General features: G+C 39.9%; 108 protein-coding genes and 1 tRNA gene (1 of these 109 running past the window's edge). 49 read left to right on the forward strand and 60 right to left on the reverse strand.

Features of this window, described 5'->3' with window-relative positions:
* Positions 1 to 87: 87 nt before the first annotated feature.
* Positions 88 to 162, reverse strand: a tRNA-Glu gene (locus AC6CHH_RS00005).
* A gap of 96 nt (positions 163 to 258) precedes the next feature.
* Positions 259 to 1,533: a phosphoribosylamine--glycine ligase gene (purD, locus tag AC6CHH_RS00010; protein WP_498278414.1), complete on the reverse strand. Its 1,275-nt coding sequence runs from the start codon at positions 1,531 to 1,533 to the stop codon at positions 259 to 261.
* 104 nt (positions 1,534 to 1,637) lie between these two features.
* Between purD and AC6CHH_RS00015 the strand changes: the two genes are divergently transcribed.
* The 7 genes from AC6CHH_RS00015 to AC6CHH_RS00045 all read left to right on the forward strand — a co-directional run bounded on the left by AC6CHH_RS00015 (position 1,638) and on the right by AC6CHH_RS00045 (position 10,476).
* On the forward strand, positions 1,638 to 4,310 hold the full coding sequence (locus AC6CHH_RS00015; RefSeq protein WP_498278416.1) for a TonB-dependent receptor plug domain-containing protein: 2,673 nt from the start codon (positions 1,638 to 1,640) through the stop codon (positions 4,308 to 4,310).
* A gap of 159 nt (positions 4,311 to 4,469) precedes the next feature.
* Positions 4,470 to 5,240 carry an enoyl-CoA hydratase/isomerase family protein gene (locus AC6CHH_RS00020; protein ID WP_498278418.1) on the forward strand — a complete coding sequence of 257 codons (771 nt, stop codon included), beginning with the start codon at positions 4,470 to 4,472 and terminating at the stop codon, positions 5,238 to 5,240.
* A gap of 1 nt (position 5,241) precedes the next feature.
* The gene (locus AC6CHH_RS00025) at positions 5,242 to 6,114 is read left to right on the forward strand and encodes an SDR family oxidoreductase (protein ID WP_498278420.1); all 873 of its coding nucleotides are present in this window, start codon (positions 5,242 to 5,244) and stop codon (positions 6,112 to 6,114) included.
* 2 nt (positions 6,115 to 6,116) lie between these two features.
* The gene (locus AC6CHH_RS00030; protein ID WP_498278422.1) at positions 6,117 to 6,773 is read left to right on the forward strand and encodes a hypothetical protein; all 657 of its coding nucleotides are present in this window, start codon (positions 6,117 to 6,119) and stop codon (positions 6,771 to 6,773) included.
* A gap of 35 nt (positions 6,774 to 6,808) precedes the next feature.
* On the forward strand, positions 6,809 to 8,548 hold the full coding sequence (locus AC6CHH_RS00035; RefSeq protein WP_498278424.1) for a phospho-sugar mutase: 1,740 nt from the start codon (positions 6,809 to 6,811) through the stop codon (positions 8,546 to 8,548).
* Positions 8,549 to 9,091, forward strand: a complete 543-nt coding sequence (locus AC6CHH_RS00040; RefSeq protein WP_498278426.1) for an NUDIX hydrolase — start codon at positions 8,549 to 8,551, stop codon at positions 9,089 to 9,091. It abuts the gene before it with no gap.
* Between the two features lie 71 nt (positions 9,092 to 9,162).
* A complete protein-coding gene (locus tag AC6CHH_RS00045) occupies positions 9,163 to 10,476 on the forward strand; it encodes a nicotinamide mononucleotide adenylyltransferase (protein ID WP_498278428.1) in 1,314 nt (437 codons plus the stop codon).
* A gap of 410 nt (positions 10,477 to 10,886) precedes the next feature.
* Here the strand turns inward: AC6CHH_RS00045 and AC6CHH_RS00050 are convergent, their stop codons facing one another.
* The 3 genes from AC6CHH_RS00050 to gcvP form a co-directional block, all read right to left on the reverse strand.
* On the reverse strand, positions 10,887 to 11,708 hold the full coding sequence (locus AC6CHH_RS00050) for an N-acetylmuramoyl-L-alanine amidase (protein WP_498278430.1): 822 nt from the start codon (positions 11,706 to 11,708) through the stop codon (positions 10,887 to 10,889).
* Between the two features lie 28 nt (positions 11,709 to 11,736).
* The gene (locus tag AC6CHH_RS00055; RefSeq protein ID WP_498278432.1) at positions 11,737 to 12,489 is read right to left on the reverse strand and encodes a 3-keto-disaccharide hydrolase; all 753 of its coding nucleotides are present in this window, start codon (positions 12,487 to 12,489) and stop codon (positions 11,737 to 11,739) included.
* Between the two features lie 99 nt (positions 12,490 to 12,588).
* A complete protein-coding gene (gene gcvP / locus AC6CHH_RS00060) occupies positions 12,589 to 15,462 on the reverse strand; it encodes an aminomethyl-transferring glycine dehydrogenase (protein ID WP_498278434.1) in 2,874 nt (957 codons plus the stop codon).
* Between the two features lie 477 nt (positions 15,463 to 15,939).
* Here gcvP and AC6CHH_RS00065 point away from each other — a divergent pair, with 477 nt between their 5' ends.
* Entirely contained in the window at positions 15,940 to 16,854 is a 915-nt protein-coding gene (locus AC6CHH_RS00065) for a dimethylarginine dimethylaminohydrolase family protein (RefSeq protein WP_498278436.1), read from the forward strand.
* Positions 16,855 to 16,856: 2 nt separating this feature from the next.
* On the forward strand, positions 16,857 to 17,783 hold the full coding sequence (ctlX, locus tag AC6CHH_RS00070) for a citrulline utilization hydrolase CtlX (RefSeq protein ID WP_498278438.1): 927 nt from the start codon (positions 16,857 to 16,859) through the stop codon (positions 17,781 to 17,783).
* Positions 17,784 to 17,820: 37 nt separating this feature from the next.
* Here the strand turns inward: ctlX and AC6CHH_RS00075 are convergent, their stop codons facing one another.
* The 7 genes from AC6CHH_RS00075 to rpmB form a co-directional block, all read right to left on the reverse strand.
* Positions 17,821 to 18,423 carry a Crp/Fnr family transcriptional regulator gene (locus AC6CHH_RS00075; protein ID WP_498278440.1) on the reverse strand — a complete coding sequence of 201 codons (603 nt, stop codon included), beginning with the start codon at positions 18,421 to 18,423 and terminating at the stop codon, positions 17,821 to 17,823.
* A gap of 1 nt (position 18,424) precedes the next feature.
* A complete protein-coding gene (bshC, locus tag AC6CHH_RS00080; protein ID WP_498278442.1) occupies positions 18,425 to 20,014 on the reverse strand; it encodes a bacillithiol biosynthesis cysteine-adding enzyme BshC in 1,590 nt (529 codons plus the stop codon).
* Positions 20,015 to 20,108: 94 nt separating this feature from the next.
* Entirely contained in the window at positions 20,109 to 21,443 is a 1,335-nt protein-coding gene (gene rimO, locus AC6CHH_RS00085; protein WP_498278444.1) for a 30S ribosomal protein S12 methylthiotransferase RimO, read from the reverse strand.
* 15 nt (positions 21,444 to 21,458) lie between these two features.
* Positions 21,459 to 22,421, reverse strand: a complete 963-nt coding sequence (gene ftsY / locus AC6CHH_RS00090; protein WP_498278446.1) for a signal recognition particle-docking protein FtsY — start codon at positions 22,419 to 22,421, stop codon at positions 21,459 to 21,461.
* Positions 22,422 to 22,566: 145 nt separating this feature from the next.
* Positions 22,567 to 22,728 (reverse strand): DUF4295 domain-containing protein, encoded by a 162-nt coding sequence (locus AC6CHH_RS00095; protein ID WP_498278448.1) that lies wholly within the window; start codon positions 22,726 to 22,728, stop codon positions 22,567 to 22,569.
* Positions 22,729 to 22,770: 42 nt separating this feature from the next.
* Positions 22,771 to 22,953, reverse strand: coding sequence for a 50S ribosomal protein L33 (gene rpmG / locus AC6CHH_RS00100; RefSeq protein ID WP_085474106.1), 183 nt, complete (start codon positions 22,951 to 22,953; stop codon positions 22,771 to 22,773).
* Positions 22,954 to 23,026: 73 nt separating this feature from the next.
* A complete protein-coding gene (gene rpmB / locus AC6CHH_RS00105; protein ID WP_498278450.1) occupies positions 23,027 to 23,260 on the reverse strand; it encodes a 50S ribosomal protein L28 in 234 nt (77 codons plus the stop codon).
* Between the two features lie 125 nt (positions 23,261 to 23,385).
* Here rpmB and AC6CHH_RS00110 point away from each other — a divergent pair, with 125 nt between their 5' ends.
* Both AC6CHH_RS00110 and recO read left to right on the forward strand, forming a co-directional pair.
* Positions 23,386 to 23,685: a signal peptidase gene (locus tag AC6CHH_RS00110; protein ID WP_498278452.1), complete on the forward strand. Its 300-nt coding sequence runs from the start codon at positions 23,386 to 23,388 to the stop codon at positions 23,683 to 23,685.
* A gap of 11 nt (positions 23,686 to 23,696) precedes the next feature.
* Positions 23,697 to 24,416: a DNA repair protein RecO gene (recO, locus tag AC6CHH_RS00115; protein WP_498278454.1), complete on the forward strand. Its 720-nt coding sequence runs from the start codon at positions 23,697 to 23,699 to the stop codon at positions 24,414 to 24,416.
* A gap of 71 nt (positions 24,417 to 24,487) precedes the next feature.
* Here the strand turns inward: recO and AC6CHH_RS00120 are convergent, their stop codons facing one another.
* Positions 24,488 to 24,679 (reverse strand): cold-shock protein, encoded by a 192-nt coding sequence (locus tag AC6CHH_RS00120; RefSeq protein ID WP_498278456.1) that lies wholly within the window; start codon positions 24,677 to 24,679, stop codon positions 24,488 to 24,490.
* A gap of 152 nt (positions 24,680 to 24,831) precedes the next feature.
* On the opposite strand from AC6CHH_RS00120, the gene AC6CHH_RS00125 reads away from it, so the two are divergent.
* From AC6CHH_RS00125 to gcvT, 5 genes are all read left to right on the forward strand, one after another.
* Positions 24,832 to 25,551, forward strand: coding sequence for an SIMPL domain-containing protein (locus AC6CHH_RS00125; RefSeq protein WP_498278458.1), 720 nt, complete (start codon positions 24,832 to 24,834; stop codon positions 25,549 to 25,551).
* 1 nt (position 25,552) lies between these two features.
* Positions 25,553 to 26,032 carry a DUF4112 domain-containing protein gene (locus tag AC6CHH_RS00130; RefSeq protein WP_498278460.1) on the forward strand — a complete coding sequence of 160 codons (480 nt, stop codon included), beginning with the start codon at positions 25,553 to 25,555 and terminating at the stop codon, positions 26,030 to 26,032.
* 34 nt (positions 26,033 to 26,066) lie between these two features.
* Positions 26,067 to 26,435, forward strand: a complete 369-nt coding sequence (locus AC6CHH_RS00135) for a DUF4359 domain-containing protein (RefSeq protein WP_498278462.1) — start codon at positions 26,067 to 26,069, stop codon at positions 26,433 to 26,435.
* Positions 26,435 to 27,121, forward strand: a complete 687-nt coding sequence (locus AC6CHH_RS00140; RefSeq protein WP_498278464.1) for a pseudouridine synthase — start codon at positions 26,435 to 26,437, stop codon at positions 27,119 to 27,121. The genes AC6CHH_RS00135 and AC6CHH_RS00140 overlap by 1 nt, the downstream gene beginning before the upstream one ends.
* Positions 27,122 to 27,231: 110 nt before the next feature.
* On the forward strand, positions 27,232 to 28,311 hold the full coding sequence (gene gcvT, locus AC6CHH_RS00145; protein ID WP_498278466.1) for a glycine cleavage system aminomethyltransferase GcvT: 1,080 nt from the start codon (positions 27,232 to 27,234) through the stop codon (positions 28,309 to 28,311).
* Positions 28,312 to 28,343: 32 nt separating this feature from the next.
* On the opposite strand, the gene AC6CHH_RS00150 is transcribed toward gcvT, so the two are convergent.
* The 4 genes from AC6CHH_RS00150 to AC6CHH_RS00165 all read right to left on the reverse strand — a co-directional run bounded on the left by AC6CHH_RS00150 (position 28,344) and on the right by AC6CHH_RS00165 (position 30,865).
* Positions 28,344 to 28,586, reverse strand: coding sequence for a DUF6358 family protein (locus tag AC6CHH_RS00150; RefSeq protein WP_498278468.1), 243 nt, complete (start codon positions 28,584 to 28,586; stop codon positions 28,344 to 28,346).
* 2 nt (positions 28,587 to 28,588) lie between these two features.
* The gene (locus tag AC6CHH_RS00155; RefSeq protein ID WP_498278470.1) at positions 28,589 to 28,894 is read right to left on the reverse strand and encodes a hypothetical protein; all 306 of its coding nucleotides are present in this window, start codon (positions 28,892 to 28,894) and stop codon (positions 28,589 to 28,591) included.
* A gap of 32 nt (positions 28,895 to 28,926) precedes the next feature.
* Positions 28,927 to 30,351, reverse strand: a complete 1,425-nt coding sequence (locus AC6CHH_RS00160; RefSeq protein ID WP_498278472.1) for a Glu/Leu/Phe/Val family dehydrogenase — start codon at positions 30,349 to 30,351, stop codon at positions 28,927 to 28,929.
* 199 nt (positions 30,352 to 30,550) lie between these two features.
* Positions 30,551 to 30,865 carry a rhodanese-like domain-containing protein gene (locus tag AC6CHH_RS00165; protein ID WP_498278474.1) on the reverse strand — a complete coding sequence of 105 codons (315 nt, stop codon included), beginning with the start codon at positions 30,863 to 30,865 and terminating at the stop codon, positions 30,551 to 30,553.
* A gap of 93 nt (positions 30,866 to 30,958) precedes the next feature.
* Between AC6CHH_RS00165 and AC6CHH_RS00170 the strand changes: the two genes are divergently transcribed.
* Positions 30,959 to 32,266, forward strand: a complete 1,308-nt coding sequence (locus tag AC6CHH_RS00170; protein ID WP_498278476.1) for a M28 family metallopeptidase — start codon at positions 30,959 to 30,961, stop codon at positions 32,264 to 32,266.
* Between the two features lie 17 nt (positions 32,267 to 32,283).
* On the opposite strand, the gene AC6CHH_RS00175 is transcribed toward AC6CHH_RS00170, so the two are convergent.
* The 9 genes from AC6CHH_RS00175 to AC6CHH_RS00215 all read right to left on the reverse strand — a co-directional run bounded on the left by AC6CHH_RS00175 (position 32,284) and on the right by AC6CHH_RS00215 (position 41,952).
* Complete coding sequence (locus tag AC6CHH_RS00175; RefSeq protein WP_498278478.1) at positions 32,284 to 32,772, reverse strand: GNAT family N-acetyltransferase; 489 nt, start codon at positions 32,770 to 32,772, stop codon at positions 32,284 to 32,286.
* Complete coding sequence (locus AC6CHH_RS00180) at positions 32,769 to 33,347, reverse strand: hypothetical protein (RefSeq protein ID WP_498278480.1); 579 nt, start codon at positions 33,345 to 33,347, stop codon at positions 32,769 to 32,771. Before AC6CHH_RS00180 ends, AC6CHH_RS00175 begins: the two co-directional genes overlap by 4 nt.
* Positions 33,348 to 33,351: 4 nt before the next feature.
* Positions 33,352 to 34,542, reverse strand: coding sequence for a M20 metallopeptidase family protein (locus tag AC6CHH_RS00185; RefSeq protein WP_498278482.1), 1,191 nt, complete (start codon positions 34,540 to 34,542; stop codon positions 33,352 to 33,354).
* Between the two features lie 12 nt (positions 34,543 to 34,554).
* Complete coding sequence (locus tag AC6CHH_RS00190; protein ID WP_498278484.1) at positions 34,555 to 35,007, reverse strand: SPOR domain-containing protein; 453 nt, start codon at positions 35,005 to 35,007, stop codon at positions 34,555 to 34,557.
* An 11-nt stretch (positions 35,008 to 35,018) separates the two neighbouring features.
* The gene (gene secA / locus AC6CHH_RS00195; protein WP_498278486.1) at positions 35,019 to 38,312 is read right to left on the reverse strand and encodes a preprotein translocase subunit SecA; all 3,294 of its coding nucleotides are present in this window, start codon (positions 38,310 to 38,312) and stop codon (positions 35,019 to 35,021) included.
* 130 nt (positions 38,313 to 38,442) lie between these two features.
* Positions 38,443 to 39,312: a 1,4-dihydroxy-6-naphtoate synthase gene (locus AC6CHH_RS00200; RefSeq protein WP_498278488.1), complete on the reverse strand. Its 870-nt coding sequence runs from the start codon at positions 39,310 to 39,312 to the stop codon at positions 38,443 to 38,445.
* A gap of 12 nt (positions 39,313 to 39,324) precedes the next feature.
* On the reverse strand, positions 39,325 to 39,585 hold the full coding sequence (locus AC6CHH_RS00205; protein WP_498278490.1) for a hypothetical protein: 261 nt from the start codon (positions 39,583 to 39,585) through the stop codon (positions 39,325 to 39,327).
* Positions 39,586 to 39,592: 7 nt separating this feature from the next.
* Positions 39,593 to 40,369 (reverse strand): 5'/3'-nucleotidase SurE, encoded by a 777-nt coding sequence (gene surE / locus AC6CHH_RS00210; RefSeq protein ID WP_498278492.1) that lies wholly within the window; start codon positions 40,367 to 40,369, stop codon positions 39,593 to 39,595.
* A 173-nt stretch (positions 40,370 to 40,542) separates the two neighbouring features.
* Positions 40,543 to 41,952 (reverse strand): DUF3943 domain-containing protein, encoded by a 1,410-nt coding sequence (locus tag AC6CHH_RS00215; protein ID WP_498278494.1) that lies wholly within the window; start codon positions 41,950 to 41,952, stop codon positions 40,543 to 40,545.
* Positions 41,953 to 42,346: 394 nt separating this feature from the next.
* Here AC6CHH_RS00215 and AC6CHH_RS00220 point away from each other — a divergent pair, with 394 nt between their 5' ends.
* Positions 42,347 to 43,219 (forward strand): pirin family protein, encoded by an 873-nt coding sequence (locus AC6CHH_RS00220; protein ID WP_498278496.1) that lies wholly within the window; start codon positions 42,347 to 42,349, stop codon positions 43,217 to 43,219.
* Between the two features lie 17 nt (positions 43,220 to 43,236).
* Positions 43,237 to 43,545 carry a GNAT family N-acetyltransferase gene (locus AC6CHH_RS00225; RefSeq protein ID WP_498278498.1) on the forward strand — a complete coding sequence of 103 codons (309 nt, stop codon included), beginning with the start codon at positions 43,237 to 43,239 and terminating at the stop codon, positions 43,543 to 43,545.
* Positions 43,546 to 43,656: 111 nt separating this feature from the next.
* Here the strand turns inward: AC6CHH_RS00225 and AC6CHH_RS00230 are convergent, their stop codons facing one another.
* The 7 genes from AC6CHH_RS00230 to dnaN all read right to left on the reverse strand — a co-directional run bounded on the left by AC6CHH_RS00230 (position 43,657) and on the right by dnaN (position 48,610).
* Positions 43,657 to 43,845, reverse strand: coding sequence for a CsbD family protein (locus tag AC6CHH_RS00230; RefSeq protein ID WP_498278500.1), 189 nt, complete (start codon positions 43,843 to 43,845; stop codon positions 43,657 to 43,659).
* A gap of 92 nt (positions 43,846 to 43,937) precedes the next feature.
* Positions 43,938 to 44,519 carry a nicotinate (nicotinamide) nucleotide adenylyltransferase gene (gene nadD, locus AC6CHH_RS00235; protein WP_498278502.1) on the reverse strand — a complete coding sequence of 194 codons (582 nt, stop codon included), beginning with the start codon at positions 44,517 to 44,519 and terminating at the stop codon, positions 43,938 to 43,940.
* A gap of 3 nt (positions 44,520 to 44,522) precedes the next feature.
* Entirely contained in the window at positions 44,523 to 45,092 is a 570-nt protein-coding gene (gmk, locus tag AC6CHH_RS00240) for a guanylate kinase (RefSeq protein ID WP_498278504.1), read from the reverse strand.
* A gap of 1 nt (position 45,093) precedes the next feature.
* A complete protein-coding gene (locus AC6CHH_RS00245; RefSeq protein WP_498278506.1) occupies positions 45,094 to 45,966 on the reverse strand; it encodes a YicC/YloC family endoribonuclease in 873 nt (290 codons plus the stop codon).
* 41 nt (positions 45,967 to 46,007) lie between these two features.
* Positions 46,008 to 46,577 (reverse strand): CAP domain-containing protein, encoded by a 570-nt coding sequence (locus AC6CHH_RS00250; protein WP_498278508.1) that lies wholly within the window; start codon positions 46,575 to 46,577, stop codon positions 46,008 to 46,010.
* 249 nt (positions 46,578 to 46,826) lie between these two features.
* Positions 46,827 to 47,477, reverse strand: coding sequence for a DedA family protein (locus AC6CHH_RS00255; protein ID WP_498278510.1), 651 nt, complete (start codon positions 47,475 to 47,477; stop codon positions 46,827 to 46,829).
* Between the two features lie 11 nt (positions 47,478 to 47,488).
* Positions 47,489 to 48,610: a DNA polymerase III subunit beta gene (dnaN, locus tag AC6CHH_RS00260; protein WP_498278512.1), complete on the reverse strand. Its 1,122-nt coding sequence runs from the start codon at positions 48,608 to 48,610 to the stop codon at positions 47,489 to 47,491.
* Positions 48,611 to 48,741: 131 nt separating this feature from the next.
* Between dnaN and AC6CHH_RS00265 the strand changes: the two genes are divergently transcribed.
* The 5 genes from AC6CHH_RS00265 (at position 48,742) to AC6CHH_RS00285 (ending at position 53,609) form a co-directional block, all read left to right on the forward strand.
* Positions 48,742 to 49,884 (forward strand): DNA polymerase III subunit, encoded by a 1,143-nt coding sequence (locus tag AC6CHH_RS00265; protein ID WP_498278514.1) that lies wholly within the window; start codon positions 48,742 to 48,744, stop codon positions 49,882 to 49,884.
* Between the two features lie 11 nt (positions 49,885 to 49,895).
* Positions 49,896 to 51,263, forward strand: a complete 1,368-nt coding sequence (gene ricT / locus AC6CHH_RS00270; protein WP_498278516.1) for a regulatory iron-sulfur-containing complex subunit RicT — start codon at positions 49,896 to 49,898, stop codon at positions 51,261 to 51,263.
* Between the two features lie 17 nt (positions 51,264 to 51,280).
* A complete protein-coding gene (locus tag AC6CHH_RS00275; RefSeq protein ID WP_498278518.1) occupies positions 51,281 to 51,739 on the forward strand; it encodes a gliding motility lipoprotein GldH in 459 nt (152 codons plus the stop codon).
* Position 51,740: 1 nt separating this feature from the next.
* Positions 51,741 to 52,775, forward strand: coding sequence for a tetraacyldisaccharide 4'-kinase (gene lpxK / locus AC6CHH_RS00280; RefSeq protein ID WP_498278520.1), 1,035 nt, complete (start codon positions 51,741 to 51,743; stop codon positions 52,773 to 52,775).
* 372 nt (positions 52,776 to 53,147) lie between these two features.
* Complete coding sequence (locus tag AC6CHH_RS00285) at positions 53,148 to 53,609, forward strand: hypothetical protein (protein WP_498278522.1); 462 nt, start codon at positions 53,148 to 53,150, stop codon at positions 53,607 to 53,609.
* Positions 53,610 to 54,032: 423 nt separating this feature from the next.
* Here the strand turns inward: AC6CHH_RS00285 and dnaA are convergent, their stop codons facing one another.
* Both dnaA and dxs read right to left on the reverse strand, forming a co-directional pair.
* Entirely contained in the window at positions 54,033 to 55,460 is a 1,428-nt protein-coding gene (gene dnaA, locus AC6CHH_RS00290; RefSeq protein ID WP_498278524.1) for a chromosomal replication initiator protein DnaA, read from the reverse strand.
* Between the two features lie 353 nt (positions 55,461 to 55,813).
* A complete protein-coding gene (gene dxs / locus AC6CHH_RS00295; RefSeq protein WP_498278526.1) occupies positions 55,814 to 57,742 on the reverse strand; it encodes a 1-deoxy-D-xylulose-5-phosphate synthase in 1,929 nt (642 codons plus the stop codon).
* A gap of 149 nt (positions 57,743 to 57,891) precedes the next feature.
* On the opposite strand from dxs, the gene AC6CHH_RS00300 reads away from it, so the two are divergent.
* Positions 57,892 to 58,644 carry a segregation and condensation protein A gene (locus AC6CHH_RS00300; RefSeq protein ID WP_498278528.1) on the forward strand — a complete coding sequence of 251 codons (753 nt, stop codon included), beginning with the start codon at positions 57,892 to 57,894 and terminating at the stop codon, positions 58,642 to 58,644.
* Here the strand turns inward: AC6CHH_RS00300 and AC6CHH_RS00305 are convergent.
* Genes AC6CHH_RS00305 through AC6CHH_RS00315 form a run of 3 tightly spaced genes read right to left on the reverse strand, consistent with a single transcriptional unit; the run spans position 58,641 to position 61,375 of the window.
* Complete coding sequence (locus tag AC6CHH_RS00305) at positions 58,641 to 59,387, reverse strand: enoyl-CoA hydratase/isomerase family protein (protein ID WP_498278530.1); 747 nt, start codon at positions 59,385 to 59,387, stop codon at positions 58,641 to 58,643. The genes AC6CHH_RS00300 and AC6CHH_RS00305 overlap by 4 nt on opposite strands.
* Positions 59,377 to 60,234, reverse strand: a complete 858-nt coding sequence (locus tag AC6CHH_RS00310; RefSeq protein ID WP_498278532.1) for a hydroxymethylglutaryl-CoA lyase-like TIM-barrel protein — start codon at positions 60,232 to 60,234, stop codon at positions 59,377 to 59,379. Before AC6CHH_RS00310 ends, AC6CHH_RS00305 begins: the two co-directional genes overlap by 11 nt.
* Positions 60,224 to 61,375: an acyl-CoA dehydrogenase family protein gene (locus tag AC6CHH_RS00315; RefSeq protein WP_498278534.1), complete on the reverse strand. Its 1,152-nt coding sequence runs from the start codon at positions 61,373 to 61,375 to the stop codon at positions 60,224 to 60,226. Before AC6CHH_RS00315 ends, AC6CHH_RS00310 begins: the two co-directional genes overlap by 11 nt.
* 135 nt (positions 61,376 to 61,510) lie before the next feature.
* Between AC6CHH_RS00315 and AC6CHH_RS00320 the strand changes: the two genes are divergently transcribed.
* Entirely contained in the window at positions 61,511 to 63,118 is a 1,608-nt protein-coding gene (locus tag AC6CHH_RS00320; protein WP_498278536.1) for an acyl-CoA carboxylase subunit beta, read from the forward strand.
* A gap of 57 nt (positions 63,119 to 63,175) precedes the next feature.
* On the opposite strand, the gene thiL is transcribed toward AC6CHH_RS00320, so the two are convergent.
* Together thiL and nadA are read right to left on the reverse strand one after the other, a co-directional pair.
* Complete coding sequence (gene thiL / locus AC6CHH_RS00325; RefSeq protein ID WP_498278538.1) at positions 63,176 to 64,213, reverse strand: thiamine-phosphate kinase; 1,038 nt, start codon at positions 64,211 to 64,213, stop codon at positions 63,176 to 63,178.
* 8 nt (positions 64,214 to 64,221) lie between these two features.
* Positions 64,222 to 65,220 (reverse strand): quinolinate synthase NadA, encoded by a 999-nt coding sequence (gene nadA / locus AC6CHH_RS00330; RefSeq protein ID WP_498278540.1) that lies wholly within the window; start codon positions 65,218 to 65,220, stop codon positions 64,222 to 64,224.
* A gap of 490 nt (positions 65,221 to 65,710) precedes the next feature.
* On the opposite strand from nadA, the gene nadB reads away from it, so the two are divergent.
* Together nadB and AC6CHH_RS00340 are read left to right on the forward strand one after the other, a co-directional pair.
* Entirely contained in the window at positions 65,711 to 67,303 is a 1,593-nt protein-coding gene (gene nadB, locus AC6CHH_RS00335) for an L-aspartate oxidase (protein WP_498278542.1), read from the forward strand.
* 17 nt (positions 67,304 to 67,320) lie between these two features.
* Positions 67,321 to 67,833, forward strand: coding sequence for a gamma carbonic anhydrase family protein (locus AC6CHH_RS00340; RefSeq protein WP_498278544.1), 513 nt, complete (start codon positions 67,321 to 67,323; stop codon positions 67,831 to 67,833).
* Positions 67,834 to 67,835: 2 nt separating this feature from the next.
* On the opposite strand, the gene AC6CHH_RS00345 is transcribed toward AC6CHH_RS00340, so the two are convergent.
* From AC6CHH_RS00345 to apaG, 4 genes are all read right to left on the reverse strand, one after another.
* A complete protein-coding gene (locus AC6CHH_RS00345) occupies positions 67,836 to 69,515 on the reverse strand; it encodes an Ig-like domain-containing domain (RefSeq protein WP_498278546.1) in 1,680 nt (559 codons plus the stop codon).
* 77 nt (positions 69,516 to 69,592) lie between these two features.
* Complete coding sequence (gene mnmG / locus AC6CHH_RS00350) at positions 69,593 to 71,452, reverse strand: tRNA uridine-5-carboxymethylaminomethyl(34) synthesis enzyme MnmG (protein ID WP_498278548.1); 1,860 nt, start codon at positions 71,450 to 71,452, stop codon at positions 69,593 to 69,595.
* 73 nt (positions 71,453 to 71,525) lie between these two features.
* The gene (locus AC6CHH_RS00355) at positions 71,526 to 73,373 is read right to left on the reverse strand and encodes an ABC-F family ATP-binding cassette domain-containing protein (RefSeq protein WP_498279107.1); all 1,848 of its coding nucleotides are present in this window, start codon (positions 73,371 to 73,373) and stop codon (positions 71,526 to 71,528) included.
* Between the two features lie 101 nt (positions 73,374 to 73,474).
* The gene (gene apaG, locus AC6CHH_RS00360) at positions 73,475 to 73,861 is read right to left on the reverse strand and encodes a Co2+/Mg2+ efflux facilitator ApaG/CorD (protein WP_498278550.1); all 387 of its coding nucleotides are present in this window, start codon (positions 73,859 to 73,861) and stop codon (positions 73,475 to 73,477) included.
* Between the two features lie 231 nt (positions 73,862 to 74,092).
* Here apaG and AC6CHH_RS00365 point away from each other — a divergent pair, with 231 nt between their 5' ends.
* From AC6CHH_RS00365 to AC6CHH_RS00380, 4 genes are all read left to right on the forward strand, one after another.
* The gene (locus AC6CHH_RS00365; RefSeq protein WP_498278552.1) at positions 74,093 to 74,806 is read left to right on the forward strand and encodes an SAM-dependent methyltransferase; all 714 of its coding nucleotides are present in this window, start codon (positions 74,093 to 74,095) and stop codon (positions 74,804 to 74,806) included.
* Between the two features lie 77 nt (positions 74,807 to 74,883).
* Positions 74,884 to 75,357 carry a hypothetical protein gene (locus AC6CHH_RS00370; RefSeq protein WP_498278554.1) on the forward strand — a complete coding sequence of 158 codons (474 nt, stop codon included), beginning with the start codon at positions 74,884 to 74,886 and terminating at the stop codon, positions 75,355 to 75,357.
* Positions 75,358 to 75,359: 2 nt separating this feature from the next.
* On the forward strand, positions 75,360 to 76,457 hold the full coding sequence (locus AC6CHH_RS00375; RefSeq protein ID WP_498278556.1) for a Nif3-like dinuclear metal center hexameric protein: 1,098 nt from the start codon (positions 75,360 to 75,362) through the stop codon (positions 76,455 to 76,457).
* A gap of 305 nt (positions 76,458 to 76,762) precedes the next feature.
* The gene (locus AC6CHH_RS00380; protein ID WP_498278558.1) at positions 76,763 to 77,506 is read left to right on the forward strand and encodes a zinc ribbon domain-containing protein; all 744 of its coding nucleotides are present in this window, start codon (positions 76,763 to 76,765) and stop codon (positions 77,504 to 77,506) included.
* A gap of 132 nt (positions 77,507 to 77,638) precedes the next feature.
* Here AC6CHH_RS00380 and AC6CHH_RS00385 read toward each other — a convergent pair whose 3' ends face one another.
* Positions 77,639 to 78,601, reverse strand: a complete 963-nt coding sequence (locus tag AC6CHH_RS00385; protein ID WP_498278559.1) for an NAD(P)-dependent alcohol dehydrogenase — start codon at positions 78,599 to 78,601, stop codon at positions 77,639 to 77,641.
* Entirely contained in the window at positions 78,598 to 79,440 is an 843-nt protein-coding gene (locus AC6CHH_RS00390; RefSeq protein ID WP_498278561.1) for a universal stress protein, read from the reverse strand. The genes AC6CHH_RS00385 and AC6CHH_RS00390 overlap by 4 nt, the downstream gene beginning before the upstream one ends.
* Before the next feature lie 502 nt (positions 79,441 to 79,942).
* Here AC6CHH_RS00390 and AC6CHH_RS00395 point away from each other — a divergent pair.
* The 11 genes from AC6CHH_RS00395 to AC6CHH_RS00445 all read left to right on the forward strand — a co-directional run bounded on the left by AC6CHH_RS00395 (position 79,943) and on the right by AC6CHH_RS00445 (position 95,783).
* On the forward strand, positions 79,943 to 80,524 hold the full coding sequence (locus tag AC6CHH_RS00395; protein WP_498278563.1) for a sigma-70 family RNA polymerase sigma factor: 582 nt from the start codon (positions 79,943 to 79,945) through the stop codon (positions 80,522 to 80,524).
* Positions 80,525 to 80,527: 3 nt separating this feature from the next.
* Entirely contained in the window at positions 80,528 to 81,544 is a 1,017-nt protein-coding gene (locus AC6CHH_RS00400; RefSeq protein ID WP_498278565.1) for a FecR family protein, read from the forward strand.
* Between the two features lie 116 nt (positions 81,545 to 81,660).
* On the forward strand, positions 81,661 to 85,170 hold the full coding sequence (locus AC6CHH_RS00405; protein WP_498278567.1) for a TonB-dependent receptor: 3,510 nt from the start codon (positions 81,661 to 81,663) through the stop codon (positions 85,168 to 85,170).
* 13 nt (positions 85,171 to 85,183) lie between these two features.
* Positions 85,184 to 87,166 (forward strand): RagB/SusD family nutrient uptake outer membrane protein, encoded by a 1,983-nt coding sequence (locus AC6CHH_RS00410; RefSeq protein WP_498278569.1) that lies wholly within the window; start codon positions 85,184 to 85,186, stop codon positions 87,164 to 87,166.
* Between the two features lie 225 nt (positions 87,167 to 87,391).
* Positions 87,392 to 88,957: a calcineurin-like phosphoesterase C-terminal domain-containing protein gene (locus AC6CHH_RS00415; RefSeq protein ID WP_498278571.1), complete on the forward strand. Its 1,566-nt coding sequence runs from the start codon at positions 87,392 to 87,394 to the stop codon at positions 88,955 to 88,957.
* 160 nt (positions 88,958 to 89,117) lie between these two features.
* Positions 89,118 to 92,387, forward strand: a complete 3,270-nt coding sequence (locus AC6CHH_RS00420) for a S41 family peptidase (protein ID WP_498278573.1) — start codon at positions 89,118 to 89,120, stop codon at positions 92,385 to 92,387.
* A gap of 78 nt (positions 92,388 to 92,465) precedes the next feature.
* Positions 92,466 to 93,179, forward strand: a complete 714-nt coding sequence (locus AC6CHH_RS00425; RefSeq protein WP_498278575.1) for a DsbA family oxidoreductase — start codon at positions 92,466 to 92,468, stop codon at positions 93,177 to 93,179.
* A gap of 12 nt (positions 93,180 to 93,191) precedes the next feature.
* Positions 93,192 to 94,121 (forward strand): CPBP family intramembrane glutamic endopeptidase, encoded by a 930-nt coding sequence (locus tag AC6CHH_RS00430; protein ID WP_498278577.1) that lies wholly within the window; start codon positions 93,192 to 93,194, stop codon positions 94,119 to 94,121.
* A complete protein-coding gene (locus AC6CHH_RS00435) occupies positions 94,102 to 94,326 on the forward strand; it encodes a putative signal transducing protein (protein WP_498278579.1) in 225 nt (74 codons plus the stop codon). Before AC6CHH_RS00430 ends, AC6CHH_RS00435 begins: the two co-directional genes overlap by 20 nt.
* Complete coding sequence (locus AC6CHH_RS00440) at positions 94,316 to 95,116, forward strand: phosphatidate cytidylyltransferase (RefSeq protein WP_498278581.1); 801 nt, start codon at positions 94,316 to 94,318, stop codon at positions 95,114 to 95,116. The genes AC6CHH_RS00435 and AC6CHH_RS00440 overlap by 11 nt, the downstream gene beginning before the upstream one ends.
* Positions 95,117 to 95,120: 4 nt before the next feature.
* On the forward strand, positions 95,121 to 95,783 hold the full coding sequence (locus tag AC6CHH_RS00445; protein WP_498278583.1) for a DUF2461 domain-containing protein: 663 nt from the start codon (positions 95,121 to 95,123) through the stop codon (positions 95,781 to 95,783).
* Here AC6CHH_RS00445 and AC6CHH_RS00450 read toward each other — a convergent pair.
* Positions 95,777 to 96,976 (reverse strand): anhydro-N-acetylmuramic acid kinase, encoded by a 1,200-nt coding sequence (locus AC6CHH_RS00450; protein WP_498278585.1) that lies wholly within the window; start codon positions 96,974 to 96,976, stop codon positions 95,777 to 95,779. The two genes, AC6CHH_RS00445 and AC6CHH_RS00450, sit on opposite strands and share 7 nt — an antisense overlap.
* 74 nt (positions 96,977 to 97,050) lie before the next feature.
* Between AC6CHH_RS00450 and gcvH the strand changes: the two genes are divergently transcribed.
* Positions 97,051 to 97,431, forward strand: a complete 381-nt coding sequence (gene gcvH / locus AC6CHH_RS00455; protein WP_498278587.1) for a glycine cleavage system protein GcvH — start codon at positions 97,051 to 97,053, stop codon at positions 97,429 to 97,431.
* Between the two features lie 246 nt (positions 97,432 to 97,677).
* On the opposite strand, the gene AC6CHH_RS00460 is transcribed toward gcvH, so the two are convergent.
* Together AC6CHH_RS00460 and AC6CHH_RS00465 are read right to left on the reverse strand one after the other, a co-directional pair.
* Entirely contained in the window at positions 97,678 to 99,126 is a 1,449-nt protein-coding gene (locus AC6CHH_RS00460) for an IS1182 family transposase (RefSeq protein WP_498278589.1), read from the reverse strand.
* 145 nt (positions 99,127 to 99,271) lie between these two features.
* Positions 99,272 to 100,018 carry a DUF6263 family protein gene (locus tag AC6CHH_RS00465; protein WP_498278591.1) on the reverse strand — a complete coding sequence of 249 codons (747 nt, stop codon included), beginning with the start codon at positions 100,016 to 100,018 and terminating at the stop codon, positions 99,272 to 99,274.
* Positions 100,019 to 100,575: 557 nt separating this feature from the next.
* On the opposite strand from AC6CHH_RS00465, the gene porL reads away from it, so the two are divergent.
* Positions 100,576 to 101,388: a type IX secretion system motor protein PorL/GldL gene (gene porL / locus AC6CHH_RS00470; RefSeq protein ID WP_498278593.1), complete on the forward strand. Its 813-nt coding sequence runs from the start codon at positions 100,576 to 100,578 to the stop codon at positions 101,386 to 101,388.
* 30 nt (positions 101,389 to 101,418) lie between these two features.
* A complete protein-coding gene (porM, locus tag AC6CHH_RS00475; protein WP_498278595.1) occupies positions 101,419 to 102,951 on the forward strand; it encodes a type IX secretion system motor protein PorM/GldM in 1,533 nt (510 codons plus the stop codon).
* A 459-nt stretch (positions 102,952 to 103,410) separates the two neighbouring features.
* On the opposite strand, the gene porN is transcribed toward porM, so the two are convergent.
* From porN to AC6CHH_RS00495, 4 genes are all read right to left on the reverse strand, one after another.
* Positions 103,411 to 104,568 carry a type IX secretion system ring subunit PorN/GldN gene (gene porN / locus AC6CHH_RS00480; protein ID WP_498278597.1) on the reverse strand — a complete coding sequence of 386 codons (1,158 nt, stop codon included), beginning with the start codon at positions 104,566 to 104,568 and terminating at the stop codon, positions 103,411 to 103,413.
* 33 nt (positions 104,569 to 104,601) lie between these two features.
* Complete coding sequence (gene porK, locus AC6CHH_RS00485) at positions 104,602 to 105,888, reverse strand: T9SS ring complex lipoprotein PorK/GldK (protein ID WP_498278599.1); 1,287 nt, start codon at positions 105,886 to 105,888, stop codon at positions 104,602 to 104,604.
* 52 nt (positions 105,889 to 105,940) lie between these two features.
* Positions 105,941 to 106,630 (reverse strand): outer membrane beta-barrel protein, encoded by a 690-nt coding sequence (locus AC6CHH_RS00490; RefSeq protein WP_498278601.1) that lies wholly within the window; start codon positions 106,628 to 106,630, stop codon positions 105,941 to 105,943.
* Between the two features lie 331 nt (positions 106,631 to 106,961).
* Positions 106,962 to 107,351 (reverse strand): SRPBCC domain-containing protein, encoded by a 390-nt coding sequence (locus AC6CHH_RS00495; protein ID WP_498278603.1) that lies wholly within the window; start codon positions 107,349 to 107,351, stop codon positions 106,962 to 106,964.
* A 53-nt stretch (positions 107,352 to 107,404) separates the two neighbouring features.
* On the opposite strand from AC6CHH_RS00495, the gene AC6CHH_RS00500 reads away from it, so the two are divergent.
* Positions 107,405 to 108,751 (forward strand): hypothetical protein, encoded by a 1,347-nt coding sequence (locus tag AC6CHH_RS00500; protein WP_498278605.1) that lies wholly within the window; start codon positions 107,405 to 107,407, stop codon positions 108,749 to 108,751.
* A gap of 200 nt (positions 108,752 to 108,951) precedes the next feature.
* Here the strand turns inward: AC6CHH_RS00500 and AC6CHH_RS00505 are convergent, their stop codons facing one another.
* From AC6CHH_RS00505 to AC6CHH_RS00530, 6 genes are all read right to left on the reverse strand, one after another.
* The gene (locus tag AC6CHH_RS00505; protein ID WP_498279109.1) at positions 108,952 to 109,428 is read right to left on the reverse strand and encodes a PD-(D/E)XK nuclease family transposase; all 477 of its coding nucleotides are present in this window, start codon (positions 109,426 to 109,428) and stop codon (positions 108,952 to 108,954) included.
* Positions 109,425 to 110,402 carry an Rpn family recombination-promoting nuclease/putative transposase gene (locus AC6CHH_RS00510; protein WP_498278607.1) on the reverse strand — a complete coding sequence of 326 codons (978 nt, stop codon included), beginning with the start codon at positions 110,400 to 110,402 and terminating at the stop codon, positions 109,425 to 109,427. The genes AC6CHH_RS00505 and AC6CHH_RS00510 overlap by 4 nt, the downstream gene beginning before the upstream one ends.
* 214 nt (positions 110,403 to 110,616) lie before the next feature.
* Positions 110,617 to 110,742: a hypothetical protein gene (locus AC6CHH_RS00515; RefSeq protein ID WP_498278609.1), complete on the reverse strand. Its 126-nt coding sequence runs from the start codon at positions 110,740 to 110,742 to the stop codon at positions 110,617 to 110,619.
* Positions 110,743 to 110,919: 177 nt separating this feature from the next.
* The gene (gene coaBC, locus AC6CHH_RS00520) at positions 110,920 to 112,125 is read right to left on the reverse strand and encodes a bifunctional phosphopantothenoylcysteine decarboxylase/phosphopantothenate--cysteine ligase CoaBC (protein WP_498278611.1); all 1,206 of its coding nucleotides are present in this window, start codon (positions 112,123 to 112,125) and stop codon (positions 110,920 to 110,922) included.
* Positions 112,126 to 112,134: 9 nt separating this feature from the next.
* The gene (locus tag AC6CHH_RS00525) at positions 112,135 to 112,461 is read right to left on the reverse strand and encodes a DNA-directed RNA polymerase subunit omega (RefSeq protein WP_498278613.1); all 327 of its coding nucleotides are present in this window, start codon (positions 112,459 to 112,461) and stop codon (positions 112,135 to 112,137) included.
* 34 nt (positions 112,462 to 112,495) lie between these two features.
* Positions 112,496 to 113,407 carry an outer membrane protein assembly factor BamD gene (locus AC6CHH_RS00530; protein ID WP_498278615.1) on the reverse strand — a complete coding sequence of 304 codons (912 nt, stop codon included), beginning with the start codon at positions 113,405 to 113,407 and terminating at the stop codon, positions 112,496 to 112,498.
* A 389-nt stretch (positions 113,408 to 113,796) separates the two neighbouring features.
* Between AC6CHH_RS00530 and AC6CHH_RS00535 the strand changes: the two genes are divergently transcribed.
* The gene (locus AC6CHH_RS00535; RefSeq protein ID WP_498278617.1) at positions 113,797 to 114,072 is read left to right on the forward strand and encodes a NifU family protein; all 276 of its coding nucleotides are present in this window, start codon (positions 113,797 to 113,799) and stop codon (positions 114,070 to 114,072) included.
* Between the two features lie 70 nt (positions 114,073 to 114,142).
* Positions 114,143 to 114,799, forward strand: a complete 657-nt coding sequence (locus tag AC6CHH_RS00540) for a hypothetical protein (RefSeq protein ID WP_498278619.1) — start codon at positions 114,143 to 114,145, stop codon at positions 114,797 to 114,799.
* A gap of 4 nt (positions 114,800 to 114,803) precedes the next feature.
* Here AC6CHH_RS00540 and AC6CHH_RS00545 read toward each other — a convergent pair whose 3' ends face one another.
* A protein-coding gene (locus AC6CHH_RS00545; protein WP_498278621.1) for an ABC transporter permease crosses the window boundary here: on the reverse strand, positions 114,804 to 115,343 show its 3' portion. 693 nt of this gene lie beyond the right edge of the window; only the last 540 of its 1,233 coding nucleotides appear in the window; its start codon lies off the right edge, out of view; the stop codon is at positions 114,804 to 114,806.

Genomic DNA, 115,343 nt, shown 5'->3' on the forward strand with positions numbered 1-115,343 from the left:
AATTTCTGAACATTTTGACCTGCCGTAAAAACAAAAAAGCCTGCAAACGTTCAATTTGCAAGCTTTTGTATGTTTTGATCTTCGATCTGGTAGCCCGTAGGGGAATCGAACCCCTGTTACAAGAATGAAAATCTTGCGTCCTAACCCCTAGACGAACGGGCCTTTTGCTTTGGTGATGCAAATATAGCAGCTTTATGTATAGCTCCAAAATATTTTTACAAGCAAATCTATAACTCGCTGGATTTGAAAATATTATTTTTAAATCAAATCAAAACCAATGTCAGTTCTGAAGTATTTCCCCTCAAAAAACAACCTTCCAGCATCAGCAGTGGCTTGTTGAAGAGCAGAAAACAAATCATCTTCTAAAGCCGTAACTGCGAGAACTCGACCACCAGCTGTGACAACTTGTGAGCCTTCTACTTTGGTCCCAGCATGAAAAACAATGGATCGCTTTACATTTTCCAAATTAGAAATCTCCTTACCAACTTCATAATTTCCAGGATATCCACCAGAAACAATCATGACCGTTGCAGCCGTTTTTTCGCTAACCGTAAAAGAACGACTCGCTAAATCCTCATCGGCCACCCCTTGTAGTAAATCAACCAAATCAGATTCAATTCTGACCAAAACAGACTCGGTTTCAGGGTCACCCATTCGAACATTATATTCGATAACCAACGGTTCACCATCCACATTCATCAGACCGATAAAAATAAACCCTTTGTAAGGAATATTATCTTTTTTAAGGCCCTCAATAGTCGGAACAATAATTCTTTGCTCAACCTTGTCTAAAAACGCCTGATCCGCAAAAGGAACAGGTGAAACAGATCCCATACCTCCGGTATTCAAGCCTGTATCTGACTGACCAATGCGCTTGTAGTCCTTAGCAGAAGGCAATATTTTATAATCCTTACCATCGGTAAGAACAAACACAGAAAGCTCTATACCTTTTAAGAATTCTTCTACCACAACCACCTCACTTGCCTGACCGAACTTCGCCTCACTAATCATAGCCTTCAACTCCGATTTTGCCTCTTCGTAGGAATCCAAAATCAAAACACCTTTCCCTTGTGCTAGGCCATCAGCTTTCAGAACAATCGGCAAATTTTGAGTATCCAAATAAGCTAGACCTTCTTGTAAATTTGATTTATCAAAAGACTTAAAAGCAGCAGTTGGAATATTGTGGCGGATCATAAATTCTTTAGAAAAATCTTTAGACCCCTCGAGTTGAGCGCCTAGACTTTGGGGACCAATAACAGCGATAGATTTTAAGTCCTCATGAGCCAGAAAATAATCATGAATACCTTTTACCAAAGGCTCTTCTGGTCCAACCAGAATTATTTCTACATTATTGTTCAACGCAAATTCGCCAATTGCCTGAAAATCCGTAACCTTAAGTGATACGTTTTCACCATATTGGCCAGTCCCTGCGTTTCCAGGAGCGATAAACAATTTGCTTAGTTTAGGGCTTTGCGAGATTTTATAGGCAAAGGCAGACTCTCTACCTCCAGATCCGATAATAAGAATATTCATACCACAAAGATATTGAAGCAGATGAGAAAATCTTACCAAAAAAATTCTTTTATGAAAAATAAGGCATTTTTTCGTATAATTATAAAGAATTAACCATTTATATTATGAAAAAATATCTTTTGATGATATTGCTGCTTTGCTTTGGGGGAAGCACAAGCTCGCTCCGAGGTCAATCCTTGGAATCTATCCAAGATAAGTTAACGGAATATATTGCCGTAAATCCACAAGAAAAGCTGCATTTACATACCGATAAAAGCATATACGCTGCAGGTGAAACCATCTGGTATAAACTCTACTCAAGCATAGGAATGGAGAATAAGTTATCTATCCTTTCCAATATTGCCTACGTAGAATTATTAAATCCACAAGGTGAAATTGTCACTCAAAAAATAAACTCTTTGTTTACAGGCGTAGGAACTGGAGATATAGCCTTAACCGACACTTTGGTTGAGGGATCTTATCGCTTGAGAGCCTATACCAATTGGATGAGAAATTATGATTCAGACTATTATTTTGAAAAGGTGTTAAACATAGGAAATGTCCGCTCAGATAATGTGGTCAGTACATCCACAAAAATAACAGAAGACGGTGTTGATTATTACCTAATCAAGCTCGCCCAAATGGACGGAAATCCATGGCCAAAGAAGGCCACTATAAATTATCAGTTTCTCGAAGCAGAATCTGTAATTGATAAAGGAAGAGAAACCATGCAGCTCGATGGGCAGCTAAAGATAAAAGTAACCGAAAAAAATAAGGGGAAAAATTTAGCCTTACGCTTTGAAAATGTTGATGAATCCATTGTAAAGAAATTAATCGTTACCGAATCCTTCTTTTCACAAAACAGCATTCAAGTCTTCCCAGAAGGAGGGAACATTCTTCCAGATGAGGTGAACAAGATCGCATTTAAAGCCTTAAACCCTCAGGGTAGAGGTGTAAAAGCCTCCATCACGATTCTATCGTCCAAACAAGACACAGCTGGTAAAATTGAAACCAACGAGCTTGGTATGGGATCGGCGCCAATTTTTATTGCCCAAGGTGAAACCTATACTGTTCAAGCAAAATTTGCAGATAACTCAGAGGCCAAAATTGGTTTACCGCCAACGGCAAATAGCGGATATTCCATCAGCACAAACCAAAGCAGTCCGAGCAAAATCTATATTCAGGTGAACCAAACCCAGGATAAGATCAGCAATGACGATATATACCTGGTAGCACATCATCTAGGACAAGTTATCTACATTGCAAAACAAAAAGCGAGCAAAAAAAACAGCCTATTCACCATTCCAAAAGCAGAATTACCGAGCGGAATCTTTACGATTAGTATACTAAATACCAATTTCATCCCGGTAACCGAAAGAGCAATCTTTAACCTGAATCCCAATAGATTAATTAACCTAGATATCAAACAAAACAAAAGCAGTTTTTCAACCCGAGATAAAGTTGAAAACTCCTTAGAAATTCTAACCGAAGGAGATACCTTAAAAATCGCCGCCTTATCGGCATCGGTAATTAATTTAAAAAACTATCCAGAGCAATCCAATGAGCAAATCAACATCCTAAGCTCAATGTTTCTAAACGCCGATTTGAGAGGATTTGTTGAAAAACCAAGTTACTATTTTAACCAGGACGGAAGCGTCAAAACCGAAGAATTGGAGAATCTGTTGCTTACCCAAGGTTGGAGAAAAATCAATTTAGACCAACTTGATTCTTTGAATTTAAAACCAGAATTCGAGGCTGAAAAAGGTTTGAGCGTAAAAGGATATACCCGCAAAATAGGTAGAAAAGCAGCCTTTGAGAACGCAACCGTACAGCTGATATCCACCAATAATTTCATGAATTATTTGGATACCACCTCCAACAGTGAAGGCCGATTTATCTTCGATAAATTGATTTTTCCAGACAGTGTAAAGTTTTTAGTCTCCGCTCAGGATGCCAAAGGCAAAAAGAACATAGACATCACAACCGATCCCTTTATAAGTCCAGAGGTAAACTTTGCCAAGAACAATCCGCTGATTCAAAATGATTTGAACCAAACCCTGATGCAGCAGCTGATGGCAAGCAAAAGATTTCATGAGCAACTGGAAAATAAGGGGTTAATGGAAAAGATCACCAAAATAGAGGAAGTCGTGGTTCGCGCGGTCCGTTCTAAAGCCTCAGAAAGCTCGTCAAATTTAAACGGTCCGGGAAATGCAGATCAAATTCTCTCAGCCGAAGATTTATCCACCTGTTCAACCCTGGAAATGTGTTTGAATGGGCGACTTATGGGCGTCTATTTTCAAGGGGGAGTCCCGTATAACACGCGGGGAAATGTCCCTATGCAGATTGTTTTAGATGGAATGTATATTGAAGGAGATATGCTCTCCTCGGTAAACGTGACAGATGTTCAGAGCGTAGAAGTCTTAAGAAATGTGAATTACACCTCCATTTACGGCAGCTATGGTGCTGGTGGACTAATTGTCATTACCTCAAAAACAGGCAGGGATGCCAGAAACTCTAGATTCCAACCCAGAGGATTACTTTCCATCCAACCAAAAGGAGTTTCCTTAAGCCGGGAATTCTACAAACCGGTTTATGAGGCCGACTCGCAAAAACAATTTGAAACCGACTTAAGAGGTACCATTCACTGGGAACCAGGAATTGTTACAGACGCCCAAGGTAAAGCCTCCTTTTTCTTCTATACTTCTGATGAAGCAGGAACCTACCGGATGCTCATAGAGGGGATTGATTACGATGGTCGTTTGATTCATAAAGTCGTGGATTTCCAGGTAACGAAATAATCACGGCTCAGTTCATAGAAAAATAGCCTGAGTTTCTAACCTCCTTAGCGACTCAGGCATAGAAAATTAAGATAATTTAACGGCACTAAAACGGATAACTTTGGTGTATTGAATATTTTTTTGCGTAATTTTCACTACAAAAACAGATCAAAACACACCATGAGTTCATATTTCAAGACACAAGTAACCGATCATATTTGTTTTATACAATTGGATAGAGGAAAATCAAATGCGATGCACCTAGAGATGATTGAGCAACTCGATCAGTTACTAACTCTTCAAGAAAAAGACCCAGCAGTGGAGGCGATCGTCTTGGAAGGAAAAGAAGGATTTTTCAGCTCAGGTTTAGATTTAATCACGCTATTTCAGTATGATCAGGATCAGATGCGCGAATTTTGGGAAAAATTTATTACCCTCCTATACAATCTCGCCAAATTCCCTAAACCAACAATTGCAGCCATCACCGGACACAGTCCAGCTGGGGGATGTGTACTCGCATTATGCTGTGATCATCGGATCATGGTAGAAGGGGATTATATCATTGGATTAAACGAAGTTCCCGTTGGCATCGTCGTCCCTCACAGTATTTTTGCCCTATATAGTTTTTGGATCGGCAGCGCCAACGCGGCAAGATTCCTCTTGGAAGGAAAATTGCTCACACCTAAAGAAGCCTTAGAATACGGATTAGTAGACGAACTTGTTCCTTATAACCGCATTCAGACCGCAGCGATACGCAAAGCCAAACAGTACATGCAATACGACAGAAATGCATGGCAAGCGAGCAAGCTGAATATCCGTCAGTCCATTTTAGAAAACATAAAACAAACGAAAGGAGATGCCATTGAACAGGTTTTAAATCAATGGTGGGCGCCTTCAACCCGATCGATATTGAAAACGATCATCGAGAACCTGAGTGTAAAAAAATCATAATATGGCAATACAAGGAGCACTACAAGCAGACGCCTTAAAAGGTAAAACCGTTCTGGTAACAGGTGGGGGAACAGGGTTGGGAAAAGCCATGGCCAGCTACTTCTCAGAACTGGGCGCTAACCTGGTAATAAGCAGCAGGAAATTAGACGTATTGGAAGCAACCGCTAAGGAAATTAAGGAAAAAACAGGGAATCCGGTCCTGGCAATCTCCTGTGATATTCGCGATACCAAAGAAATCCAATCCTTAAGGGAAAAAGCCGAAAAGGAATTCGGAAGAGTGGACGTCTTGGTGAACAATGCCGCCGGTAATTTTATCTCACCCACTGAAAGACTATCCGCCAACGCTTTTTCAACGATCATAGACATCGTTTTAAAAGGAACCGTCAACTGCACCCTGGAATTTGGAAAAACATGGATCGCAAATAAACAACAGGCAAATGTATTAAACATCATTACCACCTATGCCTTTACAGGATCAGGATATGTTGTCCCCTCAGCGGTAGCAAAAGGCGGAGTATTAACCCTGACCCGCTCACTCGCCGTAGAATGGGGTAAATATGGAATACGTCACAATGCCATTGCACCAGGCCCATTTCCAACCAAAGGGGCATGGGACAGGCTGTTGCCAGGAGAGCTTGCCAAAAAATTCGATTTCAAAACCCGCGTCCCTCTAAAACGAGTTGGTGATCATCAAGAGCTCGCCAACTTGGCAGCCTTTATCATTTCCGATTATGCCGGTTACATCAATGGAGAAGTGATTACCATTGATGGAGGCGAATGGTTGCAAGGTGCCGGCCAACTGAGCGGGCTGGAAGCGATTCCCCCTGAAATGTGGAATACTATTGAAGAGTCGATCCGAACAAACAACAAATAACTATGATCAAAAATTACCTAATCATCCTTAGTGCCTGGATTCTAGTGTTGGGGTCCTGTACAAATTCGGCCAATAAACAAGCGCAAACAAATCAAGACAGTACGATTCGTAACCCCATCGATCAACCAGAAGAGGTTCAACAAATCTCAGAAATTATCACCCGGTTCGCCCGGGCGTATCTAAGTCAAGATAATAACAAAATAAATGCGCTAATTCACCCCCAGCATGGTATTGCAGTTATCTACAGACCAGGGGCAATGGATGAATTTCAGGTGGTTGATAGCTTAGATTTCGCAAACTCAATCCCGGATTCGTATCCCTATCCCAGCTTTAAGAATGACCATGTGTTGAGTTTTCAAAAACTTCCAACATACGACTGCGGTTCACAGAAATGGGACAAACAAGGTTTCTTCTGCGATACCAGTGCGAGCAGTATCTCCAATCAATTGCAAAGGATATACGAGTTTCAACAGGAATTTAACGAAACAAAATACTCCAGCGACATAAAACAACAAATTACAGCCTTACAAGACGGAAGTTTCCGCGTGGTATTAGCTCCAGATAAAGAGACCGAATGGCTCATATTTCATGTGAAACATTTTGATAACAGCTGGTATGTCACCATTTTAGATCGTGCATATGGAGACTGCAGTGCATAGCGGCAAAGAATAAAAAGAATAAACACAAAGACCTCATGGGGAATTTAGATAAACAAACACAAGCAAGAATAGATCAGTGGACTAGTGATGAATACGATCCACAGACTGTAGCTCAGGTTAAAAACCTAATAGATACCAATCAACAAACCGAGTTGTTAGACGCCTTTTACAAAGAACTAGAGTTCGGCACTGGGGGGCTTAGAGGCATCATGGGCGTGGGGTCCAATCGAATCAACAAATACACCGTCGGCAAAGCAACCCAAGGATTAGCAAACTATTTGATTGAATGTTTCCCCAAGGAACAAATCAGTGTTGCCGTGTCTTACGATAATCGAAATCAGTCCCAAAGCCTCGGGCATTTGGTTGCCGATGTGTTTTCGGCCAACGGGTTTCAGGTATACCTGTTCGAAGAATTGCGCCCAACACCCCTACTCTCCTACGCCGTGCGTCATTTCGGTTGCCAATCGGGGGTTATGCTTACCGCCTCACACAACCCAAAAGAATACAACGGTTACAAAGCTTACTGGAATGATGGTGGGCAATTAATTGCACCCCATGATAGCAATGTAATCGAAAAAGTCAATGCAATAAATTCCTTGAAAGACATAAAATTCGAAAGAATTGACGCGAATATCCATCTGATTAAAGAGGATTTTGATGCACTTTATATTCAAAGAAATTTAACGCTCAGTTTAGATCCGCAAGCTGTAAAGGCACAAAAGGACCTCAAGATCGTTTATTCCGCCATCCATGGTACCGGCATTACCTTGGCGCCAAAAATGCTAAAGGCATGGGGATTCCAGAACATAACCTTGGTCAAAGAACAATCGGTTCCCGATGGAGATTTCCCAACTGTAATTTATCCAAATCCTGAGGAAGAAGAGGCGATGTCGATGGCCTTAGCACAGGCAAAACAAATAGATGCAGAGGTTGTCATGGCAACAGATCCCGATGCGGACCGCGTTGGAGTGGCCATAAAATTACCTTCAGGAGAATTCCAGTTGATCAACGGAAATCAGATCGGAAGCTTGCTAACACACTATGTTCTCTCAAGAAAAAAAGCCTTAGGTGAGCTCCGGGAAAACCAGTACGTTGTGAAAACCATTGTCACCTCCAATCTCTTTGAATCCATCGCCAAAGCGCACGGCGTAAAATGTTATGAAACCCTAACCGGGTTTAAATTCATTGGCGAGGTGATCACCCGCTTGCAAGACAAAGAAGTCTATTTGGTCGGTGGAGAAGAGAGCTACGGATTCTTGGTGGGCGAGCTGGTACGCGATAAAGATGCCATTAATGCCTGTGCATTTATTGCAGAAATGACCGCGCATTATAAAACCCAGGGAAAAAGTATATACGATGTCTTAATCGAAATTTATCTCGAACACGGTTTCTACAAAGAAAAACTAATCTCCTTAACAAAAAAAGGAAAATCAGGAGCAGAAGAAATCAAACAGATGATGAGTGATCTTCGTTCGAATCTTCCAAAAACCCTCGGAGGAATTCCAGTAAAAGAAGTCCGCGATTACTTAAGACAAGAATCCACCGACATGCAAACCGATCGCAAAACTCCAATTGATCTCCCTGTGTCAGATGTTTTGCAATTCATCACTACCCAAGGAGACGTCATCTCAGCCAGGCCATCGGGCACCGAACCAAAAATAAAATTTTATTGTTCGGTAAAAGAAACGTTGTATTTCAGTTCCGATTACCCGGAGGTATCCAACAGGCTGGATGATAAGGTTCGAATGATGATGGCAGACATTGTAAAAGAATAAATGGAAAACTGGAACGTATTAGATTCAAAATACCTCGTTCAAAGGCCATGGGCAACTTTGAGAGTAGATCGACTTGAGATGCCCAATGGACATATCAAAGAGGAATATTATGTATTGGAATATCCCGATTGGGTCAACATGATCGGGATTACACAAGAAAATAAGCTGGTATTCATTCGCCAATACCGACATGGAGCGCAAAAAGTTTTACTTGAGCTCCCTGCCGGGGTCATTGAACAGGGAGAAACCCCAGAACAGGCTGCCAGGCGGGAGTTTCTGGAGGAGACCGGGTATGCATTCGATACCATCGAATACATCTGTAAACTACACCCGAATCCAGCAACAAGCTCAAACATAACCCACACCTATCTGCTCCAAGGAGGGCAAAAGGTGAGCGAGCAGCACCTGGATCCATCGGAAGATATTGAGGTTGTGTTGCTGGATATCGATCAAGCTAAAGCTCTTCTGTTTGAGAATAAAATCGGGCAATCTTTACATAGTTCTGCCCTATTCTACACCTTCAAAAAGTTAGGCTTGCTGTAGACTCGCCTAACTTAATTCTTTCACTCGCCGTTTCAACGCAATAATTAATGCTATTTTCGTACCTTTGCCACATGGCAAGAGAAATTTACGAAACCAAAAGGAAGGCACTCAAGATTAATCTGAATTCAGACATTTATGGCACATTTGCTGAAATTGGTGCGGGGCAGGAAGTTGCTCGGAATTTCTTTGAAGCAGGGGCCGCCTCTGGAACAATCGCTAAAACCATGTCCGCCTATGATATGGCCTTTAGTGATGCAATCTATGGGGTCGAGGATTCGGGAAGGTATGTAAGTCGTACCCGACTGACCAAGATGATCACCCATGAATTCCAACTCCTTACCGAGAGACTTCAAGGTGAAAAATATTGTTCAAAAAAATTCTTTGCTTTTGCCGATACCGTAACCACATTAAACTTTACAAAAACAAACGAACCACACGGTTGGATAGGAATACGTTTTCAAAATGAAGTATGTGGACCTACTAACGATATTATTATCCATGTTCGCCTATTAGATAGCGACAACAGATTGCAATCAAAGGTATTGGGCATATTGGGTGTAAACCTTGTCTTTGCAGCCTATTATTATGCACAAGACCCCAAAACAATGATCGAATCCTTGGTCGATAACCTATCGATTGGCTCGGTGGAAATTGATTTGGTAAAAGTATCAGGACCTATCTTTGAACAGGCCAATGAACGCCTTTTGAATCTATATTTAATTGCCAAAGGTTTTGCAAAAGCGGCCATCTTTAGACCGGACGGAAAAGCCGCTCAAATAAAAGATTACCTGTATAAAAAGAATATTATCATTCTTCGAACCAAATACCGCCAAAAATCGAATCCTAACTTTGACCTATTCAACCTGGCTGTCGAACAGTTTAGGAAGAATACGAAAGCCACAAAGGAAAACACCGTGGTTTTGATAGAAGTTTTGATGGGCAATGTGTTAGACGAAAAATCCAGCATCACCGATGAAGATTTACAATACTTCGCCGAGCGCGCAGAATATTTATGCGCTACTGGAAACAATATATTGGTGTCCAATTTCAGAAGGAACAACCATTTGGCGGAATTCGTACAAACCTTTAAGCCAAAACATGTCGGCATAGCAACCAACACATCCAATTTAAAAAACATCTTCAATTCGGGAAATTACAACAAAGAAAATTACACCAACGAACTTCTCTCTTACATCTCAGGGATGTTCAGTAAGAATGTAAAGCTATATGCTTATCCGTACTTAGAGCGAAAAAGTGAGCGCATCATAACCACCAAAAATCTACCCGTATCTGATGAAGCCAAACCGCTATTTGACTTCCTGATCCAAAACAAATACATCGTGGATATCGAAAATTACGATGAGAAATTTGTGAAATCGATATAAGATTTCCAGAACCGAGGTAGCATTACTGAAAATGGTATTAGTTAAAAATATTCGTAAATAAGGACCACTGATACGGATAATATCAAGGAAACAATTGATAAAACTATCTCGGTTTTCAAGTACCCCTTTTTAACACGTTTATCCTCAATCAACATCGCCTGTTTTATTCCTAATATTCTTTTGTATAGAACATATAAAAACAATGGAATGAATATTAAATACATAACAGACATACATAAGTCAATTTAGATTCGGTTACAGAACAAGCCTTGGATCATACGAAACCACTGCCACCAGGGGGCGCGCCCAAAAATCCTGGCATGCTCTTGCTACAGGCAAAAAAAAATTCGCAACAGCTTTCCCAGGACTACCACTCGATTAAACCAAGTCTCCGATCTTCTATACTATTTTTATAAGAAATTCTGGAGCACAGCATACAGAACCCGCAATTCATACTCCGATAAATCGCTACTAAGGGTACCTTGTTGAATATAATGGTTTTTAAACCCTTTGATCGCAACATCTAGGTTCTGAACATTGAAGCCAATAATGCGCAGGGCAAGCTTAGGATCAAATCCTACAGGAACCTCCGGAAGATTTTCCTGATACCAAAAACCGAAACCTTTATCCGCCAGAACCTTCCAAGGAAAATTCGCCGGGTCAATTTTTCTTCCTGGAGCATAATCCATATGTCCAATAAAATTTGCCTGAGGTATTTGGTAAGACTTTTTCAGGTAGTCCAAGAGCTGAAGCAAGGCATCGATCTGAACCTGTGGCCAAGGGTCTGTGGTACCATTATTATCCAGTTCAATCCCTATCGAAGAAGAGTTTAAATCCGTATCATTTCCCCAGCGACCGGCACCGGCGTGATGAGCACGAAAATAGTCGTTCACCATTTGCACGATCTTTCCATCCCTAGAGATTACATAGTGAGAGCTCACACCAACCTTTTGGTTGTGAAAGGTTTTCACGGTTTGATCCAGAGACTTCTGTGCGGTATGGTGAATCATCACATAATTTGGTTTTCGCAAGCCAAAGTTTGTTGAGGCAATCCATTCGCGTTGATTGGCCGCTATTTTTTCCACCTGATTTTCACTAGGATTTTCCTTATAAACCTTTGAAAGCTCTTTTGCCTTTTTATGATAAATTTTTTCAGTAGCCGCATATTTACCCCCTGCGCAGGAGGTGAAAAAACTGGCTATAACTACATACGTAAGAATTTTTCTATACATTTTTTAAACAATAACGATTTACAACTAATTAAAGGGCATCCACCACAAATTCAGCTCTTTCGATGCCATCCTCCAAATTAATAATCTGAAGATTTCTGAACTCCATTAAAGCCCCCTCGGCCTCAAGACAAAGATACCCTTTGCGCTTGGAAGCTAAGCGAATACTATTCACAAATTTACCATTGACGGCCAACTTCACCGTGCCATCGATACAAACCACCGTGTATTTATTCCATTGACCAACGCCCAGACATCTGTTCTCAAGAGACTTACTTCTTTCCCCCCTAGGATTATCTGGAACAGCAGTCATACCACCGGCTCCAAACAATTCCCCATGAACATAGGCTATAGGCTGTGTCTTACCATCTACGGCATGAATATTCACCCAATCAAGTTCCAACATTTGAACCTCCATGCCCATAGGAAGGCGAGATTTCGGATCCGCAACAGCATCGCACCAGACAAAAACACCCGAATTACCACCCTTTTCAAGATGTCTCCACTCCACGTGCATAATAAAATTTTCGTACATTTTCTCCGATCGGACCACACCAATCGGATTCCCTTTGTTCACCAGAACCTTCCCTTTTTTATGCCAAGTGGTATCCGAGGTATTCACATCAATCCAGGCAATAGGTGTGCCTTTCGAATTTCCCTGGAGTATACTTTGATCAAAACTTTTTTCAACGCCGAATTGAAATAATTTGTCTTGAGCGTAAGCGGTGCACGAAAAAAGAATGCATAAGACAGCGATCAGGATATGGTGTATGTTCATTTTCATTAACTATTGGCATTAAGTATACCCGAATATAAGAAATAAAAAAGCCTTTGCTAATCAAATCTTAGCAAAGGCTTGTATTATTGGTATGACCGTTAACGATTATACCTCAGCATATTCTTCGATTGCAGGACAAGAACAAATTAATGTCCGGTCTCCTTGCGAATCATTCACCCGGCCAACAGAAGGCCAGAATTTATTTACTTTCAAGTAGGCGATAGGGTAAGCAGCTGTTTGACGTGAATATGGTCTATCCCAAGCATCAGCAGTAACCACAGAGGCGGTATGAGGAGCATGCTTTAACACATTATCAGCCTGGTTTACCAGACCCGATTCCACCGCAGCAATTTCAGATCGAATAGCAATTAAAGCATCACAGAAACGATCAAGTTCAGGTTTAGATTCTGATTCTGTAGGTTCAATCATCAAGGTGCCTGCCACAGGGAAAGAAACTGTTGGCGCATGGAATCCATAATCCATCAATCGCTTGGCAATATCCCCGACCTCAATACCGACATTTTTAAACGAACGGCAATCCAAAATCATCTCATGTGCACAACGTCCATTTGAACCGGCATATAGAACCGGGTAATGTTGTTCCAGACGCGCCTTAATATAGTTCGCGTTTAAGATCGCTTTTTTAGTTGCGTTGGTTAAGCCATCTGGTCCCATCATCGCGATATAGGCATGCGAGATTACAAGAATCGAGGCTGAACCAAAAGGAGCTGCAGAAACTGCAGAAATACCATCTTCAGTAGAAACCTCTACCACCTCATGGTTAGGAAGGAAAGGAACCAGATGTTTTGCAACACCGATCGGACCCATACCCGGACCACCTCCACCGTGAGGAATACAGAACGTTTTGTGCAAGTTCAGGTGACACACATCAGCACCAATGTAGCCTGGGCTGGTTAAACCAACCTGAGCGTTCATGTTTGCTCCATCCATGTAAACCTGACCACCATGTTGGTGAATAATATCACAGATTTCAATGATTGGCTCCTCAAAGACGCCATGTGTTGAGGGATAAGTCACCATCAAAGAATTCAAATTTGCCGCATGCTGCTCAGCTTTCTCACGCAGATCCTCCACATCGATATTTCCACGTTCATCACATTTAACAACCACCACTTTTAATCCTGCCATCGAGGCAGAAGCTGGGTTTGTTCCATGAGCAGAGGCAGGAATCAAACAGATATTTCTTTCAAACTCACCACGACTATGGTGATAAGCACGAATAACCATTAAACCCGTATATTCACCCTGTGCTCCTGAATTCGGCTGAAAGGACATTTTTGCAAAACCTGTGATCTCACACAACCAATCATTTAACTCATTAATCAATTGCATATACCCTGAGGTTTGATCAGCTGGTGCAAATGGATGCAATCCGCCAAAACGAGCCCAGGTAACAGGAACCATTTCACTGGTTGCATTCAATTTCATTGTACATGATCCTAGCGGAATCATGGAATGACAAAGCGAAAGATCCTTTGTTTCCAAAGATTTGATATACCGAAGCATCTCACTCTCTGAGTGGTAGCTATTAAAAACAGGGTGGGTTAAATAGTCAGAACTACGTTCCAACTGCTCAGGGAAAGAGGGTTCCAGAGAATCGAGGAAATCTGTTAAATTAACCTCATTCACGGATTTACCGCTAATCTTAGCAAATACCTTCACAATTTTTTCAACATCTTGGAAAGTCGTCGTCTCATCGATTGAGATTCCAACAACCCCTTGTTGATAAAAAAAGTTTAATTCATGATTCAAAGCCTCCGATTTCAAATTACCAAGCTGCTCGCCAACATCAAAGCGAAGTGTATCAAAAAACGCTTGGTTGGTTTGGGTATATCCATAAGAGGAAATTGCCTTATTGGCCAATTTTGTTAAATCATTGATGCGGCTGGCTATTTGCTTAATGCCTTTTGGCCCATGATATACAGCATAGAAAGAGGCCATAATCGCTAAAAGGGCCTGCGCTGTACAAATATTTGAAGCAGCCTTGTCGCGGCGGATATGCTGCTCGCGGGTTTGCAGCGCCATGCGCAATGCATACTCTCCCTGGGAATCAGAAGTCACACCAATGATCCGTCCAGGAATATTTCTTTTATAGGCATCCTTGGTTGCAAAGAAAGCCGCATGAGGTCCACCAAAACCCATAGGAACACCAAATCGTTGGGAGTTACCAACCACTACGTCCGCTCCCCATTCTCCCGGAGGAGTCAGCAAAGCTAAAGCCAATAAGTCAGTAGCCACACAGATCGTAATGTTCTTATCGTGCGCGTAAGCCGCAAATTCCTTGTACGAATTCACCGAGCCATCCGCTGCCGGGAACTGGATAAAACTCGCAAAGACATCATCACTTAGATTTTCGACACCAATATCAGCAACACGTATTTCAATACCGAAAGGAACAGCTCTGGTCTGCAGCACATCTAACGTTTGCGGGTACACATTGGAGGTAACCAGAAAAACATTAGCCGCTTTATTTTTACGGGCGCTATACAACATAAACATCGCCTCAGCCGCCGCCGTTGCCTCGTCCAAAAGTGAAGCATTTGCGATTTCTAAACCCGTTAGGTCACAAACCATCGTTTGAAAATTCAGTAACGCTTGAAGACGACCCTGAGCAATTTCTGCCTGATAAGGCGTGTATTGCGTGTACCATCCTGGATTCTCGAAAACGTTTCGTTGAATGACCCCTGGAAGGATTACATCGTTATAACCCTGACCAATATACGATTTGAAGACTTTATTTTTCTCAGCAACCTGCGCAATCTTCTCGAGATAGGCTACCTCAGACAAGGCAGCAGGAAGTTTTAGCGTCTCCTTTTTACGAATTTGTGCGGGAACGGTTTGTTCGATAAGTTCATCCAAAGAATTAACGCCCAAAACGTTCAACATTTCCTCTACTTGACTAGAGCTGGGACCATTGTGGCGATCCTCAAATTTTTCTTGGTAATATACGTTACTCATTTTAAGTCCTATTTGTAACTTGAAGAATTGTTTAACTAACTGTTTTCCAATTTCTTTCAACGAAAATTCCGTTGTGAAATTTCAATTCGCAAAGATACGCTTTTTAAAGGAATATTTATACCCCTCCACTGGAGCAAGTACTTTTTTAATCCCATCAATCGATTGCACATATTTTTGAAGTATCACCAAAGAAAATTCAGCTAACTTACCAAAGATTTAAAAATTCAACGCTTTGCTTCCAATGCCGCAAAATACCTGTTCCCTTAAATAATTAACCAACCCCCTTCAGAAGCAGATCTGTATTAAAAAAACGATAAATAAATCATCGAATTTTTAAACAATCAGTACAATAAACCCCTATCCAAGCACAGGAATTGTAGAATTAATCGACTAAAAATTAATTATTTACAATAATTACAGCGCTTTGATTTAAAAGAAGAAACTTTGCTAAATTAGGCCTGAACCAAAATAAATGATATGCTCAAACTCCATATACAAAATGAAACGAGCCCCTTACGCACAGTGATCCTTGGCATAGCCGATAGCAACGGTCCCGTGCCAACCCCTCAGCAGGCCTATGACCCCAAGTCCCTGGAACATATTCGAAAAGGAACATACCCCAGAGAGTCCGAGATGGTCTATGAACTACAGCACTTTCAAAATGTATTGGAGCGTTATGGTGTACAGGTACTAAGACCCGATGAAATCGACGGATTAAACCAAATTTTTACCCGGGACATCGGCTTTGTTATCGACGACTATTTTATCAAATCAAACATCCTCCCCGACCGTTCTCAAGAATGGAATGCAATCCAGCGAATCGTGGATCAAATCGCTCCCCAGAAATTCATTCAGGCACCCAAAGAGGTCCATATTGAAGGCGGAGATGTGATTCTCTGGAAAGACCATATTTTCATTGGCACCTATTCCAAAGAAGACTATGCCCAGATCAACACCGCCAGAACCAATACAGCGGGCGTAGAATTTATTACCCAATTATTTCCTGAGAAAAAAGTGCGGGGATTTGATTTGATTAAATCCATGACCGATGCAACCTTAAACGCGCTGCATCTGGACTGTTGCTTCCAGCCACTGGGCGGGGACAAAGCCATCATCTACCCATCAGGCTTCATGAATCCGCAGGACTACCATTTCCTGAAAGACTTATTTGGTGCCCAAAACCTTTTTGAGATCACCGCACAAGAAATGTATGAAATGTTTTCAAACGTTTTCTCGATAAGCCCGAAAGTTGTCGTGAGTGAAAAAAGATTCACCAGATTAAACCACTGGCTGCTAGAAAATGGCTTCATCGTGGAGGAAATCCCCTACCATGAAATAGGAAAACAAGAAGGTCTGTTGCGCTGTTCCACGCTCCCTTTAATTCGAAATTAATCATGCAAATCACCGATACAATACTAATGGTCAGACCCTTTTCGTTCAGAAGGAACGAACAAACTGCCGTAAACAATTATTTCCAGGCCGAAACTCCCCAAACCAATCGGGCAGGCGAGCTCGCCTTAGCTGAATTTGACAACTACGTCCAGGTTTTGCAAAACGCAGGCATTAAGGTACTTCTGATTCAGGATGATGGTTCTCAGGATACGCCGGACAGCATCTTCCCCAATAACATAATCTCGTTTCATCAGAATGAAGCCATCTTTTACCCCGTATTTGCCGAAAACAGAAGAAGAGAAAGATCCCTGAATTACCTGGGGAAACTCGACCAAATGGGCTATTCCTTTGAAAAGATCATTGACTATAGCATCTTTGAGGACCAAAATCAATTTTTAGAAGGAACCGGAGCGATGATTTTAGATCGGGAAAATAAACTCGCCTACCTCAGTATATCCGAGCGGGCCAATGAACCTCTGTTTCAAGAATATTGCGAGCGGCAAGGATACCGGGGAATCAGCTTTCAGGCAAGCCAAAATATTGAAGGAAAATTTTATCCCATTTATCACACCAATGTGATGATGTCTATAGGGCGTAAATTCGCACTCATTTGCCTACAAAGCATACAGGATTCGGCCCAGAGAGAATTGGTAAAAAAAGAACTTCAAGAAAGCGGAAAAGAAATCATTGAAATAAGCACGGATCAGATGGATCATTTTGCCGGCAATATCCTGCAGGTAAAAAGTAGCAAGGACGACTCAGTCTATATATGCATGAGTGAACAAGCCTTGAAGTCTCTAAGGGAGGAACAGGTGCAACAGATACAAAAACATGGGAAGATCTTATCGGCCCCTTTGTATAGTATAGAGAAGTATGGCGGAGGAAGTGCGCGTTGCATGATGGCGGAGGTGTTTCATCAGGCCCCTTAAAGGACCTTAGGAGAAAAAGGAACAGCGGGAAAAAAATTTAAAAACTTTCTTTCGCAATCTCCCTTCTTACGCGGCTTAGACTCTCCGGAGTGATACCCAGATAAGAGGCGATCATCCATTGAGGAACCCGCAATAAAAGATCTGGATACAGCGCCATGAAATCCAAATACCGTTCCCTTGCGGTCATCGCAAGCAAAGAATTAATTCGCCTTTGAATAAAAAAGATATTACGTTGGAGGGATATTTCGGTAAAGGTAGAGACATCAGGCTTCAACCTGGCCGCCTCCAGCAAAAACTGGGGGTTCAGGAAAACCACCTTACTGGGTTCAATGGCCTTGATGTAATATTCAGAGGGTTCCCCGAAATACATGCTCGAGCGGTCCACAAGCAACCAGTTTTCAGGAGCAAACTGAAGGATATGCTCCCCTCCCTTGGAATCCAGGGAAAACAACTGAAGAATACCTTGCTCGACAAACAAAAAATGTTTACAGACCTCTCCCGCACGAAGCAAAATCTGGTTATGAGCGAGTTCTCTGAATTCAAAATACGGAGCCAATTTTTCAAAATCAGCAGACTCCAAATGGGTCTTTGTCGTGTAATATTTATAAAAGTTACTCTGAATCAACTCGCTTTCCGTCATATCAATACAAGATAGTAAATTTAAAATCCAATGGCTTAAACGCGTTTATTAAATCCGGTATAAATTCATCGCCATGTTTTAAATACAGGACCGCAAAGTTTTCAGAACGCTCCTGTAAGCCTCCCGAAGGAAAAAGTTTCTCCTTAAGACGATCGATTTGAATCAAGGACTCCTGATAATTATTTTTCTCCGCTTTGAGCAATTTCTTTTCTAAATTATTGACTGCTTTTTTCAGTCTGGCCTTAACCGCATCTGCGCTTGGTGCTAAAGTAGGATCTATTTTATGGGTACGGAGTTTAATTTTAGCAAAAATAGCATTCAGCTCCATCCATTCATCATGCAAATTTAAACGGTGTTTGGTTTTTCTTTTAACATATTCGCCGCGAAGAGTTTCCGCTGATTTGAAGATACTTTTGAAAGTAAGGTCTAAACGAAATATCTTCCCTACCATCTGATCGTCTGTAATCATCGCCGAATTCCGAGGAATTAGGATGGGGAAATCAATGCCATACTGCTCAAAGTTAGCCTTCAATTGGAGCCAATAAACAATCTCTGCCCCGCCACCTATATAGGCAAGATTGGGTAAGATAATTTCTTGAAACAGGGGCCGCATGACCACATTGGGACTAAAGCGTTCAGGGTAATCTGAAATTTCCTGAATTAACTCCTGCCTGGTAAAATAAATACCCTGATGAAGAACCTCAAAACGATCCTCATCGAGTTGGACGATGCGCTCCCTAAACTCGTCCGTTAAATAAAAGAAGTTAATTTCCCGGGGTTGAACCTGGGTCGAATAGTTTAGGGAAACAAGGGTCGAGGAGGTCTCCGAGATGGCCTTGAAACTTTTCTGGTTAAGAATGTCATCCTGAATGATTGGGGTAAAGACCTCTTTAAATTCCCGATGATCGGCATCAATAATAACCAGACCATATTCTTTAAACAAAGAATTAACGAAAATACGGGTCGCATCTGCAAGGCTTCTCCCACTCAAGTAAGCCTGTTTGACAAGGCCGCTCAAATGACTCGCGTTCTGGGATAAACCAAAGGTATTGCAGTACTCCCGGACCACTTGGATCATGGAGCTGGTATCCATTCTTCCGGTCGCTGAACCCGCCTGAGTATCCCAGTTTATTTTTTTACCATACACCCGGGTATGATTAATTTCCGCAAAATCATGATCCTCCGTGGCCATCCAATAGACCGGAACGAACTCATGATCGGCAAATTCCGCCTTTAAATCCTGGGCCAATTTAATCGCCGTAACGATTTTAAAAATAAAATATAAAGGTCCCGTGAAAATGTTTAACTGGTGACCGGTGGTCACTGTAAAGGTTTTTTTGTCTTTCAGAAGATTGATGTTTTTGGACACCAGGGGCGAGTCTTTTAGGAGATCGCCATACTGCTCCATTAAAACAGTCGTTAAAAGCTCACGATGTTCGAAATTTTGCTTTTTAGCGAGCTGGTCTTTAAAGCCAGAAAGAGTAGGCTTATTACCGTAAAAGTTAGACAAAGCTTGCTCATCAGAGAGATAAGCTATGAGTGTATTAGAGAAACTGTTGGTGTCACTGTAATCAATATATGTAGCTTTCATCTACCAATTTTAAGATTATTTAAATGCATATGTACTCGGTAGACAAAATACAAAAAAAATAAAAAAGGGCGTCACCCGCCCTTAAAATTTATGTCTATTTGACAATTGAGCCATATAAGTCGAAATCCTCCGCCCGATCCACGCTCACCTGAACAAAATCACCAATTCGGGCATAATTTGTTTTCGCCTCAAGAATCACCTCATTATCCACCTCAGGAGAATCAAACTCAGTCCGGCCAATAAAATACTCTCCATCCATTCTGTCTACGAGAACCTTATAGGTACCGCCGATCTTTTGTTGATTAATTTCAAAGGAAATTCCCTGTTGAACCTCCATAATCTGATCCACACGTTCTTGTTTGGTTTCCTCTGGGACATCATCGATTAAGGTATGGGCATGTGTCTTTTCTTCATGAGAATAAGTAAAACAGCCTAGTCTGTCAAAACGAGTTTGTTCCACCCAGTCCAACATTTCGTTAAAATCTTTTTCGCTCTCCCCGGGATACCCACAAATCAAGGTTGTGCGAAGGGCAATATTGGGCACCTTATCGCGAATCTTGTTGACTAAATCAATCTGTTTCTGCTTGCTGGTTCCACGTCTCATTGAACTAAGCATCGTATCGGAGATATGCTGTAAGGGCATGTCCAAATAATTACAAATATTGTCACGCTCATTCATGGCGTCCAGAATATCCATTGGAAACCCCGAAGGATATGCATATTGCAAGCGAATCCAATCAATCCCATTCACATCCGAGAGATGGCGAAGTAGATCAGCAAGGTTTCGTTTACCATAAATATCCAGGCCGTAATAGGTCAAGTCCTGCGCAATTAAGATCAATTCCTTGGTCCCGTTGGAGGCCAGAAATTTAGCTTCCTTAACCAAATCATCAATGGATTTAGAAACATGTTTACCACGCATTAACGGAATCGCACAAAAAGAACATGGACGATTACACCCTTCTGCAATTTTAAAATAAGAATAATGGGAAGGCGTTGTCAATAAACGTTCGCCCAGAAGCTCATGCTTATAGTTTGCCCCAACCGAATTCAATAAATCAGGAAGATCATTGGTTCCGAAAAAAGCATCTACATTTGGAATTTCTGATTCCAGCTCTGGTTTGTAGCGCTCGGATAAACAGCCCGTTACAATAACCTTACCGACCTTACCTTGGTCCTTCAGGTCAGAAAACTGAAGGATGGTATCGATGGATTCTTGTTTGGCATTATCAATAAATCCACACGTGTTGATCACCACAATATCGTTCTCTCTGATATTGTTTGATTCGTGAACAACCTCCATTTGGTTTCCTTTAAGCTGTCCCATCAACACTTCACTGTCGTGGATGTTTTTTGAACAACCCAAGGTCACCACGTTAACCCGTGGCTTACTGATACTCGGAGCTGCTTTTGTTTGTTTTGTTTTCATATAAAATGCTGTGGCCTACTTAAATAATGAGTCCACGAAGTCTTTTTTGTTAAATAACTGCAAATCGCCAATCTTCTCTCCCACACCAATGTATTTAACTGGGATTTTAAACTGATCGGAAATCCCGATAACCACGCCACCCTTAGCCGTCCCATCTAATTTGGTAAGTGCCAAGGCATTCACATCCGTTGCCTGGGTAAACTGAGTGGCCTGTTCAATTGCATTCTGTCCGGTGGAGGCATCCAGGACCAATAAAATTTCATGTGGGGCACCAGGAATTACCTTTTGCATCACTTGCTTAATTTTGGAGAGCTCGTTCATCAAACCCACTTTATTATGCAAGCGTCCGGCGGTATCAATAATAGCCACATCGTCTGCGTTGGCTACTGCTGATTTAATCGTATCGTAAGCAACCGAAGCTGGATCGGAGCCCATTGGCTGGGCAACCACCCGTACATTTACCCGCTCGCCCCAAAGTTGCAGTTGTTCTACCGCTGCTGCGCGAAACGTATCACCAGCACCCAGCACAACTTTATTGCCGGCTTGTTGAAGTTGATAAGCTAGTTTACCAATCGTTGTTGTTTTACCAACCCCATTCACACCCACCACCATAATGACATATGGTTTTTGCGTTCCATATTCAAAATGTTCAAAATCATTGCTGTTATTTTCAGCCAGAAGGGCTTGAATTTCTTCTTTTAGCAGACTATTTAAGTCATCGGTGGTGATATATTTATCCTGTGCTGCACGTTTTTGAATCCGTTCAACAATCTTAAGCGTTGTGCTCACTCCTACATCGGAGCTCACCAGAACCTCTTCCAGGTTATCAAGAACATCATCATCAATGGTTGACTTTCCAACAACCGCTTTGGTAATTTTGGAAAAGAAACCCTCTTTGGTTTTCTCCAAACCTTTGTCCAGGGCCTCCTGTGCCTCAGGTGTTTCTTGTTTCTTTTTTAAAAAATCAAATAATCCCATGCAGATAAAATATAAAATTAGGGTAAGGTAGATCTCTCAAAGATACTTAAATAGAAGATACTAAAAAAGCCCTTTTGGGTAAACCAAAACGGCTAATTATAAGATTTTTTAAAGAAAAACTTTAAAAAAAGGAATATCTTACTGCTTATTTAGAAGCCGAAGCAACAACCTCTTTTACTTTGTCATTGTGGATCATACTCTCTTTGAAAGTATAAGCACCTGTTTTTTGAGATTTTGCAGCGATAATAACCTTTGTATATTCTTTACCACCACCTTTTTGTAATGATGCAACTGATTTCTTTGCCATGGTATACTTTTTTTATTCGGATAGAACCCTATCCAAGGATTTTTACTTAATTTCTTTATGAACGGTTACTTTTCTCAAAACTGGATTGAATTTCTTCATTTCCAAACGTTCAGTTGTGTTCTTTTTGTTCTTAGTGGTAATATAACGAGACATACCTGGAAGACCACTTTCTTTGTGTTCAGTACACTCTAAGATAACCTGTACTCTATTTCCTTTTTTTGCCATTGCCTTATTTATTTATGCCCTCACGGGTGAATTTCATGAATCTATGTTATGTGGATACAACAGGCGTCAATTATTAAATATGACCCTTTTTGATAAATTTATCAATCGCTGCTGTAATGCCGTTCTTATTAATTGTCTTGATAGCCGAAGTAGATACTTTCAAAGTAATCCAGCGATCTTCTTCAGGAATGAAAAAACGCTTAGTCTGTAAATTAGGGTAAAATTTACGCTTAGTTTTAGCATTTGAGTGTGAAACGCTATTTCCAGTTAATGCCTTCTTGCCTGTTAAATCACAAATTCTTGACATGATATTCTATTTTATTGTTGATCTTTAAATGTAATTCGTCCTTTTAAACGAGTGTGCAAATATCAATAATTCTTTTGGGAAATACAATAAGAATTTGGTAATTATTTTAAAAATAATCAAAAGGCGTGGAGAAATTCACCAAAATTACTGTATTTTGCAGTACAATTAACGGACAGATCACAACAATAGTTTTCAACAATTCACAATTGAATAAATATTTAAGCAGAGGCCTTGCCTTAATCATTCTGGGTGTCTCCTGTGTTTTATACAGCTTAAGGCTGATGGAAGCGGAAAACAATTGGTATAAACTACTCATGAGCGTGGGGGTGATCTCTTTTGGGGTGGGGTTTGTAACCCTGGTGTATTATTTAATTCGCGCAATAGATTTGAGCGGTTTACTAAAAAGAAGAAAAAACAGAAAGTAGGGCAGAAGGCAATGTTACACCAGACCAAAGGAATACCCTTAAAAATCACCAATTATTCGGAGAGTAGCGTTGTCGCTCAAATTTACACCGAAGCATTTGGCCTGCAATCTTATATGATAAGTGGTGCGCGTAAACCCAAAGCAAAGATTTCAAGCAGCATGCTGCAACCCTTTCATTTACTTGATCTGGTGGTTTACCAAAAAGAAAGCGCTAATTTACAGCGCATCAAAGAAGCGCAGCAACATCCCGTCTTGCGCAGTATACCACTGGACATCGTTAAGAGTTCGATCAGTCTGTTTTTAAACGAGATTCTCTACAAAGTCCTTCGCCACCAGAACCCGGATCCCGCTCTTTTTCATTTTATTGAAAATTCCATTATATGGCTCGATCAAAGCAACCTGGGTCTGGGAAACTACCCGTTGATCTTTTTAGCCAAACTCACTCAATTTTTAGGTTTTAAACCCGAATTATCTGATAAACCTTATTTTGACCTCATCGAGGGAAATTTCACAAGTTCTCCACCGAATCATGTGTACCTGATCCAAAATCCGCACAGTCAATATTTTCGAGAAATTATGCGCTGTTCCTATAGTGAATGTAACAAAATCAAGCTACAAAAAGTCGATCGGTCTTACCTACTACAAAAACTCATTGACTATTACCGGCTTCATACAGAGAACTTTGGTGAGTTGAATTCGCTGTATATCTTGGAAGAGGTTTTTGGAAATTAAGGACCCAAAAAAGCCCGTCAGATATGATCTCACAGGCTCTTCCACAATAAATATATATTGAATCTATTCTCTTAGATAAGCTTTACATTTACCGCGTTAAGACCTTTGCGGCCCTGTTCTTCTTCGTAAGATACATGATCGTTTTCACGAACTTTGTCTACTAAGCCTGAAACGTGAACGAAAATTTCGCTCTCGCCTGAATTTGGGATTATGAAACCGAAACCTTTGGCCTCATTAAAGAATTTTACTACTCCTTCTTGCATGTTATTAATTATTGTTTTTTTAAAGGTATCAAATATTTTCTAAATATATATGAAAAAAAAATTTGAGATTAAACATTTTTCAATTTAAGTTGTCTACCTTAAAGTTGATTGGTAAACTTGCATTTAACAGAATACTAAATTAAAACAAGCATATGAAAAAAATATTAACTCTGCTGGCCGTAATCACATTAATTGTTTCAGCACAAGCACAAAATTCAACCATGGAAAACACACGTCGCGTAGCAACCCGAGGCTTTGCTGAAAAAGAAGTTACCCCAGACATTATATTCTTATCCATTTCTTTGAAAGAATACTACGAGAATGGCAACACCAAGAAAAAAGTTGCCATCGATATCCTTGAGAAACAACTCTTTGAATCCGCGATGAAGCATGGCGTGAAAAAAGAAGATTTCACCATTCAAAATATGTATAGCTATAACAGCGCTGAGAAAAAAAAGAACAACGAATTGTTACAAGCTCGCCAATACCGCATCAAAGTAACCAATCTGAATAACTTAAATGCGATGATGGAAGCTTTAGACGCTCAGGGTCTTCAAAGTACTTCGATCACAGGTTACGATCACTCAGAGAAAAAAAGGATTGAGAAAGAATTAAAAACCATCGCGATGAAAGATGCACGTGTCAATGCGGAAATTCTCGCTTCCGCGGAAGATGACACCATCGGCAAGGTGTTGATGATCAACGACAACAGCAGTTTCAATTGGGAAAACATCAACCCTTCTCCAAGAATGTACGCAATGGCAAAATCATCAAATCTAGAGATGGCCGATTCCATGGAGCAAGGATTGGAATTGGACATTCGTCCAATCAAACTCAACTGCCAGATTGATGCTGTTTTCGAAATAAAATAAAATGGAAAAGTCAAAAGCATATGCTTTAGATAAAATTGAGAAAGACTTTCAATGGGTTAAACGACTATCTGAATTAATGGATAGTCGTTTCCGCATTGGAAATTTTCGTTTCGGTCTAGATCCGCTCTTAAATTTTATACCCTTTGGTGGCCAAATCACCACTTGGTTAATTTCCCTGATGCTGGTATGGGTGATGGCCCGAAACGGGGTCAGCAGTAAAGTTGTTCTAAAAATGCTTTTCAATATCACCTGGGATGCCATTCTGGGTTCTATCCCAATTCTGGGAAATGTCTTTGATTTTTTTAACAAAGCCAATCAAAAGAACATCAAGCTTCTGGATGATCATTATAAACTCAACCGCAACCAGGGGAGTGCCAAAAATATCATTCTGGTTATCCTGGCAGGATTATTTATCCTGATGATTGGGTTTCTGTATCTGATGTACCTGCTTAGCATGTGGTTCTTTGCGTTGATCTTTTAGCAAAAAACTAATCAAATTACCTTATTTTTGTCACATGAGTAAAACCAGAATATTTGCATTACTGCTAATTCTTTTGATGTTAGCTGCCGTTTTTACGAACCCCGTGAAGGAGCAGTTTGAAGAAAAACTGACACAAAAAGCAAAAGAGATTCTAAAAAAACAATTGGATTACAAGGATAAAAAAGCCGTGGATCTGGGCATGATGTTGTTCGGCGATAAAGTGGTCAAAGAATTTGTAACCAATTACACCAGGACACAAAACTATTATTTGTTTTCCTTGAGTCAGATCAATTGGAACGGCGAAAAAATAACCATTGGGGTAGGCGCGTTTAACCAGGTTTGGATCAGCCCGAAGCTCGACGAAAAAGCCGCGCAGTTAATGGATCATTTAACGAACTTTTAATGCTGGAAATCCTCTACCAAGATGACGATCTAATTGCCATCAATAAACCGCATGGCTTGTTGGTGCACCGCTCGATGATTGCGGCGGATACCAGTGAGTTTGCCTTACAACTCCTGAGGGATCAAATTGGAAAAATGGTTTTCCCGGCGCACCGCATTGACCGAAAAACTGCAGGCGTGTTGCTGTTCACCCTGAACAAAGAAATGAACAGTGAAATCCAGCAGGCTTTTGCGCAAAACCTAATCAAAAAAGAGTACATGGCGGTTTTAAGAGGGTATACGCAAGACCATGGGCGTATCGATTACCCCCTGAAAAAGGAAAATGGAACGATCCAGGAATGCCTCACAAATTATCAGACGCTCCAAAGCGCAGAAATCGATCTTCCCTTTGGCGGACATGCCACCTCTAGGTATTCCTTGGTTTTAGCGAAGCCAGAAACAGGCAGAATGCATCAATTAAGACGACACTTTGCCCATATATTACACCCCATTATTGGTGACCGGCCACATGGCTGTAATAAACAGAACAAACTCTGGAAAGAAACATTTGCACATGATACCATGCTCTTACATGCAAGTAAACTCTGTTTCGAGCATCCTAAGAGCAAAAAAACAATCACCGTTACCGCAAAACTCCAAGCTGAATTCCAAAGAGCATTAACGATTCTCCAAATCAAACACGTGTGAAAAATAAGGAAATCGATTGCGTATCGCTATTCCTTGCTTTTAGCAAAAAGCGGTTATCTTTTGTCATTCATATTGCGTAATTTTGGAACAGAAAAACACATTGAATTAAGATGAAAAATACAGCGTTAACAGACGTGCATATTGCATTAGGAGCTAAAATGGTTCCCTTTGCAGGGTTTAATATGCCAGTTCAATATTCAGGAATAAACCTCGAACATGAAGCCGTTCGTACCTCAGTGGGCATGTTTGATGTAAGTCACATGGGAGAATTCATTTTAAAAGGTGAAAAGGCCCTTGACCTGATTCAAAAGATTTCTTCCAATGACGCTTCCAAACTTTATGACGGAAAAGTTCAATACGCGTATATCCCAAATGAGGATGGCGGTATTGTTGATGATTTCTTAACCTATAAATTGGACGATACAACCTACCTTTTGGTTGTGAACGCATCAAATATTGAAAAAGACTGGAATTGGATTAGCAAATACAACACCTTTGGTGTACAGATGAAGGATATCTCAGATCAGACTTCTTTATTTGCTATTCAAGGACCAAAGGCCGCTGATGCACTTCAAAATTTAACCCAGATCGAGTTGGCTGAAATGGAATACTATTCCTTTCAAAAGGGTGTTTTCGCTGGTGTTGAAAATGTGTTGGTCTCAGCAACGGGTTATACCGGGGCGGGTGGTTTTGAGATCTATGTGGATAATGAACATGCGCATACCGTATGGCAAGCGATCATGGAGGCTGGAAAAGCCTATGACATCAAACCAATCGGTCTTGGCGCTCGCGATACCTTACGCTTGGAAATGGGATTCTGTTTATACGGAAACGACATTGACGATACCACATCGCCATTAGCAGCAGGGTTGGGTTGGGTGACCAAATTCACCAAAGACTTTGTGAATTCACAAAACCTAAAAGCCGAAAAAGAACAAGGTGTTGCAAACAAGCTTGTCGGATTCGAAATGATCGACAGGGGAATCCCTCGTCATGATTATCCAATTGCAGATGCACAGGGAAACATCATTGGCCGGGTTACCTCAGGCACGCAATCTCCAAGCTTAAAGAAATCAATTGGTTTAGGCTATGTGAACAAGGAATTCAGTAAAGAAGGTACCGAAATTTTTATCGTAATTCGTAACCAACAGGTGAAGGCCATCGTTAGCAAACCTCCCTTCATAAAATAAAGCTAAAGGCTTATTAACGATTTTGATTAGGGCTATTTATTAGCCCTTTTCTTGTGTTTTGGGGAACTGGGCGTTTGTGGTTTCTGTTGACCGGCAGATACCTGACGACTAACCTGCCTTAAAACAACAATCTTCAGATAAACCAATACCACTAAAAAAGCTATTGATAATCCCAAAATCAACATATTACCGCTATTGTATGCGGCATAACCACTTAATACCAGGAATACAATACCCATAGTAAGCACCGTATTCAATATAAAATTTTTAGTCATTTTTATGTATTATTTGTTTCTTTAAATCCAGTCACTCTCTGCCGAAGAAAATAGAAGTAGATGATGCCCCCAAGGATATTAAGGCAAATAACGAATACAACCAAAAGCCATCTTTCTGTTTGGTTGATCCGTTTAGACCGCATAATTTCCATCAGAACAGCAACCGTCCAAACCAAGGAAAGCAAGATGGAGATACTCAATAATAGGGGAGCAAACCACGCTTTAAACACCAGCAGAAGGAAGCTTAAAAGATAAAACGCCAGACTAAATAAGAAGGCTTGTTTAGTCTGGTGAAATATTTTGTTCATGGAACAAAGGTAAGGATAATATCGAGAAACGTTTATGGGAAGATCCCTAATTCTTTGTACGATTCACCCACTTTGTTGATCGCGCAAATAAAGGCCGCCGTTCTGAGATCTTCAACGCCCGGGGTCTCCTTCCATATCTGATGAATTTCTTGGTAAGAGCCGATCATGGTATCTTCCAGACCTGAATACACCAAATCCACCTCGTCCGGTCCTCTTAGGATAATCTTTCGTTCCAATTTAGAAACCTTTTGATTGGTCATGGATTCAATAATATTCAGAATTTCCGCATACATGTTTTCGCTGAAGCGCTTTTCCAGGCGTCCATAACGAACATGACTTAAATTTTTTAGCCATTCAAAATAGGAAACCGTAACTCCTCCTGCATTCAGATAAATATCTGGAATCACCAGGACACCTTTTTTGTTAAAAATCTCATCCGCTCCAGGAGTAATGGGGCCATTGGCCGCCTCTCCAATAATTTTTGCCTGAATAGAATCCGCATTATCTGTATCAATAACCGATTCCAAGGCAGCAGGGATCAGGATATCACAAGGATAAGATAAGCCTTTTGCCGAATCCACTATGTTTTCAGCTCCCGGAAAATTTAAGATAGACCCCGTTGTTTTGCGATGCGCAACAACCGCCTCCAGGTCAAGACCGTTTTGGTTGTAAATTGCACCCTCGAATTCAATCAAGCCAACCAGCACCGCTCCACCTTCCTGAAAGAACTTCGCAGCATGGTAACCTACGTTCCCCAAACCCTGAACAATAACCCTTTTGCCTTCCACGCCTGTACTTAAACCCAAAGCAGCCATATCACTTTCATTTTTACAGGCCTCCTTTACGCCAAAAAACACGCCCAGACCAGTCGCCTCAGTACGTCCCCGGACACCTCCTTGAGAAATAGGTTTTCCGGTAACACAGGCTTGAGCGTTAATTTCATTTGGATTCAAGGTGGTATAGGTGTCCACAATCCAGCTCATCTCGCGCGCACTTGTTCCATAATCAGGGGCCGGAACATCAGTGCCGGGACCAATAAAATTCTTCTTGACTAATTCGGTGGTATAGCGCCTGGTAATTTTTTCCAGATCATATTCAGAATACTTTTTGGCGTCAATTTTAATGCCGCCCTTTGCCCCGCCAAAAGGAACGTTCACAATAGCACATTTATAGGTCATCAACGAGGCTAATGCCATGACCTCTTCCTGATCCACGCCCATGGAGAACCTAATTCCGCCTTTACAGGGTAGTTTATGGTGCGAATGTTGCACCCGATAAGCCTCGATTACCTCCAGGCCATCTCCAATTTTCACGGGAAACTTAATCCTTAAAATGGAATTGCAGGCCTTGATTTGATCAAGGATTCCCGAGGAAAATGAGGTGAATTTTGCCGCCTTATCGAAGTTACGTGCAACCCCTTCAAAAAAGCTCTGTGTTGTGCTGGTTTGATTAGCCATAAATTAATGCATTTGTTTATACTGGTATACTGTTGCAAAGGTACTTGTTTTATCAATCTTCTAATAAAGAATTAAATAAAACAACTATTTTTTGCCAATTATCAATAAAGTAGGCTATATTCTAAAAATATCTTAACAAAAGTCCTAAAACACAAAAAGCTCAAGGATTAACTTGAGCTTTTATTGATTTTGTTGTTTCTTAATAAACATCCATTTCGGGATCAAATTCATCTTTCCACGCTAAAATTCCACCTTGAAGATTAGAAAGGTTAGTGAATCCATTCTGTTCCAAGAGCATAATGGCTTGAGCGCTACGCTTTCCTGAACGACAATGAACAATGACAGGTATTTCTTTTGATATTCTATTCGCCTCGATAACAACTCCAGATAAAGGAATGTTAACGCCATTTAAATTAGAAACTTCATATTCAAAAGGCTCACGAACATCAATCAACTGAAACTCCTGGCTCTGATCCATCATGTCTTTTAATTCTTGAACGCTGATTTCTTTCATACTGTGCTTTTTACCAAAGATAATTATTTTTAGAATGAAACGCTCTATCATTAATTTATAAAATTGTTTAATTTCACTTAAAATTATCGCAACATGAATAAATCCATCATCTTGATTTTCTTATTGGTTTTCTCGCAAAGCCACAGCATTGCGCAGCAGGCAAAGACCGTGCAACGGGAGAATATAACCAGAATACTTAACCAATTAGCCTCAGATGAAATGATGGGCAGATCGGCCCTCAGGCCAGAGACCGCCAAGGCAGCAGACTTTATAGCAGGTGAATTTAAAGAAATTGGATTAAAACCTTACGCAGAAGACAATTTCAGACAATCCTTTACCATTAATAAAACACAAATTCTCAAACAAGAAATCATATTGGCGGGGAAATCCATAGCAGAGAACGATTTTTTAATCACTGGAAACGGGGCCGACCTACACTGGGACCAGTCCAGTCAAATCACTCAGTTACGGATTGGAAAGGAGGATAATTTTTCAGAAAAATTCAGAGAAATCATCAAAAATAACACGGAACAAGCCATTGTATTGGTGGACAAAGAGCACGCAGCCTATGTAGCCCGCTTTAAGTTTATCTACAGCCGTAACCAGACCTCAACCAAAGAACAAGCCCAGAAAATAATACCGAACAAAGTGTTCCTGGTCTGCGACTCCCTTCCTTCCACCTATGAAATGAATGTGCAGCGCAAAACGCAAGATCTACCCATGTTTAACGTGGCGGCCACCATACCCGGAAAATCAAAACCGAATGAATACGTGATTTTCTCAGCCCATTATGATCATATCGGAATTCTAGAGCCATCCTCGGACCAGGATTCCATTGCCAATGGAGCCGATGATGACGCATCAGGAACAACGGCTTTAATCGAGCTCGCCCGGTATTATAAAGCATTAGGAACGAACGAAAGAACCCTCATATTTGTCGCCTTTACCGCCGAGGAGATTGGCATGTACGGGTCAAAATACTTTTCCAACCACATCGATCCCGAACAAGTCGTGGCCATGATCAACATTGAAATGATCGGAAAGGATTCTCGATTTGGACCCAATTCACTTTATATCACGGGTTACGATGCCTCCAATCTAGGCGTGTTAATGCAAGAAAATCTGAAAGGAACCAGTTTTACCTTTCATCCCGACCCTTACAAAACGCAGAACCTGTTTTACAGAAGCGATAATGCGGTATTAGCGGCTCTAGGTGTGCCCGCACATACCTTCTCCACCTCGCAGATAGATAATGACCTGTATTACCATACGGTAAAGGATGAGGTCTCCACGCTCAATATTGATAACATTCAATCCAGTATAGAGGCCATCGCAGCCGGGGCAATCGGAATCGTTGATGGCAGTCAAAGGCCAAACCGGGTAGAAAAGTTAAGAGATTAAGCGCAAGAGCTGGGAAGTTAGGCTTCTAATTTCTTTTGCATGACAAAATCATTCAAAACAAAGCCATGATAAGGAATATCAACGGCCTTTACCACTTCGAACCCTTGTTTTAAGTAAAAATAATAGGCTTTATTTGCCCGGTTTACATTTAACTCAAGGGTATCCATATGCTGTTGTTTTGCATAGCTTGCCGCAAAGTCGATCATTTTTTTCCCCAGTCCTTGACCTTGAAGGGAGGTAGATAGGTAGAGCTTTCCAATTCGCAGCACATCGGTTTGTTCCTCCAAAGAGATGAAGCCCGAAGGAACTTGCTCCACCAAAAGAATAAAAAACCGGGTTCCCATAACCATCGCCTCATGCAGGGCCTGTGGGGCGTATGACTTTTCCAGCATGAAATCCAATTGCTCTTTAGCAAGTATGGAAGAGTAGGTTTCAGGCCAGATCTGGTGGGCCAATTGATGAATTAGCGGAAGATCCTTGGGGCCTGCTTCAACAATTCGAATCATAATTCCTGAGCAATTAAAAAATAATCTTCCTGCGGGCCGGTACGCACAAAACCATCCTCGATCACCTCGAAGGTTCCAAAGGATACTTCTCTAAGGTTTTCAAAACGCGAATGATTTAACAAATCCCAGCTGGGAAAAAATAGAAGACTACCCTTAGGAAGCCATTTTTCAAAGTTTTTCAGAATGACAAACTTTCGATTGGCATTCAAAATATTGATCGAAAAGTCTCCGAGCCAGGGCCTCAGCTCCTTCAGGTTTGTATGAGGAGATACCACATTTAGCGCCGCATTATTTTTATCCGTTAAAAAGGCGAACAGGGCCGCCCAATACCCCTCCTTAAAGGGGATCTTAAGCATATTTTCCTCTAGGGGTAAATCTTCCTTTTGCTCCTGGGGATACAATAAAACATCCACCTTTATGCCACGAGACATCAGGGTTGGATAATGTTCTAAAACGGTCAGTAGTGTGGGGCTCCATTCCAAGAGCTGATTGATGTGCTCCTGATCCAGACAGTGCGGATCAGCTATAAATAAGGCCGGTTCTTGGTTTTCCCGAACGATGTGATGAGAAGACATACCCTTACCGACTTAAATATTGAAAAGCAATATAGGACATTAAGCCAATACTAATTTCCAAAGCAGCCTCATCGATATCAAAGGTGGAGGTGTGAACGGCCGAGGTGATTCCTTTGGCCTTATTTCCTGTGCCCAAACGATAAAAACAGGCATTGGTTTGTTGTGAATAATAAGAAAAATCCTCTGCGGCAGGCCAAAGCTCGAGCTCTACAACATTTTCAGCGCCAAGGTATTCTTGGGCGAATCCTCGAGCAGCGCTGGTGAGTAGCGGTTCGTTGATTAAAAAAGGATATCCCTTTTTTACCTCAAAATCACATTCTGCCCCCATACTCTGAGCCATACCAACGGCCATTTTGATCATTTTCTCATGGGCCTGTTTGCGCCAGAGTTCATCAAAAGTACGGAAGGTCCCTTCCAAATACACTTCATCAGGAATGATATTGGTGGCACCTTGACCAATAATTTTACCCCAAGAGAGCACCGTAGGTGTTCGTGGGTCGGCATTTCTGCTCACCACTTGTTGCAAAGCGGAAATAATCTGAGCGGTAATGGCAATAGGATCTATATTTTGATGCGGATGTGCACCATGACCACCCTTGCCACGAACAGTCATAAACAGCTCATCACAAGAAGCCATGTATTTTCCAGAGCGAAAACCGACTTTTCCCGTTTCAATAAAAGGCATCACGTGCTGGCCAATAATGCCATTGGGCACTGGATTCTCCAACACACCTTGCTCAATCATCAGGGATGCGCCTCCTGGCAATTTTTCTTCTGCTGGTTGAAAAATAAGTTTCACTGTGCCGGAGAGTTCAGCCTTTAAGGCCATTAAAATACGGGCAACAGCCAACAACGAGGACGTATGAACATCATGTCCACAGGCGTGCATCAGTCCCGGGTTTTTAGAGCCATAGGAACGTCCTTGAACTTCCGTAATAGGCAAAGCGTCCATATCTGCTCGTAAGGCCAAGACCTTTTCCGAATGGATCTCTCCCTGGATCAAGGCCACAACACCGGTGCCAGCCATGGGCTCGAAAGGAATTTGCAAATCCCGCAGGTAGTCCTTTACAAATTGGGCTGTATTGTATTCTTCAAAAGAGGGTTCAGGATGTTGATGCAAATACCGCCGGGTATCAATGGTATCTTGCTGGAAAGCCTTCGCTAAATCTTGTATTTTTTGTTTGATATTTGACATGTTGGCTAACTCCTATCTCCAAATCCAGACGTCTTCCACAAAGACAAAAACGTTTTTATAGGTGCCCCGCATTTTGCGCATGTATGCCGTGGCCGATGCTCGGCTGGTAAAATCACCAACCTTCACCCTATAATTGGGTTCAACGTAGTCCAAATAGGCTCCGATATCTGAATTTTGGTGAATGAAATTATTCTGAACGCGGGTAGCCTCACTTCGGCTTGACCCGGAATATATTTGAACCCTAAAGCCACGTACTTTTACCCGAGTTGCCTTGGATTTGTCGATGACTTTAGGTTCCAAACTTATCGTTTTTGACTCAACAGGATTAAGTTTGTAAAACGCTCGGTATTCTTGTAAAAGCCCAATCAATGAGTCCCTTTCTACCTCAACCTTTTTCTGTTGTCCTTTGAGTAAACTCGAGCAGAACAACAAGAAAAAACAAACTAAAAATCCTTTATACATCATTACGTATTACCTTATTTACCGTGACAGTTCTTGTATTTAAGACCAGATCCACAGGGGCATTCGTCATTTCTACCAATCGCCTGTTCTTTACGTATAGGCTGGGTAACTTGTGCTTGCTGGGTATTTAAATCCTCTTCGGATACACCCGTTGGCGAGCCCAGTTCCTCTTTGGTTTCTTTCACTTTAACCTTAGGGCTTTCCTGACGAGCTTCTTGGATATTTTGTGCCTCTTGCTGTTGTCCAGGAATTTCTCCTTTAAACAAGAAACTAACCACATCCTTATTCATCACCGCCAGCATGGACTTAAACAAATCATAGGCCTCCATTTTATAAATAATAATTGGGTCCTTTTGTTCATAAACAGCATTCTGAACAGATTGTTTTAAATCATCCATTTCACGTAAATGCTCTTTCCATGCCTCATCAATAAGCGCTAAAACAATTCCTTTTTCGAAAGATTTAAAAACTTCCTTCCCCTGGGATTCAACCGCTTTCTTCAAGTTAGTAGCAACTTGAATGCCACGAATTCCATCGGAGAAAGGAACGATAATATTTTCAATCATTCCACCGCGTTCCGCTTGAACGTTGGTTAATACAGGAAGTGTTTGTTCAGCGACATGGATCGCCTTTTGGTGGTACACTGCAATGATTTGTTCAAATAATTTCTCGACAATATCACCGGCTGCTGTACTCGAAAAATCCTGTTGACTTATTTCCGGGTTGATTGCAAACACGCGAATAACTTCAATTTGGAATTCATCGAAAGAATTATCCTCTTTTGCCTCAATAACAATATCTTCCACAACATCGTATATCATGTTGTTCAAATCTACGTCTAAACGTTCTCCAAATAACGCATTTTTACGCTTGGTGTAAATTACGGTACGCTGAGAGTTCATCACATCATCATACTCCAATAAACGTTTACGAATACCAAAGTTATTCTCCTCTACCTTGCGCTGTGCGCGTTCGATGGATTTGGTCAGCATACTGTGTTGCATCACCTCGCCATCTTCAACCCCCATTTTAACCATCAAATTGGAGATTCGTTCGGAAGCGAATAAACGCATTAATGGATCTTCTAAAGAAACAAAGAACTGAGAGGATCCAGGATCTCCTTGACGACCCGCACGACCTCTAAGCTGACGGTCAACCCGGCGCGATTCGTGACGTTCTGTACCAATGATTGCTAAACCGCCATCGTTAATAACACCCTCAGATAATTTAATATCCGTACCACGACCTGCCATGTTGGTTGCAATAGTAACCTGACTAGCATGCCCCGCTTCGGCAACAATATCCGCCTCTTTCTGGTGCAGCTTCGCATTCAACACGTTGTGTTTAATGCCGCGAAGTTTAAGCATACGACTCAGTAATTCTGAAATTTCAACCGAAGTGGTACCCACTAGAACCGGGCGGCCTGCTTCCGTTAATGTTTGAATTTCTTGAGCCACAGCGTTGTATTTTTCACGCGCCGTACGGTAGATGAAATCCTGACGGTCATCACGTTGAATGGGTCTGTTTGTTGGAATCTCAACAACGTCTAATTTGTATATTTCCCAAAGTTCACCAGCCTCGGTGGAGGCCGTACCGGTCATCCCGGATAACTTATGGTACATACGGAAGTAATTTTGAAGGGTAATGGTTGCGTAGGTCTGGGTTGCGTCCTCTACTTTAACATTCTCTTTCGCTTCAATGGCTTGATGTAGACCATCCGAGTAGCGTCGACCATCCATGATACGGCCGGTCTGCTCATCAACTATTTTAACCTTACCATCGTCCAAAATATACTGATCATCAAGCTCAAATAGGGTATAAGCCTTCAAGAGTTGATTGATGGAGTGAATACGTTCTGCCTTCACAGAATAATCACGTAGCAATTCCTCTTTTTTAGCTGCTTTTTCCTCCAGAGGTAAGGCTGATTTTTCAATTTCAGCAATTTCAGTACCCACATCTGGTAAAATAAAGAAACTAGGGTCTTCTCCAGTTGCAGTGATGAGTTCGATCCCTTTTTCGGTTAATTCAACCTGGTTATTTTTTTCATCAATGACAAAGAACAATTCCGCATCAGCCTTAGGCATGTGACGGTTTTGCTCCTGCATATAGAAGTTTTCGACTTTTTGAAGAATTTGACGGTGGTTCCCCTCAGAGAGGAATTTAATCAGCGCCTTGTTTTTAGGCAATCCTCGGTAAGCACGGAATAAAGCCAGTCCACCAGCCTCAGGGTCTGTATCGCCTTCCTTAATCGCTTTTTTTGCTTGGTTTAATGCCGTATTGATAAATGCTTTTTGCGCATTCACCAAACGTTCAATTCTCGGTTTGAGTTGATAAAATTCATGTTGATCACCTTTAGGAATAGGACCAGAGATAATCAAAGGAGTCCGGGCATCATCAATCAAGACCGAGTCAACCTCATCAATCATTGCAAAATGCAATTTGCGCTGAACCATAGCCTCCTTGGTGTTGGTCATGTTATCACGCAAATAATCGAAACCGAATTCATTATTGGTTCCGTAAACAATGTCGTTTAAATAAGCCTGACGACGTTGAGGGGAGTTGGGTTGGTATTTATCAATACAGTCCACACTCAGACCGTGAAATTCAAAGATAGGACCATTCCACTCAGAGTCACGACGTGCCAGATAATCATTCACGGTCACAATGTGAATTCCCTGTCCCGCCAATGCATTCAAATAAGAGGGTAAGGTTCCTACTAAAGTTTTACCTTCACCCGTTGACATCTCGGCAATTTTACCTTGATGCAATACAATACCACCAATTAACTGAACATCATAGTGAATCATATTCCAGGTCACTTCCGTACCTGCGGCCGTCCAGGTATTGCTCCAGTTCGCACTCTCCCCCTGAATGGTAACGTTTGATTTACGGGCCGCTAAATTGCGGTCAAAATCAGTGGCCGTAACCTGAATGACTTTGTTTTCGCTAAAACGGCGAGCAGTATCTTTAACAACAGCAAAAGCTTCCGGTAGGATCTCCAATAAAACCTCCTCCAGCTTTTTATCACGATCTTTTGTCAGCTTATCAATCTGATCATACATGGCTGTTTTTTCCTCCATGTCTTCTGTCCCATCAGAAACAGACTTCAATCCGGCGATTTCCTCATCAATCTCTTTGAGGTGTTCGCGGATACGATTTTTAAAATCTAGCGTTTTTGCACGTAACTCATCGTGAGATAATTCCGCAAGTTTCTCGTATTCTTCCTTGATTTTATTTACTAGAGGCTGTATGCCTTTTACATCTTTTTCAGACTTACTACCAAATATTTTGCTTATAAATTTTAACATAATTCTCTATTTCTGTGAAACGCATGTACAATAATGACTCCAACTCAATTAAGCAGACATTTTGACATTAGTCGGGCAAATTTAATTAATACGGTTGATAACTAATAAGAACCAAAACCTTTTTTTCATTTTATTTTGTTAAAAAGAGGTTTTTGGACGTCTTGGGAATAAGATCAAGTTCATAAGCCTTTTCAAAGAGCTGTTGGATTGCCTTTTTTCCCTGAGTTCCAAGGTCCAGTGAATAAGAATTCACATACAACTCAATGTGTTTATACATCACCTGAAGATCCATTTCCTGCGCATGAGATCGAATATAATCCGCCCCCGATTCCGGATGCTCAAAGCCAAAACGAACACTTTGTGCGATCAGCGAGTTGATCTTTAGCTTAATGGGTTGCGGCAGAGATCTTTTAACAACAATACCGCCTAAAGGAATAGGGGATCCCGTTGTTTTCTCCCAATAATCCCCCAAATCGACCACCTTGTGCAAGCCCTTATTCATGTAGGTAAACCGGTTCTCATGGATAATGAGCCCCAAATCGATGGAACCCTGCTGCAAGGCGGACTCTATCTCGGAAAAAAGCATTTCTTGCTTGTTGGTTAACCCTGGATAGGCAAGACCTAACAAAAAATTAGCTGTCGTATATTTTCCAGGGATACCGACCTTTAGTTCCCCAAGGTCCTGAGCCGTCATCAAACCCGCGTTTGAGCTCAGCTTTTGCGCCAAGTCTTTGTCTTTGGCAATCAGTAGGGGACCGACACCAAAACCCAACGCACTTCCAGCATCCAATAGCTCATAATCCTGAATGGCATGGGCATAGGCATGGTAACTTAGTTTGGTGATATCCAGCTGAGCATCAAAGGCTTTTTCATTTAACGTTTCCACATCATGATATTCCACGTGAAACGCCAAATCCCCAGTATCAATTTTACCATGGATCAGCGCATCGAAAATAAAAGTATCGTTTGGACAGGGTGAAAACCCCAAGGTTAATTTCATTATATCCTCAAATTAAATGGCAATGTTCTTTGTAAAAATCAAAAACAACATGGAGATAAATGTTGCCAGCACAAGACCATTGGCCGTCTTATCCCATTGCCGTTTATAACATAGCCAGCACGAAACCAAATTCACTGCGGCAGCAATTACATACAAACCGGTGGGTTTATCGGCAAACAACTGCATCTGTAAATCCGTGTATTTCATCAAGCCAAAAGCGATGATCGGAAAGATCATCCCCAATAAAAACCCTAAAATTAAACTGTTTTTCATCGTTTTCTTAATTATCAAAACGCCAAGAATTCAACTCCGGAATTGCATGATGCGCTGTCATGTCAAACTGGGTGGGCACAACAGATACAAAACCATTGTGAATCGCAAATGCGTCAGTATCCTCACCACGATCATTCAACTCAAATTTACCGGTCATCCAAAAATAATCCCGGTTGTATGGATCTAAACGCTCATCAAATTCTTCAAACCACTTTGCATTTGCTTGACGGCAGATTTTAATTCCCTTAATGGGCAACGATTTGTTCGGAAAATTCACATTCAATAAAGTTCCCTTAGGAAGACCGTTTTTCAGCACCTGTAGTGAAATGCTCTTTACGTAGCTACGCGTATGTTCGAAGTCCGCATGATGCGCAAAATCGTCCAGCGAAAAACCGATGGAAGGGATGCCTTCGATCGCCCCTTCAACAGCCGCAGACATGGTCCCCGAATACAATACATTAATGGAATAATTCAACCCATGATTAATTCCTGAAACGCATAGGTCTGGTTTTTTGCCTTTAAATATTTTGTTGACGGCTAATTTCACACAATCCACCGGAGTTCCCGAACATTTATACATTTCTACTCCCGGGTAAAGGTCTATTTTGTCCAAACGCAAGGGTCTACCAATGGTTATCGCATGGCCCATGCCGGATTGTGGACTATCTGGCGCTACAACAACGACATCTGCAATTTCTTGCATCACCTCCAGCAGCACTTTAATGCCCGGAGCGGTGATCCCATCATCATTGACAACCAAAATAACAGGTTTCTTTTTTGTCATAAGGCTAAGGTAACAATTTCCAAAAAATAACGGACTATAGTGAGTCAATTCACCGGTTAAGTTTTTAATACCATTGTGTAAAAACCAGCAGCAGAAACGAGAGCTCCGGCAAAGCTCCTTAAACAGAAAAATACAGCGCCTTGCTTAGTGCAATACCGTTAACTCCTTGGATATCAAAAAAAGATATTATACCCCAGAGATAGCTTCCCATACGGATATTCACGGTTAAAGTCAGGAAACTGCTGATCTTTAAAATGTCCTTGTAAATTAAAGTACCCCGAGCTCAGATTTATGGACCACCGCTTGTAAAGCCTCAAAGATCCCTCCACATTCAGTCCATGAAGAATGTAATAGGAATCCGTGCCCGAAATCGTAAAGAACACGCCTCCATTGTAGTCGGCGCCTAATAAAAACCGGTTTAAGATCATCAATTCACCCTTAAAGCGGTAGGAGGCACCAGAACCGTAATTGTAATTCCTGCTCTCACCGTACAACAAGTAAGGGTCCGGTACCGCAGCCAAAAGGACAGCACCCGCACCAACGCTTAGATTTAAGCGGTTTCCTTGCTTGTATTTGAATTCCGACAGCCAGCTGTAATTCAAACTTTGAGCCCCGTAAAAAAAAGCATCGTTGTTGTAAAAATCATAGTGTGCATTCAAGGTCCCATAATGATCGCCCTTTTTAGATTTGAAGAATTTAGCGCCATAAAGCAGGGCATGGACGTTCACTGCATTTATAAACGAACTATCCCCGTCACCGAGTTCCAAATTAACGGAAAAAGCATCAAAAGGTTTCTTGTAATTGTGATCACCGTTGGTATAACGAAACCGTAAACGCCCATAAAAAGCATTCTTTCCTTCGCTTATAAAATCACCATCCTTTGCATCGAATCGTCTGAGCCCCACATCAAGCTCAGCGGTTATCACCGAGGAATCCGCCACATAATAATCATCCACCTTTTTTCCCCATTTACCATCCAGAAACCTGTTTAAGCCATTAATCGGATTCACCAAAGTGGCGACAATCTCATTGCCAACAACATTATTCCCATATCGATTTCTTGCCAGAATATTCCGTGACACACGATGCATCATTTCCCCAAGTAAAATACCCCCAAAAGTTGTATTTACCAGATCATTGGTCGAGGGATGTTGTGTTTCCCCGGCGGTTTCCCAGAGGTAGCTCCCGGCAAGGGTGGCCAAACTGGACTGATAAAAATCAAAACCATTGGACCGGAAAGCATTAAAATAAATCTGACCATGAAAAGGGTGGTCAATCTGATTTGTTGTAAACTGATTGTCATCCCAGTCCCAGGCGCCAATACGTTGATGATTTAAGAAATTCTTAAAACCGATATACGAATACGGATCTTTGGTAATAAACCGGTTAAAGGAGGCCGGCAGGGCCTGTGCTAAAAACCATTCTGCTGATGCACGCCAGAATCTTTTTTCCCGCTTGGGTTTCAAACTCCAGGACAAACTATCTAGCCGAATTCCACTAGCCTTTGGGAACAGTACAGAATGCTCGTTGTGAGCTTGGCAAGAGATCCCCTGAGCCCCAAGCGTATCTGTTTGCGCCAGCAAAACAGGGACGCAAAAGCAAAATAAAAGAACAAACAGATAAAACAGTCTATAGATGAATTGCAAAATAAATGACTTAAAATTGTAACAAAATTAATTTTTCTACCCTTATTTGTCAATTAAAATCGAAAACCCTACCCGCCGATGACAAAGCTTCAAACTGTAAAATCAGGTGACCATCTTCTCAAAGATTTCTGTTTGCAGCAGGAAATTCATACATTTAAATGTACATGTCATAGCTGACTAACGAATTTTAGTACAAAACAGGAACGCCAACAGCAGCGAACAGCCTTTCAAGGTTGAACAAATTTAGAAAGACAATCTCGCACTTCTTATCCTACATCAATGACAGGCACTTTGGCTTGCGGTAACTTTGTGTATATAAAAGAAAAACCACATGGAAAAATTAATTGAAAAAATTGTGACAAACGCAGGTCGTCCTCACATGGTTGGTGATGGTTTCAGAGTGTTTAATTATATTCCGGGCGCCGGAATCCCTCAGCAAAGGATAAGTCCATTTTTAATGTTGGACTTTAATCCCGAATACGATTTTGGTCCATCCAATCATCTCAGAGGTGTTGGTGTTCATCCGCACAAAGGATTTGAAACGGTAACCATTGCTTATAAAGGCTCTGTAGCCCATCACGACAGTACCGGAAGCCATGGCATTATTAATTCCGGTGATGTTCAATGGATGACAGCAGGCAATGGCATCTTGCACAAAGAATACCACGAAGAGGCCTTCTCTAAAAAAGGTGGGCCTTTTGAGATGGTGCAGTTATGGGTAAATCTTCCTAAAAAAGATAAATCAGTTACGCCCCATTACCAGGAATTAACCGCTTCGGGCATGGGCAAACTGGAACTGGCCGACAATGCAGGAGTGGTCAATGTTATCGCCGGCAACTTCAACGGTGTGCGGGGTCCCGCCCAAACCTACAGTCCGGTTAATGTATTCGACCTCAAACTCAACGAAGGAGCCCAGGTTACCACCTCCATCCAGGCAGATCACAACACCGCGCTGTTGGTTGTCAATGGGAATGTACAGGTTAATGGTGAGAACGCAAAAGAACATAGCTTTGTCTTGTTTGCAAATCAAGGAGAAGAAATCCACATCCAGGCCACGCAAAAAAGTGTTGTGTTGATCTTAAGCGGTGAGCCAATTAATGAGCCTATCGTAAGTCATGGTCCCTTTGTGATGAACACTGAAGCAGAAATTAATCAGGCAATAATCGATTTTAATGCGGGTAAATTTGGTGTACTAGAAGATTAACTAAATAGGTAAACAACATGAATACAGAATATACAACTCTTCCCTTAGTAAAGAACACGCAAGAGAAACGTTTTGAGCTCAAAGTCGGGGATTACATGGCTTTTATCGCCTATAAGGAACGCGATAAAAAAATCTGGCTGATTCACACCGAAAGTCCCATAGAATTACAGGGAAAGGGAGCTGCAACAGCCGTCATTGAGAAAACGCTGCACTATATTGAAGAAAATGGATACCGATTAATTCCGATATGTCCCTTGGTGGTTGCCTATTTGAAACGTCATCCGGAGTGGAATAGACTTCTAGAGGCAAGTCCCAATCAGCAATAGCCATCACGGACGGTCAGCAGGGCTTGGGCAAAAAAAATGGACGATTACCGGCAGCTTCACTCTGGAAGTAGAGCTTCTGGTAATCGTCCAGCAATAAAATGTACACAATATTTATCCTAAACTTCTCAACCAGGTAACGACTTCGTCTCTGGTTTTACCAAGTTTTTGTTGCATTCTGCCCACCAACTCGTCCTCTTTACCCTCTTCATAGGCTAAATCGTCGTCTGTCCAATCGGCATATTCTTGTTTGATTTTACCTTTAACTTCGTTCCACTTTCCTTTCAAATCTAATTTATCCATTTTTTCTCCTTTTAAAAAAGTTAGTAATTATAAACTATATAGAAAACACCCAAAGGGGGGAAATGGTTTTAATTTTTATCAAAAAGTTGATTTTAGGAATAAAGACCCTTTTTCTCGATAAAATCAATGACAGGGTCCGGCGTGTAGAACTTAATTGAGTTTCCATCGGTAATCGCCTGGCGCAGAGCCGTTGAGGACAACTCCATGACCGGAGTCTGGGTAAATGTGACCGAAGGATGTTCTTTCAATGCATCCGCATGATAACCAGGTCTGGGATACACCATAATTTTGAAATCACGAAGAATGATCTCCGCATTCTTCCATTTAGGCAAGCCCTGGAGATTGTCTTCGCCCATGATTAAGTAAAACTCCTTGTTCGGGTGTTTTTCTTGCAAATGAACTAAGGTATCAATGGTATAAGAGGGTTGTCTGAGCTGGAATTCCACATCACAGGCAAGAAGTTTATCGGCATCTTTCAAGGCTAAATTAACCATCTCCAGCCGGTCATACATATTGGCAAGACTCTTTTTTTCTTTAAAAGGATTTTGGGGAGATACCACAAACCAAACACTATCCAGAAAAGTGTAATGGGCCATATAGTTGGCTATAATCAAATGACCAACATGAATCGGATTAAAGGAACCAAAAAATAAACCAATCTTCCCTTTTGACATGTACTAAGAATTAATAAAATCCAACACCAATCTCTCGGCCTCACGCCAGGCAACTTCTAAATCATCGTTTTGCAGGACAACATCAAACTTACCCGCAAAGCTTAATTCATGCTCCGCTTTGGCAAAACGTTCCTTCAGTTTTTCTGGACTATCCGTTCCTCTTCCAGTCAACCTTTCTTTAAGGACATCCAAAGACGGTGGGTTGACAAAAATAGCGAGCGCCCGATCAGCAAACTTCGACTTTAAGCGTAAACCGCCAACAACATCAATATCAAATATGACATGCTTACCCTGGGCCCAAATACGATCCAACTCCGTTCTTAGTGTGCCATAATAGGTGCCCGAATAAACCTCCTCGAACTCAATAAACTCCTGTTTGGCCACTTTATGTAAAAAATCCTCCTGAGAAATAAAATAATAATCTTTCCCATTCTGCTCATCACCCCGGGGCGCCCGTGTACTGGCCGATATGGAAAAAGCGATTTTATCACCGTGTTTTTGAAGAATGCGCTTGACAATGGTGGTTTTACCTGCTCCCGAGGGAGCTGAGAATATCAGTAGCTTACCCTTCATGTTAGACGATGTTTAATAATTGCTCTTTGACTTTTTCCAATTCATCCTTCATTTTAACCACGATTTGTTGAATTTGGGCATTATTCGCTTTCGAGCCTAAGGTATTAATCTCCCGACCCATTTCTTGGGAAATAAACCCCAATTTCTTGCCATTGGAATCTGGCGCATTTAAAGCCTGTACAAAATAATTACAATGACTACGAAGACGAACTTTTTCTTCGGTAATATCTAATTTCTCAATATAGAAAACCAACTCCTGTTCGAATCGGTTCATGTCCACGTTTTCTTTCCCGACAGCCTCATCCATATACTGGTTAATACGCTCGCGAATTAAGGGAATACGAGAACCCTCAACCCCCTCAACCTCTTCCAGATACGTCAAAATTAAGGAGACCCGGTGTTCCAAATCTTTTTTCAGGACCATCCCCTCATCTAATCTGAACTGGTTGAATTGAGAAACAGCAACATAAAAAGCATCTGTTAAAACCTTTCCCTCAAGCGGATTAATCTCATCCTCATGACCGATCACCTCCGGCATGTTCAATGCGAGTTCAAAAAGGTTCGAGCCGGAATCACCAAGCTCTTTAGAAATTGTAAGAAGTTGGTTATAATACGATTTTAATAATTCTTCATTTATATTGGACCCTTTTGCCGTTTTGTCCAAATGGTCCGCACTTACATTCAGGCTCACTTTACCGCGCTCGAGTAACTTACTACATTCTGCCCGTAGAAATAACTCTTTATCCGATACCGCTTTGGGTAAACGAAGATTTAATTCTAGAAATTTAGAATTTAAAGATTTGATTTCAACGGTGTATTTCACAGCCCCTGACTCGGAGCTGCCGATCCCGTACCCTGTCATCGATTTTATCATATGCAAAGGTATAAAACTTCAGTAAAAACAAAGATATCTAATTACCAATCATGTTTGGCAATAATAACGCAGAGGTAGGTGGTGTAGGTCGCCCCCGTAGGAACCTTGACAAAACCTATTCCGATATCATTCAAAGAAGCATTCCAGGGATCAAGTCCTAAAACATGCTTGCGGTGGTAATGTCCCGGAGATCCCTGGCCGATGATGAAGGCCTTGATGCCATCAACGGCAGTCTCCCGATTCGCAGCGATAGATTCAAAATTGTTGCCCGACCTTTTTTTAAGCCAGGCGGCATTCAAGGCATACCCGCCTTTATGTATATAATAATTCGGGCCATATCCTCTAGGGTCTACATGATCAAAATAATTACGTTTAGCCATGTCATAAGCACGGGCCTGAGCCACCTTGGCTAGCTGATTATTCCAGACTAATCTAGTCTGTTTCACATTTCTGATCCTTGGAAGTCCCAAAGCGCGGCTATATTTTTGAGGATTCATCCGAAAAGCATTCAGGTATTCGAAAGCTCTTCTAGCCTCTTTTTTATCAACTTCAATACGTTGAGCAAATAGCGGTTGGATCCAAAGGATCATAGCAAATAACAGATAGCGCATAGTGTTTTCTTTTCTTAAAAGACTCCCATTGGGCGCAAGCGTTTAAACAAAAATGAAAATAAAATGCTGCCCAATCCCGGTCTCAAATGCGAGTCCTTGAGGCTCAGTAAACTAACGATTAAAAAAAATAGGACCCTTAAAAGACCCGGCCACAGGAAAACAGCAGACACAACATGAGCTCGATATTCTATCGAGCTCATGCAGACAAACCTAGCGTATAAATTTGTTTTATTTTTTAGCGATTTCGAATTAAACAGCCTTCTTCTTGAATTTTTCTCTAAGCACCTCAATAATAGGAGGAACCATAGATAAAATAATAATCACAAAAATCACAATCGTGAAATTCTCTTTGATAATGGGTAAACTTCCAAAATAATACCCTATAAATAGAAAGGAGGTTACCCATAGAAATGCTCCTATTATATTGTAGGAGGCAAATTTACTGTAACTCATTGAACCGACCCCTGCCACAAACGGCGCAAAAGTCCTTACAATAGGCACAAAACGAGCATAAATAATCGTTTTGCCACCATATTTATCGTAAAAGCCTTCTGTTTTATCCAAATATTCCTTCTTCAAAAACCGATATTTCCCACTAAAAGCCTTGGGTCCAATGTATTTTCCAACATGATAATTGACCAAATCCCCCAATATACCAGCGATTAAAAGAATACCCCACATCATCATAATATTCAAATCTGTTTCCGGTTTAGCGATGATCGCTCCGGTTGCAAATAAAAGAGAATCACCTGGTAAAAAAGGCGTAACGACAAGACCCGTTTCGGCAAAAATGATCAAAAATAAAATCAAATACGTCCAGGTTTGGTAACTATTAACAATTTCAACCAAATGGACATCAATATGCAGAACGAAGTCTATAAGCGAATAGATAAAATCCAATGTATTCTTTTTTAAATATTGTTTAACATAACTGGCATCACCAACATCAACACATCTTCATGATCTTGTTTAACGGCAGGAACCAACAAGCCGGCACGATTTGGTGTGCTCATTTGCAATACGACTTCCTCACAATTCAAGTTATTCAACATTTCGACAAGGAATTTAGCATTAAAGCCAATTTCCATGTCATCTCCCTCAAACTGACAGCTTAACCGCTCATGCGCTTCATTTGAAAAATCCACGTCCTCCGAGGAGATATGCAGTTCACTACCAGAAATTTTCAAGCGAACCTGATGTGTTGTTTTATTCGCAAAAATAACCACCCGGCGCAATGTGTTTAAGAACAAAGTTCTGTCCACGGTCAGCGTATTGGGCGTTAAATGTGGAATTACCGCTTCGTAGTCCGGATACCGCTCATCAATCAAGCGGCAGATCAAGTGTGTATTCCCAAACTTGAAAAACGCATTGGTGTTGTTGTATTCGATAGCAACTTTCACATCATCAGAAGGCAAAGATGATTTCAAAAGCGTAAGCGCTTTTTTAGGAAGAATAATGTTTGTCCCTTTAGCAACCCCAATATCCGTGCGGCGATAGCGCACTAATTTATGGGCATCGGTAGCCACAAAGGTAATGGACTGCTCAGCCAGCTGAACTAAAACTCCCGACATTGCCGGACGCAATTCATCGTTACTAACGGCAAAAATGGTCTTCGAGATGGCTTCGGCTAAAATGGGCGAAGGAATCGCGAGCGAAGATGCGTTTTCCAGAACCGGAATTTTAGGGAAATCGTCCGCATTCTCTCCACTCAATTTGTATTTACCGTCACCTGCGCTAATTTCTATTGACAGGGTTGTTGTGTCTACGGAAAAAGCTACGGGCTGATCGGGAAGTGTCTTTAAGGTCTCTATTAAAATTTTAGATGGCATGGCAACACGCCCCTCTTCTTTGGCCTCGATCTGTAGACTGGTCACCATACTGGTTTGCAGGTCCGTTGCCGAAATCGTCAAAATATTATCCTTAATTTCGAATAAAAAATTTTCCAAAATAGGAAGCACTGTGCTGGAGCTGGATGCCCCACTTATTGCTTGTAATTGTTTGAGTAAAATAGAGGTGGATACAATGAATCTCATGTCCTGATGCTAATAGATTTTATATGCAATAATAAGGAAAAGAATCTAATTTTTTGCAATGCAAATTCCACGAGTCCAGCATTAACTTAAAAAGCACTCCGTTTTAATTTGTACATTTGTATCCTAACGTTATGCAGTTTCATAAGATCATAGGACATCAAACCCTTAAGCAGCAACTCATCGCCACGGTTCATGAAAACCGGGTGAGCCATGCGCAACTTTTTCTTGGTCCAGAGGGATCAGGCTCTTTAGCGTTGGCCGTTGCTTATGCACAGTTTATCAATTGTGAAAATAAACTTGAAAATGACAGTTGCGGTACATGCAGTTCGTGTAACAAATACGAAAAACTCATTCACCCCGATCTGCATTTTTCCTATCCCTTTTTTGCAAAAAAAAATGAAAAGACAGCCTCGGCTTTCATGGATCAATGGCGCTCAGCGTTTCTTTCGAATCCATTTTTAAGTTTGGGTTATTGGACGCAAACTCTGGATGCAGAAAATAAACAAGCGAATATTAACATTGATGAAGCCCATGATATCATCAAAAAATTAAGCTTGAAGTCTTTCGAGGCAGAATACAAGGTGCTGATCATGTGGTTGCCCGAATACCTGGACGTACAAGGAAATGCCTTGCTTAAGCTCATCGAGGAGCCTCCGGAGAAAACCTTGTTTATTTTGGTCTCAGAAAACCAAAATAAAATACTCAACACCATTATTTCAAGGACGCAGTTGGTCAAGGTCAATAAATTAACTCACCAGGAGCTTAGCGATTACCTGATCGATGTTCAGAAATTAGAACCAAAAAGGGCGCAAGAAATTTCATTTATCGCAGATGGAAACCTGCAATCCGCTTTTGAGCTCATGCAGGAATCCTCAAACGAACATTTTGAACTCCTTGTTCGCTGGTTACGATTCATTGTGACCGATTCAGGATTAAAAATTATTCAAATCTGTGAAGAAGAATTAAGCAAACTGGGCAGGGAGAGTCAAAAATCCTTTTTAATCTACGCGATAGGGGTGCTTCGGCAAATTATACTCGTGAACCAGGGAATGCCAGAATTAGTCCTTCTGAAAGAGGAACAATTAGCGTTTGTGAAACGCTTTAGTGAGATCAGCACTTTAGAGAAGTTAGCCTTTATGATCGAATTATTGGAAAAAACACATTATTCTGTCGAAAGAAACGCGAATCCTAAAATATTATTTTTAGATTTATCTTTGCAGTTAGTTTTAGTATTTAAATACAATACGTTCCCAGTGGGGACTCAATATATATAATTCATAAAAATATGGGATGTGGCAGTTGCTCATCCGGAGGTGGTTGCGGGAGCAAAACACTTGGTACTGTGCCGTCGGGTTGTAATAACAACGGTACGTGCATGACCAGCGGATGTAATAAATTAGATGTTTACGATTGGCTTGTCGATATGGACTTGCCTTCTAACTATAAACCTTTTGATATTGTTGAGGTACGATTTAAAGGCTCGAGAAAAGAGTTCTTTATCAATGCAGAGAATATATACCTAGAAATGGGTGAAATGGTGGCCGTTGAGCCCAGTACAGGCGGATACGATATAGGCCACGTCTCTTTAACCGGCGAATTGGTGCGCCTTCAATTGAAAAAAAACAACGTCAGATTAGACGATGTTGTGAAAAAAATCTATCGAAAGGCCACTGAGAACGACGTGACGAAGTATCAACTTTCAAAAGATTTGGAATGGGAAACCATGCACAGAGCTAGAAATTTAGCCCTGGAGCTTGGCCTTTCAATGAAAATTTCAGACGTTGACTATCAAGGAGATAAAACCAAAGCAACCTTCTACTATACCGCAGAAGGCCGGGTGGATTTTAGGGAATTGATTAAGCGCATGGCTGAAGCTTTTCGAATTCGGATCGAGATGAAACAAATCGGAATGAGGCAGGAAGCAAGTCGTTTAGGCGGAATCGGATCCTGCGGGAGAGAACTCTGTTGTTCGACCTGGTTGACCGATTTTAAAACCGTTTCAACCTCAGCCGCCCGGTATCAAAATCTCTCTTTAAACACCCTAAAACTAGCTGGACAATGTGGAAAGTTAAAGTGTTGTTTAAACTATGAATTGGATAGCTATATGGACGCGCTGAAGGATATACCAGGAAATATTGACCGCATTGATACGGTTTCGGGAATGGCTTATTTACAAAAAACCGATATTTTCAAAAAAATCATGTGGTTCGCCTACCCTCGGGCAGAGAATTGGATTCCAATTCCAGCAGATAAAGTAAAAGAGTTGGCTGAATTAAATGCCTCTGGTAAAAAAGTGCAAGAACTAATCAATTCAGAAAAGGTAGAGGACGCAAAAATTGCGTTACCTGATTATGAAAATGTGGTGGGTCAGGATAGTCTAACCCGCTTGGACGATCAAAACAAAAAGAAAAAGAAGAAAAAACCTAGACGTCCGGCAAACAATGCACAAACAGAAGTCGGAGCAAAACCGGCCTCTGAAACAGGGGTAAATTCAAAACAAGAGCAAAAAAATCAGCCTGCAAAACAAGTTAGGCAACAAAAAACAAAAGACTCCCCTCAGGCAGAAGCAAATGCAGCTAAAAAACCAAAGGGAAGGCCACACCATAGAAATAGAAAAAATAACCGGAATCAAGAAGGTAACGCGGAAAGCTAAGTCATAAATAAAATTTTATGAAAGGAATATTCATCTTTTCTTTAGTATGCCTTTTATTCAGTTCATGCCAAAGAGGTGACTTTTTTGAAAAAAATATCGTAATCCCAAATCAAAGCTGGGATTACGATTTTAAACCCGAATTTAAGATAAAGGTAATAGACCAAAAGGCCAAATACGATCTGTTTTTGGAATTAAGGCACACCGGATATTATAATTATTCGGATATTTCCTTGATGGTGACCCTACATGGAGCATCCATTAAAAATCGTATACATCACTATAGAATCAAATTAGCCGACCCCCAGGGAAAATGGATCGGCAAATCTGCAGGCAATCTGTATAGTCAGTCTAAATTAATCCAGGAAGATCTGCATTTCCCAGACTCAGGATACTATAGCTTTTCGCTGCAACAAAATATGATCGATAACCCACTCATTGGCATCAATGACGTTGGGATCAAGTTAATAAAGAAATAGCATGCACTTACTCAGATGGTTATTATTCCCCATTACCATCCTCTACACGTTGGTGGTACTCGTTCGAAATAAACTCTATGATGTACACTTTTTTTCGAGTAAAACCTTTGCTGTTCGGTCCATCGTTATTGGAAACCTGGCCGTTGGGGGAGCGGGAAAAAGCCCAATTACCCAAAAATGCATCGCTCATTTTAAGCAAAAATACAGTCTTGCAACCCTAAGCCGAGGTTATGGTAGAAAAACCAAAGGATTTCGTTTGGTGCAAACCGGCAGCCCGGTTGATCAGGTAGGGGACGAACCTTTGCAGTTCAAAAAGAACTATCCCGATATTACGGTCGCTGTAGACCAAGATAGAGCCAATGGGATACAAACTCTACAACAAAATCATACCTTAATTTTGTTAGACGATGCATTTCAACATCGTAAAATCACACCCACATGCGCCGTTTTACTTTTTGAATACCATTCCATTCTGAATCCAATACTGATGCTACCAACAGGAAATTTTCGAGACAGCTTTAATCAAACCCGAAGGGCCGATGTGATTTTGATAACGAAATGCCCCCAGAAGCTGACCCAGGAACATAAAACCAAAATCGAAACCAAAATAAGGCGATATAACCCCAGTGCTCCAATTTATTATTCCAAGATCCAATATCTTGCACCTGTTTGTTTAAACCCATCTAAGACACAGGGTTGGAATGATCAGATGGCAAGTCATGTGTTGCTTGTAACAGGAATTGCAAACCCGGCACCCTTATTTGATCACCTCATAGAAAAACAATTAACGCTAGAGCACCTGTCATTTCCAGATCATTATGCTTTTAAGGATAAGGATTATCAAGAAATAACCTCTAGGTTCCATAACATCCATTCCCAAACTAAAATCATCCTGACCACAGAAAAGGATGCTCAAAGACTCCTTATTGCTAAATTAGAGGATCTCCCAATTTATTATATACCCATAGAAATGGAAATAGATTATGCTGATCAATTTTTCGCATCCATCCAGGACTGCATTGACTCGCCAGAGTAACCGTTCCTATACGATTAACTCGCTTAGAACAGCCAACATTTAGCTCCACGTTCTTAAAACAGTTCATATATTTAGCGAAACCCTATCATTTTCTCTCCAAAAATCTCCCGTCGAAAAAATTCCAAATGTTAAATTGTAATATTTATGATACTTTTATTCGACTAACCACAATTTTCTTAAAATAGGCCTTTATTACGCTTTAAAGGCGATTTTTTTATTAAAAACAATCTTTTTGCCCGAATAATTTTCATTTTTAAAATGTTAAAAAGTAACAAAGCTGATACAAATGATACAATAAAAGGCCGGCTTTGGCTGTTATTAATTGTAGAAAAACGAATTAAATTTTAAATGTTAAACTAAAAACATAAGATCATGAAAAAATTATTTCTAGCAGTAACAGCAGTATTATTTTCGTTAACTCTAACATTTGCACAAGATGCAAATCCAGAGGAAAAAGCAAAAGCAACAGTAGAAGAGTGGACCTCTCAGTTAACTTTAACTGAAGATCAACAAGCACAGATATACAACGTTGTTTTAGAACATAAAAAAGCAAAGAAAGCTATCAAAGAAGATACTGCACAAACAGAGGATGCAAAAGCAACTCAAATTGAAACATTAAATACTGATTTAGACGCTAAAGTGAATGAATTGTTAACAGAAGAACAAAAACCACTTTATGCAAAAATCGTTGAAGAACGTGCTGCTAAAAAAGCAGAGGAACCAGCAATGGTGGAGCCAACAGTAGAACCAACCGTTGAGCCAACAGAGCCAACAGAGCCAACTACACCTCCGGCTGAGCAACCAACAGAACAACCAGCACCTCCAGTACAATAAGACAATTATTTTATGTTTCAATATAATGAGGGTGTCACAAATCGTGATGCCCTCATTTGTTTTTGATCATCACCTAGCTATTAGCGGAAAAATAAGGCTTAAATAGCCGCTTTATTCAGCAGCAAAAAGAAACAGGCCTAGAAGAATAAGGGTTCAGTGAACTTCACTTCAAGAGAGCCGCCCGATTACTCCTCGATTAACGTATCCATAAAATGAAAAGGGGTTAATTCCCCTTAGAGAACGTACTGATCAGGCGAATTAAAAAATAAAGGCTGGCCTACTATTCGCATTAGAAAACGATTTCCATATGGAAAAGTACACCGGAGACAGGACAAAGAAAATTCTAATTAAATAAGAAACATCCCTAGCCTAAATCGGAGGGATGTTTCAGTTTGCGGATATTAAGATAAAATATCCGAAGGTTTAGGAAGCTTTCAGTTTTTTCTGAATATCCTGAACATACGTTTTAAATTTCTTGTCCGTTTCAATTAAATCCTCTACCGTCTGACAAGCATAAATAACTGTTGAGTGATCTCTACCGCCGAAGAAATTACCTATAGATTTCAAAGAAGACTTGGTATGACTCTTTGCTAAATACATCGAGATCTGTCTGGCCTGAACAATCTCACGCTTACGAACTTTTGATTTAACCATCTCCACAGGAACCTCAAAATATTCACAAACCAATTTTTGAATGAATTCCATTGAAATTTCTTTATGTGTATTCTTCACAAAGTTCTTCAACATGGATTTCGCCAGGTTCAAATCGATCTCACGCTTGTTAAGTGTAGATTGTGCCAAGAGTGAAACCATCGCTCCCTCTAATTCCCTAACACTATTATCAATTTGATTCGCGACATATTCAACCACATTCTCAGGAAGCTCAATACCGTCTGAATACATTTTTTTCTTCAGGATTGCCATCCGAGTCTCCAAATCAGGAATTTGGATATCTGCAGAAAGCCCCCATTTAAAACGACTCAATAAACGCTCTTCCAATCCAGATAAATCTTTAGGTGCCTTATCAGAGGTAAGAATAACTTGTTTACCTGTTTGATGTAAGTGGTTAAAGATGTGGAAGAAAATATCTTGTGTTTTTTCCTTACCGGCAAAATTATGCACATCATCCATAATAATTACATCCATGGCCTGATAAAAGTTCACAAAATCATTGATGGTATTGTTTTTAAGGGAATCAACGAACTGTTGACAAAATTTCTCACAAGAAACATAAATCACCAACTTATCAGGAAGATTTCTTTTAATCTCATTTCCGATAGCTTGAGCTAAATGTGTTTTACCTAAACCAACATCTCCATAGAGCATTAGGGGATTAAAAGAAGTTCCACCAGGCTTATTTGCTACTGCAAAACCAGCAGATCTAGCCAGACGATTACATTCTCCTTCTATAAAATTATCAAAAGTATAATTTTGATTAAGTTGCGGATCTACTTGTAACTTCTTTAATCCAGGAATAACAAATGGGTTTTTAATATTCTTGTTTAAGGCAACCGGAACGGGTATCGATTGTTTCTTTCCTTCTGCACCGTTTCCATTGGATGGAATGTTGGTGGTGTAAGGTGCTTTCGCTGATGATTTTTCGACAACAATATTGTACTCCAATCTTCCCTGCTCTCCTAAAAATTTCTTAACTGTTTTGCGTAAAATTCCAACATAGTGTTCCTCTAGCCATTCATAGAAAAACAAACTTGGCACTTGAATAGTTAAAACGTTTCCTTCAAGACGTACAGCTTTAACGGGCTCGAACCATGTTTTAAAACTTTGCGTTGGAATGTTATCCTTTATGACTGAAAGACACCTTTCCCAAACACTTGTACACGTTTTTTCCATTCTAATTTTGTTAATAACTTGAAAACCAATAATTGACAAAAATTCTGTTCATAACTTTTGCTTACAACGAATATGACAAAAATATTTGAGCTAAAAAATTAAAAAGGTAAAAAAAATGTAACTAACTGTTTTACAATGTTTTAATTGTAATTTTTAGCTAAATATTACCCTCAATATTAAGCAAAAATATTTTATTAACATAGTCGAAAATGAAAAATTTGAGGTCTCTTTTAATCAGCAAAAATTAAGCAAGAAACAGGCAATGTGGAAAACTTTGCATAAAAAAAGGAAACCGATTGGCTTCCTTAACTCTTTCCGATTAAATGATTGAAAAACCGACAAATAACGGTCAATTATCCAACCAAACTTTCCGTTTTTATTCCCTTTGTTAATTTGCGAACCTGAGTTTCTATCCCTTTGGAATCTATACCGCACGCAGCCCACAATTCGGCTTGTTCTCCATGTTCAACAACAGCATCAGGAATACCCAAGCGAATCACTTTAGCTTGGTAGCCGTGGTCGGCCATAAATTCCAAGACTGCTGAGCCAACCCCACCAGGCAGACAGCCGTCTTCCACACAAAGGACTTGTTTATATTTTCTAAAAACCTCGTGCAACAAGGCCTCGTCAATGGGTTTGGCAAAACGCAAGTCATAATGAGCCGGATGAATACCATCCTGATTCAATCGTTGAATTGCTTTACTTGCCTCGTTACCGATATGTCCAAAACTAAGGATGGCTATTTCTTCCCCATCACAAAGCTTTCTGCCCTTACCAATAGGGATTTCTTTAAAAGGAAGCCTCCAATCAGCAAGCACACCATTACCACGCGGGTAACGAATGGTGAACGGACCCTGATCACTAAGCTGAGCGGTATACATCAGATTTCTAAGTTCTTCTTCGTTCATCGGTGAGCTAACAACCATGTTGGGAACGCAACGCATAAAAGCAATATCGTATGCTCCATGGTGTGTTGGCCCATCTGCGCCGACCAAACCTGCTCTATCCAAACAAAAGATCACATTCAACTTTTGAAGCGCAACGTCATGAATAACTTGATCGTAGCCTCTTTGCATAAAAGAGGAGTAAATATTACAAAAAGGAACCAGACCTTGTGCTGCCAGTCCCGCGCTAAAGGTTACAGCGTGTTGTTCGGCTATTCCCACATCAAAAGCGCGATTAGGCATCGCATTCATCATAATGTTCATCGAAGAACCCGAAGGCATTGCCGGGGTAATCCCCATGATTTTTGTATTGCTTTGAGCCAATTCAACCAAGGTATGTCCAAAGACATCTTGGTATTTAGGTGGTTGAACCTTATCGGACACATTTTTCTTGATTTCACCTGTAATTTTATCAAACAAGCCCGGAGCATGCCATTTGGTTTGATCTTTCTCGGCCAAGGCATACCCTTTTCCCTTGGTCGTCACAACATGCAATAATTTAGGTCCGTTAATGTGTTTTAAATCTGCAATCGTTTTGACCAATTTATTCACATCATGTCCATCTACCGGACCAAAGTATCTAAAATTAAGGGCTTCAAAAAGATTAGAATTCTTCAATAAAGAGCCTTTGATACTCTGTTCGAGTTTCTTGGCCCATCCATAAGCGTTTGGCCCCTTTTCAGAAATCTTTGTAAGAACCGAAACCAAATCATCCCGAAAACGATTGTAACTTTTGGAGGTGGTAATGCTGGTTAAGTATTCCTTCATAGCGCCAACGTTTGGATCTATGGACATACAATTATCATTAAGGATCACCAATAAATTAGATTTTTCAATACCTGCGTGATTTAGGGCCTCGAAGGCCATTCCACCGGTTAGAGCGCCGTCGCCAATAATGGCCACATGCTGTTTGTCCGTTTCCCCCTTATATTCAGAGGCCACAGCCATACCTAAGGCAGCTGAAATGGACGTGGAGGAGTGTCCAACCCCAAAAGCATCATAAACGCTCTCAGAGCGCTTAGGAAAGCCCGATAATCCCCCTAAAATCCGGTTGGTGTGAAAAGTCTCTCTTCTTCCTGTTAAAATCTTATGCCCATAGGCCTGATGACCGACATCAAAAATCAGTTGATCATAAGGTGTGTTGAGCACATAATGTAAAGCGACGGTAAGTTCAACGACCCCTAGACTGGCCGCAAAATGACCTCCATTTACAGATACAATATCGATAATAAACTGCCTAAGTTCCTTACAAACTTCCTCAAGTTCCGATTCCTTAAAATTGCGAAGATCTGAAGGAAATTGAATTTTCTTTAATAGCGGTCCTGCTTCTACCTGCATAGCATGAAAAATTTCAAAATAAGATACAAATTAACAATTTATTATTCTAACTATGGAATATAATACAATTTTAGCTGAGCATTGTTTTGTTTATTTCGTTCCAAAAAATCTAAAATATAGGAGCAAATCCTTATTTTTGAGCATATTTAATGGAATCTACAAACTACGAAATAAAACTAGATCAATTCCAAGGGCCATTCGATCTGTTACTCTTTTTTATAGAAAGAGACGAACTTAATATACACGATATTCCCATCTCTAAAATCACGGTTGATTTTCTATCCTATATCCAGCACATGCAGTCCCTGAATATGGAGCTGGCCAGTGAATTTATCTTTGTTGCCTCCACCTTAATGCGAATCAAAGCTAAAATGTTGTTACCTAGGACCCAGCTAGATGAACATGAAAACGAAATTGATCTCAAGAAAGATTTAGAACAAAAATTAATACTCTACAAACAGTTTAAAGAAATCACTCTCGAACTTAAAGAATTAGAGGATAAACGCTTCAAATTGTACCAAAGAGGAAATACGGCAACTGATTTAACACGCATCCATAAAACGCCAAATACCCTGAAAGAAGACTTGGACAGTTTTGATTTATACAAATTAATGCTGGTGTATGACCGTCTCATGCAAGGTTATCAAGAGCGCCAGCATGAAGAAATCAAACACACGGTAATCAAATATCCCTACACCATTGAACAACAAAAAAAAGCGATAGCCGCATTAATTGACATCAACAATACACTAGACTTTTCATCCATCGCTAAGAATTCTCAAAACAAAGTTCAATTTGTCTATAATTTTTTAGCCGTGCTAGAAATGTTGCAGCAGGAGCTTTTAAAAATAGAGGTCGGAATGGGTTACAATAACTTTCTTATCCGTAAAAAAGAAAACTAAGGTTTTTTAAACGTGTTTTCAATCCGCTCCTTCACTTCCTTTTGATCCTTTAAGGCCTGTAACGATTCGAGGAGAAAATCATATTGTTTATCCCCCTGAATTTCCCGAATTTGTTTAAGTGCATTCATCCCTGCTTGCATAGCATGCGAACTCTTATCAGCAAAAGAATCCAAAAGAAGCTGTAATTTATTCTCTTCTAAAAGACCATCTACAATTCCGTAATCCATGGCTTTTTGGGTTGAAAAACCCTGTGTATCCAAACAGAGTTGAAGAACCTTTTTTTCGGGCATTACCCGAAGTAAACTAGCCATGACCTGAAAAGGAAAAATACCAAAAGAGAGCTCAGGTAATTTGAAGGATACATCCTTTTGGGCAAACACATAACTGCATCCTAAAATAAATAAAAATCCGCCACCAATGACATCCCCCTGGACAACCGCTACCGAGGGTTTTAGTAACCCGTCCATGACCTGTCCCAAGGAAATAAGCTTGTTTTCAATGTTCGGATTCCGTTCTTCTAATTCAGGATGTTGATAGGTATTAAGATCCATTCCTGCACAAAAAACGCGGCCATTGGCATTTAAAACAACAACTTTTACCTGCTTAAGATCGTTCGCTATTGAAATTGCATGCGCAACCTCATTGACCATGGTGGGACCAAAAGCATTTCTTTTTGAATCACGATCTAAGGTCAAGCTAAAAACATGTCCTTGAATACTGGTTTTAATAAAATTATAAATCATGACGTATCATGTTTTGAAATTCATCCATCAATTGAAAAATAGGCGCTGATTTCTCTTTTTTAAACCGATTAACCAATAATTCAGAAGGGATATTACCGATCAATTCATTTTTCGTGAACTGGCACCCTCCATATCCCAATATCGCTCCCTCAAACGCTCTGCATCCTCCCTGATAGGCCGCTTCCACTTTCAACATGGCCGTCTCAGATCTGGAATGCAAATGCGCATTAAAATCTATCGACGGAAAATCAACTCTTAATTTGGAAAACAAATCCTTTACATCATTAGGGGTTGCCTGGGAGGTTGTGTCAGCCAAAGAAAAACGAGAAACACCAACAGATATTAATTGTTCTACCCAATACGATACTAAATCCATATCCCAAGGATCTCCATACGGGTTTCCAAAGGCCATCGAAATATACACCAGTAAACTTTGCTTGCTTTTACTGGCGACCAGGTCCAAAACCTGACGAACCGTATCGAACGATTCATTTATACTCTGGCGGGTATTGTTTTTTTGAAAGGTTTCAGAAATTGAAAAAGGATACCCTAAATAATCAACCTTTTCAAATTGTGTAGCTCTTTCAGCTCCCTTTATACTGGCAATTATTGCTAATAATTTAACCGCTTTATCTTTATGTAAACCCTCAATAACAGCCTCCGTATCACTCATCTGAGGCACAGCCCTTGCAGAAACAAAACTTCCAAAATCGATGCAGTCAAATAACTCACTTTGAATCAATTTATTCAGATAAGCTATTTTCTTGGCCGTAGGGATCTGATAGCTCATGCTTTGGATCGCATCCCTGGGGCAATCTACAATCGATATGGATTTATTATTGGACATCTTTCTTTATTTCTCTAGCAATAACCATGCGCTGAATTGAGCTCGTTCCCTCGCCAATGGTACATAATTTTGCATCTCTAAAAAACTTTTCAGCAGGAAAATCTTTGGTAAAGCCATAGCCTCCCAATATTTGAACGGCTTCGTTCGAGACTTCAACGGCAACCTCGGAGGCAAATAATTTAGCCATCGCCCCAGCTTTAGTGGCCTTTTTTCCATGATCTTTTAAGTAACCCGCCTGTCTAATCAATAACTCTGAAGCGCTTATTTTAGTGGCCATATCTGCTAAATTAAAACTCACAGCCTGAAAATCAAAAATCTTAGATTTAAATTGTTCTCTTTCATTGGCGTACCGCAAAGCACATTCATAAGCCCCTCTAGCAATACCCAAAGACAGCGCGGCAATGGAAATACGACCACCATCCAATAATTTCAATGCTTGCACGAAACCCTCTCCAACCTCACCAATCAATTGATCTTTGTGAATTTTGCACTGATCAAAATATAAACTAGCTGTTTCCGAAGCTCTCATTCCTAGTTTGTTCAATTTAGCTCCGGCTGAAAAACCCTCTGTACCTTTTTCAACAATAAATGCGGAAATCCCCTTATTATCTCCTTTTTCCCCAGTTCGAGCCATCACCACGGCAATATCTCCGGAAATCGCATGCGTAATAAATGTTTTATCCCCATTAAGAATAAAAAAATCACCTTGTTGAATTGCTGTTGTATTCATACCCCCGGCATCAGAACCCGATCCGGGTTCGGTTAATCCCCATGCTCCAATCCATTCTGCACTGGCTAATTTAGGAAGATATTTCATTTTTTGTTGTTCATTACCAAAGGAAAGTATATGATTGGTGCACAACGAATTGTGCGCTGCAACAGATAATCCAATCGAACCACATACTTTAGAAATCTCATCTAAAACCGTAATATATTCTTGGTAACTCAAACCAGAACCTCCATATTGCTCAGGAACCAAAATTCCCATAAAACCAAGCTCTCCAAGTTTTTTAAATACGTGAATTGGAAAAACCTGCTCTTCATCCCATTTCATCACAAATGGAAGTATATTTGTGTGAGCAAAATTTCGTGCACTTTCCTTGATCAACGATAATTGTTCTTCAGAATTGACGTAATTCATAATTTTATTTTAATTAAGTTTCTATTTTGGTTACAAATATTCTTTACAAATATTGTAAAAAACAAATTATATTTTATGATATTTATAAAATATATTACTTTTTAACCCTTATAAATTACATTATCTTAAAACACTATGCGAAAATTGCTAGATGAGCTCCACAAAAAAAGAGAAAAACTCCTGTTGGGAGGTGGTTTAGATAAAATACAAAAACAACATGAAAAGGGAAAATTAACGGCTTGGGAACGCATTTTATACCTAATAGATAAAGACAGCGAATATCTTGAAATCGGACGTTTTGCAGCAGATGAGCTTTATGAAGAACATGGCGGTTGTCCCAATGCAGGTGTGGTCGTGGTTATGGGAAAAGTAAAAGGACGCTTATGCATAGTGGTTTCAAACGATGCCACTGTAAAGGCCGGCGCTTGGTTCCCAATGAGCTGCAAAAAAAATTTAAGAGCGCAGGAAATAGCTATCGAAAATCATCTACCCATTATCTATCTGGTGGATTCTGCAGGTGTTTACCTGCCAATGCAAGACGAAATTTTCCCGGATAAAGAACATTTTGGACGAATATTTAGAAACAATGCCAAAATATCCGCAATGGGAATTCCGCAGATAGCGGCCATCATGGGTTCATGCGTAGCAGGGGGGGCCTATTTGCCCATCATGTCAGATTATGCCTTGATCGTTGAGGGAACAGGATCTGTATTTCTAGCGGGATCCTATCTGGTAAAATCTTCCATTGGTGAGGTGATCGATAATGAAAGCCTAGGAGGAGCCGCTACCCATTGTGAAATATCAGGAGTAACCGATAACAAATATCCAAATGATCAGGCTTGTTTACAGGCTATCCAAAATATCGTTGATAAATTTGGGGAAGATCCAAAATTCAATTATTCCAGAATAGCTTCTATTGCTCCAGAATATACCATTGAAAAACTATACGATTACCTTCCTGAGGATCGTTTAAAACCTTATAATATGATTGAAATTTTAAAATCAATTGTAGATAAAGGGTCAATAGAAGAATACAAAAAAGACTATGGAAAAACATTAATCTGTGCACTTTGTAGAATAGATGGGTGGGCTGTTGGTATTGTTGCAAATCAAAGAGAGGTCGTAAAAGCAAAAAAACCTGGTAATTCTACTGAAATGCAAATGGGAGGTGTTATTTATTCAGATTCAGCCGATAAGGCCGCACGGTTTATCATGAACTGTAACCAACAAAAGATTCCATTGGTTTTTATGCAGGACATAACCGGATTTATGGTGGGATCCCGTTCTGAGCAAGGGGGAATTATCAAAGATGGGGCAAAAATGGTTAATGCAATGGCAAACTCAATTGTGCCAAAATTCACATTTATTTTAGGAAATAGTTATGGGGCAGGAAATTATGCCATGTGTGGTAAGGCCTACGATCCACGACTAATCTATGCATGGCCAACGGCGAAAATAGCTGTAATGAGTGGTGCTGTAGCCGGTAAAACGTTGCTGCAAATACAAGAAGCCTCTTTAAAATCTAAAACTGTAGAACTAAGTGAACTCGAAAAGGAAAAATTATTAACAGAAATAGAAGACCGTTATAATAGACAATTAAGTCCATACTATGCAGCATCCAGAATGTGGGTTGATGGGGTCATAGATCCTGCCGAAACACGAAAAATTATCTCAATGGGAATTCTAGCTGCCTCACACCAGAGTATATTGGAAAAATACAATGTAGGGGTGATACAAACCTGAATTGAACGAAATAACAAGCGTAATCTCTCCTAAAAAAATAGGGGAGACTACGGTAATTTAATGAAAGGCATTCCAGCCTTGCGCTTTTAATTCGTGCACATTTCCTGATTTAGAAATCAATTGAAAACCTTCAGAGGATTGCGTTATATGACCAATAATAGTAATATCCAATTGATTTTTTACTTTATCATAATCTGACTGGGGAACCGTAAATAACAATTCATAATCCTCACCACCACTTAAAGCACAAACTGTGGGATCTAATCCAAAATCTCTGGCCGTTTCATACGTCATTGGATCTATTGGAATTTTTTCCTCATATACTTTACAACCTACCTTAGAAGCATTACAAATATGAATAATCTCGGATGCTAGTCCATCTGATACATCAATCATGGCATGAGGCTTTACGGAAATAGCTTCCAGAAGTTCCACAACATCTTTTCTGGCCTCAGGCTTTAATTGCCTTTCAATGATGTAATCCTTACCTTCTAAATCAGGTTGTATTTTAGGATTTTCAAGATAGATTTGTTTCTCACGTTCTAACAATTGCAAACCAACATACGCCCCACCCAAGTCACCTGATACACAGATCAGATCACCTTCTTTGGCACCTGAACGATAAGCAATATCATCAGCATCTGCATATCCTATACTGGTAACAGAAATCACTAATCCTTGGGCTGAAGTACTTGTATCACCACCAATTAAATCTATGTTGTATTTCTGACAAGCAATTAATGCTCCTTCATAAATTTCCTCAATGGCCTCCAATGGAAATTTAGAAGATAAACCGATAGAAATAGTCACCTGTGAGGCTATACCGTTCATGGCATAGATATCGCTTAAATTGACCTGGATCGCCTTATACCCTAAATGTTTTAGCGGTACATAACGCAAATCAAAATGTACATTTTCCAATAATAAATCAGTAGAAATAAGCGTCTTTTTTCCCGAGAAATCCAATACTGCGGCATCATCACCGATCCCTTTAATACTGCTTTTTTGGGTAAGCTTAACCGAATTCGTTAAATGGGAAATTAATCCGAATTCCCCTAATTCCGCAATATTCGTTTTATCTATATTATCAAACATACTCATATTTATAATCCTAGTTTAGCAGAAATTTCCAACATACGCTCAATTGGTTTTTGCGCTCTTTTTATAATATCTTCTTCTAAGGTTATCTCCGGAAGTTCGTATTTTAAACAATTATAAAGCTTTTCTAACGTATTTAGCTTCATATGAGGACAATCATTACACGCACAAACCGTATTTGGAGGAGCTGGTATAAAAGTCTTCGAAGGACTGTTTTTTTGCATTTGATGCAAAATACCAGATTCTGTAGCGACAATAAACGTATTGCTAGGATCCTCTATTGTAAACTTTAACATACCTGAGGTAGAACCGACGTAATCTGCTTGATTCAAAATATGCTCCTCGCATTCTGGATGTGCAATAAATTTAGCATTTGGATTTTCAGCCCTTAAAGCCTCAATTTTATCTTGAGAAAAAATCTCATGCACCATACACGCCCCATTCCAAAGCACCAAATCCCTACCCGTTTTCTTTTTCACATATTCCCCCAGATTTTTATCAGGTCCGAATATTATTTTTTGATCTTTGGGTAAACTCTCTACAATCTGAACAGCATTACTTGAGGTACAAACGATGTCCGATAAAGCCTTTAGCTCAGCTGTACAATTAACATACGTTATGACCAGGTGATCAGGGTATTTTTCTTTAAATTTTGCAAACAAATGAGGTGGACAACTGTCTGATAAAGAACATCCAGCTTTCAAATCAGGTAATAAAACTTTTTTACTTGGAGAAAGGATTTTCGCCGTCTCGGCCATAAAATGAACCCCTGCAAAAACAATAACATCTGCACTAGTCTTTGCAGCTTGTTGAGATAAACCTAAACTATCACCAATATAATCTGCAATATCCTGTATTTCAGACTCTTGATAATAATGAGCAAGGATTACCGCATTCTTTTCTTGTTTCAACCTTTTGATTTCTTCGATTAAATCAATATTTGGATCGATTGCAACATCGATATAGCCTTTGGCCTCCAAATCTGTTTTAAAAGTTGTATTCATTTGCTGTAAATAAATTGATTTCAGTGTTTGACTATTCAATAACACAAAAGTAAACAAAGAAAATGAAACGAAATCCACATTCCCTTTTTTCAATAAATAATAATCTTTTTTATAAAAGAATAAACTATTGTTTATTAGGGTGTGGAAAATGGGGATAATTCATTTGAATTATATTTTTATTATTGAAAAATGACTATTTATAAACAAGTTTTCCACATGATTTTAAGCCTTACACATTGATTATCAGGTTTAGTTTTTTAATGCCTTTATTTTTTCCATATTCATATGTGTATTCTTAATTTTTTAGAAAATGTTAATATAGCCTAGTCTTTCTCTTAGGATTTAAGGAAAACTTGTTTGAAAATTGGTAGTATTGTGGAATAAAATAAAGTTTTAAATTTTAATACACGAGTTACTTACAAGTTTTGCACATATTTTGTTAATTTGTTGTATACGTAGTATTTAATAGATCATTACAATAATTGAAACAATGGGGGATAGAAAAGTTGATTTTTTAATCATAGGATCAGGAATTGCTGGGTTGAGTTTTGCACTAAAGGCGGCCAGTTTAGGTAAAGTTCTTATCGTTACTAAATCGAATGAGGATGAGTCGAATACCAAATATGCACAAGGTGGCGTGGCGGTGGTTACGGATCAAACGGATAGTTTTGAAAACCATATAATAGATACCCTTATTGCTGGAGATGGTCTGTGTGATAAACAGGTCGTGGAAAATGTGGTTAAAGAAGGTCCCCAGCGGATTGATGAATTAATATCCTATGGAACTTCCTTTGATAAGGAGGCATCAGGTGGGTATGATTTGGCCAAAGAAGGAGGACATTCGATGCACAGGATTCTTCATTATAAGGATATAACAGGTTATGAAATTGAACGTGCTTTATTAGAAAAAATTCATGCCGAACCTAATATAGAAATCCTAACACATTATTTTGCCGTAGACCTGATCACTCAGCATCATTTGGGTCAGCATGTTGATAAGCGTTCTAAAGACATACATTGTTATGGTATTTATGCATTAAATACCAAGAGTAGAATTGTAGAAAAGATACTTTCCAAAGTAACCTTAATGGCCAGCGGTGGTGCCGGACATATTTATTCTAGCACAACCAATCCAACAATTGCAACAGGTGATGGTATTGCCATGGTTTACAGGGCTAAAGGCCGTGTTCGCAACATGGAGTTTATTCAGTTTCACCCTACTGCCTTGTACAATCCAAGTGAGTATCCCGCGTTTTTAATCTCTGAGGCGGTAAGGGGTTTCGGTGGCATCTTAAAAAGGAGCAATGGTGAATCGTTTATGGAGGAATATGACAAGCGTGGTTCACTAGCCCCACGGGATATTGTTGCTCGGGCTATAGATTCGGAAATGAAAAAATCAGGTACCGATTTTGTCTATTTAGATATAAGACATCGCTCCAAAGCAGATATTTTATCTCATTTTCCCAATATTTATGAAAAATGTTTATCCATAGGCTTGGATATGACTAAGGATTTGATTCCGGTTTCTCCAGCAGCTCATTATTTATGTGGTGGGATTATGGTGGATCAGCATGGAGCAACATCCATTAAAGGATTATACGCATGTGGAGAATGCTCTTCTACAGGTTTACATGGAGCGAATAGATTGGCTTCCAACTCTTTATTAGAGGCTGCCGTGTATGCACATCGTATTTTTGAACATTCAAGCAAAAGTTTCTCGACTTTTTCAATTGAAAGTAATGTTCCAAGTTGGGATGACTCTAATACGCAACTCTCGAATGAGGATATTTTGGTTACCCATAATTTAAGAGAAACACAAAAACTGATGAGCGATTATGTGGGTATAGTTCGTTCCGATTTCAGATTGGAAAGAGCAATGAGCCGATTGGGGTTACTTTATAAAGAAACGGAATCTTTCTATAAGAACACGAAACTTTCTGTGAAGCTTTGTGAGGTGAGAAATGTGATCCAGGTTTCCTATTTGGTTGTTAAATCGGCGATGCAAAGAAAGGAAAGCAGAGGACTTCATTATACGACCGATTACCCTAATCATGCAGATATTTTAGAAGATACCATACTTTAATTGTAAAAGGAGACATTATGGCCACTATTCTACCGGTAAAGGGAATATCCCCTGAAATAGCAGAAGATTGTTTTATAGCGCCTAATTGCACAATTGTTGGGGATGCCCATATTTCTGACCATTGTTCGGTTTGGTTTAATGCTGTTATTCGGGCCGATGTAAATTATATCCGTATTGGACGCTATTCCAATATACAGGATAATGTATGTATTCATGGAACCTACTTAAAGAATGGGACAGATATAGGCAATTATGTTAATATTGGCCATAATGCAATTATACATGGATGTAGAATTGAGGATCATGTACTCATAGGTATGGGTGCAATTGTCATGGATAAAGTCCATGTGCAAAGCAACGTGATTGTTGCAGCTGGGGCAGTGGTCCTTGAGAATTCCATCTGTGAATCTGGTTATCTCTATGCGGGTGTTCCTGCAAAAAAAATAAAGCCGTTAACCACCGAGCAGTTAAACCTTTTGAAGCAACTGCCCCATAATTACGTGTTGTATAGTTCCTGGTTTAATCAATAGAATTATTGAAAAGCAACGGGTACAGTTTCGTTTTGTTCCCAATTTGCTCTTATGGTAAATTCTCTACCTAAATACCATAGTCTTTCTGCCTGTTTTTTCTGGTAAACATCTCCGGAATCCCATTTTCCATTATTGTTGCTATCTTCGATAACGCGAAGTGTGTATTTTCCGCCTGGGAATTTTTTGTAGGATATCTGATGGGTTAGCGGAATTTTTGAGCGGTTGAATATCTTTTCCTTTTTATCATCAATTAATTCTACCAGGTAGTTATTTAGCGTATCGAGTCCAGTAAAGGTTATGGTAATATCTCCATAATTTTCAGTTTCATTTAGCGTGAATGGAGTTTTGAGTTCTTTATTGAATTCATCGAAGGGTCCAAGCATCGCTTTTTCCTCAAGAACCAGTTCATAATTAATATTTGGTTTCCAATTGTAGCGAATGTGGTAGAGCTCCTTATTGAGGGTATCTTGTTGTAATTGAAAGTTTCTTTTGGAAACCGAATCTTCCAGTATGAGAATTTTATTTTTATCCACCGATGCGATCGGGTAGGAGGAGGTAAGTTCAATATGTTTTATACGGTCGACTTTATTGGAAATATTTAATTTAGGGACTATTGATTTGTCAACCTTAATGTTTTTTCCTTTTCTAATTTCAATAGTATCGCGTATTTCACCCAACTCACTAAGTTCAATTTTGAGCGAGTCATACTCAAATGATTCCAGATATATTTTTGCGGAATCTTGTCCAGGATTAATCTTTACAATCTTATTGGCATCAAGATTTTCTGGTTCTAATAGTTTTAAACCAATGTCTTCTACTTCCCGGTTAAAGGTCAATAAGACTGCACCATCTGCATCAATCTTCTTTTCTAGATTTCTAAATACGGTTGGCTTGCCTTTAGTATATTCAAGTTTTAATCCCGAGACATTCGCACTTAGGGGAATGCTATCATTTAGGAAACCAATCCATTCTTCATTACTGTTATAGATCTTATCACTATTTAGGTCTTTTAGTGCATAAACTCTATAGGTATCTTCTCGTAGATTATTAAAGACAAAATTCCCGGAAGAATCGACAGTGGTATAATAAGAAGCTTTTTTCTTTCCAAAAATTGAATCTTTAGCTGTAGGAATCAAGATAGCAATTACTTCTTTGTCTTTTTGCAAATCAAATTCTTTGGTATATCCGTTTTTTACTTGACCTGAAATGCTCAAAGAATCTAATTCTGCACCGGTGGAAAAAACATAATTGTAATTTATGAATGGATTCCCTTCATTAAAATCAACTAAGCCTTTTCCTAAATTTATGGTGTAAGTCGTATTTTCTTCCAGAGAGTCAGGAAGCTCTATTATGAAATTCTTTTTCTTTATTTTATAAATAGGCTGTGTTCCTAAATCAGGCGAGATGCTAAATTCCTTTTGCGGGTTTACTGTTTTTATAAATTCATCAAACGTTAAAATGATCTCCTTGTCTTTGAAATTTTTAGACAGATTTACTGGAGTAACTTCTAATAATTTCGGCGCTATCGAATCTTTCGGTCCTCCGGTTGGTTTTTGCATGTTTGCACATTTAATAAAACTAAGGGATAGAACCATCATAATCAACACAAGACCTATGTTTTTAAATAAGGCTATTTTTAGTTGATTTAAAGGATTTTTAGCTTTTTTGGAAACTCTAGTCATAGAAATAAAAATAATGTCTTATATCGCTTTATTTTAATTGTAAATAAATTTACTTCAACGTGTTGATAATCAATAAGTTAATTCATATGAACCATCAAAACAGTAATATCTGCAGGAGAGACACCTGAAATTCGGGATGCTTGACCTAATGTTCGTGGTTTAACTTTCATGAGTTTTTGCCGAGCTTCGATGGACAGTGATTTTAGTTGCGTATAATCAAATTCTGGATTTATTTCTTGATCTTCCATCTTTCTCATTTTTGCCACTATTTCTAATTCCTTCTCGAAATATGTTTCGTATTTTACTTTAATTTCAGCCTGTTCAATTGTTTCCAGATCAAACGATGATAGGTAATCTGCTAAGTTCGGATCAGACTTAATCAGGTCGGCTATCTCAATTTGAGGTCTTGATAAGATATTAAAAAATCTGGTCTTCTGGATTATTTGAGAAGAACCTTTCTCCAATAGCGTTGCGTTTACGCGTTCAGGGTCCGCCGAATTTTTCCGTAAATAGTGTACAATGTCATCCGAATTTTTTATTTTCTCATTTACTGTTTCTAATCTTTCATCAGAAACCAAGCCGAGTTTATGTGCAATAGGGGTGAGGCGTATGTCGGCATTGTCTTGACGCAAAAGCAACCTATGTTCGGCTCGTGAGGTGAACATTCTATAAGGCTCATCGGTTCCTTTGGTAACCAGGTCGTCAATCAAAACGCCGATATAGGATTCCGCCCTTTTGAGAATTAATTCATGTAAATCATTAATTCTTTGATGGGCGTTTATACCCGCGATAAATCCTTGTGCACCGGCTTCTTCATATCCGGTTGTTCCGTTAATTTGTCCGGCAAAGAATAGGTGTTTTACACTCAAGGTTTCCAAGGTCAAATCCAATTGCATAGGCGGGAAATAATCGTATTCGATCGCATATCCTGGCCTATACATTTTTGCATTTTCGAAACCTGGAATTAAACGAAGTGCTTTTAATTGTACGTCTTCTGGTAAGGAGGTTGAAAACCCATTAACATATATTTCAACAGTTTTGAAACCCTCAGGTTCTACAAAAATTTGATGACGATCTCTTTCCGCAAAACGATTTATTTTATCTTCTATGGAAGGACAATAGCGGGGACCCAATCCTTTTATCCTACCGGTAAACATTGGAGATTTTTCAAAGCCTGTTTTTAAAATCTCGTGTACTTTTGAATTTGTATAGGTAATCCAGCAGCATCTTTGTTCTGTTGGAATTTCCACATCGGTATACGAAAACTTTCCTTTTTTCTCATCACCCCATTGCTCTTCCATTTTAGAATAATCTAAACTTCTTCCATCAACTCGGGGAGGAGTACCGGTTTTCATTCGACCTGATTCGAACCCTAATGATACCAATTGTTCAGTCAGTCCAGTTGAGGATTTTTCACCCGTCCTGCCTCCACCAAACTTTTTTTCACCGATATGAATCAAGCCGTTTAAAAAAGTTCCGTTGGTCAAAACAACGGCATCTGATTCTATGCGTATTCCTAAGGAGGTGATTACACCCTTTGCTCTTCCATTTTCTACGATTACTTCTTTTACTGTATCTTGCCACATATCAATATTTGGAAGTGCTTCGAGTTGAAGTCTCCATTCTTCAGCGAATCGCATCCGATCATTTTGGGTTCTTGGACTCCACATCGCTGGGCCTTTTGAAAGGTTTAACATGCGAAACTGTATAGTCGACTTATCTGCGATGATTCCTGTGTATCCACCCATCGCGTCTATTTCTCTTACTATTTGTCCTTTGGCTACCCCACCAATTGCCGGGTTACAACTCATCTGTGCAATGACTCCCATGTTCATGGTGATCAATAAAACAGACGAGCCTAGGTTGGCCGCCGCCGCTGCTGCTTCACATCCGGCATGTCCGGCTCCGACAACGATTACATTATATTTCTTGAACATATTCTTTTTTAAAGTTTCACGTGAAACAAGGTTTCACTTTGCATTTTTTTCTATCGGGTTTCACGTGGAACGCTTACATGTTTTCGGCCAACGTCAACCATCTTTCCGACTTTTCTTCTAGGTGGTTTTTGTTGGCGTCAATTTTTTCCGATAACTTTTGAAGCTCAACATGATCATGTGTATTGGATAACTTCTCTGTCAACTCTTTAATCTTTTCTTCGAGTTGGTTTATCTCAGACTCCAACATTTCATATTCGCGAAGCTCCTTATAATTTAATTTCTTTTGTTTATTCTCTACTTGTTTTTCTTTTTCAATTTTCTTTGCCGGTTTCTTTAAAGCAGCGTCTTGCTCTAGTTTGAAGTCTGCATAGTTTCCGTTGTATATAATGACATCACCATCTCCGGGGAATATAAAAAGTTGGTCTGTTAATTTATCGAGGAGGTATCTATCGTGAGAAACCAAAACCAAGATTCCTGGGAATTGATCTAAGAAATCTTCCAACACATTTAGCGTGTCAATGTCTAAATCGTTTGATGGCTCATCTAAAATTAAGAAGTTTGGATTGGCCATTAAGACGCGCATTAAATGCAACCTCTTTTTTTCACCACCACTTAATTTACTTACCATCCCAAATTGTTTTTCGGGAGGGAAGAGGAATTTGGTTAACAATTGAGATGCCGTTATCACCTCTCCGTTTTTCATTTCAATAAAATCAGCAATATTTTTGACGATATCAATGACCCGTTCATTGGCATTAAAACTTAATCCCTCCTGGCGGTAATAGCCATACTTCGTTGTTTCCCCAACCGCTATTTCTCCTGAGTCGGGTTTGAGGTTTCCAGTTATTAAATTTAAGAACGTAGATTTACCACTTCCATTTTTTCCTGCTAAACCTATGCGGTCACCTTTTTTAAATACATAAGAAAATGAATGAATAATTTCTATGTTATTGAAGGTAATATTGACCTTATTTAACTCTAATATTTTGCTTCCTTGGCGGGCAACTTTAACACTCAATTCGACATTGTCTTTCTTGCTTGGACCTTTGGATCTTTCTTCTAAATCATAAAAGGATTCAATCCGTGATTTTGATTTTGTTCCTCGAGCCTTGGGTTGGCGTCGCATCCATTCAAGCTCTTTACGCCAAAGGTTTCTTGCTTTATCTGCACTTTGGATTTCACTAGCCTCACGCTCTGATTTTTTTTCTAGAAAGTATCCATAGTTTCCTTTATAGGTATATACAGATCCCTTGTCAAGCTCGCGAATTTCGGTACAAATATTATCCAAAAAATACCGATCATGAGAAACCAGAAGCACTGTTTTATTTCCAGTAGTGAGGAGTTTTTCCAACCATTCTATGGTCTCAATATCCAGGTGGTTGGTTGGCTCATCTAAAATGTAAATGTCCGGTTCATCAATAAGTAGTTTTGCTAATGCAAGCCTTTTTTTCTGACCACCACTAAGAGAACTAATTTTTTGATTGAAGTTGGTTATTTGAAATCTGTTGAGAATCGTTTTTATATTATTCTCGTATTCCCAGGCATTTATCTCTGTAATCCTTTCCGTTAATTCTAAAAACTTTTTTGATGTAACATCTTGATTTTCAATCAGTTCTTCGTATTCTTTAATGAGTTGTTGCTGCTCATTGTCTGTACTATAAATGAAATCGTTGATGGTATTTAATTCAGAAAAATTGGGTTCTTGAGGGAGGTATCCAACCTTTAACCCTTTTTCTTTTACCACCCTACCTTTGGTGGGAATAATTAAATCCGCTAAAATTTTTAATAAAGTTGATTTGCCTGTTCCGTTGATGCCAACTAGGGCAACTCGATCTCCTTTTAATAGGGCAAAATGAAGGTCATTAAACAACCATTTATCGTTGAATGAATGACTTACTTGTTCTGTGCTTAATATACTCACGCTGATGTGTTGACGTAATAATCCAAGCACAAAATTATCAAAATTTGTTAGTACTTATTAGTTTAATCGGAAATTATACAGTATTTTACTTTGCGCTGTCACTAATTGAGCCTGTAGCCCGCTATTAGATTGAAGCGTGGGATGTGAACATGAAAGATTGAATTGTCTAATTCTCGAATCATTTCGTAGTATCCCTCCATATATCCCATTTCACTTTTTAAATTACATCCTGAAACATATTGATGGGTTTCTCCGGGTGAAATGATGGGTTGTTGACCTACAACGCCCTCCCCATCAACCATGCTGGTGGTACCAATAGAATCAAATATATGCCAGTGACGTCTGACGAGTTGGACGGTATTTCCGCTCAAATTCTCAATCGTGATCTGATACGCAAACATAAAGTGTTCATTATCTGGATTTGAGTATTCAGATTGATAGGTAGTCTCTACCGATATTTTTACGCCTGAGGTCGTTTGTGTCGCCATTTCAATTCAAATATATTAAATCCTAAGATATAGACAAATATATTCCATTATTGGTTTGCTTAAATTAGGAATTTTGACTCAGAAATGGAATTAAACGGTTGATATCAATCCAATTGCCTAATAAATTATTCTGTTAATTTGGTAAATACTTGGTTTTTTACGCTCCTCTTTTGAGCAAGGGATAGGCAGGTGAATACCACTTTTCTTGAACAAATTAAGTAGGTTTGTAACATGGCAAAGGGTATCTTATATTTAATTCCTGTTCCGTTGGCAGAAAATGCCAATAAAGCATCTTATACATTACTTCATTATGATATCATAAATCAGGTTAATGAATATATCGTAGAAAATGAAAAAACAGCAAGAAAATTTTTGAAAGAAGCGGGAATTAAGACTCCTCAAAGTGAGCTTACCATACATGATTATGGAAAATATTCCAGGGAGAAAGTGAATTATGCCCAATTGCTGGCTTCCTTGCACCAAGGAAAAGATGTTGGACTAATGTCTGAAGCAGGTTGCCCTGGGGTGGCAGACCCTGGTGCAGATGTGGTTGCACATGCGCATAAACAGGGAATAAAAGTCGTTCCACTGGTTGGTCCAAGCTCAATCTTGCTAGGGCTGATGTCCTCAGGCTTCAATGGGCAAAATTTTAGTTTTTCGGGTTATCTACCAATTGACAAATCAGACAGAGCCAAAGGGATAAAAGATCTCGAATTAAAAAGCCAAAAGGAGAAGAGTACACAGATTTTTATAGAGACCCCATTTAGGAACAATCAAATGCTCGGGGATATTCTCAAATATTGTAAAGCGGAAACTAAACTATGCATTGCCTGTAATGTAACCGCGAGTGAAGAATACATTGTCACCAAAAGCATTTCTCAATGGAGAGAAACGAGTGTCGACTTACATAAAAAACCGTGTATATTTTTAATATTTGCAGGGTAAATTGGTGGGAAATCCACGGTAGTTTGTTAAGATAAAAATGGAAAAGATTTTCCAATCAATATAATTTATACGACCACATGTCAGATGTAATATCGCCTGAATTTGCTGCTGAAATAGGACGCCTGAGCCTATTTATTATTTTAATCGTACTAACGGTTTGGGGACTATTTGCCTACACCATTAGAAACACCCTTCGGTTAATCGCGCCAGAGAACCAATGTCTAGCACCCAAACATGCCTGGTTATTGATGATTCCGATGTTTAATGTCTATTGGAATTTTGAGGTTGCTAGAAGACTTTCGGATTCTTTGAACAACGAATTTTTTGATCGAAAAATTGCCGTTGATCAAAACCCGGGATCGCGAGTAGGATTGACCTATGCCTGGTCATTTCTGGCCTTTTATTTTCCTTTTCCTCTGTCTTGGAAATTGGTTGCGCTGGTTATAACCTTTGTGTACTTTATTAGCTATTGGTATAAAATTAATCAATATAGAGAGTTATTGATCGAGCATGATAAGTGGAAAGAATCTGAACAACATAAAAATAAATAAGGATGAAGATTAAAGAAATCATATCGTATTTAGAAGAAATTGCGCCCTTAAGTTTTCAAGAAAGCTATGATAATTCTGGCCTGATAGTAGGAGATGCAAATCAAGAAGTACATAAAGCACTAATTTCTTTAGATTGTACAGAAAGCGTTCTTGATGATGCAATTGCAAAGGGATGTAATTTGATTATCTCGCACCATCCAATCGTTTTCTCAGGATTAAAAAAATTCACCGGGAGTAATTATGTTGAACGAACGGTGATTAAAGCCATTCAACATAATATTGCCCTTTATGCTATTCATACGAATTTGGATAACATAATGGGTGGTGTTAGTTCTAAAATTGCCCAAAGACTAGACCTACAGAATCAAGCTGTTCTACGGCCTAAAAAGGGCTTGTTGAAAAAGCTCTCCGTCTTTGTGCCCAGAGCCCATCTTGAGCAAGTTCGTGAGGCTTTGTTTGCCGCGGGTGCAGGTAAACTTGGAGATTACGATAATTGCAGCTTTAATACGGCCGGTTATGGAACGTTCAGGCCGCGTGATGGCGCCACCCCACACATTGGAAAGGTTGACGAAAACCAACGGGTAGAGGAAACCAAGATCGAGGTAATCATGCAGGCTCAGATGGAAAGAAAAATTCTGGTTTCTATGTTTGCAGCCCATCCGTATGAAGAGGTCTCTTATGAGATCCTAACGATGGATAATCCAAATCAATATGTAGGTTCAGGGGCCATCGGAAATTTAAAGGATCCGATGCAGCCTGAAGAATTCTTCAAGTACCTGAAAGATAAACTAAATTTAAACCTTATTCGACATACGCAGATCGTTAAAAAATCCATCTCCAGGGTTGCGGTGTGTGGTGGGGCAGGTGGTTTTCTTTTAAAGGATGCCAAGCAATCTGGGGCAGATATTTTTATAACAGCGGATTATAAATATCATGAATTTTTTGATGCTGAATCAGAAATTATTATTGCCGATATCGGGCATTTTGAAAGTGAGCAATTTACCCAAAATTTACTGTTGGATCTCTTGGAGAAAAAATTTCCGGGCCTCGCTGTCTTTTTAACTGCGGTAAACACAAATCCTATACATTATTACCATTAATACGCGAATTGCTTTTAGGACTGTAAGTCGTTTTTAATCAGCCAACGGTATAAAAAAGGTCAAATTGTTAGGAACCAAAACAAAAAAGAGACTCCAGAAAAGAAAATGCAAAAAGGACAACACAAAGAAACTAAAGAAATTGAATGAAAAATAGTATCTTTGCACACTATCACCAGATCAAGACAAAGATTTAGGTCTATGTTTAATCGCTCGATGGATAGTGTAGAAAGGCACAAACTTGTAAGGTGCTGAAATACAGGTGTATAAACAGAGTTTAAATAGTATCATATAAAATACTACAGTTAATGGAACAAACCGTAGAACAAAAACTAGAAGCTTTATGGGCGTGGCAATCAATTCAAACGAAGATTGATAAAATACGTCAAGTACGTGGAGAGCTACCTATCGAGGTGGCGGACCTTGAGGATGAGATCGCGGGTTTAGACACACGTATCGAAAAAATTCGTAATGAATTGGACGAAATGGAAGATTCAATTGTGAAGCGCAAGAACATGATTAAAGATTCCCAGGCTGCAATCAAAAAATACGAGACACAACTGAATGAAGTAAAGAACAACCGTGAGTACGATGCTATTTCAAAAGAGATCGAAATTCAAGGTTTGGAAATTCAGGTATATGAAAAACGTATTCGTGAGACAGAATTTGAAATCAAGAACAAAACCGAAGCATATGATGCTACAGTAAAAAACCTTGAGTTCAATAAAGGCGAACTGGAAATTAAAAATCAAGAATTGGACAACATTACGTCTGAAACGAAGAAGGAAGAAGATCAATTGTTGAAGGAGGTTGATGCGGCCGAAAAAATTATAGAAGACCGTTTATTAAAAGTATCTAATAAACTGCGTAATTCTTTTCGTAATGGATTGGCTGTCGTATATATCGAGCGTAATAGCTGTTCGGGATGTCACAACAAGATTCCACCTCAGTTGCAATCGGAAATTCGTCAACGCAAAAAAATTATTATTTGTGAGCACTGTGGACGTATCCTCGTTGATGAGGAAATTGCCAACGTAGAGGTGTTAGACTAAGCATATAAGAAAGATATTAAATAGGCGTCCAAAGGGCGCCTATTTTTTCTTAAAAAAATATATACCATTCTCTGGGGAGTCAGATCCCGCTTTGTTTAACCCCCAAATAAAGGGGTGGAATTCGATTTTTTCTTAATCCACCGATAGTACAACATTTCCGACCTTTTGCCCCTTCTCCACATAATGGTAGGCATCGATGATCTGCTCAAAAGGAAACACCCGATCTATCACCGGACGAAAAGATTGCTGCTGGGCAAGATCACTCAATTGAAGAAGATCGTGCCTGCTAAAGGAAGGTATAGGGAAAAGCACTTTTTTTCCGCCAAAAAAAGGCGTAGACAAAGACAGCCAGATATTCTCTGAGCCCCGGCCCAATTCACTTGAGATGTACAGGCCCTTGGATTTGAGTAAAGGTTTACAGGCTCCAAAGGAGCTCTTTCCAACGGCATCCAGGATAAAATCAAAACGATGTTCGGATTGCGTAAAATCCTGTGTTTGGTAATCGATCACTTCATCCGCGCCCAAGGATTGCACCAGTTGAATATTGGGCGTTCCGGCAACTGCAACCACATACGCACCAAAATGTTTCAACAATTGGACGGCAGCGGTACCAATAGCCCCTGTGGCTCCATAAACCAAAACCTTGTCCTCCGTTTTCACTTTGGCGGCCCGTATAATGCTTAGCGCATAATGGCTCCCTTCAGTAAGTACAGCCGCATGATCAAAATCGATATTCTTTGGTAATAAGGCCAGTAAGCCATGAGCGGACATTACTTTAAACTCTGCATGCGCACCGAAACCCTTATCGTCATAACCAAAAACGCGGTCACCCACCTTAAAGTTACTCACCTGAGCAGCAACCTCTTCAATCACGCCGGCAAATTCACAACCCAGCACCTTATTTTTAGGACGGAGTAATCCACTGAACAATCTGGAGATAAAATACTGAGCACTTCTGAAGCCGCAATCCGTTCGGTTCACGCTTGTCCTATAAACCCGCACAAGTACTTCCCCTGGCCCAGGTACGGGTTTTGCTATTTCGCTAATACGGACAACCTGTGGAGGACCGTATCGGGTATTCACCGCTGCCCTCATGATTGCTTTTCCTTTAATAGGAGTAACGGAACTTCCGTTTTGTTCGCTAAACGTTTGCTAAGACTGCGGTGAAACAAGCCCTCAAAAAAGCCATGTGATTTGGGTATCGTAATGACCAATCCTGCCCCTTGATGCTTTGCAAAATCAGCAATCTCCTGGGCGCTGTCATCTCCTAACTGATAATGGTACTCTGGATTGAAGCCATCGAGTAGCTCGTGCATCTTATATTGTTCTGAGATCATGTCCGGATCAAATCGTTTACCCTCTACGGCCGCGTTGAGCACCAATAATTTAGCGTCCAAACGCTCCAACCAACGTGCGATTTCCTCGACGGGTGTACTTTGATTCACGTGTTTAAGGTCGCAGGCAAAAACAATTTTGTCAATCGGTTCATAGACAGTACCATGGGGTACAATCAACAACGGGAGCAAAGAAGATACAGCTAATTTGGCGGTATTGCTTCCTATCAAGAGTTTATCGAGACCACTTTTTCCTGTCGCACCCATCACGATCAGCTCAGCCTGGCATTGCTGGGCAAGTTGATTCAGGCCAAACTCCAAAGGCATTTCGTTGGTCACAAGTTCTATAGTTGTTTCACTATCCACTCCAAGGACTTTTGAAATCTCATTGTGTACATTTTTCAATTCGAGCACACTTCTCTCATGAGCTGAGAGAGTATCCTTTTCACTAATGGGCAGTTCCGTTCCTGTAGGAATATTTCCATAGGAATGATAAAGCACAATACGATTGAGCTGCAGAACGCTGGAGAGTGCCGCGGCATACCTTGCAGCGTGCACGGAGGATTCCGAAAAATCTGAGGCAATGATGATCGACTTCATAAGAATTGTTTTTGCATAAAGATAGACATTGTCCAGGCTGCACTATGTAGCCAGGTATACATTTAATAGTAGTTTAACAATTGGGAAACAAAAAGTTTGCATTATTTTGAAATTGCTGGTTTGTAACAGAAAAAGGTATAAATTTTCCGTTTTGTTACAATTGGATTAAGCAAATTGTGAATGGGTAGTAATATTTCGCAAATTTTTTTTGTTGACCAATCAAAATCAGTTTTTAATTCTAGGCAAGCTTGTCTTTCTTCAGGAACTATGGGGGTTTCACCAGTAGAAAAAAAACATATTGTTTGTTTAAACATGTGCATTTCAGAGAAATAAGTCGGTTTACTTCTTGATTTTACGTGGATTCGAAATTGATAAGCTCCATGATTTTTTTTATGAATTTTTTGGAAAATAGTTGATCAATAAGTTTTAAGAATTATTTTTACATTAATAAATTATTAAATCATACATAATACATTAATGTAATTTGTTAACCTTATATCTTATGAACCACCCCAATCCTTTAGTCTATCAAGTTCCCTGGCAGGACGTTGAACTCGTGAATCGACTTCGAAACAATGATAAGCAAGCATTTTCTGAGATTTATTTTTCCTATTGGGAGAGGTTTTATGATTCATGTATCGCATTTCTTAAAGACGAAGAACTAGCTAAAGATGTGGTGCACGATGTCTTTTTTGATTTTTGGAATATTAGACATAAATTAGAGATTAAATATTCTATTAAGGCCTATCTTTCTGTCTGCATCAAAAACAAATGTATTTTTGTGCTAAAGAAAATGAAAAGGTTAGAGACTGTCCAAATTGATGAACTGGACTTTGTAAACCTTGAACATGACGAATTCGCTTTAAAAGACATCGAAAGACAGCTAAATTATGTGTTAAGGAATAAGATAACCAGTAAAAGCAGGACAATATTTGAATTAAGCCGCTACGATGATTTAAGTTATAAGGAAATAGCGGGACGATTAAACTTAAGTGTGAAGTCCGTAGAATATCATATCTCGAAGGTCTTGCATTTACTTAGAAAATCAATTTTAATAGGTATCACTACCCTAATGTTCTTCTAAAAAATGAAGAATTTGAATCAAAGAGATAAAAAAGAGGTCGGTAATGAAATTCATGAGCGGATTTTGGGCTCAATTTCAATTCAGAAAAGAAAAAGTACCAAGCAAAGGCTTCATGCACTTTCTTTGGCCGCGCTTTTTTTAGTCCTTGGAAGTGCTTTTTTGATTAAACGACAGCAAATTTTTGGTCTTTTTGATCAGCATCATGCACGTGAAATTACCGCCGATTTTAAGTCGAATACCTTCACCCAAGAAGGGAGGTTTTCAAAAATAACAGACAGCCTTCAAATCGGGACCGACAAAAGCCAAGCGATTTATTTGGACAAATCGGATAATCAAATGGTCCTAAATGTGGCTAAAATTCCATTGGGAAATCAGGACGTTTTAAATATAAAAACGGGAGTTGGCGGGTTTTATAAAGTAGAATTACCGGACGGATCAATAGTTAATTTGAATGCAAATTCAAATCTTCGTTACTCGGCCAATTACTTGGAAGATCGCAGGCTTAGTCTCCAAGGAGAGGCATATTTTGAAGTCAAAAAACAAACCAAATCAAACAAGAGAATTCCTTTTGAAGTGAAAACCGAGCATCAGCTAATCCAGGTCCTAGGAACATCTTTTAATGTAAAAACGGCCCAGAGTTTTGATGAAACCCTTTTGTATCAGGGGCGCTTAAATGTAAAGGCGATAAATACCGGTAAATCGTCACTCTTGTTTCCAGGAGATTTGATTAAGGTTGACTATAAAGAAGCCACGGTTCGCAGATTACAAGAAGGTGAAATGGAAGAGCTGCTCGCCTGGAAAGAGGGATACCTTTATTATAACAACCGTTATTTAAGCCAAATTCTATCAGATTTACAGAAATATTATGAGTTTGATTACGATACAACGGTAGTCCCTAAAGAACAATTTACCATTTACCTGGCTAGAGAAAATAGCCTAAAAGAATTAATATCCCTTCTGGACTCCGCCAGTTTTGCAGGATTCGACCTCTCTGAGAGAACCCTTTCTTTTAACAAATAAAAAAAATAAAATATTTTTTAGGGTACTCACCCGATTTATACTCTATACAGGTAGAAAGCATGTATTGCACCTATTTTTATAACACCATTTTATAAATTTTAACACCTAAATATAGTATGGATAAAAAACTCTTTACTCATTTTCAGTGCACGATACAATCTGGAAGAAATCCGGTTCGACAGCTCAAAAAAGCATCAAGACTGGCGATTGTATTTTCTTGTTTAGCACTAAATGGTTTTGCATTGGGGTTCAGCCAAACCATTTCATTAAATATAAAAAATGCTACCGCCAAACAGGCGCTGAATGAGATTCGCAAAAAAAGTGGATACCAAATCGTATACAAAGAATCATTACTTAAAAACACAGCCTCGATAACCATCGTTGATTCGGATATCAGTCTGGAGGAAGCCTTAAATAAGGTGCTCGCAAATCAGAATGTTAGTTTTCAAGTGCAGGATAAAATTATTCTGATTAAACCAATCTCCGGTTCTTCAAAAAACTCAACGAGCCAGAGCGGTAAACAAAATCAACAACTCTCCATCTCAGGAAGAGTATTGAACCAAGAAGGACGAGCCATCGAATCAGCGACTGTTTCTGAAAAAGGAAGTACCAAGATGACCTCCACCAATTCAAAAGGAGAATTCACGTTAACTGTTTCTAGTGCTCAGGCCGAGGTTGTGGTTACTTCAATTGGATTTTTTCCGTTTTCTACCTCAACCTTAAGTAAGGAGATGACCATTACCCTGAAAGAAAAGGCGAATGAAATGGATGAGGTCGTGGTGGTTGGTTATGGCACACAGAAAAAAGTAAATTTAACCGGAGCGGTTTCTACCATAAGCGCCAAGGAAATTGAAGCCAGACCTGTTCAAAACACGGGTCAAGCCCTGCAAGGTTTAATTCCGGGCTTGAATGTTCAAACCTCCGGACTAGGGGGAGAATTGAATCAAACCATGAACGTCAATATTCGTGGTGCGGGAACCATCGGGGTTGGTTCCAGCTCTTCCGTACTTGTTTTAATCGATGGAATGGAAGGCGATTTAAACGCGTTGAATCCAAGCGATATAGAAAACGTAACGGTATTGAAGGATGCTGCTGCGTCCTCAATCTATGGATCGCGCGCACCATTCGGGGTTATCTTAATTACCACAAAATCAGGTAAAGCAGGAAGAACGATTGTAAACTACAACAACAACTTTAGATATAGCAAACCGCGTGGGTTACCGACCATGCTCGATTCAAAAACATTTGCCTATTATTTCAACGAAGTGAAAGCGAATGATGGTGAAGGGGCTTTGTTTTCTCAGGCTGTTTTAGACCGTATTATTGCCTATCAAAATGGAGAAAGAGACAGCGTGAGTGTTGCTGGATCTAATGATAGATGGCAATACTATGGAGGCTCCAACGCGAATACAAACTGGTTTGATGAATTCTATAAAGATTTCTCTCCATCTCAGGAGCATACTTTGAGTGCGAACGGCGGATCCGACAATATCCAGTTCTTTAGCTCTTTAAATTTTATGGACCAAGGGGGATTAAATAAGTATGCAAATGACAATTTTCAACGCTATTCATTCAGCAATAAAATTAACATTAAGCTGAGTGAAAAAATTGACTTAATGTCAAATACAAGATTCGTGCGCGAGAACTATGACAAAGCCACGCACATGAATGATCTTTATTACCATAATATTGCCAGAAGATGGCCAACGGTTCCCGTAAGAGATGATAACGGTTATTTTACGGACCCGAGTGAGATTGCTCAATTGGTTGACGGAGGTCGGACGAACAATGTAAAGGACCTTTTATATCAACAGGTAGAACTGCGTATCAGACCACTAAAAAACTGGAACATTACCGGGAACTTGAACTACAGGGTCACCAATAATAACGGCCATAGTGAACTCCTGAAAGCTTACAGCTACGATGTAAATGAAAACCCGTACCCATTGGCAGTAAGTTACAGTCCTGCGGGAAATACCAGCGTTTCAGAGAACAACCGTAAGGATGAGTATTTCAGCACCAATATATTTACTGATTATACGCTGGATGTAGCCGAAGATCATCACTTTAAATTCTTGGTAGGTTTTAACTCAGAATTGAATAAGTATAGGACCTTAAGCGGAAGCATGAGTGATTTGATTTCGGATCAAATTCCAACCTTAAATACAGCCACCTTGAACCCTTTAACCTCAGGAGAATACCAACACTGGGCAACGGCAGGGTTTTTTGGTAGGATAAATTACAATTACAAAGAAAAATATTTATTTGAAGCAAATGGACGCTACGATGGGTCTTCCCGATTCCCCTCGGAGTTAAGATGGAATCTTTTCCCATCATTCTCTGCAGGCTGGAATGTCGCCAATGAGGATTTCTGGACTTGGAAAGATAAAATATCTGTCTTTAAAATAAGAGGATCTTACGGTGAACTGGGCAACCAATATACCAACAATTGGTATCCATTTTATTCCATTTTACCATTTACAGTAAACGGTTCATCTTGGCTTTTAAATGGAGAAAAAACAAATTACGCAGGTGCACCAGGGTTAATTGCAAACACCCTAACATGGGAAAGAATCTCCAGCTGGAATATCGGATTTGATTTACAAGCCTTAGACAATAGACTGGGCGTTGGCTTTGAGCTCTACAAACGTAAAACGTATGACATGATTGGTCCAGCTCCAGAACTTCCGATAATCTTAGGAACTGGGGTCCCCCGCTTAAATAACGCAGAAATGAACTCCAAAGGCTTTGAAGTTGAAGTAAACTGGAAAGATAACATCGGGAACTTTACCTATGGTGTGCGCGCAGTCCTTTCAGATGATAAGCAAACCGTTACAAAATACCCAAACAAAACAGGGAATTTAAACAACTGGTATAATGGACGCCAGGTTGGCGAAATATGGGGATATACTACGCTGGGTATAGCAAAAACCCAACAGGAGATGGATGCACATATTGCACACACTAAACAAAGTTTCTCTTCCAAGTGGCAAGCGGGTGATATTATGTATTCTGACCTAAATGGTGACGGGGAGATCAATGCAGGAGCAAATACCTTAGAAAACCCAGGAGATATCACCATAATCGGTAATAGTGCGCCAAGATACCGCTATAGTTTAGATTTAAACGGGGCTTACAAAGGATTCGATTTTAGAATTTTCTTCCAAGGTGTGGGGCAAAGAGACCATATGCCAAATGGACCTTATTTCTGGGGAGCTGGAGGCGGTATGTGGCAATCAGCCGGATTCCAAGAAAACATGGACTTCTTCCGGGATGAAAACTCGGTGATGGTTCAAAGCGGGGTAATGGATGTGAATACGGATTCCTATTTGCCGCGCCCATATTTTAACACAGGCAAAAACAGGAACACACAAACCAGGTATATCCAAAATGCCGCTTACCTTCGGTTGAAGAACGCACAAATCGGCTATAACATTAACTCTGCTAGGCTTGCAAGTTTAGGCATCTCAAAAGTCCGCGTTTATGCCTCTGGAGAAAACCTACTCACGTTTACAAAAATGTCCAAGGTATTTGATCCTGAGACAGTGGGTCTTGGCGGGTGGAATGATGGTAAGACTTATCCATTCTCTACGGTTTATTCATTTGGTTTAAACATCAACTTCTAATTCATTTACGTCTATGAAATCAACATTAAAACATATATTCTTTTTCGGGCTCGCGCTTTTTAGTCTTTCCCTGAACAGTTGTAATGACTATTTGGACCGTGCTCCATTGGCGAACATTACACCAGGAGACTACTTCAATACGGAGGCTGATTTGGCCACCTATACCATCTCGCGCTATAGCTTTCCCTCTCACGGGGGATGGGGACTAGGCACATTTGCGGCGGATAACCATACCGATAATCAACTCAGTAGTGGATTCAGTACGCGCTGGGTTCCTGGGGAGTGGAAAGTTCCAACCAATGGAGGCGACTATGAATTTTCCCAAATTCGAGAACTAAATTATTTCTTTGAGCAGGTATTGCCTAAATGGCACGAAGACAAATTATCGGGATCTACGGAAAACATTGCACATTACATTGGAGAGGCTTATTTTCTTCGCGCCTATCAATACTTTAATAAAGTTCAGAATCTAGGTGATTTTCCCATTGTGAAAACCACGTTAAAGGATGATCTTGGCGTATTAATTGGCGCCTCGGTAAGACAGCCACGTAATTTAGTGGCGCGCTTTATCTTGTCAGACTTAGACTCTGCCATCAACTTATTAAAAGTAGTGTCACCTAATGGAAAAAATAGAATAGCAAAGCATGCGGCTTTATTGTTCAAATCACGGGTTGCCCTTTATGAGGCCAGCTGGTTAACGTATCATAAAAACACAGCCTTGGTTCCCGGGAACTCAAACTGGCCAGGGAAAGATTCTCACCCGAATTACTCGTTGCAGATTGATAGCGAAATTGATTTCTTTTTAACCCAGGCTATGGCTGCGGCTGAACAAGTTGCAGACGAGGTTTCCTTGGTAGATAATAAAAAGGACAATGGATATAACTCTTCAGCGAACCCCTATTTTACCATGTTTAATGATATAGACATGAGTAGCTACAGTGAAGTTTTGTTATGGAGAAGTTTTTCAACGGATGTCAATGTTATTCACCATGTAAATCATTATATGAACCCAAATGGAGGAAATAGTGGTTATTCAAGGGGTTTAGTGGAGAATTTCACCATGGCCAATGGTTTGCCAATCTATGCCTCGGGCTCTGGTTATCAAGGCGATGATTCTGTTTCTTTGGTGAAAGCTGAACGAGACAACCGTTTACAGCTTTTTATGAAAAGTCCAGGGGAATTGCGGTTTACCGATCGGAACAATTCAGATGGATCACCAAGCCTGGAGGGGCGTCCTGACATCATTGGGCTAGCCGAAACACGCTATGTTACGGGTTATGCCTTGAAAAAGGGAATGAGCTATTTATCTGCCCAGGCAGAAGGCTCAGCGGGAACAACCGGTTCGATCATCTTCAGAGCTTCGGAGGCCTACCTAAATTATATAGAGGCGAGTTATTTAAAAAACAAAACATTAAACGCCAAGGCGACTGATTATTGGAGAAGAATTAGAGAACGCGCTGGGGTGAATCCAGATTTTAACATCACCATTGCCAACACCAACATGGAAATGGAAGCTCAAGACGATCTTGGTGCTTACAGTGCTGGGAATATTTTAAGCGATAAAACTTTATACAACATCAGAAGGGAAAGAAGATTAGAATTGGTTGCAGAAGGGTTCCGATATGATGATTTAAGACGATGGAGGTCTTTAGATCAGCTTAAGACCAAACCACTTATTCTTGAGGGAATGAAGGTATGGGGACCTATGGAAAAATGGTATACAAGCAATGGCGTATCGGTGCTGATTCAACCCAATACACCAGGGAAAACAGCGAATATATCCGCTAAATCAGAAAGTCCGTACATCAGACCCTACCGTATTAATTTAAATCAAAATAATCTGGTGTTGAACGGGTACAGCTGGACAGAGGCACATTATTTAAACCCCATTGCTTTTGACCATTTCACGATTACCTCCCCGGATGGTACTCCTGAAAGCTCAACGCTTTATCAAAACCCGGGATGGCCATTGATTGCCAATCAGGGAGCAAATTAAAAATAAGAATAAGACAATGGGTTTTTGGTTAGTTTGAATGATTCAAAAGGGCACTTCGGTGTCCTTTTGTCTTTTACAGAGGTCGATGGTCAGAAAACATGTAACATTTCTATTATTCGGAGCGTAAAGGCGAAGAATATATTTGTAAAGAGTTAACTTAATATAGAGTTAACCTAATTTTAATTCTCAAAAACTAAGTTTGGGGAAAAATAAACAAAAGCAAATATGAAAAATCTATTCTGGTCGTTGGCTGCCATTTTAATGACGACAAGCGTATTCGGCCAAGACCTTGCTAAAGGGACCGTATACCTTGATGAAAATGGAAATGGAAAGCTGGATCGCAAAGAGGCCGGATTACAAGGAGTGAGTGTTAGTAACGGGAGACAGGTCGTACAAACCGATCAAAAAGGGAAGTATGAGTTACCCGTAGGGAAAGACAATATTATCTTTGTGATCAAACCTGCTGGATATACCTTAGCTGCTGATGAAAACAAACAACCAAAATTCTACTATATTCATAAGCCAAACGGTTCACCCAAATTAGAATTTGAAGGATCTCAACCTACAGGCGCTTTACCAAAATCCATCGATTTTGCACTTGTTGCAAAAGAAGAACAGACCAACTTCTCAGCCTTTGTTTTTGGAGATCCCCAAGCTTACGATGAACAGGAAATGGATTATTTCAGACAAGGCGTAATTCAGGAAGCTAAAACCAAAAAAGGCCCTGTTTTAGGGATTAGTCTGGGTGATTTGGTGGGAAATGATTTAAGTCTTCACCCGAGTTATAAAAAAGCGATCCATGAAATGGGATTGCCTTGGTATAATGTGATCGGTAATCACGATTTAAACTTTGATGTCGTGCAAGACTCGCTATCGGACGAGAGTTTTGAAAAAGCTTTCGGACCAGCAAACTATTCTTTTAACATTGCCCAGGCACATTTTATCGTTTTGGATAACATCATTTATCCACACCCGCAAACCGGCAAAGGGTATCAAGGAGGATTGCGTCAGGATCAACTTGATTTCATCGCGGCAGATCTTAAATTCGTCCCTAAAGACAAATTGATTATTCTTGCTTTCCATATACCGTTAAACCCCAATAATAACCAATCCTTCAGGATTGAAGATCGGGACCAATTGTTTGCGCTGTTAGCAGATTACCCCAATACCCTTTCTTTATCCGCGCATACGCATTATCAACAACAAAATTTCTATACTCAAAAAGAACATGGTTGGAAAGGCGCTAAAGAGCACCATGAATACAATGTGGGAACAACCTCAGGGGACTGGTATTCTGGAAGTTTAAATGCACAAGGTATTCCGCATTCCACCATGCGAGATGGTACGCCAAAAGGGTATGCAATCTTAAATATTCAGGGGAATCAATATAATTTCGATTATAAAGTTGTTGCAAAGGACGAAAACTATTCCATTGGTGTATTTGGTCCTACGGTTGTAAAAAAGAAATACGCAAACCGCTATTTTCTGTATGCAAATTTTTTCCTAGGAACCGCGAAAGATACAATGACTTATAGTATCGATAATAAAGAGTGGAAAACGATGAACAGAGTTCTTGAACCGGATCCGAATTACCTTAAGGAGCTTTTAAATTTTCAAGGTGCAAACACATTGATTCAAGGACGGGTTCCTAGTGCTCCGGTAAACTCCGATCACCTTTGGCGATTGAAATTGCCGAAACTTGATCAGGGTAATCATACCATTGAGATTCGGGTTACCGATATGTTTGGAAAAACCCACAGCGCAAAACATGAAATTCAAGTTACTGAGTGATGATTTAAACGCATCTTAAACACAAAACCGTCTACCGAAAAATAGACGGTTTTGTGTTTTATAGGGGACTGTTCAGGCTATTAATTGTAAAATAGAAGTGATGCTATGAACAATGCTGCAATTAATTTCTATTTTTATGGCCATTCCAATCCAATTAACTATGAAGCTAAAAAGTTTTCTTTTTGTTCTAAGCCTAGCGGCGGTACACAGTAGTCCTGTCCATGCTCAGAACGAAACATTATTGTTGCGAAACCCCAGCATTAGTGACCAACATGTCACTTTTGTGTATGGAGGAGATATTTGGCTAGCCGATAAAAACGGTGAGAACGCCAGACGGTTAACGGTTAACCCTGCTGTTGAGCAAAACCCAATTTTTTCTCCAGACGGGAAAAAAATCGCTTTCTCCGGAAATTACGATGGGAATACAGATGTGTACGTGATTCCTATTGAGGGAGGAGAACCTCAACGCATCACCACACACCCAGCCTCAGATGTATTACGCGGATGGTTATCCAACGAGCAGGTCTACTTCACCACTCAGAGAGAGCTTACCTATTCCCTAGGATCCCGACTTTATCAAGCGAACCTAGCGGGTGCTGAGCAAGGCCCTCTTAAAATGCCAGAGGCCTATCAGGGTTCACCATCACAGGATGGCCGGTATTGGGCTTACATCAAAAACAATGATCCGACCGAACGTGACCGGGTGGCCTTTAAGCGATACCGAGGTGGAGGGATGCCCTCTATTTGGATTTTTGACACTAAAACAAACGATATCGAAATTATCCCAGGGGAAAAGTGTAACGATGTTAAACCCGTATGGTTGGGGCAGAAGGTGTATTTTCTATCCGACAGGGATAAAATAGTGAATGTCTATAGTTATGATACTAAATCTAAACAAATCCAAAAACTCACTGATTTTTCGGATTATGATGTGCGCACATTACAAGGTAGAGGAAATGAATTGGTTTACGAACAGGCGGGAAAATTACACCTGCTAAATTTAGCAAATCTTAAAAGCCAGCATATTTCCATTAAAATCAATGCAGATGCCCCGTATAAGCGCTCGCATTATGTTGACTTGAAAGAAAGTATTCGTGGTTGGGGTGTTTCACCAACCGGACAAAGAGCACTTTTCGAAAGCAGAGGCGAAATTTTTTCTGTACCAAAAGAAAAAGGAGATGCCCGAAATATTTCCCAATCACCTGGAAGTCATGAGCGGTTCGCGGCTTGGTCACCAGATGGAAAATGGATCTCGTATTTATCCGATAAAAATGGAAAATATGAATTGGTATTAAGAGACCAAAAAGCATTGGATGAGCCCATCTACATTTCATTAGGAGATCAATATTATTATTTCTATCCGGTCTGGTCACCGGACAGCAAAAAATTGTTTTTTAACGATGCGCACTTGAACCTATATTATTTGGAGGTCTCAAGCAAAGAAGTAAAATTGATTGCCCAGGATAAATTAGGTTCTCAGACTGGAAGATCGTACAATAGTTTCCAAGCCAGTTGGTCAACAGATTCTGAATGGATTGCCTATACAAGCACGCTGTCCAATGGTGTGAGCGCTATTTTTATGTACAACCTCGAAACAAGCGAATCCCACCAGATTACGGACGGAATGAGTGCTGCCAGAGATCCAGAGTTTAGCCAGGATGGAAACTCCTTACTTTTTACGGCCAGTACCGATGTTGGACTAACCAACTCCGGTTTGCACATGAGTGCCTACGATAGAAGGGTGGAATACCGCAGTTACGCTTTTGTCCTCTCGAGCGATTCCAGCTCGATGTTCAAAACGCAAAGCGACGAGGAGACCATCGCAAACCAAGAGGGCAGGAAGGAAGAGGGCAAGAAGGAAGATAAGGAAGAAAAAGCAGATAAGCAGGAAGATTCTAAAAAGAGAAAGAAAAGGGTTGCGGTTGATTTTCAGAATATTAACAACCGAATTATCCCACTTCCCATTCAGGCTGGTTCTTATGCCTTTGATGGCTCGGTTAAGGATATGTTAATCTATATGCGTGGGGGAAACATATTTGCCTATGACATCAAGGAAATGAAAGAAAAACCTTTGGTTGAGAACGCACGTTCCTATACCATCAGTAGTGATGGAAAACAAATGTTGTATTCCAATGCACAAGGGTATTTCATTGTTAAAGCTGGACAAAAACCGGCAGGTGATCATGGAAAACTCTCCATGGATCAAGTCAAATTATTTGTGGATCCCGTTCAGGAATGGACTCAAATTTTTAATGAAGTATGGTCCATGCAAAAGGAATTCTTTTATGTTGAGAATATGCATGGCGTGGACTGGGAAGCTGCGCGTAAAAAATACAGCAAATTTCTACCGTATGTAAATCACCGCTCTGATTTGAATTATATTTTAAACGAAATGCTCGGAGAATTGGTGGTTGGCCATAGTTATATTTATCCAGGCGATGAACCCTCTGCTCCTTCAGTTTCTGCAGGTGTGTTAGGCGCTGATTACCAAATACAGAACGGCCGTTACCAGATTCAAAAAATATACAGTTCCTTAGATTGGAACCCGGATTTGAGGGCTCCACTGGCGACACCAGGAGGAAAGGTTAAAGAGGGTATGTATATTCTCAGAGTGGGTGGCAAGGAATTAACTGGCGAAATGGATATTTATAGTTTATTTGATTATACCGTAGATAAGCAAGTGATTCTGACATTAAATGATAAACCTACTTTACAAGGGTCATTCCAGGTGGTCGTCAAGCCTATTTCATTTTCTTCTGAGGTTGGTTTACGTCGTCAAGCCTGGGTTGAAAATAACCGCAAAAAGGTGGATGCCTTAAGCAAAGGGCAAATCGCCTATGTATATATGCCCAATACAGGGCGAGATGGTTATGAATCCTTCAATCGGTACTATTTTTCACAAATGGACAAAAAGGCCCTGCTTTTGGATGAGCGGAATAACGGAGGAGGATCGGTTGCCGATTATGTGATCGATTTACTTTCCAGAGAACTGATCTCGGGATGGGGAATCCGTGATGGGCGTAGCTTCACAACACCGGGGAACGGCATCTTTGGCCCCAAGGCGATGATCATTAATGAAAATGCCGGTTCAGGAGGGGATATGATGCCTTATATGTTTCGTTTCAAAGGGTTGGGTAAATTAGTAGGTCGCACCACAATGGGCATATTAGTCGGAATTTCAGGATATCCACCGTTGATTGACGGAGGTAGCGTAACCTCGCCAAACTTTGGTGTTTTTGATTTAAATGGGAACTACATCATCGAGAATGAAGGAGTTGCACCAGATGTTTTTGTTGAGCAAACCCCAAAAGAATTATTGCAGGGAAAAGATCCTCAACTGGAGAAAACGGTTCAAATCCTGTTGGATGAAATAAAAACCTATCCCTATAAGCCGATTACAAAGCCCGCAGATCCAATACGGGTTAATTAAGTCTTTCCTGAAAAGGCCTTCCTAGAAACCTAGGGAGGCTTTATTCTTTTAAGTAACAAAAAAGGTTTATTTTTGGATATGATAATAGAAATTTGGTCGGACATCATGTGTCCATTCTGCTATATTGGGAAGAGTCATTTTGATCATGCGATGCAAAAATTTGAGTTTGCCAAAGAATTGCAGGTCATCTATAGAAGCTATCAGCTGAGTCCTGATTATCAATACACCGAAGGTCAGACGATCTATTCTTATCTGGAACAAAGCAAAGGAATTAGTCAGGGGCAAGCCCGGCAAATGACCCAGCAAGTTGCTCAAATGGGCAAAGAAACCGGTCTGGATATTAACTTTGACATCAATATTCCTGCAAATACTTTTAAAGCACATAAGCTCATCCATTTCGCTCAAAAATATGGAAAAGCATCGCTTTGCAAACAAAGACTGTTTAGTGCACATTTCACCCAAGGGTTGAACATTCAAGAGGATAAAGTACTCTTAAATTTGGCCGCTGAACTCGGTTTGCCTATGGAAGAAACACATGGAGCGTTACAAAGTGATCACTACGGCGACCTTGTTCGTCAAGACATACAAGAGGGCGCAAATATTGGTATTAAAGGGGTTCCGTTTTTCTTATTTAATAGAAAATATGCGGTATCAGGAGCCCAACCGATAGATTCTTTTGTAGAGGTATTGCGTAAAAGCTATGCGGATTTCACACAGAATAATGTGGAAACAAAAGTGACCCTTGATAAACCAGGAGCTCCCGGTTGCGCAGATGAAGGTTGCGAAATTTAGTCTATAATTGATATGAGCACCGAAAAAAACTCACCTTGGATTTCTCTCATTATTCTATTGGGCTTAACCTTGCTTTTGACCGTTTCAGCCCAATTAATCACGTTTATAATCTTTATGCTTATAAGCCCGGGGGATATGGTATCCAAATTAAGCAATCCCCAGGCACTGCTGGGTTCAGATAGTCCAGCTTTTTTGTATTCCCTTTTGGCCGTAAGTAGCCTAGGCACATTTTTACTACCCGCCTTGTTTCTTCAAAGAATAGAAAGGAAACAATACGCTTATTTTCCAATGCAAAAGCAAGACATTGGAATGCATTTGACCTTAATTTTTGCTTTTTTATTGGTGTGCAATCCGCTGATGGAGCTCGTGAGTAAACTCAATATGAGCATGCACCTTCCAGAGAGTTTTCAAGGTATAGAAACCTGGATGCGTACCCAGGAGGACCAAATGGCCAAACTTACAGAAGAATTGGTGATGGTTGATTCCATCAGCTTTTTGCTTCTTAATCTATTGGTCATGGCGATCCTTCCAGCGATTGTGGAAGAGTTTTTTTTTAGGGGAGCGTTGCAGAAAATTTTGCAGCGGATGTTTAGAAATGGTCATGTTGCCATTTGGGTGACCGCTATTATCTTTTCAGCAATTCATGTTCAGTTTTATGGATTTTTTCCTAGAATGTTGTTGGGACTGGTTTTTGGGTATTCTTTTTGGTGGACAAAAAACATTTGGGTACCTGTCTTTGGACATTTTTTAAACAATGCAACAGTGACCATTATCGCCTTTTATTATCACCGCAGTGGAAAGTCTTTTGAAGATCTTCAAGGTTCTACGACCTACTCGGTTGGATTATACATCATCAGCTTTATCCTAACACTATCAATAGGATATTATTTTTATAAATTTACGCATCAATCAAAAACGATACATGAGCCCAAATTGGATTAAAATACAAGTATATAATCAAGTGCTGCATGCTGAAATCGTCAAACAGATGCTTTTGGAAAACCATATACCAGCAGTTGTATTAAATAAACAGGATTCTTCTTATCTTTTTGGAGTGATTGAATTATATGTTGAGCAAGAAAATCAACTTGAGGCGATCGCTTTAATGGATAGTTTTACACAAGAAGACTTTATAGATGAAGACTAGAGCGATTACCGGAATTATTTTTGTCATCATATTAGTAGGGGCAACCCTATTTAACCCATACGTTTTTGTCCTTTTCTTTGCTTCTTTAGGCGTCTTATCCGCAAGGGAATTTTTCGCGATAACCAAGAATCAGGACGTCCAGCCCATGATGGGATTGGGGGTTACTTTTTCAGCGATTCTGGCCGCACTCAGTGCGGCGGTTTTATTGGGGATGCTGGAATGGAAAGTGCTAGGAATTTGTATTCCCCTACTTTGCTGCATGTTTATTGCCAGTTTATATTTAAAGCACAAAAACCCGTTTATAGACCTAGGAATTACTATTTTAGGCATATGGTATGCCTGTGTTCCTTTTCTATTCTTTGTGGCGCTAGCTTTTCTGGGAGAAAAATTTGATCCATATATTCCAATGGGATTTTTGATTTTGCTCTGGAGCAACGATACAGGAGCTTACCTTTGTGGAAAGGCCTTTGGCAAACATAAATTATTTCAAAGAATCAGTCCCAATAAAACCTGGGAGGGTTTTATCGGAGGCGGGTTACTTGCTCTGTGCATTGCGTTGTTTTTACAACCGTACTTTGGCTCCCTAAACAAGCTTCAATGGGCCGCTGTTGCTCTTTGCATTTCCGTTTTTGGAACCCTTGGAGATTTGGTTGAATCGATGCTCAAGAGAAGTTTAGGAATAAAAGACTCCGGAAGTATTATGCCGGGTCATGGAGGTTTTTTAGATCGGTTCGATGGACTATTGATTAGCGCCCCAACGGTATACATACTATTGATGTTTTTAATTTAATCTGATGGAAATAAAAAAAAGCACATTTGATTTTTTGAACAAGCTGAAAGCAAACAATAACAGAGAATGGTTTGGTGATAATAAAGAGGATTATCAGGCAGCTCTGAACAATGTAACGGAGTTTATTCAAGCGCTGATTTTCAGGTTAAGCGAACTTGATCCTCATATTCATCAGGATATCTCCGCGAAGAAGTGCCTTTTCAGAATCTATCGTGATGTTCGGTTTTCAAAGAATAAGGATCCCTATAAATCCTGGTTCGCTGCAGGCATATCTGTGGATGGACGCAAACTTGATGGACCAGAATATTATTTACATATCGAACCAGAAGGCACTTTTTTGGCGGCGGGGTATTGGCGTCCAAATAAAGCGCATTTAGAAGCTATTCGTCAGGAGATTGATTACAATGCACAGGAATTCATCGAATCGCTGAAAAAAGGTGACTGGGATCGCGACAGCCTTTCCTCCGAAGATAGACTACAAAGACCCCCAGCTGGTTATACGGCTGAAAACCCCTACATAGACCTCCTAAAACACAGAAGCTTTATCTTACACATGAATCTCTCAAGGAACCAAATGGAATCCACGGGAGCCTTAGATCTCATGGTCAAGAACTACCAAAGGATGATGCCTTTTAAGGCGTTTATTCATCAGGCTTTAGATCAGTAGGGTAAACTGATTTTACCCATACATACAGCGGGCGAATTTTGTATCTTACGGACACTCTGGGGCGTTCCTGAAAGGGTTTCATTGGCTAAAATTGCGAATAGGCACGCTTCCTTAGCATCTGGATTTAACCCTAATTTTTCAAAAGAATCCACATTTTTCCCAAAAGCGTCCCGAATCTGATTCATGAGCATGGGATTATGTATTCCTCCTCCACTTACGTAAATTGAAAAGTCATTAATTCCTGCCTGGGTAGCAGCTTTTTTGATTCCTTCAATCATAACCTTAGCTGAAAAAGCATTTAAGGTAGCCATAATATCCTCGGCTTTAAGATCCCTCAAGCCACAACGCTCAAGGGCTTTATTTAGGTAGGTAAGATTAAACAACTCTGGACCGGTTGTCTTCGGAAAATCCAGCGTTAAAAATTCTTCACGCATCAGCTGTTCTAAAAGGGTTTGGTTTACCTTTCCCGAGAGCGCCAGAAGAGCATCCTGATCCATTTCTTTTTCCAAAGTAGCAAACATGTATTGGTTCATGATGGTGTTTCCAGGGCCAAGGTCTGTCGCATAAGCCATCCTCGAGGATTCCATTTTAGGCAGAAAGGTAAAATTAGAAATTCCCCCTATATTGAGTAAAAAGCGATTTTCATGGGGATCACTAAAAAGTAAATAATCGCCATAAGCCGCCAAAGGGGCTCCTTCTGCACCAGCGGCCAGGTGTTTTTGTCGAAAATCAGAAAGGGTAATGATACCTGTTTTCACTGCAATGTGATCTCCATCTCCCAACTGCAAGGTGCTATTGGGCAGACTTTGGTCTGCTGTTAAAGAGACCGGAGCATGAAATACCGTTTGGCCATGACTTGCAATTGCATCAATTTGCCCGGGGTCAACACCCCATTTGCTTAACGCATCTAAGATTAGCTCTGCATGAACCACAGCGATGTAAGGATTCAGTCCACAGAGCGTCTGCTGGTCAATGTTTCTTTTGGCAAAAATTTCTCGGATTCTGCTTCGGAATTCATCTGGGTAGTCCATGGTTATGAATTCCTTTAAGAGCAACTGGCTTTGCTGTCCATGTCCAGAAAGTTCACATAAGGCGATATCAAGGCCATCCAAAGAGGTTCCTGACATCAATCCAATGATGGTTTTTTGGTTTTTATTTGCAATTAGCGCTAGCTTTTGGATGCTCGGATTCATGGGAGTAAAAATACAATACTTTTTGATATCTCCTTTCTTAATCCTATTTTTGCGTTAAAACAAAAAGATAACACATGAATTTTCCTTCTGAATTAAAGTACACCAAAGATCACGAATGGATTCGTGTTGAGGGTGATCAGGCAGTGATCGGAATTACTGCATTTGCGCAACGTGAACTTGGCGACATCGTGTTTGTTGATATTAACACAGTGGGTGAAGAGGTTGTGGCGAATGAAATTTTCGGTACCATTGAAGCCGTTAAGACCGTTTCAGATTTATTTATGCCTATTACCGCGACAGTAATTGAAGTAAACCAGGCTATTGATGGATCCCCTGAATTGGTGAACACTGACCCTTATGGTGAAGGTTGGATTATCCGTGTTCAATTGAATAGCGGCGCAGAATTAGAAACTCTTTTGTCTGCAGAAGAGTACAAGGCCGAAGTAAGCGCGTAAGCACTTTTCATAAAAAATAAAAAAACCCGGTAGAATTTTCGAGGGCACTGAAAAAGTCTCAACTTTTTAATGAGTCTTAAAGAAATGACTGAGTATGGATCTCCCTTAACTCGGTCATTTTTTGTTTAATGGATTTCCAGAAATTAGTTTCTTATATGATCTTGATGGCATTCTGATCGCCTAGGACTTGCTATTTGAGTTTTTAGCATCCCATTTAGTCTGTTTTTAAGATAATATTCCTCCTTTTTAGATCAATTTCAGGATTCTTTTCATGTTTACCGTGAAGATGGCCATTGCACCCTGCATTTCCATATTTTGGATACCATAGGAATCAGCCCTTCCATATCCATGGACATTCTTGAGCTCACTGTTCTTGGCCTCGATCTTATATCTTTCCTTAGCCTTGCTCCGATAATAATCGGTTTCCTGGAAAGCCATCTGATCTTTATGGAGTCCAGATTTAATGGTTATTGAATAGGTCTTGGTTTTTGAGCCATGTTTATAACATCCTTCCCTTAGTGGACATACCTTACATTTCTCCACATCAAAGTAATATATGTCTGCTTGATTTTTCCCAATGTCCTTTTTGCCCTGACGGGCTTTCCGGATTGCCAGATGGCCTGCCGGGCAGACAAACATTCCTGCGTCCTTGTTATAGTGAAAGTGATCCCCTTCTTTCCTGCATCCCTGGCTGACTGCTGGATTCAATTTAGCGATGATATCAATGTTCTGCTCTTTTGCCAGTCGAAGATTGTCTTTTCCAGAATATGCGGCATCGCCTATTATCGTATCCACTTCCATTCCATTCTGCCTACTGATCTCCAATAACCCAGGGAGTTCCGCTCCATCACCTTTTTCGCCTGTAGTAACGATTGCTGCTGTGATAATACGTTCCTCGGTCATCGCTAGATGTGTTTTATAACCAAAGAAACTGCTATCCCTTGATTTATGTCCAAGCCTGGCCTCATCATCTTTAGAGAGCAGATAGTATTCTTTTGTGTCTTCAATGGTTTCCTTCAACAGGTTCAGCTTTTCTTTTACAGCCGGTATTTCACTGATAGATTGATCCTGATCAAGGACCCTCTGTAATTCCCTGCAATAGGCAAGCTCTTGGTCCAGATCGTTGGATTCATTCTTTTGTGGCAGATTCTCTTTGTATTCCTCATCGATCTGATAGATCGATTTTCTCAATAGCTTGGAGCGTTCCTTGAGTACTTCCAGTGCTGTATATGGGTTGGATCTGGAATGGGTATGGGTCGCATCTACGATGATGGACTTTGATTTAATAATACCCTTTTCAAGAGCGATCGATACGGTCTTGTTGATCAACAGGTTCAATAGATCCATATCTTTTAGTCGTAGTTTGCGAAACTTGGTTAGTGAACTTGAATTGATCACATCCTCCTCAGGGGCCATTTCAAGAAAGTATTTAAACGACATATCATATCTGGAACGCTCAACAACATCAACATCCGAAACGGTATATATTGTTTTTAATAAAAGGTACTTAAACATTTTAATTGGACTTTCAGCGTTGCGGCCATTTGTATGGCAATACTTCGCCAAAAGCTCGTCATAGATAAAACTGAAATCGATAAGATCGTTGATTTTTCGAAGCAAGTTATCTTTTGGAACAATGATATCGTACAATCCTGAATAGGAACTGAACTGCATTTTTTGTTGGGTAGAAAGCATTCTGATGTCCGTTAAAGCCTACTTTAAGATACGAAAAAAGGAGCAGAAAACTGTTGTTTTCCACTCCTTTTTTTAGCCTCCATTTTAAAGGGACTTTTTCAGTGCCCTCGAATTTTCTACCGGGTTTTTGTTTACTAAAATAAAATTAATCTTTTAGGGTGTCCATTTGCATATCGATGACAATTTTTTGTCCTTCAACGTCCATATTTCCTTTCACAATGGCATGTACGGTCGAAAATGTTTTGGGATCAACCGTATAGGTTGTGTTTATCGTTCCTATGGATTTCTCCTGGTCATCGAACATCTCGGCAATACTTTCTAAAAGATACCCTTTGTCCGTTTTTTCTAGGTATTTGTTTACCGCTTTAGTGGTCACTCCTTTATTGGTCGCTTGGGATTCCCAGGTATCACCCGGTTTTACTGGTTTATCCGGGTAAGTGGCTGTCATAGACATGTTTTGCAACGGGTTTTGGTTGTTCTGATCTTCAATCTCTGACTCGTTGGAAATCATTTTCCCTCTTTCATTCATCACAATCGTTGTTTTTTTGCCGATCAACTTGTCCATTTGAGTGGCCATCATTTGGGCCATTGGATCCTCTGATGGATTCTCAGAATCATAGCTGATCGTCATCATCCCAGCATCCATGTCCATTTTCATTTTTTCAGAAATTATTTCCACCGTATAATTCCCTTGCTCAAATTTTGTGGTGCTGAGCGAACTCGTGGTGGTCATATCCATGATAATGTTTTGCTGACCTTGAATATCCATTTTCATGACGGTGAGCATCTTTTCGGGTTTATTCAGTGGTAGATTTAGTTTAAAGTCTACACTCTGTGCTTTGGCGCTCACGAGTGCTCCGCAGAGTAAGGAAAAAACGAGTAATTTTTTCATAATAAGGTGTTTTCTAAGTTAATATAATCAATCCGCTCAGGGTGTATTGTTGCTTGTAAAGTACGAATATTTTACAAAATAAAAAGAGAAATCTTTCCGTTAAATTCAACGATGTTTTTTAACAATATAACCTTTAAAATACAGGAACAGTAGATGGGATAGCCTTAGCCTGTTAGGGCATTTCGGGCGCATTTTAGGCAATACATTTGCCCGTTTTACGTTGAATGTATGATGATTTATTCGTGTATAGAAATCTTAAAATTAGCGAAGGAAAACAGATGAATCCCGTTCAAAAAAGTACGATTAACCGACTTTGGATTTACATATCCTCCAAAAAAAGTAATCGCAATGAAAAGGTAAATTTGGAACCATTCACTAAATTTTTGCCCATTTTAATGAATTAGCCCGAAGACATTCAGCAGATGCAGAACCATTTTGTTATATTCGGTTCGATTTTTGTGTAAAGTGAAACAATTCAATAAAAAGAAGTATAAATTAGTAAAAGAACTTAAACGTTTTATAAACGCCCTCGCTAAGGGGTAATCAAAATTGACATTATGAACAAAAAGAAAGACAATTCGAGATGGCTACATGTTGCCATTTCTTGGGGAGCTAGTATCGTAATTATCGGTGTATTGTTTAAAATCCTACACATTGGAGGATCTTATGCGAATTACATGATTGGTATTGGTTTAACCGTAGAAGCCATCTTATTCTTCCTTATGGGTTTCAACCCACCGCCAGCAGAACCGGACTGGTCCAGAGTATACCCAGAACTAGATGAAAATTTCAGCGGAGAGCTACCTGATCGTAATTCCCAAAGAACAAACCTTGCTAGTGGACCTTCAGCAACTGCCTCTTTAGACAAAATGTTTACCGATGCAAACATTGATTCGGCCACCATTGAGAATTTGGGTCGCGGTCTAAGAGATTTTGGAGACAAAGTTTCTGCCATCAATAAGATCAGTGATGTATCTCTGGCGACAGATGATTTTACTCAGAAATTACGTTTGGCAACATCAAAATTTGATAATTTAAGTTTGGCTTTTGAAAAAGCATCAGCGAATCTGGCTGAAATGTCAAATTCCAATACCAACACAACAGGATACCATATTCAGGTTCAACAATTGACCTCGAACTTGAGTCAATTAAATACCATGTATGAAAAAGAATTGAGAGAATCTGCTTCTCATTTGCAGTCTATGAATCAGTTCTATGATAATTTGAGTTTTACGATGAAGAACTTCAATGAATCTTTGGATGACTCCAAAGCCTTTAAAGATGAGGTGAACAAACTGGCTAAAAACCTGAATGCATTGAATGCCGTTTATGGCAACATGCTGAGCGCTATGAACCAGCCTCGAGTGTAATTCATCCAATACAAACTTTAAATAATTAACATGGCATTAGGAAGAGAGACACCAAGGCAACGAATGATCAATATTTTGTATCTGGTTTTGCTTGCCTTGCTCGCATTAAACGTACCCGATTCAATATTGGATGCCTTTAAAAATATAAACAACAGTTTAGAAACGTCCAAGTCAAACGTAAATAATTCAGTTCAGCAATTGTTTGGAGCCTTTGAGAGTACCAAACTAAAGGATGAACCTGATCGTGCAAAACCTATTTACGATAAGGCGAAAAAAGCACAAGGAATAATTCAAGACCTTAACCAGTACATCAACGCAATTAAAGAAGATTTCGCAAAACAAGGCGGCGGCTATAACGAGGAAACCGGAGATTTGAAGATGCGCGAAAACGAAGATATTGCACCAAATTTGATGATTAATCAAAAACGAGGAGCTGAGTTAAAGGAAAAAATAAACAGCACTCGATCAAAATTACTGGCCCTATTAACCCCTGAAGAGCAAAAATCTGTAACCTTCTCTCTGGAGGCAAATGATCCGAAAAAAGTGATTGGTGGAAAACGTAGTTGGGAAGAGGTGAACTTTGGCAGCGGAACACCGTTAACAGCGGCTATGACCATTTTGACCAAGATTCAAACAGATGCACAAAATGCTGAATCCGATATGGTTAAATTGATCTTAGGAAAGATGGACCAAGCGGTGGTTAATTTGGATAAATTTGCTGCGGTAGCAGTCGCTCCCACTTCGTATTTAGTGCAAGGGCAACCCTACACGGCAGAAGTGTTTTTGACCGCATCTGATTCTAAATCTCAACCCGCGATTAGCGTGAATGGCTCGAACTTGGAGATTGTTGACGGTAAGGGTGTTTATCGAGTTTCAACGAGCAAAGAGGGAATCTTTACTTGGGGAGGCGTGATTAAGGTTAAACAAACCGACGGAACGATAAAAGAATACCGAACCCCGCAACAAACCTATCAAGTTGCCCGCCCTTCTGCGGTGGTATCACCGGATAAAATGAACGTCCTTTATATTGGCGTAAACAACCCCATTTCGGTATCTGCCCCTGGTACTCCTACCAACAAAATTAAGGTGAGTATGAGTGGCGGTAGCATCAGTGGTTCAGCTGGGAAATACAATGTAAAGGTAAGTTCCCCAGGCACAGCACGAATTTCAGTGTCGGCTGAGGTGGCGCCAGGCAAAACACAAACCTTAAGTACAACAGAATTTCGTGTTAAAAGGATTCCTGATCCGATTGCACAATTTGCAGGTAAAACCGGAGGATCGATGGCTACTGTTGCCATCAAAGCGCAGAATGCAATTTTTGCGAAGTTGGATAATTTTGATTTCGATGCCTCTTTTAGAGTAACGAAGTTCTCCATGATTATCGCGAAACCTCGGGCCGATGCAATTGTCCTATCGACCTCAGGAAATAACTTTAGTGCCGCAATGAGATCCGCCATCAAAGGAATTTCACCAGGAACTCGAGTAATATTTGATAACATTATAGCTGTTGGACCAGATGGTTCGCCCAGACAGTTAAATGCTGTTGCTTTGACAGCAAATTAAATTAAACAACACTAGATTAGGGGTGCTCAATACGTAAATTATTGAGCACCCCTTTTTATTTACATCTTCTTTGTAAGGGAGAAAAACACAGGATCACCTGCTCTGGAATAATGTATTGGACATCGAATGGAGCGGTTCCCGAGGGTCCCGTCAATGTGTTACGGTGAGCATTGGGGCACATACTCACTTTCCCCGCAGATTTGAATAGCCGGTCTCTAATCGATTTTTATACGCTATTTTATCAGTGAGTCATCGGTTTATTTCAGCATTGATTTCTGTATGCACCCGAGCAAGTGCATGTACAAATTTTACAGTGGTGTACCTTCGCAAGATTGAGATTTTCTTTACCTAAGAAACGCATAATCCCATAAGGGAATGCAGAGCGTGTAGATCGTGAAGACAAAAAAATAGCTACAACCCGGCAGGGTGTAGCTATTCTTAATGAGGTAAAAAAGTAAACTATTGTTGAAACTCTTCGCTACTTCCTTCTTCACTTGGTGGAGTTTCCTGCTGCTGGGCAGGTTGTTCCCCTTCAGTGGTTTCCTGTAGTAGCTCTTCCAATTGCTGCTCTGACTGCTGTTCTTGTTCAGCTTGTCTGGCCTGGTGTTGAAGCTCTAGTTTTTCTTTTCTTCTTTTATTTTCCTCTTGAATTTTCAAGTCTTGTTCGTATCCCTGAAGATTTTCTGGATTCACGCCTTTTGGAGTAGTCCAAAGTTTCTTTTTATAGGATTCTAGTTTATCCTCTAATTCTAAAGTGGTTCCGGTGCTGTCGGTTTTTGCCAGCTGAGCCTGTTGTAACATGCCAGGAGAAGATTCCCGTATAATTTTACTGGCAAATTTACGTTGAACAAAAAGATCATCCATGGTCATATCATACAAGCCACGATCCGGATCAGAGATGTCAACCTTCACTAAACTATAACGAAGTTGAGGGAAGTACAACCAGAAGGCTGGAGTAGAACCAACAGAAGAGGCTAATTCTGAAGAAGTGGTTATGTCCATCAAAGGTGCAACACCAATGATACGAGTTTCCAAACGTCCTCTTTGTTTATCAAAGAAAATATCTTCTTTAATTCTAAATTTCGTCACGCGCTCAGGATTAAATTCATTTAAAGCCATTCGTGCGTCGATCTGATTCCCCTCATCATCAAAAATGGGAACCAAAACAGAATCGGCGAACCTAGACATACCCTCGCTTGCGGAAAGCTTGCCTTTGAACGAGTCGTCCTCAGCACTGTAAGGGGTCAATTTACCCGTTTCGATTGCCTTCATAATGACCTCCATCAGGGAGTTTCCCGGAACGGCGTAAATGTAATTACGTTCATCCTTTAAATCGATATCTCTCCAAACTCTTTTATAAAAACGGATATTCTTTAAGTTTACCTCAGGATAAGCAAAAGGAACAGCATCTTCTAGATTGTTCACTTGGTAGAAACCATCAGTAGTAGGAATGGTATCTGCTAAGACCTCACCAACAGGCTCCAGGGAGTCCGTTGAGGAATTCATTTGCATTAGTTCTGGCGTAACCGCTGTACTATCTGGTATTGTATCGATAATCTGTGCCATCAATGGAGAAACTCCAAAAGCCATGGCCACTAACATCATCCAGTTTTTCATTTTAAACATCTTTAATTCTAAACAAATCAATTACTAGTATTTTCGAGTCTTACTTTGAATAGTCGGTAATTCAAAAGCAGACATCACACAGCGGAATCCAGTATAGGAATGCGGTTCGTAATCAACCGAATAATTTCTAGTTTCGCTGTTTAGTTGCTCTCCATTATCTTTCCAAGATCCTCCACGAACTACTTTTCTCTTTAGTGCATCAGCATCCTCTGGATCCGCATCATAAAGCAATACCGGGTTCAAATCGTTCACAAAAGCAACTGCGGAAGGACTATAGGCATCTAAAGTCCACTCAGAGACATTCCCGGCCATATTATAGATGCCAAATTTATTTGGCGTATACGATTTCACCGGAAGTGTAAAGGTTGCTCCATCACGCGAATAAGTTCCCTCACCTTGTTTATAGTTAACCGCTAACTTCTCTTTTCCATCTTCTGCATTAATGGTGTGTCTAACGCCTGCAATGGTATCTCTAGGATCAATTTTACCCTCAGCGGCATACTGCCATTGTGCCTCGGTTGGCAAAGTAAAGGTCAATTTATAACCACTCAAATAGGAGTTTTTCATCAAATTGGCCATCATTTCTTTTCCTCTCCAGTCCGAATAAGCTCTGGCCTGGTGCCAGGTTACCCCGATCACCGGATAATAATCAAAGGATTGATGGGTAAAGTAATTTGCATCCAGCGAAGTTAATTGTGCATTTGGAAAATCTTTTGACCAAATATCTTCTGCAACAATAACCGAAATCGTGTCGGTTACGTATTCCTTTTTCAAATTGCCCTTGGTTTTTAGGTAGGAGTACCGGTATTTAACGATTTCAGGATTAAGTGCTCGTGTTGAACCTTTCATGTCTAGCATTGGGGCAATTCTCTCGGCAATTGACGGGTCATTACTTTTCCAAATAGGGGAGATTCGTCTTACTTTTTTCCAATCGATTTGTTTTCCCTCGCCATCTTCGCTAGCAATATCTCTGAAATATTGTTCATCATTAAGGTAATCGGTAACAGCTATAGAGTCCGCTACCCAATTCACGAATTCGCGGTATTGTTTATTGGTCACCTCAGTTTCATCTATAAAGAAAGCACTTAAGCTGACATTTTTCCCAACATTCCCGCTATCCAAAGAACCTTTAAATAAAATGGTTCCCGAAGGAACATAAACCATTCCTGGAGGAGGGGGTAGTTTTCCACCCTTAAATGCTGAAACTTTTGGCGCCTTATAAATGTTGTTGGAGGTCGTACAACTTACCACAGCCATTAAAATAGCTAAGCAGGCTGCAATGTATATTCGATCTAGGAATATTCTTTTCATCTTTTCCTTATTTTGTTATTTAGTATGTAGAAGTTAGCGTATTAGCATTGGTTTAAGGTCTTTGGAATAATGCATATTTAACACCCAAAGAAATATAACCATAATGATCATTTTTGCTGTTAATCACACCATCTAGATTATCCTTGGTGGTAATGGTATGTTGATAATTTAGGTTAATTGCCCATTGCGGTCCGTAAAGTGTCCTTCCAAAAGGTACATCCAGCCCAACATTTACCGGGACAACAAAATGGAAACCATCCAAATCATCCGAGATGTAACCGCCATTAGGTTCAATCGCTGTTGCATACTCTGGTGCAATATTTTTTTCAATGTTATTTTTCATCAAACCAGCACCCGCACCGACATAAATATTGGCAAGTATTTTATGAAAGGTACTGCTTTGAAGGTTATAATAACTGTAATTATCTGGAATGGACATGAACTGACCCATTCTAACTTTGGCATTTGCATTAAAAGCATAGTAATCGTTTTTGAAATCACTATTATAGCCATACCCGCTCAAAACACCTTTTTCTGCATGTACACCAGCTGAAATAAATGGTGTAATGAGTCCATCTACATCAATATGTCCAGCAAATTTACTATCTACATTTGCCAGGTCCGTTAAGTTGATGGTCGGTCCCCCGCCAATGCCAATACTGATCGGACGAGAAAATTGTGCTAGTGCTGCGTTAAGCCCACAAACGGCAAAAAGTAGTAGAGAAAAAATAGTTTTTTTCATGATAAAAGTTCTTATTAGCAATTCATTAAGTGATTAATCGTGTCAAATATACCGTTTTTAAATAGTTAATTGGCCAATAGGCCTTTTGTAAATTTATGGTAAAAAACAACGACAAATGGTGTAACAAGAACCTTACCAAAATTAGGAATAGGTTTTAGTCAATGCGTTGCAAAGGACTTTTTTTTACGAAATAATTAGTTGATTAATTAACGCTGATGGGACACTAGGGCAAACTATGAAGGGAACAATCTAGCGTTTCCGGTGCAAAAGAATTACATCAATTAAATTAAAAGCCTCAGATTAATCTCTCTGAGGGAAGAAAATTAGCGGGTTAATCCTCGTCCTCTTCATAAAATTCCAATAACGAGGCAACATAGGTGCCGGACCAACCCTCAATAATATCATCGTATTCCTGTTCAGGAATATTCGTCTGACTAACTTCCAAGGAAGTGCCTCTTTTATGTTCATGCAGTTTCAGCGTAACAATTGAAGGGAGATCCTGCTGACCAAAATACCATTGCTGGACAATCTTAGTATACGGTTCAAGCTCTAAAAATTTTCCTTGGATCGCACCATCCCACATCGAGAATTCGCCACCCACAACGGGATCGATTGTGACAAGGTCTCCTGTCCACAAACGAATAGTAATTTCGGTGGTCAAGGCGAGATACAACTCTTGTGGGCTAGCAGGTATAATGTAATACTTCTTAAATTCTTTCATTTTTCAGTTAAAACAGATATTTCGTAAATTTACATAGATTAATCAGAAAATGTATGAGCAATTTTTTACCCAATGCCCTTATTCGTAAATTAGGTTCAGATCCATTTTTTGACCAGGATGCTTTTTTAAGAGCACAGAAGAAGGGGGATAAAGCACCTGCCATACTTTTGAATCCTGACAAAGAAACGCCTTCTGATTTACCTCTTGCTACACGAATCCCATGGAGTCCGCTGGGACAATATCTAAAAAAAGAACTGCCGAACTCTTCAGATCTGTATTTAAAGGCAGGAGCCTATTTTGTCTTGAATTCATCTGAGCAGTTTATTGCTCATATGGTTCAGCATGCAGGCCTTACAAAACCAAATAAGGTTGTCCTGGACGTTTCAGCGGGTGAGAAATCGATTTTATTGACAGCGTATTTGGACCCGAGTACGCTGCTTGTTTGCAATCAAAGCGATTCGAAAAAGAATAGAACGGTAAAAAGGAACCTAAGGCGTTGGGGCTCTGCAAATGTGCTGCTCTCAAACAATGATTCTTCCACTTTCTTGCACACACCCGGCCTCTTTGATCTGGTTTTAATGGATTCGTCCCAAGATAAGGAAACGGTAAACGAAGACCAAGAAATCATAAGGGATCGTTTGTATCAGAGTCAACAAGATCTTCACTTACAAAGGAAAAAGAAAGTCCTGGGCGATGTAATAGCGAGCATTAAACCTACGGGGTATTTACTTTTGAGCTCTAATGTCAATTCGAAACAGCAAAACGAAGATTTTTTAAATTGGATTCTAGATAATTATGCTGCTGAAAGCATTTCGATTCCAACGGATTCCGCTTGGAGAATTGTTGAAAACTATTCGGATATAAATAAGGCGTATTCGTACCACTTTTATCCACAGAATTCCCACGGCTTAGGTTTCTTTGCCGCCTTAATACGAGTTTCATCCAACCAAGAAAATAGGACACTAGATCAGAAACTAGCAGAGCCGTTATTGTCCGGTCATGATTTATTGAACCAGTGGCTTAGCAGTCCAGAGCGTTTTCGGGTACTTGAAAGGGGGGAAGAGCTGTATTTCTTCCCAATAGATACAGAAGAAATCGTCGGTAACCTTGATCAGGTCTTAACTTTGGACTCCATAGGAACTAAGCTAGGAATATTCCAAGGCAAGGAATTTATACCCAGTATAGAGTTGGCTTTAAGCAACCATTTATCTGCTAAGATACCTTGCATCCAGATTTCTTTGAAACAAGCTCAAGCATTCACCATAAGTAAAACGATCACAAAAGATTGTTTGCCAAATAAGGCCGATGGTTGGCATGTGTTAAAATGTAAAAATCTTTGCTTTGCCCTTGTCCACGTAAACCATGGAGAAATTGACTTGCAGGTTATAGAAGAGCAATAATCCAGAAACTTGAAAAAAGGATCCAAAGCAGAAAGAAAATCATTCGGAATTCTCCAATTCGCCAGGCACTAATTTGTACAACTATAAGCGCTACAACCTAGGTAATTTTTGAAAATTATACTTCAGGTGACCTTTTTGTTGACCCAGGAAAAAAACACAAAACTATTCAATATATTTGAATAGCTTTATGGACCTATAGACTATTTTAACTTTTTAATCTGCTCAACAGGAGGCGCTACAATGAAGGCAATTTCTGCAACATCCATACCCTTATTTTTTAATTTTAAAGCAATTTCAAGTAGGGCTTTCTCTATACTCTTCTCCATTCCTTTCTCCATACCCTCCGCCATTCCTTTCTCCATACCCTCCGCCATACCTTCCGCCATTCCTTCTTCTCTTCCCTTTTCAACCTCTAATCTGGCCGTTTCACGGATTGAATAGTCATCCCATTTGCGTTTTAAGCTCACATCGTCCATAACACGTTCCTCCTTGTTTAATTTACCATATTCAGCTATGCTAAATAATTTCTCAAATATTGGTTTACGCAAGTGCCCAGGCAATCTATCCATATTGGACATATTCTTTAGTACGTGTGTCCAGCGATCTAGATCACTGACCAAGTCCTTTTCAGTTTTTGTAAAAATATATTTGAATAGCTTTGTGAACCTATAGACTATTTTAACTTTTTAATCTGCTCAACAGGAAGCGCTACAATGGAGGCAATTTCTACCACATCCATACCCTTATTTTTTAATTTTAAAGCAGTTTCAAGTAGAGCTTTCTCCATTCCTTCCGCCAAGCCCTTCTCCATTCCCTTCTCCATACCTTTAGCCATTCCTTCTTCTCTTCCTTCTTCTCTTCCTTCTTCTCTTCCTTCTTCTCTTCCTTCTTCTCTTCCCTTTTCTCTTCCCTTTTCAACCTCTAATCTGGCCGTTTCACGGATTGAATAGTCATCCCATTTGCGTTTTAAGCTCACATCGTACATAACACGTTCCTCCTTGTTTAATTTACCATATTCAGCTATGCTAAATAATTTCTCAAATATTGGTTTACGCAAGTACCCAGGCAATCTATCCATATTGGACATATTCTTTAGTACGTGTATCCAGCGATCTAGATCACTGACCAAGTCCTTTTCAGTTTTTGTAAAGTTAATCAATTCTATGAATACGAAACCTAAATCTTCATAAAAAACTTTACCTGAATCTCTCTTACATAGGCAAATATCATGCAAAAAATCTTTGCTACCATCACCATCAGGCATACAAAATCCATCCATCAATACAATCACATAGACTTCGCTTATTGCATAGTTCCATTCCCTGCGAGATCCCTTCGGAGCCTGATCAGAGATGAGCTTACTTCCATAATAAAGCATACGCCGTTTTAGATTACTTTGCTGACTACGTTGTACTTCTATTATGAATCTTTCTCCGTTCTCTCCTGTGCAGGTCAAATCAAAAATAACAGTTCCTGTCTCTTGGGAATCGCCTACGTGTTCGTTCTTGTTGTATTCAATATCTTTGATATTCTTTTTTCCTCTAAAAAGATCGTTCAAAAAAGCAATTAATAAATCCTTATTTACGTCGGTTCCAAAAATACGCTTGAAACCGTAATCAGTAGTAAGGTCAATATATTTTGAATGTGTCATAATTATATCGTTTAAATCATTAGTTAAACAAATATAAGAAAAAACGACAGAAAAACTAATTTTGTTAGCATTGTTTTTAACAAAACCAAGTGAGCCAAAGTTTTTAAACACATTTTACTAATAAATTTAGCTACATAGGTTCCTCATAAGATAGTTTATGATTTTTATGTTAGGACGTTACTCTCGAATTTATAAAATAAGTTTATTGAAATCACTATTTTAACTTTTTAATTTGCTTGGCAGGAAGTGCCACAGTAGAGGCAATTTCTGCAACATCCATACCCTGATTTTTTAATTTTAAAGCAGTTTCAGACGGGGCTTTCTCCATACCTATCTCCATGATTTTCATAAGATAAAGGTGTGCAGAAATATTAGCGAACATAAAAGTCCTAGATTGGTGTGACAAAACGAAATATTTGAAATATTATAAAAACATCAAAAATTTATTTTGTCTCTAAGCAGGATAATTAATGTAAAGTAATTAGGATTTTTAGCGATTAATGGTTTACACTAGTGGCTAAATCGAGTTTTGATGATCAACTATCAGCTCTGATATATCGATAGCTACCTGTTGTTTGGTTTTTAAAGGATACGCTTTAACTTCACCTAGTTTAGTGATCACTGTAATTTTATTCGTATCGTGCGCAAAGCCTGCGCCGGGGTCAGCCATAGAGTTTAATACTATGAAATCTAGGTTTTTTCTTTCCAATTTGGATTTTGCATTCGCTAACTCGTCATTTGTCTCAAGGGCAAAACCCACCAGGGTTTGATTTGATTTTTTCTTTTTGCTGAGTTGAAATAGGATATCTGTGGTTTTCTCTAGTTCTATGGAGAAGGTATCTTGTTTCTTTTTAATTTTTTCACTCGCGACGTGAGTGGGGGTGTAGTCCGCAACGGCTGCACTCATCACGATGATATCGCTATATTCAAAAACTTTCTCACACGCTTCTAGCATTTGTTTGGCGGAGGTTATAGAGACTCTGTTAATGCCAGATGGAGCATCCAATGCAGTAGGGCCACTCACCAAGGTAACTTCTGCGCCAAGTTGATGTAGTCTTTCGGCAATGGCATAGCCCATTTTTCCGCTCGAATGGTTACCGATAAACCGAACAGGATCAATTGCCTCATAGGTAGGACCTGCCGAAACGAGAGCTTTCTTTCCTGATAAGGGTTTCTCTTGGGTACTTAAGGCCTGCAGAAACTCAAAAATTTCCTCAGGTTCAGCCATCCTTCCTTCCCCTGTTAGCCCACTTGCCAGCTCACCGTTCCCAACGGGAATAATGGTGTTTCCATAAGATTTGAGTAACTGGATGTTTCCTTGAACGGCCCCGTGTTTCCACATGTCTAGATCCATAGCAGGGGCAAAGCAAACTGGCCCTTTAGCCGATAAATAGACCGCTAGGAGCAGGTTATCACATACTCCGTGGGCACATTTTGCCAGCGTATTGGCCGAAGCTGGAGCTATTAGAATGATGTCTGCATTTTCAGCAATTTTGACATGATTGTTCCATTGCCCAGTTTTTTGATCGTAGTATTCTACTAAAACGGGCTTATTGGAAAGGGTAGAAAGGGTAAGGGGAGTAATAAAATTCGTTGCTTCTTGGCTCATAATAACTTGAACGGAAGCTTCTGCCTTACGAAGTAGTCTTACTAACAAAGCAATCTTATAAGCGGCAATACTACCGCTTATCCCGATTACAATATTTTTGTCTTTTAAAGACATATTTCAGACCTATTCTTGTTCCTTAGCTGGGTTCCTGTAATAGATTTTATTGTTTAAGAACTCATCAATCGACACTAAAGAAGGTTTTGGTAAACGCTCATAATGTTTAGAAATCTCAATTTGCTCACGGTTTTCGAACACCTCTTCCAAGTTGTCGTTACTGGTTGCGAATTCAGAAAGCTTTTGATTAAGTTCTTCCTTAACCTCAACAGAAATTTGGTTAGCACGTTTGCTGATAACCACGATTGATTCGTAAAGATTTTCCGTCTCCTGATCGAAATCTCTTAAATCTCTTGTAACGGTTGAGCTTGGGACTGTGTTTTTATTCTGATTCATATATACTAAAATATGTATGTACTAATTTGGTGTGTTATTTTGTTTCTTGGGTAACTTCAACTGCTGTGGAAACACCTAGATCCTCTACACTTTGTTTTCTCGCTTTTTCCTGATTTTCCAATAACTTCACCGCCTGAGTAATTTTCTTTTCAGCACTACTACGTAGATTTTGAAGTTCGTTTTTGTACTTACTATCCGGATAATGTTCAGAGAACGTTGTATAGTAATCCAACATTTCGTTGAATCTTTTTTCTTGACGATGTGGATAGGAATTATCAGCGAATAAATATTGCGATTTGACTAATAAATACTCCACATCTTCAGCATGTTTGGTGTCCGGATATTGTTTTAGAACATTTTCTAAAGCAATTACAGCGGCTCTATAATCATCAGGTAAACCCATGTTATAATAGAGTTTTGCATTATCAAAAGCCTTTTTCTCTAATTTGTCACGCAAATTCTGAATTAAATCCCCGGCTTCTTTTGCTCTTTCAGATTCTGGATATAGATTCACAAAAAGTTGCAGCTGATCAATGGCCCTTTTGGTGTTTTCCTGATCTAGATTAGACCGAGGAGAATCTAAATAAAAACAATATGCTGACATGAATCTACATTCTTCAGCCCGTTGTGAATTCGGGTAGTTATCTGCGAAAGATTTAAAGTGATGTCTGGCAGAGATATAATCCTTTAAACGGTAGCTGGCATAGGCCGTGTAATAATTCAGGTCTTCTGCATCAGCTGTCCCACGGTATTTAGTTAATAAATCCTCAAATAGCGTTAGTGATTTGGTGTACTTCCCTTTTTCGTAGTACTTCACAGCTTCTTGATACTTCATTGGAATGTTATTGCTCGCGCGAAGTTTCTCAAACTTGCTCTTACAGCTACCCATGCCCAATAAAAGAAATAAGCCGACAATTAGGCTAAATACATTATTCTTTAAAAACATCCCACAAAGATACGTGAATTAATACTAATATTCAATTATAATTATAGGCGAAAATACTTGAATTAGTGAAGACACAGAAGCAGTTATTTTGCTTTTAACAATCTTTAACTAAACAGATTGGCGAACAAAACGAGCAAAACATAGGGTTTCAAACCGCATTTACCAATTTATACAGGTTTGCTGGGACGCTCACAGCAAAAACGCAGAACGACCGAAGGCTATTGCTACTCAGTGAAATAATGACCCGAGAAGATAAAAAAAAGGGCTAATTTCCCCTGCTCCTTCCTTAAACCGATTTTGTCATCCGCTTGTTGAAAAGCTTTATGGGATAATCAATTTTGTTAAAAATTAACTATCTTTACTCTATATATATAAAGTAGCAGTATAAAATGACCTTATTAGAAAGAGTTGAGCAGGCCCTAGATTCCATCAGACCCTATTTACAAACTGATGGAGGTGATGTTTCTGTCGAAGAAATTACACCAGAGAATGTAGTGAAACTAAAGCTATTGGGGACGTGTGCAAATTGTTCAATGAGTATCATGACTTTCAAGGCGGGTCTGGAACAAGCTATCAAAAAAGCAGTTCCTGAGATTGTCGCTATTGAGGCAGTCAACATTACTGACATGGATGACCCCAACGCCATTACACCCAACCAATTGTAATGAAAATAATAGAGATGGTTAACACTATTTAACTACCATCTTTTTACCGATTTCTGTAGTTTTGTAAAGAATGAAAAATTGGCTGAAATATGTTTATATCGGTTTGCTTTTGGTTTTGGCTCAAGTGAGTCAGGGACAAACTAGAAAACTTGTGCAGTTCTCTGGCTACATCGTAGCGACTGAAACCGATATTTCAGTACCCTATGTTAGCATTCGCAACAGCAGTTACAACAACGAAAGTTTTACGGCCAATCATGAAGGATATTTTTCATTCGTAGCGCACGTTGGAGACCAGATAGAGTTTAGTTCTATCGGCTATAAAGGTGCATCGGTGACCATTCCTGAGGTATTAACGGATAAATATAGCCTACGTATTGAAATGCTTCCTTTAATTGAAGAATTACCAGTGGTCGTAGTTGGCCCCCCATTGCCATGGGCCTCTATTGAGGAATTTAATCGAGAGTTTCTGGCGATGAATGTTGGTAACGACGATTTGATCGCAGCCAAACGAAATCTTTCACCACAAGCCTTGGCTTCCTTGTCTAAAATTGTACCCCGCAGTGCAGAGGAGATTCAAGCATACAATAGTTTCCAAAGGCATATTAACATGTCTAATAAAAACATGAATCAGAATTTTTCAAATCCTTTATTGAATCCATTTGCATGGGGCGAGTTGATTAACCAGATCAAAAGAGGCGATTACAGCCGAAAACGACTGAAATATTAATCCTTTAAATAGAGTCCAGCTCATCCCGTTTAGCGAATTCTTTGGAGTTTAGCCTGGAGGCTAAATAAGAAACTAGAATAGACACCACCATTACGGTTGAAAAAATAATGGTAAAATCCATGAGTCGGATATCAACCGGATAAGCCTCAAACAGCGAGCCTGCGCTAGTGGTAATAAAACCAAATTTTTGCTGCAATAAACAGAACGCTAGACCGATCAGAGCACCGACAAAGCTACCAATCAGTGCAATCAACACTCCCTGATAGAAAAAGATATTTTGAACTAGACTATGTCCAGCTCCTAGACTTTTGAGTACGACCATGTCTTGTTTCTTATCAATCACGAGCATGGTGAGGGACCCAATGATATTAAAAATGGCAATCACGCCAATAATTGTGATGATAAAGAAGACTATCCATTTTTCAGAACGCACCGTTTTATAAAGTGTTGGGTTTTGTTGCTCCCTATTTTTAACGATATACTCTTCACCTAAAAGCTTCTGAATCTCTTTCTGAAAAGCAGCTGAACTGGTGGAGTTGGTGTA

The sequence above is a fragment of the Sphingobacterium sp. GQ94 genome (assembly GCF_059758715.1).

What these genes read in the sequence shown, in the direction of transcription:
- purD (WP_498278414.1), bottom strand. Translation starts at nt 1,533, where the DNA reads ATGAATATTCTTATTATCGGATCTGGAGGTAGAGAGTCTGCCTTTGCC.
- AC6CHH_RS00015 (WP_498278416.1), top strand. Translation starts at nt 1,638, where the DNA reads ATGAAAAAATATCTTTTGATGATATTGCTGCTTTGCTTTGGGGGAAGC.
- AC6CHH_RS00020 (WP_498278418.1), top strand. Translation starts at nt 4,470, where the DNA reads ATGAGTTCATATTTCAAGACACAAGTAACCGATCATATTTGTTTTATA.
- AC6CHH_RS00025 (WP_498278420.1), top strand. Translation starts at nt 5,242, where the DNA reads ATGGCAATACAAGGAGCACTACAAGCAGACGCCTTAAAAGGTAAAACC.
- AC6CHH_RS00030 (WP_498278422.1), top strand. Translation starts at nt 6,117, where the DNA reads ATGATCAAAAATTACCTAATCATCCTTAGTGCCTGGATTCTAGTGTTG.
- AC6CHH_RS00035 (WP_498278424.1), top strand. Translation starts at nt 6,809, where the DNA reads ATGGGGAATTTAGATAAACAAACACAAGCAAGAATAGATCAGTGGACT.
- AC6CHH_RS00040 (WP_498278426.1), top strand. Translation starts at nt 8,549, where the DNA reads ATGGAAAACTGGAACGTATTAGATTCAAAATACCTCGTTCAAAGGCCA.
- AC6CHH_RS00045 (WP_498278428.1), top strand. Translation starts at nt 9,163, where the DNA reads ATGGCAAGAGAAATTTACGAAACCAAAAGGAAGGCACTCAAGATTAAT.
- AC6CHH_RS00050 (WP_498278430.1), bottom strand. Translation starts at nt 11,708, where the DNA reads ATGTATAGAAAAATTCTTACGTATGTAGTTATAGCCAGTTTTTTCACC.
- AC6CHH_RS00055 (WP_498278432.1), bottom strand. Translation starts at nt 12,489, where the DNA reads ATGAAAATGAACATACACCATATCCTGATCGCTGTCTTATGCATTCTT.
- gcvP (WP_498278434.1), bottom strand. Translation starts at nt 15,462, where the DNA reads ATGAGTAACGTATATTACCAAGAAAAATTTGAGGATCGCCACAATGGT.
- AC6CHH_RS00065 (WP_498278436.1), top strand. Translation starts at nt 15,940, where the DNA reads ATGCTCAAACTCCATATACAAAATGAAACGAGCCCCTTACGCACAGTG.
- ctlX (WP_498278438.1), top strand. Translation starts at nt 16,857, where the DNA reads ATGCAAATCACCGATACAATACTAATGGTCAGACCCTTTTCGTTCAGA.
- AC6CHH_RS00075 (WP_498278440.1), bottom strand. Translation starts at nt 18,423, where the DNA reads ATGACGGAAAGCGAGTTGATTCAGAGTAACTTTTATAAATATTACACG.
- bshC (WP_498278442.1), bottom strand. Translation starts at nt 20,014, where the DNA reads ATGAAAGCTACATATATTGATTACAGTGACACCAACAGTTTCTCTAAT.
- rimO (WP_498278444.1), bottom strand. Translation starts at nt 21,443, where the DNA reads ATGAAAACAAAACAAACAAAAGCAGCTCCGAGTATCAGTAAGCCACGG.
- ftsY (WP_498278446.1), bottom strand. Translation starts at nt 22,421, where the DNA reads ATGGGATTATTTGATTTTTTAAAAAAGAAACAAGAAACACCTGAGGCA.
- AC6CHH_RS00095 (WP_498278448.1), bottom strand. Translation starts at nt 22,728, where the DNA reads ATGGCAAAGAAATCAGTTGCATCATTACAAAAAGGTGGTGGTAAAGAA.
- rpmG (WP_085474106.1), bottom strand. Translation starts at nt 22,953, where the DNA reads ATGGCAAAAAAAGGAAATAGAGTACAGGTTATCTTAGAGTGTACTGAA.
- rpmB (WP_498278450.1), bottom strand. Translation starts at nt 23,260, where the DNA reads ATGTCAAGAATTTGTGATTTAACAGGCAAGAAGGCATTAACTGGAAAT.
- recO (WP_498278454.1), top strand. Translation starts at nt 23,697, where the DNA reads ATGTTACACCAGACCAAAGGAATACCCTTAAAAATCACCAATTATTCG.
- AC6CHH_RS00120 (WP_498278456.1), bottom strand. Translation starts at nt 24,679, where the DNA reads ATGCAAGAAGGAGTAGTAAAATTCTTTAATGAGGCCAAAGGTTTCGGT.
- AC6CHH_RS00125 (WP_498278458.1), top strand. Translation starts at nt 24,832, where the DNA reads ATGAAAAAAATATTAACTCTGCTGGCCGTAATCACATTAATTGTTTCA.
- AC6CHH_RS00130 (WP_498278460.1), top strand. Translation starts at nt 25,553, where the DNA reads ATGGAAAAGTCAAAAGCATATGCTTTAGATAAAATTGAGAAAGACTTT.
- AC6CHH_RS00135 (WP_498278462.1), top strand. Translation starts at nt 26,067, where the DNA reads ATGAGTAAAACCAGAATATTTGCATTACTGCTAATTCTTTTGATGTTA.
- AC6CHH_RS00140 (WP_498278464.1), top strand. Translation starts at nt 26,435, where the DNA reads ATGCTGGAAATCCTCTACCAAGATGACGATCTAATTGCCATCAATAAA.
- gcvT (WP_498278466.1), top strand. Translation starts at nt 27,232, where the DNA reads ATGAAAAATACAGCGTTAACAGACGTGCATATTGCATTAGGAGCTAAA.
- AC6CHH_RS00150 (WP_498278468.1), bottom strand. Translation starts at nt 28,586, where the DNA reads ATGACTAAAAATTTTATATTGAATACGGTGCTTACTATGGGTATTGTA.
- AC6CHH_RS00155 (WP_498278470.1), bottom strand. Translation starts at nt 28,894, where the DNA reads ATGAACAAAATATTTCACCAGACTAAACAAGCCTTCTTATTTAGTCTG.
- AC6CHH_RS00160 (WP_498278472.1), bottom strand. Translation starts at nt 30,351, where the DNA reads ATGGCTAATCAAACCAGCACAACACAGAGCTTTTTTGAAGGGGTTGCA.
- AC6CHH_RS00165 (WP_498278474.1), bottom strand. Translation starts at nt 30,865, where the DNA reads ATGAAAGAAATCAGCGTTCAAGAATTAAAAGACATGATGGATCAGAGC.
- AC6CHH_RS00170 (WP_498278476.1), top strand. Translation starts at nt 30,959, where the DNA reads ATGAATAAATCCATCATCTTGATTTTCTTATTGGTTTTCTCGCAAAGC.
- AC6CHH_RS00175 (WP_498278478.1), bottom strand. Translation starts at nt 32,772, where the DNA reads ATGATTCGAATTGTTGAAGCAGGCCCCAAGGATCTTCCGCTAATTCAT.
- AC6CHH_RS00180 (WP_498278480.1), bottom strand. Translation starts at nt 33,347, where the DNA reads ATGTCTTCTCATCACATCGTTCGGGAAAACCAAGAACCGGCCTTATTT.
- AC6CHH_RS00185 (WP_498278482.1), bottom strand. Translation starts at nt 34,542, where the DNA reads ATGTCAAATATCAAACAAAAAATACAAGATTTAGCGAAGGCTTTCCAG.
- AC6CHH_RS00190 (WP_498278484.1), bottom strand. Translation starts at nt 35,007, where the DNA reads ATGATGTATAAAGGATTTTTAGTTTGTTTTTTCTTGTTGTTCTGCTCG.
- secA (WP_498278486.1), bottom strand. Translation starts at nt 38,312, where the DNA reads ATGTTAAAATTTATAAGCAAAATATTTGGTAGTAAGTCTGAAAAAGAT.
- AC6CHH_RS00200 (WP_498278488.1), bottom strand. Translation starts at nt 39,312, where the DNA reads ATGAAATTAACCTTGGGGTTTTCACCCTGTCCAAACGATACTTTTATT.
- AC6CHH_RS00205 (WP_498278490.1), bottom strand. Translation starts at nt 39,585, where the DNA reads ATGAAAAACAGTTTAATTTTAGGGTTTTTATTGGGGATGATCTTTCCG.
- surE (WP_498278492.1), bottom strand. Translation starts at nt 40,369, where the DNA reads ATGACAAAAAAGAAACCTGTTATTTTGGTTGTCAATGATGATGGGATC.
- AC6CHH_RS00220 (WP_498278496.1), top strand. Translation starts at nt 42,347, where the DNA reads ATGGAAAAATTAATTGAAAAAATTGTGACAAACGCAGGTCGTCCTCAC.
- AC6CHH_RS00225 (WP_498278498.1), top strand. Translation starts at nt 43,237, where the DNA reads ATGAATACAGAATATACAACTCTTCCCTTAGTAAAGAACACGCAAGAG.
- AC6CHH_RS00230 (WP_498278500.1), bottom strand. Translation starts at nt 43,845, where the DNA reads ATGGATAAATTAGATTTGAAAGGAAAGTGGAACGAAGTTAAAGGTAAA.
- nadD (WP_498278502.1), bottom strand. Translation starts at nt 44,519, where the DNA reads ATGTCAAAAGGGAAGATTGGTTTATTTTTTGGTTCCTTTAATCCGATT.
- gmk (WP_498278504.1), bottom strand. Translation starts at nt 45,092, where the DNA reads ATGAAGGGTAAGCTACTGATATTCTCAGCTCCCTCGGGAGCAGGTAAA.
- AC6CHH_RS00245 (WP_498278506.1), bottom strand. Translation starts at nt 45,966, where the DNA reads ATGATAAAATCGATGACAGGGTACGGGATCGGCAGCTCCGAGTCAGGG.
- AC6CHH_RS00250 (WP_498278508.1), bottom strand. Translation starts at nt 46,577, where the DNA reads ATGCGCTATCTGTTATTTGCTATGATCCTTTGGATCCAACCGCTATTT.
- dnaN (WP_498278512.1), bottom strand. Translation starts at nt 48,610, where the DNA reads ATGAGATTCATTGTATCCACCTCTATTTTACTCAAACAATTACAAGCA.
- AC6CHH_RS00265 (WP_498278514.1), top strand. Translation starts at nt 48,742, where the DNA reads ATGCAGTTTCATAAGATCATAGGACATCAAACCCTTAAGCAGCAACTC.
- ricT (WP_498278516.1), top strand. Translation starts at nt 49,896, where the DNA reads ATGGGATGTGGCAGTTGCTCATCCGGAGGTGGTTGCGGGAGCAAAACA.
- AC6CHH_RS00275 (WP_498278518.1), top strand. Translation starts at nt 51,281, where the DNA reads ATGAAAGGAATATTCATCTTTTCTTTAGTATGCCTTTTATTCAGTTCA.
- lpxK (WP_498278520.1), top strand. Translation starts at nt 51,741, where the DNA reads ATGCACTTACTCAGATGGTTATTATTCCCCATTACCATCCTCTACACG.
- AC6CHH_RS00285 (WP_498278522.1), top strand. Translation starts at nt 53,148, where the DNA reads ATGAAAAAATTATTTCTAGCAGTAACAGCAGTATTATTTTCGTTAACT.
- dnaA (WP_498278524.1), bottom strand. Translation starts at nt 55,460, where the DNA reads ATGGAAAAAACGTGTACAAGTGTTTGGGAAAGGTGTCTTTCAGTCATA.
- dxs (WP_498278526.1), bottom strand. Translation starts at nt 57,742, where the DNA reads ATGCAGGTAGAAGCAGGACCGCTATTAAAGAAAATTCAATTTCCTTCA.
- AC6CHH_RS00300 (WP_498278528.1), top strand. Translation starts at nt 57,892, where the DNA reads ATGGAATCTACAAACTACGAAATAAAACTAGATCAATTCCAAGGGCCA.
- AC6CHH_RS00305 (WP_498278530.1), bottom strand. Translation starts at nt 59,387, where the DNA reads ATGATTTATAATTTTATTAAAACCAGTATTCAAGGACATGTTTTTAGC.
- AC6CHH_RS00310 (WP_498278532.1), bottom strand. Translation starts at nt 60,234, where the DNA reads ATGTCCAATAATAAATCCATATCGATTGTAGATTGCCCCAGGGATGCG.
- AC6CHH_RS00315 (WP_498278534.1), bottom strand. Translation starts at nt 61,375, where the DNA reads ATGAATTACGTCAATTCTGAAGAACAATTATCGTTGATCAAGGAAAGT.
- AC6CHH_RS00320 (WP_498278536.1), top strand. Translation starts at nt 61,511, where the DNA reads ATGCGAAAATTGCTAGATGAGCTCCACAAAAAAAGAGAAAAACTCCTG.
- thiL (WP_498278538.1), bottom strand. Translation starts at nt 64,213, where the DNA reads ATGTTTGATAATATAGATAAAACGAATATTGCGGAATTAGGGGAATTC.
- nadA (WP_498278540.1), bottom strand. Translation starts at nt 65,220, where the DNA reads ATGAATACAACTTTTAAAACAGATTTGGAGGCCAAAGGCTATATCGAT.
- nadB (WP_498278542.1), top strand. Translation starts at nt 65,711, where the DNA reads ATGGGGGATAGAAAAGTTGATTTTTTAATCATAGGATCAGGAATTGCT.
- AC6CHH_RS00340 (WP_498278544.1), top strand. Translation starts at nt 67,321, where the DNA reads ATGGCCACTATTCTACCGGTAAAGGGAATATCCCCTGAAATAGCAGAA.
- AC6CHH_RS00345 (WP_498278546.1), bottom strand. Translation starts at nt 69,515, where the DNA reads ATGACTAGAGTTTCCAAAAAAGCTAAAAATCCTTTAAATCAACTAAAA.
- mnmG (WP_498278548.1), bottom strand. Translation starts at nt 71,452, where the DNA reads ATGTTCAAGAAATATAATGTAATCGTTGTCGGAGCCGGACATGCCGGA.
- apaG (WP_498278550.1), bottom strand. Translation starts at nt 73,861, where the DNA reads ATGGCGACACAAACGACCTCAGGCGTAAAAATATCGGTAGAGACTACC.
- AC6CHH_RS00365 (WP_498278552.1), top strand. Translation starts at nt 74,093, where the DNA reads ATGGCAAAGGGTATCTTATATTTAATTCCTGTTCCGTTGGCAGAAAAT.
- AC6CHH_RS00370 (WP_498278554.1), top strand. Translation starts at nt 74,884, where the DNA reads ATGTCAGATGTAATATCGCCTGAATTTGCTGCTGAAATAGGACGCCTG.
- AC6CHH_RS00375 (WP_498278556.1), top strand. Translation starts at nt 75,360, where the DNA reads ATGAAGATTAAAGAAATCATATCGTATTTAGAAGAAATTGCGCCCTTA.
- AC6CHH_RS00380 (WP_498278558.1), top strand. Translation starts at nt 76,763, where the DNA reads ATGGAACAAACCGTAGAACAAAAACTAGAAGCTTTATGGGCGTGGCAA.
- AC6CHH_RS00385 (WP_498278559.1), bottom strand. Translation starts at nt 78,601, where the DNA reads ATGAGGGCAGCGGTGAATACCCGATACGGTCCTCCACAGGTTGTCCGT.
- AC6CHH_RS00390 (WP_498278561.1), bottom strand. Translation starts at nt 79,440, where the DNA reads ATGAAGTCGATCATCATTGCCTCAGATTTTTCGGAATCCTCCGTGCAC.
- AC6CHH_RS00395 (WP_498278563.1), top strand. Translation starts at nt 79,943, where the DNA reads ATGAACCACCCCAATCCTTTAGTCTATCAAGTTCCCTGGCAGGACGTT.
- AC6CHH_RS00400 (WP_498278565.1), top strand. Translation starts at nt 80,528, where the DNA reads ATGAAGAATTTGAATCAAAGAGATAAAAAAGAGGTCGGTAATGAAATT.
- AC6CHH_RS00405 (WP_498278567.1), top strand. Translation starts at nt 81,661, where the DNA reads ATGGATAAAAAACTCTTTACTCATTTTCAGTGCACGATACAATCTGGA.
- AC6CHH_RS00410 (WP_498278569.1), top strand. Translation starts at nt 85,184, where the DNA reads ATGAAATCAACATTAAAACATATATTCTTTTTCGGGCTCGCGCTTTTT.
- AC6CHH_RS00415 (WP_498278571.1), top strand. Translation starts at nt 87,392, where the DNA reads ATGAAAAATCTATTCTGGTCGTTGGCTGCCATTTTAATGACGACAAGC.
- AC6CHH_RS00420 (WP_498278573.1), top strand. Translation starts at nt 89,118, where the DNA reads ATGAAGCTAAAAAGTTTTCTTTTTGTTCTAAGCCTAGCGGCGGTACAC.
- AC6CHH_RS00425 (WP_498278575.1), top strand. Translation starts at nt 92,466, where the DNA reads ATGATAATAGAAATTTGGTCGGACATCATGTGTCCATTCTGCTATATT.
- AC6CHH_RS00430 (WP_498278577.1), top strand. Translation starts at nt 93,192, where the DNA reads ATGAGCACCGAAAAAAACTCACCTTGGATTTCTCTCATTATTCTATTG.
- AC6CHH_RS00435 (WP_498278579.1), top strand. Translation starts at nt 94,102, where the DNA reads ATGAGCCCAAATTGGATTAAAATACAAGTATATAATCAAGTGCTGCAT.
- AC6CHH_RS00440 (WP_498278581.1), top strand. Translation starts at nt 94,316, where the DNA reads ATGAAGACTAGAGCGATTACCGGAATTATTTTTGTCATCATATTAGTA.
- AC6CHH_RS00445 (WP_498278583.1), top strand. Translation starts at nt 95,121, where the DNA reads ATGGAAATAAAAAAAAGCACATTTGATTTTTTGAACAAGCTGAAAGCA.
- AC6CHH_RS00450 (WP_498278585.1), bottom strand. Translation starts at nt 96,976, where the DNA reads ATGAATCCGAGCATCCAAAAGCTAGCGCTAATTGCAAATAAAAACCAA.
- gcvH (WP_498278587.1), top strand. Translation starts at nt 97,051, where the DNA reads ATGAATTTTCCTTCTGAATTAAAGTACACCAAAGATCACGAATGGATT.
- AC6CHH_RS00460 (WP_498278589.1), bottom strand. Translation starts at nt 99,126, where the DNA reads ATGCTTTCTACCCAACAAAAAATGCAGTTCAGTTCCTATTCAGGATTG.
- AC6CHH_RS00465 (WP_498278591.1), bottom strand. Translation starts at nt 100,018, where the DNA reads ATGAAAAAATTACTCGTTTTTTCCTTACTCTGCGGAGCACTCGTGAGC.
- porL (WP_498278593.1), top strand. Translation starts at nt 100,576, where the DNA reads ATGAACAAAAAGAAAGACAATTCGAGATGGCTACATGTTGCCATTTCT.
- porM (WP_498278595.1), top strand. Translation starts at nt 101,419, where the DNA reads ATGGCATTAGGAAGAGAGACACCAAGGCAACGAATGATCAATATTTTG.
- porN (WP_498278597.1), bottom strand. Translation starts at nt 104,568, where the DNA reads ATGAAAAACTGGATGATGTTAGTGGCCATGGCTTTTGGAGTTTCTCCA.
- porK (WP_498278599.1), bottom strand. Translation starts at nt 105,888, where the DNA reads ATGAAAAGAATATTCCTAGATCGAATATACATTGCAGCCTGCTTAGCT.
- AC6CHH_RS00490 (WP_498278601.1), bottom strand. Translation starts at nt 106,630, where the DNA reads ATGAAAAAAACTATTTTTTCTCTACTACTTTTTGCCGTTTGTGGGCTT.
- AC6CHH_RS00495 (WP_498278603.1), bottom strand. Translation starts at nt 107,351, where the DNA reads ATGAAAGAATTTAAGAAGTATTACATTATACCTGCTAGCCCACAAGAG.
- AC6CHH_RS00500 (WP_498278605.1), top strand. Translation starts at nt 107,405, where the DNA reads ATGAGCAATTTTTTACCCAATGCCCTTATTCGTAAATTAGGTTCAGAT.
- AC6CHH_RS00510 (WP_498278607.1), bottom strand. Translation starts at nt 110,402, where the DNA reads ATGACACATTCAAAATATATTGACCTTACTACTGATTACGGTTTCAAG.
- AC6CHH_RS00515 (WP_498278609.1), bottom strand. Translation starts at nt 110,742, where the DNA reads ATGGAGATAGGTATGGAGAAAGCCCCGTCTGAAACTGCTTTAAAATTA.
- coaBC (WP_498278611.1), bottom strand. Translation starts at nt 112,125, where the DNA reads ATGTCTTTAAAAGACAAAAATATTGTAATCGGGATAAGCGGTAGTATT.
- AC6CHH_RS00525 (WP_498278613.1), bottom strand. Translation starts at nt 112,461, where the DNA reads ATGAATCAGAATAAAAACACAGTCCCAAGCTCAACCGTTACAAGAGAT.
- AC6CHH_RS00530 (WP_498278615.1), bottom strand. Translation starts at nt 113,407, where the DNA reads ATGTTTTTAAAGAATAATGTATTTAGCCTAATTGTCGGCTTATTTCTT.
- AC6CHH_RS00535 (WP_498278617.1), top strand. Translation starts at nt 113,797, where the DNA reads ATGACCTTATTAGAAAGAGTTGAGCAGGCCCTAGATTCCATCAGACCC.
- AC6CHH_RS00540 (WP_498278619.1), top strand. Translation starts at nt 114,143, where the DNA reads ATGAAAAATTGGCTGAAATATGTTTATATCGGTTTGCTTTTGGTTTTG.